Source organism: Pedobacter hartonius, assembly GCF_900107535.1.
Classification (GTDB): domain Bacteria; phylum Bacteroidota; class Bacteroidia; order Sphingobacteriales; family Sphingobacteriaceae; genus Pedobacter; species Pedobacter hartonius.
In genome coordinates this window covers 1-115,343 of sequence record NZ_FNRA01000003.1, presented here as the reverse complement: position 1 = coordinate 115,343, position 115,343 = coordinate 1, and the positions used below count along the sequence as shown (strand labels likewise).

General features: G+C 44.5%; 107 protein-coding genes and 2 riboswitches (1 of these 109 running past the window's edge). Of the genes, 90 read left to right on the top strand and 17 right to left on the bottom strand.

What is annotated here, in order from left to right; translation table 11 throughout:
- A protein-coding gene (locus BLW16_RS06540) for a RagB/SusD family nutrient uptake outer membrane protein (RefSeq protein WP_090555776.1) crosses the window boundary here: on the top strand, window positions 1-469 show its 3' portion. Its footprint begins 1,043 nt before the window's first position; the window shows 469 of its 1,512 coding nt (coding positions 1,044-1,512); its start codon lies beyond the left edge, outside the window; the stop codon is at window positions 467-469.
- 74 nt (window positions 470-543) lie between these two features.
- On the opposite strand, the gene BLW16_RS06535 is transcribed toward BLW16_RS06540, so the two are convergent.
- Window positions 544-663: a helix-turn-helix domain-containing protein gene (locus BLW16_RS06535; protein ID WP_090555775.1), complete on the bottom strand. Its 120-nt coding sequence runs from the start codon at window positions 661-663 to the stop codon at window positions 544-546.
- Between the two features lie 79 nt (window positions 664-742).
- On the opposite strand from BLW16_RS06535, the gene BLW16_RS06530 reads away from it, so the two are divergent.
- The 5 genes from BLW16_RS06530 to BLW16_RS06505 all read left to right on the top strand — a co-directional run bounded on the left by BLW16_RS06530 (window position 743) and on the right by BLW16_RS06505 (window position 6,661).
- Window positions 743-1,423, top strand: a complete 681-nt coding sequence (locus BLW16_RS06530) for a hypothetical protein (protein ID WP_139298268.1) — start codon at window positions 743-745, stop codon at window positions 1,421-1,423.
- A gap of 320 nt (window positions 1,424-1,743) precedes the next feature.
- The gene (locus BLW16_RS06520) at window positions 1,744-4,464 is read left to right on the top strand and encodes a TonB-dependent receptor (RefSeq protein ID WP_090555772.1); all 2,721 of its coding nucleotides are present in this window, start codon (window positions 1,744-1,746) and stop codon (window positions 4,462-4,464) included.
- A gap of 633 nt (window positions 4,465-5,097) precedes the next feature.
- Entirely contained in the window at window positions 5,098-5,334 is a 237-nt protein-coding gene (locus BLW16_RS06515) for a hypothetical protein (RefSeq protein WP_139298267.1), read from the top strand.
- Between the two features lie 165 nt (window positions 5,335-5,499).
- Window positions 5,500-6,300 (top strand): HipA family kinase, encoded by an 801-nt coding sequence (locus tag BLW16_RS06510; RefSeq protein ID WP_245735151.1) that lies wholly within the window; start codon window positions 5,500-5,502, stop codon window positions 6,298-6,300.
- Window positions 6,278-6,661, top strand: coding sequence for a DUF3037 domain-containing protein (locus BLW16_RS06505; RefSeq protein WP_090555770.1), 384 nt, complete (start codon window positions 6,278-6,280; stop codon window positions 6,659-6,661). Before BLW16_RS06510 ends, BLW16_RS06505 begins: the two co-directional genes overlap by 23 nt.
- A gap of 453 nt (window positions 6,662-7,114) precedes the next feature.
- On the opposite strand, the gene BLW16_RS06500 is transcribed toward BLW16_RS06505, so the two are convergent.
- Complete coding sequence (locus BLW16_RS06500) at window positions 7,115-9,619, bottom strand: M1 family metallopeptidase (protein ID WP_090555769.1); 2,505 nt, start codon at window positions 9,617-9,619, stop codon at window positions 7,115-7,117.
- A 272-nt stretch (window positions 9,620-9,891) separates the two neighbouring features.
- On the opposite strand from BLW16_RS06500, the gene sufB reads away from it, so the two are divergent.
- From sufB to BLW16_RS06460, 8 genes are all read left to right on the top strand, one after another.
- Window positions 9,892-11,340: a Fe-S cluster assembly protein SufB gene (gene sufB / locus BLW16_RS06495; protein WP_217631523.1), complete on the top strand. Its 1,449-nt coding sequence runs from the start codon at window positions 9,892-9,894 to the stop codon at window positions 11,338-11,340.
- 20 nt (window positions 11,341-11,360) lie between these two features.
- Window positions 11,361-12,134 (top strand): Fe-S cluster assembly ATPase SufC, encoded by a 774-nt coding sequence (sufC, locus tag BLW16_RS06490; protein ID WP_090555768.1) that lies wholly within the window; start codon window positions 11,361-11,363, stop codon window positions 12,132-12,134.
- A gap of 1 nt (window position 12,135) precedes the next feature.
- Window positions 12,136-13,467 carry a Fe-S cluster assembly protein SufD gene (gene sufD / locus BLW16_RS06485; protein WP_090555767.1) on the top strand — a complete coding sequence of 444 codons (1,332 nt, stop codon included), beginning with the start codon at window positions 12,136-12,138 and terminating at the stop codon, window positions 13,465-13,467.
- Window positions 13,468-13,478: 11 nt separating this feature from the next.
- Window positions 13,479-14,702 carry an aminotransferase class V-fold PLP-dependent enzyme gene (locus tag BLW16_RS06480; RefSeq protein ID WP_090555766.1) on the top strand — a complete coding sequence of 408 codons (1,224 nt, stop codon included), beginning with the start codon at window positions 13,479-13,481 and terminating at the stop codon, window positions 14,700-14,702.
- An 8-nt stretch (window positions 14,703-14,710) separates the two neighbouring features.
- Window positions 14,711-15,133 (top strand): SufE family protein, encoded by a 423-nt coding sequence (locus BLW16_RS06475; protein WP_090555765.1) that lies wholly within the window; start codon window positions 14,711-14,713, stop codon window positions 15,131-15,133.
- Between the two features lie 10 nt (window positions 15,134-15,143).
- Window positions 15,144-15,455, top strand: coding sequence for a DUF59 domain-containing protein (locus BLW16_RS06470; RefSeq protein WP_090555764.1), 312 nt, complete (start codon window positions 15,144-15,146; stop codon window positions 15,453-15,455).
- The gene (locus BLW16_RS06465; RefSeq protein WP_245735150.1) at window positions 15,455-16,090 is read left to right on the top strand and encodes a helix-turn-helix transcriptional regulator; all 636 of its coding nucleotides are present in this window, start codon (window positions 15,455-15,457) and stop codon (window positions 16,088-16,090) included. The genes BLW16_RS06470 and BLW16_RS06465 overlap by 1 nt, the downstream gene beginning before the upstream one ends.
- Window positions 16,091-16,267: 177 nt before the next feature.
- The gene (locus tag BLW16_RS06460; protein ID WP_090555762.1) at window positions 16,268-19,261 is read left to right on the top strand and encodes a lantibiotic dehydratase; all 2,994 of its coding nucleotides are present in this window, start codon (window positions 16,268-16,270) and stop codon (window positions 19,259-19,261) included.
- On the opposite strand, the gene BLW16_RS06455 is transcribed toward BLW16_RS06460, so the two are convergent.
- Entirely contained in the window at window positions 19,245-19,964 is a 720-nt protein-coding gene (locus BLW16_RS06455) for a LytR/AlgR family response regulator transcription factor (RefSeq protein WP_090555761.1), read from the bottom strand. The genes BLW16_RS06460 and BLW16_RS06455 overlap by 17 nt on opposite strands.
- A gap of 5 nt (window positions 19,965-19,969) precedes the next feature.
- Window positions 19,970-21,037 carry a sensor histidine kinase gene (locus tag BLW16_RS06450; protein ID WP_090555760.1) on the bottom strand — a complete coding sequence of 356 codons (1,068 nt, stop codon included), beginning with the start codon at window positions 21,035-21,037 and terminating at the stop codon, window positions 19,970-19,972.
- A 118-nt stretch (window positions 21,038-21,155) separates the two neighbouring features.
- On the opposite strand from BLW16_RS06450, the gene BLW16_RS23180 reads away from it, so the two are divergent.
- The 3 genes from BLW16_RS23180 (at window position 21,156) to BLW16_RS23175 (ending at window position 22,447) form a co-directional block, all read left to right on the top strand.
- Window positions 21,156-21,308, top strand: coding sequence for a hypothetical protein (locus BLW16_RS23180; protein WP_175470494.1), 153 nt, complete (start codon window positions 21,156-21,158; stop codon window positions 21,306-21,308).
- 168 nt (window positions 21,309-21,476) lie between these two features.
- Entirely contained in the window at window positions 21,477-22,151 is a 675-nt protein-coding gene (locus BLW16_RS06445; RefSeq protein ID WP_090555759.1) for a lipid-binding SYLF domain-containing protein, read from the top strand.
- A 122-nt stretch (window positions 22,152-22,273) separates the two neighbouring features.
- A complete protein-coding gene (locus BLW16_RS23175; RefSeq protein ID WP_175470493.1) occupies window positions 22,274-22,447 on the top strand; it encodes a DUF6496 domain-containing protein in 174 nt (57 codons plus the stop codon).
- Between the two features lies 1 nt (window position 22,448).
- On the opposite strand, the gene BLW16_RS06435 is transcribed toward BLW16_RS23175, so the two are convergent.
- Window positions 22,449-23,345, bottom strand: a complete 897-nt coding sequence (locus BLW16_RS06435; RefSeq protein ID WP_090555757.1) for an AraC family transcriptional regulator — start codon at window positions 23,343-23,345, stop codon at window positions 22,449-22,451.
- Between the two features lie 142 nt (window positions 23,346-23,487).
- On the opposite strand from BLW16_RS06435, the gene BLW16_RS06430 reads away from it, so the two are divergent.
- The 7 genes from BLW16_RS06430 to BLW16_RS06400 all read left to right on the top strand — a co-directional run bounded on the left by BLW16_RS06430 (window position 23,488) and on the right by BLW16_RS06400 (window position 30,730).
- Entirely contained in the window at window positions 23,488-23,817 is a 330-nt protein-coding gene (locus tag BLW16_RS06430; RefSeq protein WP_090555756.1) for an L-rhamnose mutarotase, read from the top strand.
- Between the two features lie 4 nt (window positions 23,818-23,821).
- The gene (locus tag BLW16_RS06425) at window positions 23,822-25,486 is read left to right on the top strand and encodes a UxaA family hydrolase (RefSeq protein ID WP_090555755.1); all 1,665 of its coding nucleotides are present in this window, start codon (window positions 23,822-23,824) and stop codon (window positions 25,484-25,486) included.
- 8 nt (window positions 25,487-25,494) lie between these two features.
- A complete protein-coding gene (locus BLW16_RS06420; protein ID WP_090555754.1) occupies window positions 25,495-26,259 on the top strand; it encodes an SDR family NAD(P)-dependent oxidoreductase in 765 nt (254 codons plus the stop codon).
- Between the two features lie 7 nt (window positions 26,260-26,266).
- Window positions 26,267-27,124, top strand: a complete 858-nt coding sequence (locus BLW16_RS06415) for a fumarylacetoacetate hydrolase family protein (protein ID WP_090555753.1) — start codon at window positions 26,267-26,269, stop codon at window positions 27,122-27,124.
- A 9-nt stretch (window positions 27,125-27,133) separates the two neighbouring features.
- Window positions 27,134-27,919, top strand: coding sequence for an SDR family oxidoreductase (locus BLW16_RS06410; RefSeq protein WP_090555752.1), 786 nt, complete (start codon window positions 27,134-27,136; stop codon window positions 27,917-27,919).
- 18 nt (window positions 27,920-27,937) lie between these two features.
- Window positions 27,938-28,306: a hypothetical protein gene (locus BLW16_RS06405; protein ID WP_090555751.1), complete on the top strand. Its 369-nt coding sequence runs from the start codon at window positions 27,938-27,940 to the stop codon at window positions 28,304-28,306.
- Between the two features lie 120 nt (window positions 28,307-28,426).
- Window positions 28,427-30,730 (top strand): TonB-dependent receptor family protein, encoded by a 2,304-nt coding sequence (locus tag BLW16_RS06400; RefSeq protein WP_175470492.1) that lies wholly within the window; start codon window positions 28,427-28,429, stop codon window positions 30,728-30,730.
- Window positions 30,731-31,152: 422 nt separating this feature from the next.
- On the opposite strand, the gene BLW16_RS06390 is transcribed toward BLW16_RS06400, so the two are convergent.
- Window positions 31,153-31,524, bottom strand: a complete 372-nt coding sequence (locus tag BLW16_RS06390) for a VOC family protein (protein WP_090555748.1) — start codon at window positions 31,522-31,524, stop codon at window positions 31,153-31,155.
- A gap of 447 nt (window positions 31,525-31,971) precedes the next feature.
- Between BLW16_RS06390 and BLW16_RS06385 the strand changes: the two genes are divergently transcribed.
- Window positions 31,972-33,180 (top strand): inositol-3-phosphate synthase, encoded by a 1,209-nt coding sequence (locus BLW16_RS06385; RefSeq protein ID WP_090555747.1) that lies wholly within the window; start codon window positions 31,972-31,974, stop codon window positions 33,178-33,180.
- Between the two features lie 152 nt (window positions 33,181-33,332).
- Entirely contained in the window at window positions 33,333-33,479 is a 147-nt protein-coding gene (locus BLW16_RS23170; protein ID WP_175470491.1) for a HepT-like ribonuclease domain-containing protein, read from the top strand.
- A gap of 109 nt (window positions 33,480-33,588) precedes the next feature.
- On the opposite strand, the gene BLW16_RS06375 is transcribed toward BLW16_RS23170, so the two are convergent.
- Window positions 33,589-34,830 carry a peroxiredoxin family protein gene (locus tag BLW16_RS06375; protein ID WP_217631522.1) on the bottom strand — a complete coding sequence of 414 codons (1,242 nt, stop codon included), beginning with the start codon at window positions 34,828-34,830 and terminating at the stop codon, window positions 33,589-33,591.
- A gap of 159 nt (window positions 34,831-34,989) precedes the next feature.
- Here BLW16_RS06375 and BLW16_RS06370 point away from each other — a divergent pair, with 159 nt between their 5' ends.
- The 13 genes from BLW16_RS06370 (at window position 34,990) to cobC (ending at window position 48,487) form a co-directional block, all read left to right on the top strand.
- Window positions 34,990-36,186 carry a hypothetical protein gene (locus BLW16_RS06370; RefSeq protein ID WP_245735149.1) on the top strand — a complete coding sequence of 399 codons (1,197 nt, stop codon included), beginning with the start codon at window positions 34,990-34,992 and terminating at the stop codon, window positions 36,184-36,186.
- Between the two features lie 78 nt (window positions 36,187-36,264).
- Window positions 36,265-37,743 (top strand): cobyric acid synthase, encoded by a 1,479-nt coding sequence (locus BLW16_RS06365; protein WP_217631521.1) that lies wholly within the window; start codon window positions 36,265-36,267, stop codon window positions 37,741-37,743.
- A 3-nt stretch (window positions 37,744-37,746) separates the two neighbouring features.
- The gene (locus tag BLW16_RS06360) at window positions 37,747-38,763 is read left to right on the top strand and encodes a pyridoxal phosphate-dependent aminotransferase (protein WP_090555746.1); all 1,017 of its coding nucleotides are present in this window, start codon (window positions 37,747-37,749) and stop codon (window positions 38,761-38,763) included.
- The gene (gene cbiB / locus BLW16_RS06355; RefSeq protein ID WP_090555745.1) at window positions 38,748-39,683 is read left to right on the top strand and encodes an adenosylcobinamide-phosphate synthase CbiB; all 936 of its coding nucleotides are present in this window, start codon (window positions 38,748-38,750) and stop codon (window positions 39,681-39,683) included. Before BLW16_RS06360 ends, cbiB begins: the two co-directional genes overlap by 16 nt.
- 13 nt (window positions 39,684-39,696) lie before the next feature.
- On the top strand, window positions 39,697-40,236 hold the full coding sequence (locus tag BLW16_RS06350; protein ID WP_090555744.1) for an AAA family ATPase: 540 nt from the start codon (window positions 39,697-39,699) through the stop codon (window positions 40,234-40,236).
- Between the two features lie 35 nt (window positions 40,237-40,271).
- Window positions 40,272-40,456: riboswitch (cobalamin riboswitch) on the top strand.
- 26 nt (window positions 40,457-40,482) lie between these two features.
- The gene (locus BLW16_RS06345; protein WP_090555743.1) at window positions 40,483-41,652 is read left to right on the top strand and encodes an ABC transporter substrate-binding protein; all 1,170 of its coding nucleotides are present in this window, start codon (window positions 40,483-40,485) and stop codon (window positions 41,650-41,652) included.
- Window positions 41,653-41,695: 43 nt separating this feature from the next.
- On the top strand, window positions 41,696-42,724 hold the full coding sequence (locus tag BLW16_RS06340; RefSeq protein WP_217631520.1) for an iron ABC transporter permease: 1,029 nt from the start codon (window positions 41,696-41,698) through the stop codon (window positions 42,722-42,724).
- Window positions 42,724-43,743, top strand: a complete 1,020-nt coding sequence (locus BLW16_RS06335; RefSeq protein ID WP_090555742.1) for an ABC transporter ATP-binding protein — start codon at window positions 42,724-42,726, stop codon at window positions 43,741-43,743. Before BLW16_RS06340 ends, BLW16_RS06335 begins: the two co-directional genes overlap by 1 nt.
- 69 nt (window positions 43,744-43,812) lie before the next feature.
- Window positions 43,813-46,005, top strand: coding sequence for a TonB-dependent receptor (locus BLW16_RS06330; protein ID WP_090555741.1), 2,193 nt, complete (start codon window positions 43,813-43,815; stop codon window positions 46,003-46,005).
- Between the two features lie 59 nt (window positions 46,006-46,064).
- A complete protein-coding gene (locus BLW16_RS06325) occupies window positions 46,065-46,658 on the top strand; it encodes a cob(I)yrinic acid a,c-diamide adenosyltransferase (RefSeq protein WP_090555740.1) in 594 nt (197 codons plus the stop codon).
- Between the two features lie 4 nt (window positions 46,659-46,662).
- Window positions 46,663-47,187: a bifunctional adenosylcobinamide kinase/adenosylcobinamide-phosphate guanylyltransferase gene (locus BLW16_RS06320; RefSeq protein ID WP_090555739.1), complete on the top strand. Its 525-nt coding sequence runs from the start codon at window positions 46,663-46,665 to the stop codon at window positions 47,185-47,187.
- Window positions 47,184-47,972 (top strand): adenosylcobinamide-GDP ribazoletransferase, encoded by a 789-nt coding sequence (gene cobS / locus BLW16_RS06315; protein WP_217631519.1) that lies wholly within the window; start codon window positions 47,184-47,186, stop codon window positions 47,970-47,972. Before BLW16_RS06320 ends, cobS begins: the two co-directional genes overlap by 4 nt.
- Window positions 47,957-48,487, top strand: a complete 531-nt coding sequence (gene cobC / locus BLW16_RS06310; protein ID WP_090555738.1) for an alpha-ribazole phosphatase — start codon at window positions 47,957-47,959, stop codon at window positions 48,485-48,487. The genes cobS and cobC overlap by 16 nt, the downstream gene beginning before the upstream one ends.
- On the opposite strand, the gene BLW16_RS06305 is transcribed toward cobC, so the two are convergent.
- Complete coding sequence (locus tag BLW16_RS06305; protein WP_090555737.1) at window positions 48,462-49,283, bottom strand: MOSC domain-containing protein; 822 nt, start codon at window positions 49,281-49,283, stop codon at window positions 48,462-48,464. The two genes, cobC and BLW16_RS06305, sit on opposite strands and share 26 nt — an antisense overlap.
- A gap of 487 nt (window positions 49,284-49,770) precedes the next feature.
- On the opposite strand from BLW16_RS06305, the gene BLW16_RS06300 reads away from it, so the two are divergent.
- Window positions 49,771-50,580: a hypothetical protein gene (locus tag BLW16_RS06300; protein ID WP_090555736.1), complete on the top strand. Its 810-nt coding sequence runs from the start codon at window positions 49,771-49,773 to the stop codon at window positions 50,578-50,580.
- On the opposite strand, the gene BLW16_RS06295 is transcribed toward BLW16_RS06300, so the two are convergent.
- Window positions 50,567-51,787 carry a dicarboxylate/amino acid:cation symporter gene (locus BLW16_RS06295; RefSeq protein ID WP_090555735.1) on the bottom strand — a complete coding sequence of 407 codons (1,221 nt, stop codon included), beginning with the start codon at window positions 51,785-51,787 and terminating at the stop codon, window positions 50,567-50,569. The two genes, BLW16_RS06300 and BLW16_RS06295, sit on opposite strands and share 14 nt — an antisense overlap.
- A 136-nt stretch (window positions 51,788-51,923) precedes the next feature.
- On the opposite strand from BLW16_RS06295, the gene BLW16_RS06290 reads away from it, so the two are divergent.
- The 3 genes from BLW16_RS06290 to BLW16_RS06280 all read left to right on the top strand — a co-directional run bounded on the left by BLW16_RS06290 (window position 51,924) and on the right by BLW16_RS06280 (window position 54,640).
- Window positions 51,924-52,832: an SMP-30/gluconolactonase/LRE family protein gene (locus BLW16_RS06290; protein WP_090555734.1), complete on the top strand. Its 909-nt coding sequence runs from the start codon at window positions 51,924-51,926 to the stop codon at window positions 52,830-52,832.
- Between the two features lie 90 nt (window positions 52,833-52,922).
- The gene (locus BLW16_RS06285) at window positions 52,923-54,341 is read left to right on the top strand and encodes a glycoside hydrolase family 125 protein (protein ID WP_090555733.1); all 1,419 of its coding nucleotides are present in this window, start codon (window positions 52,923-52,925) and stop codon (window positions 54,339-54,341) included.
- Window positions 54,342-54,430: 89 nt separating this feature from the next.
- A complete protein-coding gene (locus tag BLW16_RS06280) occupies window positions 54,431-54,640 on the top strand; it encodes a hypothetical protein (RefSeq protein ID WP_090555732.1) in 210 nt (69 codons plus the stop codon).
- Window positions 54,641-54,719: 79 nt separating this feature from the next.
- Here BLW16_RS06280 and BLW16_RS06275 read toward each other — a convergent pair whose 3' ends face one another.
- Window positions 54,720-55,457 carry a DUF4397 domain-containing protein gene (locus BLW16_RS06275; protein WP_090555731.1) on the bottom strand — a complete coding sequence of 246 codons (738 nt, stop codon included), beginning with the start codon at window positions 55,455-55,457 and terminating at the stop codon, window positions 54,720-54,722.
- 199 nt (window positions 55,458-55,656) lie between these two features.
- Here BLW16_RS06275 and BLW16_RS06270 point away from each other — a divergent pair, with 199 nt between their 5' ends.
- The 15 genes from BLW16_RS06270 (at window position 55,657) to BLW16_RS06200 (ending at window position 69,788) form a co-directional block, all read left to right on the top strand.
- Window positions 55,657-56,235 (top strand): RNA polymerase sigma factor, encoded by a 579-nt coding sequence (locus tag BLW16_RS06270; RefSeq protein ID WP_245735148.1) that lies wholly within the window; start codon window positions 55,657-55,659, stop codon window positions 56,233-56,235.
- The gene (locus tag BLW16_RS06265) at window positions 56,222-57,610 is read left to right on the top strand and encodes a hypothetical protein (protein WP_090555730.1); all 1,389 of its coding nucleotides are present in this window, start codon (window positions 56,222-56,224) and stop codon (window positions 57,608-57,610) included. Before BLW16_RS06270 ends, BLW16_RS06265 begins: the two co-directional genes overlap by 14 nt.
- Before the next feature lie 329 nt (window positions 57,611-57,939).
- Complete coding sequence (locus BLW16_RS06260) at window positions 57,940-58,281, top strand: helix-turn-helix domain-containing protein (protein ID WP_245735147.1); 342 nt, start codon at window positions 57,940-57,942, stop codon at window positions 58,279-58,281.
- Between the two features lie 181 nt (window positions 58,282-58,462).
- A complete protein-coding gene (locus tag BLW16_RS06255; protein WP_090555729.1) occupies window positions 58,463-59,074 on the top strand; it encodes a TetR/AcrR family transcriptional regulator in 612 nt (203 codons plus the stop codon).
- Between the two features lie 273 nt (window positions 59,075-59,347).
- Window positions 59,348-60,553: a serine palmitoyltransferase gene (spt, locus tag BLW16_RS06250; protein ID WP_090555728.1), complete on the top strand. Its 1,206-nt coding sequence runs from the start codon at window positions 59,348-59,350 to the stop codon at window positions 60,551-60,553.
- Window positions 60,554-60,599: 46 nt separating this feature from the next.
- Window positions 60,600-60,908: a hypothetical protein gene (locus BLW16_RS06245; protein WP_139298266.1), complete on the top strand. Its 309-nt coding sequence runs from the start codon at window positions 60,600-60,602 to the stop codon at window positions 60,906-60,908.
- A 2-nt stretch (window positions 60,909-60,910) separates the two neighbouring features.
- Window positions 60,911-61,363: a phosphatidylglycerophosphatase A family protein gene (locus BLW16_RS06240; RefSeq protein ID WP_090555726.1), complete on the top strand. Its 453-nt coding sequence runs from the start codon at window positions 60,911-60,913 to the stop codon at window positions 61,361-61,363.
- Between the two features lies 1 nt (window position 61,364).
- On the top strand, window positions 61,365-61,736 hold the full coding sequence (locus tag BLW16_RS06235; protein WP_090555725.1) for a GtrA family protein: 372 nt from the start codon (window positions 61,365-61,367) through the stop codon (window positions 61,734-61,736).
- 11 nt (window positions 61,737-61,747) lie between these two features.
- Complete coding sequence (locus BLW16_RS06230) at window positions 61,748-64,330, top strand: DUF5686 and carboxypeptidase-like regulatory domain-containing protein (protein WP_245735146.1); 2,583 nt, start codon at window positions 61,748-61,750, stop codon at window positions 64,328-64,330.
- A 23-nt stretch (window positions 64,331-64,353) separates the two neighbouring features.
- Complete coding sequence (locus tag BLW16_RS06225; protein ID WP_090555724.1) at window positions 64,354-65,688, top strand: DUF4833 domain-containing protein; 1,335 nt, start codon at window positions 64,354-64,356, stop codon at window positions 65,686-65,688.
- A gap of 7 nt (window positions 65,689-65,695) precedes the next feature.
- A complete protein-coding gene (locus BLW16_RS06220) occupies window positions 65,696-66,316 on the top strand; it encodes a sterol desaturase family protein (protein WP_090555723.1) in 621 nt (206 codons plus the stop codon).
- Window positions 66,317-67,255: a phosphatase PAP2 family protein gene (locus tag BLW16_RS06215; RefSeq protein ID WP_090555722.1), complete on the top strand. Its 939-nt coding sequence runs from the start codon at window positions 66,317-66,319 to the stop codon at window positions 67,253-67,255.
- Between the two features lie 28 nt (window positions 67,256-67,283).
- Window positions 67,284-68,666: an exodeoxyribonuclease VII large subunit gene (gene xseA, locus BLW16_RS06210; protein WP_245735145.1), complete on the top strand. Its 1,383-nt coding sequence runs from the start codon at window positions 67,284-67,286 to the stop codon at window positions 68,664-68,666.
- Window positions 68,644-68,850, top strand: a complete 207-nt coding sequence (gene xseB / locus BLW16_RS06205) for an exodeoxyribonuclease VII small subunit (protein WP_090555720.1) — start codon at window positions 68,644-68,646, stop codon at window positions 68,848-68,850. The genes xseA and xseB overlap by 23 nt, the downstream gene beginning before the upstream one ends.
- A 26-nt stretch (window positions 68,851-68,876) precedes the next feature.
- The gene (locus tag BLW16_RS06200) at window positions 68,877-69,788 is read left to right on the top strand and encodes a tetratricopeptide repeat protein (protein ID WP_090555719.1); all 912 of its coding nucleotides are present in this window, start codon (window positions 68,877-68,879) and stop codon (window positions 69,786-69,788) included.
- A gap of 18 nt (window positions 69,789-69,806) precedes the next feature.
- On the opposite strand, the gene BLW16_RS06195 is transcribed toward BLW16_RS06200, so the two are convergent.
- Window positions 69,807-70,169: a response regulator transcription factor gene (locus BLW16_RS06195; RefSeq protein WP_090555718.1), complete on the bottom strand. Its 363-nt coding sequence runs from the start codon at window positions 70,167-70,169 to the stop codon at window positions 69,807-69,809.
- 258 nt (window positions 70,170-70,427) lie between these two features.
- On the opposite strand from BLW16_RS06195, the gene BLW16_RS06190 reads away from it, so the two are divergent.
- The 4 genes from BLW16_RS06190 (at window position 70,428) to BLW16_RS06175 (ending at window position 74,911) form a co-directional block, all read left to right on the top strand.
- Window positions 70,428-70,607, top strand: coding sequence for a histone H1 (locus BLW16_RS06190; RefSeq protein WP_090555717.1), 180 nt, complete (start codon window positions 70,428-70,430; stop codon window positions 70,605-70,607).
- 110 nt (window positions 70,608-70,717) lie between these two features.
- Window positions 70,718-71,710 (top strand): L-glyceraldehyde 3-phosphate reductase, encoded by a 993-nt coding sequence (gene mgrA / locus BLW16_RS06185; protein ID WP_090555716.1) that lies wholly within the window; start codon window positions 70,718-70,720, stop codon window positions 71,708-71,710.
- Window positions 71,711-71,787: 77 nt separating this feature from the next.
- A riboswitch (cobalamin riboswitch) is annotated at window positions 71,788-71,972 on the top strand.
- A 173-nt stretch (window positions 71,973-72,145) separates the two neighbouring features.
- Window positions 72,146-74,470, top strand: coding sequence for a 5-methyltetrahydropteroyltriglutamate--homocysteine S-methyltransferase (gene metE / locus BLW16_RS06180; RefSeq protein WP_090555715.1), 2,325 nt, complete (start codon window positions 72,146-72,148; stop codon window positions 74,468-74,470).
- 54 nt (window positions 74,471-74,524) lie between these two features.
- Window positions 74,525-74,911 (top strand): acyl-CoA thioesterase, encoded by a 387-nt coding sequence (locus BLW16_RS06175; protein WP_090555714.1) that lies wholly within the window; start codon window positions 74,525-74,527, stop codon window positions 74,909-74,911.
- Window positions 74,912-74,965: 54 nt separating this feature from the next.
- Here BLW16_RS06175 and BLW16_RS06170 read toward each other — a convergent pair whose 3' ends face one another.
- On the bottom strand, window positions 74,966-76,162 hold the full coding sequence (locus tag BLW16_RS06170; RefSeq protein ID WP_090555713.1) for a C1 family peptidase: 1,197 nt from the start codon (window positions 76,160-76,162) through the stop codon (window positions 74,966-74,968).
- 232 nt (window positions 76,163-76,394) lie between these two features.
- Between BLW16_RS06170 and BLW16_RS06165 the strand changes: the two genes are divergently transcribed.
- The 12 genes from BLW16_RS06165 to BLW16_RS06110 all read left to right on the top strand — a co-directional run bounded on the left by BLW16_RS06165 (window position 76,395) and on the right by BLW16_RS06110 (window position 93,391).
- Complete coding sequence (locus BLW16_RS06165; RefSeq protein WP_090555712.1) at window positions 76,395-77,429, top strand: CobW family GTP-binding protein; 1,035 nt, start codon at window positions 76,395-76,397, stop codon at window positions 77,427-77,429.
- An 18-nt stretch (window positions 77,430-77,447) separates the two neighbouring features.
- Window positions 77,448-80,024 (top strand): M1 family metallopeptidase, encoded by a 2,577-nt coding sequence (locus BLW16_RS06160; RefSeq protein WP_090555711.1) that lies wholly within the window; start codon window positions 77,448-77,450, stop codon window positions 80,022-80,024.
- Between the two features lie 53 nt (window positions 80,025-80,077).
- Complete coding sequence (locus BLW16_RS06155) at window positions 80,078-80,524, top strand: antitoxin Xre-like helix-turn-helix domain-containing protein (RefSeq protein WP_217631518.1); 447 nt, start codon at window positions 80,078-80,080, stop codon at window positions 80,522-80,524.
- Between the two features lie 8 nt (window positions 80,525-80,532).
- Window positions 80,533-81,015: an RES family NAD+ phosphorylase gene (locus BLW16_RS06150; RefSeq protein ID WP_090555710.1), complete on the top strand. Its 483-nt coding sequence runs from the start codon at window positions 80,533-80,535 to the stop codon at window positions 81,013-81,015.
- Between the two features lie 23 nt (window positions 81,016-81,038).
- Complete coding sequence (locus tag BLW16_RS06145) at window positions 81,039-81,908, top strand: NAD(P)-dependent oxidoreductase (RefSeq protein WP_090555709.1); 870 nt, start codon at window positions 81,039-81,041, stop codon at window positions 81,906-81,908.
- Window positions 81,909-82,006: 98 nt separating this feature from the next.
- The gene (locus BLW16_RS06140; protein WP_245735144.1) at window positions 82,007-82,843 is read left to right on the top strand and encodes a UbiA prenyltransferase family protein; all 837 of its coding nucleotides are present in this window, start codon (window positions 82,007-82,009) and stop codon (window positions 82,841-82,843) included.
- A 5-nt stretch (window positions 82,844-82,848) separates the two neighbouring features.
- On the top strand, window positions 82,849-83,481 hold the full coding sequence (locus BLW16_RS06135) for a class I SAM-dependent methyltransferase (RefSeq protein WP_090555707.1): 633 nt from the start codon (window positions 82,849-82,851) through the stop codon (window positions 83,479-83,481).
- Window positions 83,482-83,844: 363 nt separating this feature from the next.
- Window positions 83,845-85,164, top strand: a complete 1,320-nt coding sequence (locus BLW16_RS06130) for a TolC family protein (RefSeq protein ID WP_245735143.1) — start codon at window positions 83,845-83,847, stop codon at window positions 85,162-85,164.
- Between the two features lie 15 nt (window positions 85,165-85,179).
- Window positions 85,180-88,458: an efflux RND transporter permease subunit gene (locus tag BLW16_RS06125; RefSeq protein WP_090555706.1), complete on the top strand. Its 3,279-nt coding sequence runs from the start codon at window positions 85,180-85,182 to the stop codon at window positions 88,456-88,458.
- Between the two features lie 38 nt (window positions 88,459-88,496).
- Window positions 88,497-89,600, top strand: coding sequence for an efflux RND transporter periplasmic adaptor subunit (locus BLW16_RS06120; protein WP_090556111.1), 1,104 nt, complete (start codon window positions 88,497-88,499; stop codon window positions 89,598-89,600).
- A gap of 51 nt (window positions 89,601-89,651) precedes the next feature.
- Complete coding sequence (locus tag BLW16_RS06115) at window positions 89,652-90,596, top strand: helix-turn-helix domain-containing protein (protein ID WP_217631516.1); 945 nt, start codon at window positions 89,652-89,654, stop codon at window positions 90,594-90,596.
- Between the two features lie 233 nt (window positions 90,597-90,829).
- Window positions 90,830-93,391 (top strand): DUF5686 and carboxypeptidase-like regulatory domain-containing protein, encoded by a 2,562-nt coding sequence (locus BLW16_RS06110; protein WP_090555705.1) that lies wholly within the window; start codon window positions 90,830-90,832, stop codon window positions 93,389-93,391.
- Window positions 93,392-93,394: 3 nt separating this feature from the next.
- Here BLW16_RS06110 and BLW16_RS06105 read toward each other — a convergent pair whose 3' ends face one another.
- On the bottom strand, window positions 93,395-94,651 hold the full coding sequence (locus tag BLW16_RS06105) for a BamA/TamA family outer membrane protein (RefSeq protein WP_175470490.1): 1,257 nt from the start codon (window positions 94,649-94,651) through the stop codon (window positions 93,395-93,397).
- A gap of 122 nt (window positions 94,652-94,773) precedes the next feature.
- Here BLW16_RS06105 and BLW16_RS06100 point away from each other — a divergent pair, with 122 nt between their 5' ends.
- The gene (locus BLW16_RS06100) at window positions 94,774-95,493 is read left to right on the top strand and encodes a DUF92 domain-containing protein (protein WP_217631515.1); all 720 of its coding nucleotides are present in this window, start codon (window positions 94,774-94,776) and stop codon (window positions 95,491-95,493) included.
- A gap of 174 nt (window positions 95,494-95,667) precedes the next feature.
- Window positions 95,668-96,351 (top strand): substrate-binding periplasmic protein, encoded by a 684-nt coding sequence (locus BLW16_RS06095; protein ID WP_090555703.1) that lies wholly within the window; start codon window positions 95,668-95,670, stop codon window positions 96,349-96,351.
- 209 nt (window positions 96,352-96,560) lie between these two features.
- Here the strand turns inward: BLW16_RS06095 and BLW16_RS06090 are convergent, their stop codons facing one another.
- Window positions 96,561-96,803 (bottom strand): hypothetical protein, encoded by a 243-nt coding sequence (locus tag BLW16_RS06090; RefSeq protein ID WP_090555702.1) that lies wholly within the window; start codon window positions 96,801-96,803, stop codon window positions 96,561-96,563.
- 145 nt (window positions 96,804-96,948) lie between these two features.
- On the opposite strand from BLW16_RS06090, the gene BLW16_RS06085 reads away from it, so the two are divergent.
- From BLW16_RS06085 to soxC, 8 genes are all read left to right on the top strand, one after another.
- A complete protein-coding gene (locus tag BLW16_RS06085; RefSeq protein ID WP_090555701.1) occupies window positions 96,949-97,731 on the top strand; it encodes a DUF1269 domain-containing protein in 783 nt (260 codons plus the stop codon).
- Window positions 97,732-98,670: 939 nt separating this feature from the next.
- Window positions 98,671-99,564, top strand: a complete 894-nt coding sequence (locus BLW16_RS06080; protein WP_245735142.1) for a cyanophycinase — start codon at window positions 98,671-98,673, stop codon at window positions 99,562-99,564.
- Between the two features lies 1 nt (window position 99,565).
- Window positions 99,566-100,987: a hypothetical protein gene (locus BLW16_RS06075; RefSeq protein WP_090555700.1), complete on the top strand. Its 1,422-nt coding sequence runs from the start codon at window positions 99,566-99,568 to the stop codon at window positions 100,985-100,987.
- Between the two features lie 26 nt (window positions 100,988-101,013).
- Window positions 101,014-102,633 (top strand): hypothetical protein, encoded by a 1,620-nt coding sequence (locus tag BLW16_RS06070; RefSeq protein ID WP_245735141.1) that lies wholly within the window; start codon window positions 101,014-101,016, stop codon window positions 102,631-102,633.
- Window positions 102,634-104,088, top strand: coding sequence for a phytoene desaturase family protein (locus tag BLW16_RS06065; protein WP_090555699.1), 1,455 nt, complete (start codon window positions 102,634-102,636; stop codon window positions 104,086-104,088). It begins immediately after the preceding gene.
- The gene (locus BLW16_RS06060; protein ID WP_090555698.1) at window positions 104,088-105,362 is read left to right on the top strand and encodes a YeiH family protein; all 1,275 of its coding nucleotides are present in this window, start codon (window positions 104,088-104,090) and stop codon (window positions 105,360-105,362) included. Before BLW16_RS06065 ends, BLW16_RS06060 begins: the two co-directional genes overlap by 1 nt.
- 1 nt (window position 105,363) lies before the next feature.
- On the top strand, window positions 105,364-106,038 hold the full coding sequence (locus BLW16_RS06055; protein ID WP_090555697.1) for a c-type cytochrome: 675 nt from the start codon (window positions 105,364-105,366) through the stop codon (window positions 106,036-106,038).
- Window positions 106,039-106,102: 64 nt separating this feature from the next.
- Window positions 106,103-107,398: a sulfite dehydrogenase gene (soxC, locus tag BLW16_RS06050; protein ID WP_245735140.1), complete on the top strand. Its 1,296-nt coding sequence runs from the start codon at window positions 106,103-106,105 to the stop codon at window positions 107,396-107,398.
- Here the strand turns inward: soxC and BLW16_RS06045 are convergent.
- The gene (locus tag BLW16_RS06045; protein WP_090555696.1) at window positions 107,395-108,600 is read right to left on the bottom strand and encodes a cation:dicarboxylate symporter family transporter; all 1,206 of its coding nucleotides are present in this window, start codon (window positions 108,598-108,600) and stop codon (window positions 107,395-107,397) included. The two genes, soxC and BLW16_RS06045, sit on opposite strands and share 4 nt — an antisense overlap.
- 272 nt (window positions 108,601-108,872) lie before the next feature.
- On the opposite strand from BLW16_RS06045, the gene BLW16_RS06040 reads away from it, so the two are divergent.
- Complete coding sequence (locus BLW16_RS06040) at window positions 108,873-109,373, top strand: DinB family protein (protein WP_090555695.1); 501 nt, start codon at window positions 108,873-108,875, stop codon at window positions 109,371-109,373.
- Window positions 109,374-109,482: 109 nt separating this feature from the next.
- Window positions 109,483-109,698, top strand: a complete 216-nt coding sequence (locus BLW16_RS06035; protein ID WP_090555694.1) for a DUF6965 family protein — start codon at window positions 109,483-109,485, stop codon at window positions 109,696-109,698.
- A 15-nt stretch (window positions 109,699-109,713) separates the two neighbouring features.
- Here BLW16_RS06035 and BLW16_RS06030 read toward each other — a convergent pair whose 3' ends face one another.
- Both BLW16_RS06030 and BLW16_RS06025 read right to left on the bottom strand, forming a co-directional pair.
- On the bottom strand, window positions 109,714-110,571 hold the full coding sequence (locus tag BLW16_RS06030) for an RpnC/YadD family protein (protein WP_139298265.1): 858 nt from the start codon (window positions 110,569-110,571) through the stop codon (window positions 109,714-109,716).
- Between the two features lie 365 nt (window positions 110,572-110,936).
- The gene (locus tag BLW16_RS06025) at window positions 110,937-111,305 is read right to left on the bottom strand and encodes a helix-turn-helix domain-containing protein (protein ID WP_090555692.1); all 369 of its coding nucleotides are present in this window, start codon (window positions 111,303-111,305) and stop codon (window positions 110,937-110,939) included.
- A gap of 247 nt (window positions 111,306-111,552) precedes the next feature.
- Here BLW16_RS06025 and BLW16_RS06020 point away from each other — a divergent pair, with 247 nt between their 5' ends.
- The 4 genes from BLW16_RS06020 to BLW16_RS06005 all read left to right on the top strand — a co-directional run bounded on the left by BLW16_RS06020 (window position 111,553) and on the right by BLW16_RS06005 (window position 114,461).
- Window positions 111,553-111,759 carry a hypothetical protein gene (locus BLW16_RS06020; RefSeq protein ID WP_090555691.1) on the top strand — a complete coding sequence of 69 codons (207 nt, stop codon included), beginning with the start codon at window positions 111,553-111,555 and terminating at the stop codon, window positions 111,757-111,759.
- A 64-nt stretch (window positions 111,760-111,823) separates the two neighbouring features.
- Window positions 111,824-112,996 carry a FecR family protein gene (locus BLW16_RS06015; protein ID WP_090555690.1) on the top strand — a complete coding sequence of 391 codons (1,173 nt, stop codon included), beginning with the start codon at window positions 111,824-111,826 and terminating at the stop codon, window positions 112,994-112,996.
- Window positions 112,997-113,174: 178 nt separating this feature from the next.
- Window positions 113,175-113,759, top strand: coding sequence for an RNA polymerase sigma factor (locus tag BLW16_RS06010; RefSeq protein WP_090555689.1), 585 nt, complete (start codon window positions 113,175-113,177; stop codon window positions 113,757-113,759).
- Between the two features lie 489 nt (window positions 113,760-114,248).
- The gene (locus tag BLW16_RS06005; protein ID WP_090555688.1) at window positions 114,249-114,461 is read left to right on the top strand and encodes a hypothetical protein; all 213 of its coding nucleotides are present in this window, start codon (window positions 114,249-114,251) and stop codon (window positions 114,459-114,461) included.
- Window positions 114,462-115,343 lie beyond the last annotated feature (882 nt).

Below are 115,343 nucleotides of genomic sequence, written 5' to 3'. Positions count from 1 at the left end.
TAAAGGTAACCCATTGATTTTCACCAGGGAGGTGAGTATTACCGAACGTGATCCAAATCACCTGGAAGTAGCAGGTATCAGGGTAATGAAATATCCTGTGGATAACCAGAACACCTCCACCGGCCTGCCGGAGAACGACTGGGTATATTACCGCTATGCCGATGTGTTGCTGATGAAGGCTGAGGCGCTGTTGAGAAATGGAAGGGGAGCAGAAGCGCTTCCGATAGTAAATTCTATCCGTGCGGTCAGGGGCGCAACGGCGTTCAGCAGTTTGACGCCTGACAACCTGCTGGATGAACGCGGACGCGAATTCTTATGGGAAGGCGTAAGGCGTCAGGATCTGATCCGTTTCGGTAAGTTTCTGACCCTATGGCAGGAAAAACCAACGGATGATCCTAAATATCTGCTATTTCCCATTCCTGACAATCAACTGGGCAATCCCAATTTTAAACAGAACGCAGGCTATTAATGCCGGTTCATAATCTCTAAAAGCAATGCAGTCACCAGAGCAGGGGGACTGCATTGCCTTACTGCTCATTTGTTTTATATTTTGATAAGTTCGTTTTTGATCGCGAATAACACCAGACCGGTACGTGATTTCATCCCAAACCTGTGGAACAGCGCCTCCCTGTAATTATCTATGGTATGAGGGCTGAGGTTCATTTTACCAGCTATTTCTTGTAGGTCATTTCAGAACAGGAGAGCTGTCAGTTCAAAACAATTAATAGTATCATTTAAGGTATTGCCAGGCACTGAGCCCTGCAAACAGGGGCATTTTGTTGCGATATTGGAGGGCAGGGAGGTGCTTTCTTCTGCGGAGGCATTGCATACGCACATAGTCTGCAGTACAGGAATGTGCGGTCAGCTGCTGTTTAACGATCTTGCTATTGGTAAAAAAGAATATATTGTAGGATACGGAATTGATGGTTATGCCGGCATGGAAACCATTTGTGCAACGCTGATCTTGCCGGCAGCTGCGAAGAAGGGCGTTATTCTTCCTGCAAATCTCAGTAATGTATTTGTCAGTCCCGATCATATCGGCACGGACCTGATTCTGGCTCAGTTGTCTATTCCATTTTATTACCAGGAAAGATATAGCTTTAAATGGATCGCCCTGTTTCCGGGAGAATTTAATGACCAGATGTGCCATGGAAAAAATGTACTGGCTGTAAGTAAAAGTTATATACCTCAGCACTGCGGAAATATACTGCTTAAAAATATCCCGGAAAGATTAAGCCGTTTTGAGACTTACACACTGGTACATGGTATAGGACTGGATGCGTTTCACGTGCCTGATTATTCAAAACAGGTCAGTTACTGTACGTTTATTGTCTGGAGATCGAATGTTTACATCGGAACTACTGGTGTTTCATCGTTTTATTCAAAAAATTATGTTAACGAATGTGTTTTTGCGCATTTATAACTGTAGTTATTTTACTTTTTTATAAAAAAATGTGAATATTAATCAGTAATATCTGTTTATTCTCATTTTTTTACAAAAAATAACGTGTCAAATGACACAAAATCATTTATTTTTTATTGTATTCATATTGATATGCTATTTATTTATATGATATTTTAAATAAATCAATTTTAAATTATTGTTTTTGATAAAAGTGTCAATTGTATAGTTATTTTGTTTTTTTTTGATGGGTATTTTGGGTTGATAATGCTTAAATTGTATCAAAATGGTTACGTTATTTTGACTTATTTGTGTTATTAACTTATTAAAACCTCTCAATTATGAAAAAAATCTATGAAAAGATTGTTTTTTACTTCTTTGTTGTCCTTGGATTAACGATTTTGTCCATCGATTCCCACTCTCAGACGATTATTAAAGGTAAAGTGACCGACAATGAGAACGGCCTGCTCCCCGGTGTATCTGTTGTTCCCTCCAGAGGGACGGGAACACGTTCCGCTTCTGACGGCGGGTATACGCTTAGTCTGCCTGATGGAACCTACACCTTGTCTTTTTCTATGGTTGGTTTTAAAAAAGCAGTTAAGACTGTAACTTTAAGTGGTACCATGGTTATTCTTGATGTACAGCTGGAAGAATCTGGCAATCAGCTGAACGAAGTAGTGGTGTCTACCGGTAGCCGGGCTTCCAAAAGGACGCTGACGGATAGTCCTGTTCCAATTGATATTATCGGGGCGGCCGACCTGAAAAGTACTGGCCAACTCACTTTCGATAAGGCCCTGCAGTCAAAGGTACCCTCATTTAATACCGTAAACACACCGGTAAATGATGCCACCTCATTGCTTGACCCTTATGAAATAAGAAACATGGGACCCAGCCGTACGCTGATCCTCATCAACGGAAAAAGGAAAAACTCAAGTGCACTTACCTATATTCAGACCTCCCCGGGAAGGGGTGAAAGCGGAGCGGATATTTCTGCAATCCCTACTGATGCGATCAAGCGCGTCGAGATTCTGCGTGATGGTGCCTCTGCCCAGTATGGTTCTGATGCGATCGCCGGCGTAATGAACATCATTCTGAAAGACAGGTTTGATTACGGTTCTGTAACGCTGAACTCCGGTATTACGCATAAGGGAGACGGAGAAATGGTAGGCTTTAGTGTCAATAATGGTGCGAACTTCGGCGATAAGGGATATGTGAACTATACAATTGATATGCAGCACACCAATATGGCCAACCGGCCGGGAAAGGTGGATGCGGCAGCGGAAGCCGATGCAACCCTCGGGTTTGGTGTTCCGCTGAGTACAGTAAACGCATTTTTATCCGCCTATCCTGACGCCAGGAATATCAATGCCTCCCCGGAGAATTCTTCCGCAAAATTCCTGGTTAATGGTGCCATCCCGATTTCTGAAAATACGGAATTCTATTACAATGCCGCATACATCTATAAAAAGGTAAACAGTTTTGCCAATTACCGTACCCCTTACTGGCGCGATACGGATTTCGGGCTTTTACACGAGGCCGGAACGCCCTATCTGGGTTACGGACCTACCTTTGAAGGAGATCTGAAAGATTACAATGCAACTGCCGGGTTCCGTTCTACAGCAGGCGGATGGAAAACTGATGTGAGTTTTACTACGGGCGGAAACCATCAGCTGTATACGGTTAACAATACCCTTAACCAGGGGCTCGGTGCATCAAGCCCCATCAGCTTCAAGCCCGGAGGTTTCGATTTCACCAATAACATCGGTAATATAGACATCTCCAAAGCCCTGAGCGATAAGCTGAACATTGCGTTCGGATCTGAGTTCAGGCAGGAGAATTTTACAATCATCGCCGGTGACACGGCCTCTTATGTAGCCGGTGGGGCAGACTCCTTCCCGGGTTATGGCGCCAATAATGCGCTTACCGCCACACGCTATAACATTGGGGGGTATGCCGACGTAAGTTATGACATCACCAAACAATTTCTCATCAACGGAACGGCCCGCGTAGAAAAATACAGCGATTTTGGAAACGCCTTTGTGTGGAAAGGAAGTACCAGATATAAGCTGTTAAACGATAAGCTTACCCTGCGCGGATCGGTATCTACCGGCTTCAGGGCACCTTCATTGCAACAGATTAACCTGCAGATCGCGCAGGCAAGTTTTGTTCCCGGTGAAGGCATACAAACCAAAGGGCTGGTAAATAATAACAGCCCCCAGTCAAGGTTACTGGGCGTGCCAAAATTGAAAGCAGAAAAGTCACTGAACTACACTGCCGGATTAGGGGCGAGTCCTACAGATAACTTTAGCATTACCCTGGACTATTACAGCATCAGGGTTAAAAACAGGATCGTACTGAGCTCCGAAATAGGGCATACTGATGATCCAAATGCACCCGGCCTGGACCAGGTATTGAATGATAATGGTATCGTAGCGGTTAGTTTTTTTGTGAATGGTATCGATACCAGGACTCAGGGGCTCGACTTTGTGTCCGGTTACAGGAACATAAGGCTCGGAAGGGGTGTGCTGGGCCTGAACGTGGCGGCGAACTATACCTTGCAGAACAAAGCACTGGAAATCAAAAACCCGCCTCTGATCGCCGCTTCAGGACAAACAGTGGTAGACCAGACGCAACTGGCATTACTGCTTTCCTCCCGGCCAAAAGCTAAAGTGATCTTTGGCGGCGACTATCGGATAGGTAAGGTTTCGCTCAATTTAAACAATACGGTAGTGGGCCCAACAACGTTCCATCAAAGCGGATTAAGTGAAAATCTGGATACCAAATTCACTACCAAAGTACTGACAGATCTTGGTGGTACCGTTACGCTGCTGAAAAATGTAACCCTGGCCATAAATGCACAGAACATCTTTAACGTTCTTCCAAAATGGAAATTTAAAGCGCTAAATGCTGTGGGAGAAGCGGAACTGCAGGACCCTGCCGCAGTATTCAACTATACAAACCTGTTAACCTTTAACGGAAGATATTCTACCACAACGTATGACGGATCTCAGTTCAGCCAGCTGGGAGCTACATTTGTAGCAAGCCTGAAGGTTACGTTTTAGGGTTTAAAGAATTTCTTCAGGCAGATAGGCATATTCCGGACAGGAATATGCCTATCTTTCAGTGTGTGCCCGGCATGGGCGCAAAACTCTAGGGTGAAAGTCCCGAACGTGCCTTGATAGTGGGAAACGTTAACTTAAGGCAAGGGTGTCCACCCTGAGGAGGAATTTGAAAGAAGCCGGCGGTAAATCTCTGGCCTGACGAACAGGAAGCAGATGAGGCAGTGACATGTGGGTGAGTTTGCACTACAAAACAAAGCCCTAAACTATCCGAAACATGTTGCTGTAGATCTGACAGGTAGATGGAGAGAAAGTTTGCGTTCTTACCCGGGGAGATCTGATTAATCGTTGCCGGAGAGAGAAGCGCCTCTTGAAGGAGCAAGGATATGTAGTGATATATGTCCGGTTCATCAGAAGTCAGCCGGGGCCATAGTACCTTTTATTTTAAGGGAAGGGCTGAACATTAAACGTCTGAGTGGACACAGGAACTGGGATGATCGTAAAGAAAGCAGAAAACTCTGGATAGAGAGCTGCCCTGTGAGGAATATGGTGGAAGCAGAAAGGTAACAGGGAGTGCTGAGCGGTATCTTGAAGGAAGGATGAAAACAAGGAAACAGTAAAAAAAAAGTGTTCGACATGTTACTCGAAGAAATTATCAGTAAAAGCAATATGCATCAAGCTTATGAGCGGGTGGTTGCAGGTGAGGTCAGGTCAAAGTGGCCATTGATCAAAAGTCAACTCAATCAGGGCTGGGGAACTTACTTCAAACTGAGTGAAGTGAAATCGCTGTTTAGCGAGCTTGATGCATTTTTAAAGAAAGAAGGGCTACTATTCCTTCAAGAAGTAGCGGCCCTAAATACTGTTAATGTTTAATGAACCGCCGTATGCCGAACGGCACGTACGGTGGTGTGAGAGGACAGGTAATCAACTAATGATTACCTTCCTACTCGATTCGAACACCTTATTTGATTTTTTTCTTTCATATTTGCGCTGTAAACTAATGACAGGTTGATCATTGATTTAGAGAACTGAGTTTTTATGATAAATACCAACGAACTGCAATTGAGAACCGTTCAGGTAACCCGCTATGTTACCCCACTGCGTGAAGGCGGGTCGATGCCGGCTATCGCGGAAGCAGATGACGATTTTTTATATGTGTTAAAATTCCGCGGCGCCGGTCAGGGTGTAAAAGCACTGATTGCTGAGATCATCGGGGGAGAAATTGCCCGGGCATTGGGTTTTAAGGTGCCGGAGATCGTCTTTGCCAGCCTGGATGAAGCTTTTGGCCGCACGGAGCCTGATGAGGAGATACAGGATTTGTTAAAGGCCAGCATAGGGCTGAACCTGGCATTACATTATCTTTCGGGTGCCATTACCTTTGATCCCGCGGTAACGGTGATTGATGCCAAACTGGCCTCTCAGATCGTCTGGCTGGATTGTTTGCTGATGAACATGGACCGTACACCCCGCAACACCAATATGCTGATCTGGCATAAGGAATTGTGGCTGATCGATCATGGTGCCTCCCTGTATTTTCACCATTCCTGGCAAAACTGGCAGGAGCAGGCCAAACGTCCCTTTGCGCTGATCAAAGACCACGTATTGTTGCCCTGGGCCACAGAACTGGAACTGGTGAACGAGGAATTCAGGGCGCTGCTGCCCAATGAACTCATTCGTGCCATTGTTGGCCTGGTACCCGAAGAGTGGTTGTCCTCCGAATCTGCATTTGAATCTGCAACCGCACACCGGGCTGCCTATGCCGAGTTCCTCGAAACACGTATTGCCAGTTCTGAAATTTTTGTAAACGAAGCACAACATGCAAGAACTTCACTTATTTGAGTATGCGGTCATTCGCGTGGTACCAAGGGTAGAACGTGATGAGTTTCTGAATGTGGGCGTGATCCTGTACTGCGCCCGGAAAAAATACCTGAAGGCTGCCTATGCTTTGGACGGGGAGCGGTTAAAGGCATTCTCGGCAAAGCTGGATATAGCCGATATCAGGGCACATCTGGACAGCCTGATGCTGATCTGTTCCGGTGCAAAAGACAGCGGCCCTATCGGGCAGCTGGATCTGCCATCAAGGTTTCGCTGGCTTACCGCCATGCGGAGTACTGTAATTCAGACTTCGAGGGTGCATCCTGGTTTTTGTAAGGATGCTGATCTGAAACTTGAATTCCTCATGGAAGAGCAGGTGTATTAAGGCATGCTTTACGGCTATCTGTATAGCGTTTGGCTTTTATGTCGCTTCAATTTCATGTCGCTTAAGTTTCTTCAAGCTTCGCTGAAAAAAGAGGTGTACTACATCAATGCTGCCGGCTGCTGAAGCGCAGCCGAGAAGGCATCGATGTAGTACACCTCTTTTTTTAAGGTTGTCCTGTAGCATGGTGGCTTGTAAAGACGTATATGTACAGTATGCGGTAGGGGGGGGTAGCACGCTTGTTTAGAAAATCCCGGAGAATATCCGTTGCAAAAAATTCTGTATATCAGGATCGGGGCCTTCCCGGCTGCGTTTCAGCAGCCGGCAGCCCCGATCTTGTATACAGGATTTTGCAATTGAGTTGATCTTTCTTTAACCAGTCAGCGGTCAGCTACTTGCCATCCGGTATGATGCAATTCTTTTACCGGTCAGACATTAACTATCTGACCGGTATTATTATTTGGCGTCGTTAACTTTTTTAACAGCCTCTTCAGCAACCTCTGCTGAAGCGTTGTCATTCATTTTCTGACGGAACTGTTTGATCTGGTTCAGCACTTCAATCAGCTGAGGGGCAAAACCATTTGCTTTAAACCTGATGCCCATGTCTCTGATCAGATTGATGCCCTGTTGTGCATAAACAGGGTTCTGTACGTGTGCAGTCATGCCAATGAAGTCCTTCAGCATATCGAATTTGCTCTGCGGATCGGCATCTGCAATTTTTTTATATACAAAAGGCCACTCTGCATCGGTTCCGCTTTTGGCGTATACTTTGAGGATCGCATTGGTTAAATTGCCCTGGCTTTCTTTCTCAAATGATTTGGCAAAAGTCAGGGCCTCCTCAGGTTTCAGGGTTGCCATTGCACCTAATGAGGCGCCGGCTACGGCATAGGACTGGCTTTTCAGGCCTTCCTGATACAATGCCAGCTGTTGTTCGCCGCCTTTTGAAGTGCTGATCACTGTTATGGCAGCGGCTTTCACCAGGTTATTGTCATCTGTTTTTGCCAGTTTAAGGATGGTTGGCATTGCAGCGCTGCTGAGCGTTGTATTGGTCGGGTCAATTGCATTCAGGGTTTTCAGGCGCAGGCCGTAATATTTATCCTGCAGGGCAGCAAGCAGGATCTTTTGTGCGCTCTGGTCTGCTGGTTTTGCCGTTGCAGCTTCGATTGCTTCAAGCCTGTCCATGTACAGCGGTGCATTCTGGTACTGGAACAATAACTCTTCCATTGACTTATGGTCAGTTTTTTTACTGAGGATGATTTTTTCTGCATCTACATTGACCAGGTTTGGCTGGCTGGCAAGTTTGTATGTGAGCGTATCCGATTTGGCAGTCATCATGATCTGGTGACGTTCCTTTTTGCCGCCGGAATAAATATCCACTGCCATTGGCAGCTGGAATGCTTTGCCTTCCTGTGTCTGGTTGATATATACCGTTTGGGTTTTCGAGGTTTCGTCCCATTTATAGCTCATCTCCAGCAGGGGATGGCCGGCACCGTAATACCATTGGTTAAAGAACCAGTTCAGGTCTTTTCCGCTTGCTTCTTCCATGGCCAGGCGCAGCTGTTGTGCTTCGCCATTTTTAAAGGCATTTGTTTTCAGGTAGATGTTCAGTCCTTTGAAAAAGGCGGGGGCGCCGAGGTAATGGCGCAGCATATTTAAGATCCTGCCGCCTTTCTGGTAAGATACGGCGTCAAAAACATCCTGCTGGTCGTGGTAGTGAAAACGTACCAGGTCTTTTTTCTCATCTCCGGGAGTCTTCAGGTAACCCATCAGGGCTTCATTGTTATGCTCATCACCACTGTCCTGTCCGTATTTATGTTCTGCCCAAAGGGTTTCGCTGAAATTCGCAAAGGATTCATTCACAGTGATGTTACTCCAGCTTTCTGCTGTTACATAATCACCGAACCACTGGTGGAACAGTTCATGCACGATTGTACTCCTTCCGGCATCGTAGTAACGGTCTGCCAGTTCACGGGTGGTACCCTGTACATAGGTGCCGTGCAGGGTTGCTGTCGTATTTTCCATTGCACCGCTAACGTAATCGCGGACAACGATTTGGGAATATTTATTCCATGGATAATCAACGCCCAGGATCTTTGAGTAAAACTCAATGACTTCAGGGGTGAAGCCGAAGATCTCTTTGGCGTATGCTGCGTATTTGGGTTCGAGGTAGTAGCTTACTTCCTTATCACGCCATTTGTCCTTGTAGATACTGAAATTTCCGACAGCCATCATCATCAGGTAGGGGGAATGAGGCAGTTCCATTTTCCAGGTGTCTGTCCTTGTGCCGTCGGCATTTTTCTTTTGTGAGGCCAGGCGCCCGTTAGAAAGGGTTACATATTTGCCCGGTACGGTCATGCTGATCTCGTCTGTTGTTTTCTGGTTGGGCCTGTCGATTGTCGGGAACCAGGCAGATGAACTCTGGAGTTCGCCCTGCGTCCAGATCTGTACCGGTTTGTCCTTTTCCGTGCTGTCGGGATTAATGAAATAAAGGCCTTTGGCATCAGTAATTGCTGCGCTGCCCTGTACTTTCAGTTCATTGGGTTTGGCAGTGTATTCGATATATACCGTATAGTTTTCGGTGTTTTTGTATTCTTTGTCCAGTTGAATGGCGAGTGTAAGGCTGTCGTATTTGTATTTGAGCGGGATGTTTTTACCGTTCTTTACGATGCTCAGTGTCTTGATATCCATGCCTTGTGCATCCAGGCGGAGGGAGTCAGTAGCGTAGATGTGGGGCTTGATAGTCACCCATTCCCTCCCGTACATATACCGTTTTTTATAGTCAAAACGGACATCCAGTTTGGTATGGATGAGGTCGTTGATTTTTGTTGCGGTAGACCGGTAGATCTTCATCTGGGGGTCATTCTGTTTTTCCTGTGCGGAGGCGGGGCTAATGGACGCTGCACCGATGATCAGAAAGGTACTGACTACGGCGCGGCGGCAGGTTTTAGTTTTAATGTTCATTTAATAGATTCTTTGATTTACAGTTTGAATAACGTTGTAAATCTATGATGAGTATTTATAAAAACAAACTCAGTTTTCGATAATCATTTTAAATAAGGGAAAATGGCGGAAATAAAGTGCTGTGATTGTACATATTATTGTAATTAGATGGTAATAAACAAAGTAATTCCTTGGTTTATTATTGCTGTTGGTTATCTTTGTAACGTGCTTATTCAATACTTTTTTAAAGGAAGCGATAAGCCTTAAAGAAGCAATAAGCCTTAAATTGGATAATGATGGAAAAAGATGATATGATGCTAGATGAATTGGCAAACAAGGAATACGAGTTTGGCTTTGTCACAGACATTGATATGGATATTTCGGAAGTTGGACTCAATGAAGATACTGTTCGGTTTATCTCTGCTAAAAAAAATGAGCCTCAGTGGCTGCTGGATTGGAGAATGAAAGGATTTAAGGCTTTCCAGAAACAGGAAATGCCGCAATGGCAAAACTTTAAAATGCCGGATATCGACTTTCAGTCGATCTCTTATTATGCTGCCCCAAAAAAACAGGCTAAATATGCTTCGCTTGATGAGGTAGATCCTGAGTTGCTGCGTACTTTTGAGAAACTGGGCATCCCGATGTCTGAACAGAAACAACTTGCCGGTGTGGCAGTTGATGTGGTATTTGACAGTGTTTCGGTCAGTACTACCTATAAAGAGCACCTGAATGAGATGGGGATCATCTTCTGTTCCATCAGTGAAGCGGTAAAAAACCATCCTGAGCTGGTACAGAAATACCTGGGTACGGTAGTTCCGCATACGGATAATACTTTTGCTTCCTTAAATACAGCGGTTTTTTCAGACGGGTCTTTTGTGTACATCCCTAAAGGAGTGCGCTGCCCGATGGAGTTATCTACCTATTTCAGGATTAATGCCGAGAATACAGGGCAGTTTGAGCGTACGCTGATTATTGCCGACGAAGATAGTTACGTAAGTTACCTGGAAGGATGTACAGCGCCTATGCGTGATGAAAATCAGCTGCATGCCGCAGTAGTAGAGCTGATTGCACTGAAAGGTGCAGAGATCAAATATTCTACTGTACAGAACTGGTATCCTGGTGATAAGGACGGAAAAGGAGGAATCTTCAATTTTGTAACCAAACGTGGTGCCTGCCGTGGTGATCATTCCAAGATCTCCTGGACACAGGTAGAGACAGGTTCGGCCATCACCTGGAAGTATCCAAGCCTGATCCTGCAGGGAGACCATTCCTCAGGTGAATTCTACTCCGTTGCAGTAACCAATAACATGCAGATTGCAGATACCGGAACCAAGATCCACCACATCGGTGCCAATACCAAAAGCAGGATCATCTCCAAAGGGATCTCTGCCGGACGAGGCCAGAACAGTTACCGTGGCCTGGTGCAGATGGGCAGCAAGGCTAAGAATGCACGTAACTTTACCCAGTGTGATTCCCTGCTGATCGGCGATCAGTGCGGTGCACATACTTTCCCTTATATCGAATCAAAAAATAATACAGCAACGATAGAGCATGAGGCCACCACTTCGAAGATAGGTGAAGACCAGGTGTTTTATTTAAACCAGCGTGGTATTGATGCTGAGCAGGCCATTGCACTGATCGTTAACGGTTATGCAAAAGAAGTGCTCAACCAGCTGCCCATGGAATTTGCTGTAGAAGCGCAAAAATTACTCTCTCTTACACTGGAAGGTAGTGTAGGATAATCATAAAAACAAACCATAATATGTTATCAATAAAAAATCTTCATGCTAATATTGAAGGAAAGGAAATATTAAAAGGGATTAACCTGGAAGTGAATGCCGGCGAAGTACATGCAATCATGGGCCCCAACGGTTCTGGTAAAAGCTCACTGGCCTCAGTACTTGCAGGCCGCGAGAATTACGAAGTGACCGAAGGGGAAGTATGGCTGGACGGAAAAAACCTGCTGGATATGAAACCTGAAGAACGTGCCCGTGAGGGTGTATTCCTTGCATTCCAGTACCCGGTAGAAATTCCGGGGGTATCTAATATTAACTTTTTACGAACAGCATTAAGTGAGATCCGTATTCACCGTAACCTGCCGCCGCTTTCGGCTAAGGAATTCCTGAAAATGACAAAAGAAAAACAGGAACTGGTAGAATTTGAAGCCAAACTGGCGAACCGTTCATTGAACCAGGGTTTCTCTGGCGGAGAGAAAAAAAGGAACGAAGTGTTCCAGCTGGCCATGCTTGACCCTAAATTGTCTATTCTTGATGAAACCGATTCAGGATTGGATATCGATGCGTTAAGGATCGTTTCCAACGGAATCAATAAACTTCGCTCTGCGGATAACGCCTTCGTGCTGATCACCCACTATCAGCGTTTGCTGGAATATATCGTGCCTGACTTTGTGCATGTTTTATACAATGGACAGATCGTCCGTTCAGGAACCAAAGAACTGGCGCTGGAGCTTGAAGAAAAAGGATACGATTGGCTGAAAGAAGAACTTCAGGGCCAGGAATCAATAAATACTAAATAACATGGTAAATCTATTGACAGCTCCACTGTACGACAAGCTGATCGCGGAATTTGAAAATTCCGGAAGCGCAGCTGGTACAAGTGGTGATTTATCGGAAATAAGGACTGCCGCCTTTGACTTGTTCAGGGCCAAGGGTTTTCCTACACTTAAAGATGAGGACTGGAGATTTACCAATCTCAGCCCTTTTTTAACGGACGATTTTACTTTCACAGCAGCAGAAGCTGAAGAAAATGCGGTGATATCTGCATTGAACAAAGCAACTATTCCAGGCCTGAATGCCTACCTGCTGGTTTTACTGAACGGTACCATCCAGCCGGCACTTTCGGTATTACCGGATGCACAGTCGGTAACCGTCCATACAACGGAGAGCATCAGCCAGACGCCTGCATTTAAAAATCATGCAGCACTTGATGCCTCAGAAACCAACAGGATGCTGGCTTTAAATACTGCTCTTTTTACTGACGGGTATTTCCTTGAAGTTCATAAAAACGTAGTATTGGATAAGCCCATTCAGATTGTGAACCTGTATTCGGCAGATGAGCATATGTTCTTTCAGCCAAGGCACCTGATTGTTGTCAATCAAAATGCAAAGGCCGAACTGATCGAGTCCAGCATTTTTATCAAAAATGGCAGCCGCGCCATACTGAACAGTGTTACGCAGGCAGACCTGAAAGAAAATGCACAGCTGATACAATATAACATTCAGGACAATCTTCCTGATGAAAGACTGATCACCTATAACCAGGTGCAGCAGGAACGCAGCAGCCGTTACGATAACTTTACGTTTAACCTGCCCGGTGCAGAGCTGATCCGTAATAACCTCGAAATTGAGCTTAACGGCAGCCAGACCGAGACTCATTTGTTTGGCCTCTACCTTGTAGGCGGTCAGCAATTAACCGATAACCATACGGCTATCCATCATAAATTTCCGCATTGTGAAAGCAATGAGGTTTATAAAGGTGTATTGCTGGATAATGGTAAAGCTGTTTTTAATGGTAAAGTTTTTGTAGAGCGTCCTGCACAGAAAACGAATGCATTCCAGCAAAACAACAACCTGCTGCTAAGTGATAAGGCACAGGTATTTGCAAAACCACAGCTGGAAATTTATGCTGATGACGTGAAATGCAGCCATGGTTGTACAGTAGGACAGTTTGATCCTGAATCTTTATTCTACCTGCGTGCAAGAGGGATCAGTGAAGAATCCTCCCGTAAATTACTGGTAGAAGCATTTATGTTTGACGTAACGCAGAAGATCGGTAATGAAGTGCTGAAGGAATACGTACAATCTTTAATTTACAACAAGATGGAAAATTCATTTTCATCTGTCGTTTAATCTGAGCAACCATGGGAAAATTGGCGATTGAAGATATAAGGAAAGACTTTCCTATACTGGAAACTGAGGTTTTTGGCAAGAAACTGGTCTATCTTGACAATGCGGCCACCACGCAAAAACCTGTACAGGTGCTGAAGGTGCTCGAAGAGTATTACGAAAGATATAACAGTAATGTTCACCGCGGTGTACACTCGCTGAGCCAGCAGGCTACCGCTGCCTATGAAAATGCACGCCATACTGTAGCTGCATTTATCAATGCGGCGAGCAGTGATGAGGTGATCTTTACGAAGGGAACTACTGACGGTATCAATCTGGTTGCTTCTTCCTTTGGAAAGAAATTTTTGCATCAGGGCGACAGTATCCTGATCTCTGCAATGGAGCACCACTCCAATATTGTGCCCTGGCAGATGATCTGTGAGGAAAAAGGAGCCACGCTGAAGGTCATTCCCATGGATGAGAACGGCGTGTTGAAAATGGAACTTTTGCCGGAGCTGCTGGATGAAAGCGTGAAACTGCTTTCTTTCACTTATGTATCCAATTCACTGGGTACAATTAATCCTGCAAGGGAACTGATCAGACAGGCACATGCGAAAAATATTCCTGTATTAATGGATGTGGCACAGGCGATACAGCATATGCCCCTTGATGTGCAGGAACTGGACGTAGATTTCATATCCTTCTCCGGACACAAACTCTACGGCCCAACCGGGATTGGCGTATTGTATGGCAAGGAGAAATGGCTGAACGCACTGCCTCCTTACCAGGGTGGCGGGGATATGATCAAAACGGTAACTTTTGAAAAAACGATCTATAACGCGCTTCCCTATAAATTTGAGGCCGGAACACCTGATATCTCGGGTGCTATCGGACTGGGAGCTGCCATAGCATACGTCAACAGCATTGGGCTGGATGTGATAGCCGAGGCTGAACATGAACTGCTGACCTACGCGCTGGCGAAACTTGCCGAAGTGGAAGGTATTCAGTTTATTGGTAAGGCTGAGGAACGGGCAAGCGTGATCTCCTTTCTGATTGAAGGCGTACACCCGTATGACCTGGGTGAACTGCTGGACAAACAGGGAATTGCTGTCCGCACGGGCCATCATTGCACAGAGCCGGTGATGGATTTCTTCGGGATTCCCGGAACCTGCCGTGCCTCATTTGCATTTTACAATACTACTGATGAAGTAGATTTACTGGTTGCGGGGATTAAAAGAGCTGCTGCCATACTGATATAAGTATAAAGATGACGATTAACGAACAACAGGATGAGATTATTGAGGAGTTTGAACTCTTTTCCGACTGGATGGACAAATATGAAAATATCATCGAGATTGGGAAAGAACTGCCTTTAATTGACCCGCAATATAAGATACCGGAAAAACTGATCAAAGGCTGCCAGTCCAGCGTGTGGCTGCAGCCCGAATATAAAGACGGTAAGGTTTGGTTCACCGCTGACAGTGACGCGATCATTACCAAAGGACTGATCAGTATGATGGTAAGGGTCTTATCCGGCCATACACCTCAGGAAATTGTTGAAAGTGATCTTTATTTTATTAATACCATAGGCTTAAAGACACATTTGTCGCCAAACCGTTCCAACGGTTTATTATCAATGCTGCAGCAAATGAAAATTTATGCCGCTGGTTTTATTGAACAGGAAAAATAATTAGACGATCATGGCTGAACTATCAATAAGAGACAAGATTGAAGAGGCGTTACATACGATATACGACCCTGAAATACCAGTTGATATATTTGAACTGGGACTGATCTATAAGATTCAGATGCTGGAAGATAATAACGTGCATATCTATATGACACTTACGGCACCGGCATGTCCTGCTGCGGGAGAAATCCTGGGCGAGGTAGAAACAAAAGTAAAGGCCATAGCGGGAATTGGCAAGGTAGAAGTGCGCCTTACCTTTGATCCGCCATGGGACAGGGATATGATGAGTGATGAGGCCAGACTGGAGTTAGGATGGTTGTAATGGAAACGGAACATAAACTGCCATTTAGGGAGCGTGCTGTAGAGCTGTTGAAAACCAGTGGCCCGCAGTCTTTGTCGGCACTTGCGCGTGAGTTTCAGGTGACGGTGGAAGGTGCACGTTTTCAGATGCTGCGGTTGGAAAAGGAAGGCATCGTTACCTCCAGCAAAACCGTAACAGGTCGGGGCAGGCCACAGCAGTTGTGGTCGCTCACCAGTATGGGGCAGATGCGCTTTCCCGATACCCATGCGGCCCTCACTGTAAAGCTGATGGAAGTCATGAAGGAGACACTCGGGGAACAGGCTGTTTCTAAAGTAATCAATGCCAACGGGGAAAGGGGTACCAGCAGGTATCTTGAAGCCCTGGAAGGGATTACAGACCTGGAGCAAAGGTTACATGCTTTTGTATCAATCCGTACGGGAGAGGGGTATATGGCCCAGTTTATCAAAGATGAGGAAGGTTTTATCTTTATCGAAAATCATTGTCCGATAGGAGCAGCAGCCCATGCTAATCCTGCTATTTGCAGTGCGGAATTCAAAACCCTGCAAAATGTCATTGGAGCAAGTGTACCTATAAAACGTATAGAGTATATTGTTGACGGTGGCCGTAGATGTGCGTACCGCATACCTATTTCATAAACAGAAATTTTTTCTAAAAAATGGTTATAAATTACCGGATATATATTTTAGTATATTCGGGATTGCTGTGTTTTATACGCTGTATTTAGGCTGATTAATTTTGGTTTATTTTCAGGGTAAGGAAACATTACTTTTCTGATGTAATCTAATGTTCAAACTATAAAAAAAAATCCTGCTATGCATCAATTAAAAATTGATCCTTTTTTGCTGATCCGGTCACCGGCTTACAGTTATGAAGATTTTAACGGGGGGTATTTGCAGCAGGTATTACAGACGGATTTCTTCCGGGCGAGCCTGTTTTTTGCGAGCCAGACCTTCTATACTGAACTGCAGAAAAAAGATTTCCGTTATGAAGATCTAAGCCCGGGTGCAAGGCTTACCCTATGGAAGTACCTGAACCGGATGTGTTACAGGGCTCTGCCCTATGGTTTCTTCTCCTCTTATTCTGCCGGTACCTGGGCAAATGACGGAGATGGAACACTGTGCTTCTCAGATGAGGATGAGCTGATCGTACACCCCGACTTTAAGCTGGTGCTGGATGATGTCAGCAGCCTGAACATAGCTAATTTTGATGCAGTCCGGTACTATACCAATAACTCCCTCTATCCCTCTTCTAAAGAGTTACGCTTCATCAGCCAGGCCTATTCCGGGGAGAAGAAAAAGTTTGCAATTGTACAGCTTAAAATTACCCCTGGATTAAACAAACTCCTGAAATTCATCAGTAAAGGGCGGACAAAGGGGGAGATCATCAGTTTCCTGGAAGAAGAATATGGGGAAGAGGCACCATTAGAGGACTATTTTAAGGGGCTGCTCAGCGGGCAGGTGGTGGTTTCTGCCCTTACGCCCAATGTGACCGGCCAGCTGTTCAATGAGCGTTGCCTGGAGTTGCTTGGTAAATATCCGGGTATCGACAGCTGTCGGTTGCGCTCCTTCAGGTTGCCTCTGAAGGGAAGTGCTGCACCAGATCTTTCAGCATTAAATGCTCATATCAGCTATCTGGCAGGCAAAAATGGGGAGAACTCGTCTTATAGTTTGTACCAGCGCAGTCTGCAGGGCGGACTTAACCAGCAGCTTCAGGAACGGCTGGTCACACTGATCAGGAATATGGATAAGTTAACGGGCGACCACCATATAGATACCATGGAGCAGTTTAAGCAGCACTTCGTCCAAAAGTATGATCAGCAGGAAGTGCCGCTGATGATCGCCCTTGATCCCGGATCCGGCATCGGCTATGAAAATATGGCATCAGCCTTTGATGCACAAAATGAGGATTTTATTGATGACCTGCGGGAAAAAAAGGAAGGGAAGGCGGGAGCCCGATGGGGGGCAGTTGAAAAGATGATCTTCAGGAAATGGAGCAACCTGAAAAAAGAAGGTGCCGATAGGATCATGATCAGCAGCGATGACCTGCACGGGCTTCCTGAAAGCGGGCAGCAACTGCCGCCGGGCATGTTTGTGCTCTTCAGATCTATCGGCAATGAACTCTGGACAGACACCATAGGCGGGGTATCGGGAATAGAGCTCAGTGCAAGGTTCAGTCCCTCCGGCACAGAAATGGAAACCTCCCTCAAAAAGATATGCGAACAGGAAATGGCATTAAACAGCGATTTTGTGTTTGCAGAAATTGCATGGTCGCCCAATGACAGGACTTCCAATGTCAACCAGAGGGGCCACTACTACCCCTACGAAATCCCTATACTAACCCATGCTGTACGCCCTGAGGAGTTTACGATCAGCCTGAGCGATTTGATGGTCTCCGTGCAGGACAACCAGCTGTTTTTGCGGTCCGTAAAACTGGACCGCTATATCATTCCCAGGTTATCATCCGCTTACAACTATAAGATTTCAGCTATACCTGTCTTCAGGTTCCTGTGTGACCTGCAATACCAGGGCATCAAATCCAACCTCTCCTTAACATTGAGCAATCTTTTTCCGGGAATGGATTATTACCCGCGCCTGCAGGTGGAAGATGCCGTGCTGAGTCCTGCAACCTGGGTACTGAATGAGGAACAGCTAAAAAAAGTAGTCACTGAGGATGTATTCCCGGCGATGGACTTTAATTTACCGGGACATTTCTGCCTGCTGGAGGGCGACAATTTCCTGGTCTTCAACCGGGACGATGAAAATGATCTTGACCTGTTCAGGAAGTGTGTCAGGAATAAAAAAACGGCCACATTGACCGAGTACATTTTTGCCGGGAGCCCGGTGCTGAAGGACGGCAGGGGGAAGCCTTTCGCCGGTCAGTTCCTTGCCTGCGTCATCAATCAGTTGGCCGTTTACCAGCTGCCCCGGCAGCAGCCCGCCAGGCAGCTGAAGGAGGATGTAAAAGTAAAACGCTCTTTTCTTCCGGGTGAAGAATGGCTCTACATCAAACTATATGCGCACTATTCTTTAACTGACGAAATTCTATTGCGCTTCATTATGCCGGTGCTGAGGAAGTACAAAAAAGACAATCCTGATTTCAAATGGTTTTTTATCAGGTACCTGGATCCAAGATTTCACCTGAGGCTGAGGTTCTTTGCCGGCAAAAAGCCTTCCCATGAGCTGCTGGCTGATCTGATCCGTAAACTGCAGCCCTTGTCCAGGGAGGGTAAGGTATTCGACCTGGTACTGGATTCCTATCAGCGGGAGCTGGAAAAATATTCTGTATCGTTAATTGCTGAAGCAGAGTCGTTTTTCTACAGAAACAGTGAGTTTATACTCGCGGCATTTTCAGGCAATGTGCTGAACACCAACTTTAAGCTGGCCTTTGCGGTAAATAGCTCCCTGCAGATCATCCGGGGGTTCATCACTGATAAAAAGGAACGGTCAGATTTTCTGAATGAGGCGTTCAGCAATCTTTCGGCAGAGTTCAGCAGGGATAGGGAGGTAGTGCAGAAACTGGATCTGAGGTACCGGAAGTTCCAGAAGCAGATTGTTGAAAACAAGCAGCACCGCGCACTTCAGAGAAAGAAAAAGGCTGATCTGGATTTTGACCGGATGCTGCAGTCTCTGGTGGCGCGGATTGAGGGATGGGATCAGGCGGCGCGGTATAATTTACTGATCAATCTGGTTCACCTGCATATCAACAGGATATTTGAAAACACGCCCAGGGAGTATGAATACCTGATCTATCATTTTATGAAGAAACACCAGTCCTTTCTGATCTACACAACTAGCGATGGGTCTTAATGATATTGTTGTTGATTTTCTTCAGGAGTTTTTCTTTGTAGGAAGACCCGATAGGGAAGATCAGTTTATTGATCATGATCTTATTTCCTTCCATCAGCGTTACTTTATTGATGTTCACGATGTAGGATTTATGGATGCGGATAAAGATATCGGGCGGTAGTCCTGCTTCTATTTCTTTCATTGTCAGGTAGATGATACTGCTGCTTGGAGGGGTGTGTATAACGATATAGTTATTCAGCCCTTCGATATAATCCACATCGTTAAAGTTGATCTTCAGCATTTTGCCTTTAATGCCTGGATTGACGAAGAAATAGGTATCGTTCTTGGCTTCTTCCTGCGCCTTTCTCTCCAGTTGTGCCATCACTTTGGTCAGCGATTTTAAGAACCTGGCAAAGGAGATGGGTTTGAGGAGAAAGTCGGAGATGTTCTTTTCAAATCCCTGCACGGCATAACCTGCGTGGCCGGTGGTGAAGATGATAGCTGTATTGTTATAAATGAGGTCTGCAACGTCCAGTCCCGAAATCTCCGGCATATCGATATCCAGGAAAGTGATATCAATATTCTTTTGCTCATTGATATACTTAACAGCCTCCATCGGATTTTGTGAAGTGCCCATTACTTCAAGTTGTCCGCTGTCCTTTGCATACTTTTTCAGGGTGTCGATCGCATGTGATTCATCATCGATAATAAAACATTTATACATAAGGTTTATAAAGTTATTTGAAGGTCAAAAATATAATCATCCTCATTTTCGGAAACATGAATCTGATGGGCGTCCGAATAATAGGCATCTAAACGCAATTTCAAGTTTTTTAGTCCGACTCCATTGCTGGGAATATGTCTCCGTGATTTGAGTTTCCTGTTTATACTGGTTAAGTGTAACTGGTTTTCCCGGATCACAAGATTTATCGTTGCAGGGTGGCTGGTGTTTTTGAGGTCGCCGTATTTAAATATATTTTCTATAGGGGTAAGCAGGATCAGCGGTAATATCATGATGCCCGCAGCATTGCCCGATACATTAAAGGAGAGCTGCAGGTTATGGTCAAACCGGAACTGGTTGAGGTCTATAAATGTATTGATCTGTTCTATTTCGTCCTCCAGGTTCACCTTACCGGATTGTGGTGTCTCCGTCAGCGCATAACGCATAATATCGGATAAAAGGAGTATAGGTTCGGATAGTTCGACGGATGTCTTTAAAGCGGAGTTGTACAGGAAGTTGAGCGTATTGAAAAGAAAATGCGGATTGATCTGTGCCTTGAGGTAGGCGATTTCAGAGTCCGCGAGCTTTTTCTCCAGCTGCTCGTTCTGCAGCTGGCTCAGCAACTCTTTCTTCTCGAGGTCAGATACCTTCTTCCTTTCTATGATTGTATTTAGCGCAAACCAGTATCCTGCGCTCAGCCCCATGAAATAAATGAACCTCCAGACGGTATAACTGAGGCCGGTGTACATATTCTTAAACGGAGAATCAGCGGTAACCTTCAGGTACAGGAGAATTTCTGAAAGAGAATATTTGAGCAGCGTGGAACAAATCAGTTCCAGGAGAATAAAAGCAGCGGTAATGTAAAATGGTTTTTTGTGTGAGTAGGGTAAAACCAGGTGTGCATTAACATAAAATAAGACTATGTTAATGAAATAGGAGTTAAAATAATCTAAAAGCGTCCAGAATTTTCCTGTGAGGACAATGGTAATTATTGATTCATATATGATAAACAGTACCCATACCAGAATATGGGTGCCATAGAATTTGGTCTTTTTACTGTTTTTTGCAAAAATCATACAATCAAATATAAGGGATAATATGCTGATTTACCCTTACATTATTGGCGTTCGCGTAATAACTTTTATAATGATCTGAGACACACTTAAAATTGATGTATACCAAAAACTATATATCATGAAAAAGTCATTCTCAAAATCCCTGAAATTAGAAATTAAACCAGTTTTCCAATTTTCTGCTACAGAAATTAAAGGACAGTACGACACAGATCCCACCATTGCTACTGTTACGGCAACAACCTACGTCTTCCAGCAGCCTAACCAAAGATAGGCATTTCCATCCTGATAAAGCCGGAATTTGCTGCCTGATCATAAGAGGATGTAAGGATAGTTAAGAAATATTATCCTTTTATTTTCCTTACAGCAAATTCTGGCTTTTATTTTGTTCTGATTGTTGATGAAGCCTGGCTTCAACATTTAAAAACAAAAACATCAGACTATGAAAATTACAAACTTAAGGGGAGCTTTGCTTTTATGCGCAGGGCTTTTTATAGGAGGCTCAACCTATGCCCAGGATAAGGAGCAGCAAAAAATTGAGGCAGCAACTACTGTACTTACAGATTTTAGTAAGATGAAGGAATCTATTCCGTCTGAGCTGCTGGCCGTTACGCAGGGGATTATTATTGTTCCCAAACTAATTAATGCAGGATTTGTAGTGGGTGGTAAACGCGGTAAAGGTATTGCCATGGTTAAAAAAGCTGATGGTACCTGGAGTAATCCTGTTTTTGTAACCATGACAGGCGGTAGTATCGGTGCCCAGATCGGCGTTCAGTCTGTAGATCTTGTCCTCATATTCAGACATAGTAAAAGCCTGACCGAGATCAACAAAAGCAGTTTCACCCTTGGGGGAGATCTTTCTGTAGCGGCGGGACCTGTAGGCAGAAGCTCTACAGCCAATACCGACTATAAACTGGAGGCTGAGGTTTACTCCTACTCCAGAAGCAAAGGACTTTTTGCCGGAATTACATTAAACGGTGCTTCACTGGATATTGATGCGGCTTCCAATAAAAGCTTTTATGGTAAAGCAACAACTGCCAGTGCCATCTTTAAAGATCCGGCCAGTCCGAATGCCACCGTGAAAACCCTGAAAACTACTTTAGCAGGAATGCAGTAAGCTACTTATAATATCATTATCAGAGGCCAGTCAATTCATTTTGCTGGCCTTTTTAATTTTTAAAAAAATAAAAACCGCGGCTCGTCTGTTTTGTTCTTATGCTGCATTTTATATTAAATATTATGGCTAAGTATTCAAAAAAAGCGGGCGAAAAGGTGGAAGACACCATGCACGAGATGAAAGAAGGCAAACTGAAATCAGGAAGCGGCAAAAAAGTAACCTCTAAAAAGCAGGCTGTAGCCATCGGGCTTTCGGAAGCCAGGAAAGAAGGCGCAAAGGTTCCAAAAAAGAAATAACTCAGATCATCAGGGAAGAAGACTCCTTCCTTTCATGATGGAACTCACGCTGGTAGTGGAGCGGGCTTTTGCCGGTGATAGACTTAAAATATTTATGGAAACTGGCGAAATTGTAAAAGCCGCTTTCATAACAGATCTGCTTGACGTTGATCTTATTTTCGATGAGCAGTTTGCAGGCATGACCTATTCTTATTTCATTGATGAACTGGGAATAGGTCTTTCTTGTTCTTGATTTAAAGTAGCGGCAAAAATAATTGATGCTTACATGTGCGATCTCCGCGACTTCGCCGGTCGGGATTTTCCGCTTGAAATTGGCCAGTGAGAATTCATATATGGCATGGATCCTGTCATTTTCAGTTTCCTCAAAATTATGCTTGAAGCCCATGGATGACAGGAGTTTTACCTGGCTGGAATTTCCTATCGCCATTAGGGCTTCCATCAGCAGGATGATCTTTTTTGTTCCTTCAGCTTTCAGCAGCAGCTCCAGGATATCGCCAATATCTTGACGGGCCTGACCGCCGATCTGTATTCCGCGCCTTGCTTTTTCCAGCGTGATCCTGATCAGTTTATTCTCCGGCAGGTTCAGGAAGGTGTCTCCCCAGAAATTTTCGTTGAAATGAATCACGCGGACGTCGGCCGTGGTTTTGATCTGCTCATCAAAATAGACATCGTCAAACCGCCAGTAGTGGGGCAGGTTGGAGCCGATGAGGATCACATCGCCCGACCTGAAGCGTTTGATACTGTCACCGATGAATTGTGTGCCGTTTCCGCTTTTAAAATGAATGAGCTCTGCTTCATTGTGGTAATGCCAGCGGTTATTGATATAGGGAACATTGTCCTGCCGGGCGCTGAATGAATTTATAGGTGTGGTAGATACTTTTAAAAGTTGCGGCTTCATCTATTTTTGTTACAAATGATATCAGATAAACTGTAAATATGCCAAAATCATTTAATCTTTAGTTCAAATGATAAAATATATAACATCAGAATTTCCTTCCTTTGAATAACCGAATATATAACGTACCAAAAAAATACAGGTTATGAACAGATATTGTCTTACACTCGATTTGATCGATGATCCGGAGCTGATCGCAGCATACGAAGAAATACACCAGCATATATGGCCTGAGATCTATATCAGTATTAATGAAGCCGGTATTGAGAAGATGGAAATCTACAGGCTGGGAACCCGCCTGTTTATGATCATGGAAGTGAATGACAGCTTCAGCTTTGAAAAGAAAGCAGACATGGATAATGGAAATGAAAAAGTACAGGAATGGGAAAAGCTGATGTGGAAATATCAGCAGGCTTTACCGGGAGCGAAACCCGGGGAAAAATGGATGTTAATGGATAAAATTTTTGAACTCTAGACCTATGCCGGCCATACAAACAACGTCGTATATACAAATACACCCCCTTGATAATGTATTGGTAGCCCTGGTTGATCTGCCAGCAGGTACCGGGATTAATTTTAACGGGCGGAGCTTTGAGCTGCTTACCCCGGTACAAGCCAAACATAAATTTACTCTATTCCCGCTTGCGGCAGGAGAGGAGATCTTTATGTACGGGGTGCTGGTGGGCAAGGCGAGCGAGCCTGTTGCTCTTGGTGCTGCAATTACTGTAAATAATGTGGTACATGCAGCTGAAGATTATGAACTCGGGGAGCGGAAAACACAATGGCAGCAGCCGGACGTTACTGCTTTTGCGGATAAAACCTTTATGGGTTTCCACCGTGAAGACGGCAGCGTAGGTACCGCCAACTACTGGATCGTCATACCGCTGGTATTCTGCGAAAACCGCAATGTGGAGGTGCTCAAAGAAGCACTGATCGGTAAGCTGGGCTTCAAGAAACCCAAAAGTTATGAGAACGAAGTAGAGAGCCTGATTGAGCTTTATAAGACGGGGAAATCCGTAGAAGATATTTTGAATGCCGACCTGCAGCGCTCCGTTGCAGCCAGGCCCACCAGCCAGTTGTTCCCGAACATTGACGGGATCAAGTTCCTGAACCATGACATGGGCTGTGGCGGTACACGGATGGACTCCGATACGCTCTGCGGTTTACTGGCAGGGTACATTACCCATCCCAACGTAGCTGGCGCAACCGTCCTCAGCCTCGGCTGTCAGCATGCCCAGGCAAGCATCCTCGAAGAGGAGATCAAAAAGCGTGATCCCAACTTTAAGAAACCCCTGGTGATCCTTGAGCAGCAGAAGCTGGGAACAGAAAGTAAACTGCTTGAGGAAGCATTAAAACAAACCTTTGCAGGACTGATGGTTGCCAATCAGCAGCAGAGAAGTCCTGCCCCCCTGTCTAAACTTTGCGTAGGTCTGGAATGCGGTGGTTCTGATGGTTTTTCTGGCATCTCTGCCAACCCGGCACTGGGTCATCTCTCAGACCTGCTGGTGACCATGGGCGGTAGTGTGATCCTGGCAGAATTCCCCGAATTATGCGGGGTAGAACAGGAACTCAGCGACAGATGTGCCGATGTGGATACCGCAGAGCGCTTTATGGGGCTGATGCGCACATACAATGCACTGGCCGAAGCTACGGGATCTGGATTTTACGCCAACCCCTCACCCGGGAACATCAAAGACGGGCTGATTACTGATGCCATAAAATCTGCCGGTGCAGCAAAAAAGGGAGGTAACTCCCCGGTTACAGCCGTATTGGATTATCCTGATAAGGTAACGAAACCTGGATTAAACCTGTTGTGTACGCCAGGAAGTGATGTAGAAAGTACTACCGCGGAAGTGGCCTCAGGTGCAAACATTGTGCTGTTCACTACCGGCCTTGGAACGCCAACAGGAAATCCTGTGGCACCGGTAGTTAAAATATCAACCAATACTGCCTTGTTCAATAAAATGCCTGATATTATTGATGTCAACTGCGGCACCATCATCGAAGGCAGGGAGAGTATTGAAGAAGCAGGGGAGCGCCTGCTCAATTATGTGATAGAAGTGGCCAGTGGCCGTATCAAACCTAAAGCAGTAGAACTGGGACAGGATGATTTTATCCCATGGAAAAGAGGAGTTTCATTATAATTTAAAATATGTTTAGTTTAGAAGGAAAAACAGCGATCGTTACCGGTGGCGGAAGCGGGATTGGAAGGGCTATTTCTGTATTGTTTGCCACTCAGGGTGCCCAGGTACATATCATCGAGCTCAATGCTGCAGCAGCTGAGGAGACGGTTAATGAAATCAAAGAAAAGCAGGGCCTGGCTTTTGCCTGTGGATGTGATGTAAGCAGCCAGCAGGAAGTGCTGAAGGTCTTTAACCAGATCGGAAAGCTTGACATCCTGGTCAATAACGCCGGAATCGCCCATATCGGAAAAGCTGATACCACCAGCGAGGATGAGTTTACAAAGGTGTTCGACGTGAATGTTAAAGGCGCATATAATGCGTTATTTGCAGGACTTCCGTTACTGAAGAAAAGCAAGACTGCCGCCATTCTGAACATGGCTTCAATTGCTGCCCTGGTAGGTATATCCGACAGGTTTGCCTATTCCATGAGTAAAGGCGCCATATTTGCCATGACGATGTCTGTAGCCAAAGATTATATGGCCGATGGGATCCGCTGTAACAGCATTTCCCCGGCAAGGGTACATACGCCGTTCGTGGATGGCTTTATTGCTAAAAATTATGCCGGACAGGAAGAGGAGATCTTTGCAAAGCTGTCCAAAAGCCAGCCGGTAGGCCGCATGGGGAAACCCGAAGAAGTTGCAGCCCTGGCATTGTACCTGTGTTCTGAAGAAGCGGGGTTTATTACGGGAAACGATTATCCGATTGACGGAGGATTTATAAAATTAAATAACTAATATTCATATGAAGTTAATAAGATGGGGTGAGGCCGGTAAGGAAAAAACCGGTGTGATCATCAATGATGTAAAGTACGATACTTCTGCCTTTGGCGGAGATTATAATGAAGAGTTCTTTGAAGATAACGGACTGCAGAGACTGGAAGAGTTTGTTAAAGCAAACGAAGGAGCACTGATTGAGGTTCCTGCCGGTGCACGTTTAGGATCACCTGTCGCCCGTCCCTCCAAAATTGTTTGTATAGGGTTAAACTATGCAGACCATGCAAGAGAAACAAATGCACAGATACCAGCTGAGCCGATTATATTTATGAAATCTACCACTTCGCTTGCGGGGCCAAATGATGCGATCATCATCCCGAAGAATTCCGTGAAAACAGACTGGGAAGTGGAACTGGCAGTGATCATTGGTAAAAAAGCATCTTATGTGGATGAGGCTGATGCCCTGGATTACGTTGCCGGATATGCACTGCACAATGACGTTTCTGAACGTGAGTTCCAGCTTGAAAAAGGCGGTACCTGGGATAAGGGTAAAGGTTGCGATACTTTTGCACCGATGGGTCCTTTCCTGGCAACACCTGATGAACTGGGCGATATCAATAACCTTCGCCTGTGGCTTACCGTAAATGGCAAGACCATGCAGGATGGCAGTACATCGAACTTTATCTTTACTGTTGCCCATGTGGTTTCTTACCTGAGCCAGTACATGACCTTACTTCCCGGAGATGTGATCTCTACAGGCACGCCTGCTGGGGTAGGACTGGGCTTCAACCCCCCTGTGTATTTAAAGGAAGGTGATGTGGTAGAACTGGGAATTGAAGGGTTAGGAAGTGCAAAACAGGAGCTTAAGGCTTATGTTAAACAATAAATCATTAACATGGATCTGCAATTAAAAGATAGAGTAGTGATCGTTACCGGTGGTGCGAAAGGAATTGGGGAAGGGATTGTGCGCCAACTGGCAAATGAGGGTGCAATTCCTGTGATCGTGGGCCGCAATGAGGCTGACAACAACAGGCTGCTGGCGGATATTACGGCCGGCGGATTGCATGCCTTCCAGGTGGTTGCGGAACTTACCGACCCTAAACAGGCTGAGCTTACCGTAAACAAGGTTGTTGAAAAATTTGGCCGCATAGACGGGCTGATCAACAACGCAGGGGTGAATGACGGCGTAGGACTGGAGCACGGAAGTTATGATGCTTTTGTAAGCAGCCTCCATAAAAATGTGATCCATTATTACCTGATGGCACAGCACTGCCTGCCATGGTTAAAGAAAAGCAAGGGTGCGATCGTTAACATCGGCTCAAAGGTGGCAGAAACGGGGCAGGGGGGAACTTCGGCTTATGCCGCCTCCAATGGTGCCAGGAATGCGCTGACCAGGGAATGGGCCGTAGAGCTGCTGCCATACAGCATTCGTGTAAATGCGGTGATCGTGGCGGAGTGTTATACGCCGCTGTATGAAACCTGGATCAACTCACTGCCTGACCCGGAAAAGAAGCTGCAGGATACGCTGGCCAAGATCCCTCTTGAAAACCGCATGACCACGGCCGGGGAGATCGCAAATGCGGTATTGTTCCTGCTGTCGCCCAGGTCAAGCCATACTACAGGCCAGTTAATGTATGTTGACGGCGGTTATGTTCATTTAGACAGGTCAGTTAGTGCGTAGATTTTATATATTTGCAAAATGTTCAAAACCATTCTTGCGCATATATTAATCTTTAGCACACTTGCAGCCAATTTCGGTCAGCTGTTTGTATATGCCGGTTTTGAACTGAACCAGAATTATATTGTCTCCGAACTGTGTGTTAACCGCGATAAACCTCAGCTGCACTGTAATGGAAAGTGTTACCTGATGCGGAAGTTAAAACAGGCGGAACAAAAAGAAAAAAGCAGGGACGGTGAAAACCAGCGGTTGATGTTCCAGCAGGGAGTAGTGGTTGAAAGGCTGTCTTTCTCCCCGTTTGTGTTGCAGATCGACAAAGAATACCGGTCTGAAATCCCGTTTCGCCTGCCTCAGTTTGCTGCTGATATCTTTCAGCCACCGCGCGTATAAATCCTTATTGTATAACCGGTATCTCTGGATACCGGTATTTTTCCAGCTCATTTCCCGGCCCCAGGGCTGATAAGGAAAATGGGCGGGCTAATTTTTATGGATTTTATTTCGCAATTTCTAATGAACATCTTCAGATACCTCATTCTGCTTGCTGCGTTCTCTATTTTTTCTGATCGCGCGCAGGCACAAGATAAAGCCCTTACCGGCAATATCTACGACTCTCAAACCAAACAGGCGCTTGCCGGTGTAAGTATTAAAAATTCTGCAGGTCAGGTACTGGCTGAATCTGACCAATACGGACATTTTTCTTTTCAGTATAATGATAATGGTTTGATCAGTTTTGTACTGGTAGGGTTTAAAACACAGGTGCTGAAATCAGCATCTAGGGAGGGGAACATCAATATCCAGATGGATGCGGATGAATCTAACCTGAATGAAGTGCGCGTCACCGGATTTGCGGGGAACCGTACCAAAAAGGAGACTGCCGGCGCTATTGCACTGATCACCAGTGCAGACATTAACCGCGGAAGCGGATTGTCCTTCCAACAGGCCTTAAATGCTGTGCCGGGCGTAAGAATGGATCAGAGTACCCTTTCGGAGGCGAGGATCTCGATACGCGGGAATGGCGTCCGTTCTTCCTACGGATTGAGGAATATTAAAGTATACCTGAATGATATCCCTGTCACAGAAGCCGACGGAACTACGCGTATTGAAGCGCTGGATGTGAACAGCATCGGCAGGGCCGAAGTAATCAAAGGTCCTGCTTCGAGTATTTACGGCGCGGGAACAGGAGGGGTGATCAATTTTCAGCTACAACGCTCTCCCTATCAGGAACAGAGCTTTGAGGCCTCCGCACTGGCAGGAAGTTATGGTTTACACCGCCTGGCAGCTGCCTACAGAAGCGGCGGCGACCAGATCAACAGTTATGTATCTTACGGCTGGCAGGAATATGACGGCTACCGCGCGCACAGTAATGATATGAGGCGCTTCCTTTCCGGGAACTTCCAGCTTTTTCCAAGCAATAAACGCATCATTACGCTCCTCCTAAACAGGACTACGCAATATTCCCAGATCCCGGGATCTTTAACAGCTGACCAGGTGGCGGCAGATCCAAAACAGGCCAACGCCAGTAACCTGGATAAACAGGCAGGGCGCTATCAAACCTGGACAAGGGTAGGACTGGGACAGCAATACCGCTTTAGCAACCAGTTTTCGAACAGCACCAGTGTGTTTACGTATTCGTACGACCTGAACCATCCTCTGCCATATGCCTACCTGAGGAACTTTTACCAGAGTTATGGCGGAAGGACCAGGTTCACCTATGATCCTGAATTTTCTGCACTGCCCACCCAATTTATTGTGGGCGCTGAATTTAACCAGGGCCTCACCAAGGGAACACAATATGTAAACAACCACGGAACGGAGGGAGCACTAACGGCAAATATTGATTACCACAATACGCTTTATTCTTTGTTTTACCAGTCGGAGACCAGGCTTGGTACCCAAACGCTGCTTACCCTGGGGCTGAGTTACAACAGCCTGAAATATGATGTGTCTAACTACCTGCTGCCTGCGCAAAGCGGGATCAAGGATTTTAAACCACAGGCTACCCCGCGCATTGCCCTGAGTCATCATTTCTCTGAAGTACTGAGTTTACATGCGAGCGTAAGTTCAGGTTTTTCGCCTCCTTCAAGTTCGGAAGTGAAGAACGTAGACGGCTCTATCAACCCGAACCTTCAGGCCGAAAAAGCATTGAATTACGAGGTTAATGCCAAAGGGAATCTCTTTCATTCGAGACTGAGCTATGATCTCTCGGTATTCAAAATGGATATGAAGGCTGAGCTGATCGGACAGTCGGTTCAGCAAGGCATTACTATATATAATAATGCAGGTAAAACTACGCACGATGGCGCGGAACTTGCCCTGTCATGGCAAGTACTGAAACCGGAAGATGATCATGTTATTGCAAGCCTGCGGCCTTTTGTGGCACTGACGTATTCAGATTTTAAGTTTAAGGATTATAAGATCCTGAATGCTGTAGGTGCAGTAACCGCCACGTATGACGGCAATAAGCTGACTGGTGTTTCGCCATGGGTGCTCAGCGCAGGTTTGGATATGGAGACGAGATTTGGCCTCTATGTTTACCTGAACTATTATTATAACGATAAAACGCCGCTGAATGACAGCAATGGGAATTATAACAAATCTTATGGGGTAGCGGGTACTAAAGCGGGATATAAAAGAAAGCTGGGGCGGTCATTTGAACTGAACGTGTATGGCGGTATTGATAACGTCTTTAATGAGTCTTACAGTTCTATCCTGTCGTTAAATGCAGTGGGATATGGAGGTGCGCAACCGGCATATTTTAATCCCTCGCCGAAAAGGAATGGCTATGCGGGATTGTCGCTGAAGTACTTGTTGTAGACGTTGTTTTTTGAAGTGCCCTGTAATATGTAATATCTTTTGGGCTGTGCTATTCTCCGTATTCCCGGGGGTAATCGTAAGGGGCTTCGTTTAAAAGATTCTCTTGTAAAAAATCAAAAGAATGGTATTCCGGCTGCATTAATTCGCTGCGCGAAAGAACGACAAGGCCGGGATACCATTCTTTTGATTTTTTCTCAGCTATCCAATGGCACTATGCAGGGGAGAGGGTATGGGATTGTACAAGGGAGGTTCTGCAAGGAATCTTCTAACCCCGCTAAGCCGCCCTGCAGTGGATATCCTTTAAAAAAAATGTACTGTTAGTTTGGTGCCTTCTCGGCTGCGCTTCAGCAGCCGGCAGCACCAAACTAACAGTACATTTTTTTCAGCGAAGCCAGAAGATCTCTAAGCAGCTAACAAACAATCTACGCCGTGGTCAGCCACCAGGTGTTGCCGAAAGGATCTTCGACACCGCCGCTTCTTCCGTAGTCCCTATCTGCAACCTCGGTTACAATTGACGCGCCATGAAATATAGCCCTGTTAAAGGTTTCGTCAGCATCACCAACATAGATGAAAAAATTACCGCAGGCTTTTCCGTATTTATCTTTTGCCTCTGACAGTAACATCACTGTATGGCCAATTTTGATCTCTGCATTTAGAACAGTTCTGTTATCCTCAGCCATATTCAGCAATAATACCTGTGCATTAAATACAGTTTCGGCGAATTCAATAAATTCCGCTGCATTTACAAGCATCATGTAAGGAAGAATAGTCTGTTGATCTTTATAATTTTCCATTTCGTGAGTATTACCTCATGCATAACAAAAAAATGAACCAGAGGTTTGACCTCGTAAATTACGAAATCTGTAAACTGCTGGTTCTAATATTAAATCAATTTAGCATGGCGTTACTCAGATGTTTTTGGGTTTCACTACAGTTCAAATAATTCATTATGAATCAATTCAGGCGTTGAAATCCTGAATTATATTGGATTTTAACGTGTATCTTGCGGCAACCTTTAAACTATCTAATAATTAGGTAACAGGACAGAGTCTTATACAAACTGACTATGAAGTTAAAGTTGTCAGAATGTAAAATTTAATCTGTCAAGGATAATTTTACTGATATTGTTAACAAATATGATGGAAATTGTAATCTGATTTCTATTTTTGCCAATGTGAGATGGATGGATTCTGCCTTAAAAGTTCTCCATCTGAAAAATTAAGAATAACCAAAGTTCGATAATGCAAAACCAAGGAAAAAAAATCAGAGTTGCCATCTTAGGCGTAGGCAATTGCGCCAGCTCACTCGTTCAGGGTGTAGAATATTATACAAAATTTACTGATAAGACGTCAGGTTTAATGGCTGATGATATTGGTGGATACAAAGCAGCAAACATTGAATTCGTTTGTGGATTTGATGTGGATGAAAGAAAGATCGGTGTCCCTTTAAAGGATGCTATTTTTGCAAAGCCAAACTGTACGATGGTGCTGAATGCGGATATCGAATCAGAAGCACCTGTATACAGGTCGCCTGTTATCGATGGTGTATCCCCACAGATGGCTGCTTACCCTGAAGCAAGCAGGTTTGTGATCAAGGATGAACTTAAAAATACAGATATCTTAATTGATGCCGTTTCTTATGATAAAAAGCAGGTAAGTGTATTGCGTGAAGAGATCATTGCTCATCTGCGTGAACATGAAGCTGAAGTACTGATCAATTACCTTCCTGTGGGCTCACAGCAGGCCACAGAATTCTACGCAGAGATCTGTCTTGAACTTGGCATTTCACTGGTGAATTGTATTCCTGTATTTATCGCCTCAGACCCGGTGTGGGAGCAGCGGTTCATTGATGCTGGTATCCCGATCATCGGTGATGATATGCGCAGCCAGTTTGGTGCAAGTATCGTTTCACAAATGCTGCAGGAACTTGCCTTTGAAAGGGGACATCATGTAAAAGCACATATCCAGAGAAACGTTGGCGGAAATACAGACTTCCTGAACATGGAAGACAAAAACCGTCTGAAATCTAAAAAGATCTCTAAAGAAAACGTGATCAGGGCACAGAATGACATCAGGGGAATCTCTACTGAAGACAGTTTCCTTCATGCTGGACCATCAGAATATATTGCTTTTTATGGTGATAATAAGGTGGCTAACTTCCGTCTTGAACTGGAAGGTTTTATGGGCGCCCCGGTAGTATTTGATGCGCAGCTGTCCGTTCAGGATTCACCTAACTCTGCGGGTGTGGTGATCGATGCGATCAGATATGTATATGTAGCAAGAGAATTAGGCCTGGTAGGCGCTTTAAGAGGTCCTTCTGCTTCTACGCAGAAAACTCCACCGGAGCAGATGATGTTCAGTGACGCGATCTATGAGTGCCATGCACTGGCTAAACGCGAACTGACTGCTTCAACCAGAAAACAACTGAAAGTTGCAGTAGCAGCTGTATAAAGAAAAAAGGGGCTCTGTTGGAGCTGCTTTAATGATAAAACCCGCTTAGGCTAATGCTCAAGCGGGTTTTTGTTTGCTGAGATACGATTGTAGAGGTGTTATATTCCCTGAATAATATTCGCTGTGAGGATTGATTTTATTTGTGTTAATATATGATTAACATTGGAGTATGCAGGCAGTCTACAAATGGAAAAGATAAGGATGATGTAATTAATGATCCCATCTTATCCAGAGCGTTGATAAGGAGCCTGGAGATTATCGGCGAAGCCAGCAATAAAACAAAGTCCTGGAAAAAATAGGCATGCAAAGGGAGGGCCTAAGGAGAAAAATACTTCCTATAAGAGGAGAATGGAAAGATAACTATCATTATGCGCTCTTAGAGGAAGATTTTTTCGGTTTCCAAATATCTTAACTCTGATTCTTCACTAGCTTATCCATCTTACGTTCAAATTCTTCTTTAAACTTTGTATAGTATTCTCCGGTTCCGGGACCGAAGAAATCTGTAGTGATCTCCACAACCTTCCCGCTCCTGTCCAGAATAAGCGTAGTAGGGAAGACCTTGATCTCGGTAAGCTGCGGCAGCGTTTTTTCGGTACGCTGCGGATCTGTCAATTTCACAGGAGTGATCAGCAAAGGGTAATGTACGTTGAATCTTTTCTGGAATTTACGAACGCTTGCTATCGAGCGGCTGATCTCCGTGCTGTACTCATAGGCCAGCCCTATCATCTCAATTCCGCGCTGTTTGTTCTTATCGTAATATTCGCTCATGAAAGCAGTTTCGTCCATACAATTCGGGCACCATGAGCCCATCAGCTGGATCACAACTACTTTGCCTTTAAAACGTTCATCTTTAATGGATACCTTTTTGCCGTCCAGATCTGTAAAACTAAAATCCAGCGTACCATTTTCACCATCTTTCAGTTTGGTCAGTGTCTCCGCGGGCAGCAGTGCATTGGAGTCCTTCAGGGCCGTCCATTCCTGAACAGAGGTCTTACCGCTGTACATACGTGCATCAGACAGCACATTGTTATTCACTCTTGCAGTAAATAATATGGCATGAACGCCGTCAAAAGTAGACAGCTGCAGCAGGTTGCCCGTCACTGTTCCCGAAAGAAAGCGGTAATCACCTGAAGTGGTGAGTACAGATCCTGTAACCAGGTTTCCCTTTTGTGAGAAGTTGCCGATTGCAGGTTCATGGTCTTTCAGGAAATCAATCTTCCATTTTCCCTCCACCTGCTGTAACGCATTGCCGTTTACCGGTGCAAAGCGATAATTCTGTTTTGCCGAGGCTGTAAAGGGCATTTCCATGTCTTTTACGGAACCTCTTTTATACCAGGTACCTGCGATACTATCTTTTGATATAATCTTCAGTTTAAACGAAGATTCAAAAACCGGCATATCGACGAACATGGAATCCTTAACCAGCTGAACATCCTTAACCAGCATTTTTTCCTGTCCGTTTACAACATACAGGATTGTCTTTCCTTGTTGCTGCTCCACCTGCAGGGTAAAAATGATATGATTTCCGTCTTCTCTTAAGAGGGAAGCACGCCAAAGGCCATTCTGAAGGCCTGTATCTGCCATAGCAAAGCCGGACAGCAGTAATAGTAAACTAAATACGGAGAAGGTTTTAGAAATGATATGGTGCATTTTTATTGTCTTTGAAATTAATATTGATACGAAGATAGGCTATTATTATTAAATCTAGTAATTGTATAGAGTAATACCTTTGTCATGTATTATATGATAAATTAATCGCCTGCATATCAGTTAAAATCATTATATTTAATATCACCAAATAAGAGCGCCATGAACAGGCTACTGACTGTATTTCTTGTGTTATTCTGTTTCAGCTTTTCCGAAGCCAGAAGCCAGGATACGCTAAGTAGCAGTTCTCTTGAATTTTATGGCCATACCTTTCATTTGGTGACAGATGGTACAATTTCCCTGGATCTGCAAAAAAATCTCTCTGAAGAAGCTGTAAGGGCAGGATTCAAAACGCTGAACTCCGCCACCTGTCAGCCCCTGACTGACTCCCTGCTGGCCTACCGGGAAAAATACCGGCTGAACGACTGGCTTTACTACCAGCTGATCCGAAAAGTGGCACAGCGGCTTTGCCCCAAAGAACTCAATTATGGTAATTATACGCTGTATAAATGGTTTATGCTCACTAAATCGGGATATGATGCAAGGCTTGCATTATCCCATCAAAAGATCATCTTCTATGTTTTCAATGACGAGGATATTTCTGATATTCCGTTCTTTCAGGTAGAGGGCAAAAAATATATGTGCCTCAATTACCACGATTACGGCAAGGCCAACCTAAACGATGATCCCCCGATACCGGTGAAAATTGACATTCCGGAGGCTAGAAAAGCGTTTTCATACAAGGTAACGCGTATGCCCGACTTCAATGCGGCTGATTACACGGAGAAAAAACTGGATTTCATCTATGATCATAAACAATATCATTTCAACATAAAGCTGAACCCGGCACTGAAAACGATCTTCGCCAATTACCCCGGGGTAGACTTTGAAAGCTATTTCAATATTCCGCTGAGCAAAGAGACCTACGGTTCGCTGATTCCCCTTTTGAAAAAGAATGTGCAGCGGATGAACCAGAAGAAAGGGGTAGACTACCTGATGCGGTTTACCCGTTATGCTTTCCTGTACGAGAACGATCAGGAGAACTTCGGCAAAGAGAAAAGGATGTCTCCCGAAGAAACGCTGTCATCGACTTACAGCGATTGTGACGACAGGGCCGCCCTGTTCTTTTACCTGGTCAAAGAGATCTACAATCTCCCGATGATCGCACTCTTATATCCAACCCATATTATGATGGCTGTGGAATTCAGCAAACCGGTAGGAGAACCTATCCGGTACAAGGGTAAAATATATTCTGCATGTGAGGCAACACCTGAAATGGAAGACCTTTCGATCGGTCAGCTGGCCTCCAACCTGAAAAATATTCCATACCATATTGTTTATCAGTATGATCCGCAATAGTAATCATCCTATTAATTTTTTTTACAGATTTGCTTATACACTTGTAAGCTGAGAGATAAAAGTGTAAGATTGCAGTTGATGGAAACGCAACATAAACTCAGGCCTGTGATGTTCGTAGGGACATCGTCTGATGTAGGGAAAAGTGTGATTACTGCAGGATTTTGCCGGATATTTATGCAGGATGGTTATGCGCCTGCGCCTTTCAAGGCGCAGAATATGTCGCTGAACAGTTATGCTACGCCTGAAGGGCTTGAAATTGGTCGTGCGCAGGCCGTACAGGCCGAAGCCGCAGGGATTCCCTGCCATACCGATATGAATCCCGTTTTACTAAAGCCCACTACGGATAAAACATCACAGGTGATCCTGAACGGAAGATCCATCGGTAACCAGACCGCAAAGGAATATTTTATGTCGGGCGACAGGTCTGCCTTATTTGAAGAGGTAAAACTCGCCTATGCAAGATTGTCGGAAAGATATAACCCTATCGTAATGGAAGGTGCCGGAAGTATATCCGAGCTGAACCTCAAAGCGCGGGACATCACCAATATGCGTATGGCCATTGCTGCCGGCGCTGCAACATACCTCATCACGGATATCGACAGGGGAGGCATTTTTGCTAGCCTTTACGGTACGATGGCCCTGCTCGGGCCTGCAGAAAGGGCTTGTGTCAAAGGGATCATCATCAATAAGTTCCGCGGTGACGCTGGTCTGTTTGACGAAGGAAAAAAGATCATTGAACGCCTCTGCGGCGTGCCCGTTATCGGGATGATCCCGTATTTCCGGGATATCTTTATTGAAGAAGAAGATGCTGTGGCCTTGCAGCAGAAGCGAAACCAGCCGGTGAAAGATAAAGTGAATATCGCCGTTGTGCTGGTAGGCAGAATGTCTAATTTTACGGATTTCGACCGTCTGGATAATGACAGCAGGCTGAACCTATATTATACACATACCCGGGAAGGTATCGCAGGGGCGGATATCATTATCCTGCCGGGAAGTAAGAATACCATTGAAGACCTGATCGAACTTAAAAATAACGGACTGGCAACGACCATCATCCATGCACAGCGAAACGGGAAAACAGTGATCGGCATTTGCGGGGGGTACCAGATGATGGGTGAACTGATCGAAGATCCGCTCGGGGTAGAGTCTGCCGTAACGGAAGTTACCGGTTTGGGCATTTTACCCGTCAGAACCATATTGCTGGCAGAAAAAACGACCAGGCAATGTGATTTTACCTATCGCGGCTATCCTGAGATCTGCAGGGGATACGAGATCCATATGGGAGAAACAAGCAGCACCGCCGGTGCTGAACCTACTGCGCTTCTTTCTGACGGACAGCCTGACGGTCATTACCTTTCCGGAAAATGCTGGGGCTCTTATCTGCACGGTATTCTGGATAACCCGCTGGTGATCAATGAACTGGTAGCCCCATATACGGATGAAAAGGTGGACACCGCCGATTATCAGTCATTCCGTAATGAGCAATACGATAAACTGGCAGACTTGTTAAGGGCAAACCTGGATATTGAACAGGTCTATCAGCAATTAAAAGATTAACAGATGTTTCAGGGACACGGAGATGACGGCTACTTGCACAATAAGCCATTAACAGCAGATTTTAGCACCAATGTATACCATGGAGGAGCACCCGCAGGACTGAAGGAATACCTGTTTGCACACTGGGATAAGGTAATGCGCTATCCTGAAGTGCTGGCCGAAAGCCTCACTGAAAAAATTGCCGGGCATTATGGTTTCGGCAGTGGGCACATTCTGGTGACCAGCGGAAGTACAGAAAGTATTTACCTGATTGCCCAGGCTTTTAAACATAAGAGATCAACGTTAGTTATTCCCGCTTTCGCCGAGTACGAAGACGCCTGCCGCATGCACGGACATGAAATAAATTTCATCCGCTGGGAAGACGTTGAACTCAACCATTTGCTGAAAGGCACGGACCTGGTTTTTATCTGTAATCCGAATAATCCTACAGGGGCAGTGATGACAGAACTCGAACAACTGATCGTACAACACCCCCATACATTGTTTGTAGTAGATGAGGCATTTATAGAATTTACCTGCTCCATTACTTCTTTGGTTGGAGCAACTGAAAAATACAGTAACCTCGTAGTGATGCGTTCCATGACCAAAGCGTACGCGGTGCCGGGATTAAGACTCGGGTATATCGTTGCGCAACCACCGCTCATTGCCCTTTTCCGGTCTGCCAAACTACCCTGGACCGTGAATACCATGGCGCTTGAGGCCGGCCATTTTATTTTTGACCATCTTGACAGCTTAACCTTGCCACTGCAGCAGCTGCTGGCAGATAAAGCTGATTTGATCAGGGAACTGGACAATGCACCGCTAACCATCTATCCAAGCCATACCCATTTCTTCCTGGCAGAAACGCAGGTGGAAAATGCTTCCCGCTTAAAGCGGTTCCTGCTGGATGAATTCAATATCCTGATCAGGGATGCAGGAAATTTCAGGGGGCTTTCCGAAAATTTCATCAGAATTGCTACATTAAGCCCGGCTAAGAATAAATTATTGATCAACGCTTTATCAGAATGGAAACGTACGTAATCATCATCATTCCATTGCTGGCGGGCTACCTGCTGGACCTGGTGCTCGGCGACCCATACCGGCTGCCCCACCCGGTGCGTTTTTTCGGTACATTGATCGGCCTCGCCGAAAGGCGGCTGAATAAAGGGAAATACAGATTTGTAAAGGGAATGATCACGGTACTGGTACTGTGCTCCGGAACATACCTGTTTTTCTATGGTATGGTGCATTTTCTGCTCCTTTATGGTGTGCCGGTGTACTTTCCCTTCGCCACCGTATTCATATTTTATGCCCTTGCGAACAAAGGACTGGTCACGGAAGGGAAAAAGGTGTTTGATGCCCTGCAGTATAACGGACTCGAGGCCGGACGGGAGCGCCTGTCCTGGATCGTAGGCCGGGATACGTCAAAACTTGATTCCCAGCAGATCCGCAGTGCCGTTTTTGAGACCATGTCTGAAAACCTGAGTGACGGGGTGGTGGCACCCCTGTTCTTTTATTTCATTGCCGGCGTACCGGGAATGCTGACCTACAAAATGATCAACACACTGGACTCCATGATCGGCTACCACAGCGAACGGTACGAGTATTTTGGCAAGTTTGCCGCAAGGCTGGATGATGTGGCAAACTTTATTCCCGCAAGGATCACGGCGATACTCATGCTGCTGGTGACACTCAGTTTCAGGGGCTGGCGCTTTGTATTGCATTACGGGCATCAGCATAAAAGCCCGAATGCGGGTTATCCTGAGGCTGCATTGGCGGGCATCCTGGATGTACGCTTTGGCGGGCCCAATGTTTATCATGGCCAATTGGTTGACAAACCCTATATTGGTACCAATAACAGGGAAATTAAACACGAAGAATTTAAAGTGGTCAGCAGTATCAATCATGGGGTCTGCCTGCTGATGGTACTATCCGTTGCGATCTACTTTTTCCATTTCTAATACAGTAATCCTCATGCAGGTTAACAACAAAAGATACGTCATTACCGGAGGACCCGGTTCGGGGAAGTCCACATTGATCGAGGGATTGGAAAAAGCGGGTTATGCCTGCTCTGCCGAGATCTCGAGGGAAATGATTAAAGCTGAAGTGGCAAAAGGTTCTGACTGCCTTCCATGGCTGGATATCTCCTGTTTCTCTGACAAGGTGATCGCCAGGATGACCGGTGCCTGGCAGCAGAGCGCGGAAAACACGCTTACCTTTTTCGATCGGGGAATACCGGATGTGATTGCCTATCTCAGGATCGCCGGTCTGCCGATGCCCCAGGCCTATCTGGATGATCTGTTGCGCCACCCTTATGAAAATCAGGTATTCATTCTCCCCCCCTGGGAGGCGATTTATGTGAACGATGCGGAACGCTGGCAGAGTTTTGAGGAATCTGGATCGATTTATGACACGATCAGGGAAACTTATACCGGTTTCGGCTTTGAACTGACCGACGTTCCAAAAATTGCTGAAGCCGACCGGGTTGCATTTGTTTTAAACTTTATAAAATAATTACCTGCCGATTTAGTAGAGTTGAAATTTTTCTCTTAGGTTTGCAGCATTAGGTAGTATTTCTAAGGAAATGCTTTAATAGGGAATGCTGGTGTAAATCCAGAACAGTCTCCGCTGCTGTAAACCTCGCTAAAAAAACTGTTAAGATGCCACTTTCTGAAAAGGGGGGAAGGCGACAGTTTGAGGAAGTCAGAAGACCTGCCTTATACATGTTTACTTACGCTTTCGGAAGAAAGGCCAACAGTTATGATCAAAAAGATAAAAAATCCTACACGTGCAGGGACATTTTCCTGTTTGCTTGTTTTCCTGTTGCTGGGCAGTTCATGCCGGCAGGCACCGGCTGTCAAGAAGCATACTGCTGCAAAAACAGGGGCTGCTGAAATCAGGTATGCCAAAGGCTTCGGTATTGACTATTACGATGGCTATAAACTGCTGAATATTTATTCAGGCTTCGGGCCTGATGCCGATACGGCGCAGTATGTATTGCTGCCAAAAGGTTTGAAAGCCCCTGAGGGATACGCCAAAGCACAGCTGATAGAAATTCCTGTAAAGAAGCTGGTTGCCATGTCGTCTACCCATGTAGCGCAGGCAGATTTTGCGGGGGTTGCTGATGTCATTACAGGTCTGGGCAGCTTCAAATACATCACCTCGCCCCTGGTGAGAAAAAACATCGCTGCCGGTAAAGTAAAAGATGTAGGTGTAGACGGAACAATGAACGACGAAATGCTGATCAGCATGAAACCAGGGCTGGTGATCGTTATGGGCAACCCGGATGCGAAATTCTCAAAGTATGCAACGCTGACCGATGCCGGAATCCCTGTCATGCTCAATGCCGAATGGCTGGAGACAACTCCGCTGGGCCGCGCAGAATGGGTGAAGGTAATGGCCGCACTAACCAACAGGGAAAAACTGGTAAACACTAAATTTGATGCGATAGCAAAAGAATACCAGCGCCTGGCTAAGATCGGTAGGAGTGCTCTTGCCAAACCTTCTGTCATTACGGGCATGCCCTTTAAAGGGGTTTGGAATGTGCCGGATGGGGACAGTTATATGGCGCAGTTCTTTAAAGACGCAGGGACTACCTACCGATGGATGAACGTTACAGGAAAAGGGAGCCTTGCACTGAACTTTGAAACGGTAGCACCAGAAGCGTTAAAAGCCGATTTCTGGCTGAATGCAGGCTATGTGGATTCCAAAAAGGACATCCGCGCGATAGATGCCCGTTATGCAGATTTTAAACCCTTTAAAAACGGGAACATCTTCAATAATAACAAAAGGGTAAATGACCTGGGCTCAAATGACTACTGGGAATCCGGTGCGGTAAGTCCGCAGCTGATCCTGGCCGACCTGATCAAAATTCTTCACCCGGAATTGCTGCCGGGCCACCAGCTGGTATATTACAAGCAACTGAACTGATCATTGAAATAAGTATTGACTGATCTCTCCTAATTTTAGTCCATTGAATAAAATAAAAATTCTGGTATTGCTTTCCCTGCTGGTGATGGCTTTCCTGCTCGATGTAGCATTGGGTTCTGTACATATCCCTGTAAAGGAAGTCGTCAGGATTCTCTTTAGACCTGATGCCGCTAATGAAAGTTGGATCTATATCATAGAGAAGATCAGGCTGCCTAAAGCAATGACCGCAATCATCGTCGGTTGCGGCCTGTCGGTCAGCGGCCTGCAGATGCAGACGCTTTTCCGCAATCCACTTGCTGGTCCTTCAGTTTTAGGAATTACCGCAGGAGCAAGCCTTGGCGTAGCCCTGGTTATGCTTTCTGCAGGGAGTATCACCAGCCTGTATACCATCAGGGAACTGGGGATCTCCGGCAGCTGGCTGGTGATCGCTGCTTCTTCAATTGGGGCAGCCCTTATCATGGTAGTCATTGTTTCGATATCGTCCTCTCTAAAGGATAACGTTATTGTACTGATTGTTGGAGTGATGATTGGCAATATCACCCTCTCGGTCATCAGCATCTGGCAATACTTCAGTTCTCCTGAGCTGATCAAGGACTACCTGATGTGGACTTTCGGTTCGCTCGGAGGGGTCACCGGAAATCAGCTGCTGATCCTGGCAATCGTCGTTTCTACCGGGCTCCTGATCTCATTCTTTTCCTCCAAGTTACTGGATGCTTTATTGCTGGGGGATAACTATGCACGCAGCATGGGTTTAACGGTACAGCATGCGCGTTTACTGATCGTGTTGAGCACCAGTGTGCTTGCCGGTGGGATCACTGCTTTTTGCGGGCCTATAGGTTTTATAGGGATCGCTGTTCCCCATCTTTCGCGGGCGCTGTTCCATACCTCGAGCCACCGGATTCTTATTCCGGCTTGCTGCCTGGTGGGTACAGTGCTGATGCTGATATGTGATATTGTAGCACAGTTGCCTGGCAGCCAAACGGTACTGCCAATTAATGTGATCACGGCACTGGTAGGTTCTCCGGTGGTGATCTGGATCATTGCCGGGCCAAATAAACTGAGGGGATTTTGATGGAAAAGCAACAGGCTATATTACATACGACAGCGCTGACGATAGGTTATCATCCTGGTACAAGCCATTTAAAGGTGATTGCCGGGCCATTAAACTTATCCCTGTATGCAGGTCAGCTGATCTGTTTGCTGGGGCCTAACGGCTGCGGCAAGTCAACCCTGCTCAGAACTGTTTCAGGTTTGCAGAAGGCAGTTTCGGGAAACATTCAGCTGGAAGGAAAGGATTTGAAGGGGTTAAAGCCTGCTGATATTGCAAGGCAGATCAGCCTGGTGCTGACCGACAATGTCCGCTCCGGAAATCTGGACGTGTATTCGCTGATCTCTCTGGGACGTTATCCGTATTCCGGCTGGCTGGGTATTTTAAATCAGACCGATAAAACTGCTATAGATTATGCCATCGATGCGACCGGTACTGCGGCCTTTCTGAACCGGAAAATGGACAGCCTCAGTGATGGCGAATGTCAGAAAGTAATGCTGGCACGTGCAATAGCTCAGGACACACCACTGATCATCCTCGATGAGCCTACAGCACACCTGGATTTGCCCAGCAGGATTCAGCTAATGCGTTTATTGCATCAGCTGGCAAAAGAAACCGGTAAGGCAATTCTTATTTCTACCCACGAGCTTGACCTGGCACTACAGGTGGCAGACCAGATCTGGCTGATGGACAGCGGTGGTCATCTGGCGGCCGGATTGCCTGAAGAACTGATTTTAGACGGATCTTTTCAGCAGGCCTTTGATAAAGACGGACTCTCATTTGATGCGGCTACAGGCACATTTCATATTCACCATCCCCGGAAAGAGGAGCTGAGCGTAACAGGAGAAGGTACTGCTGCTTTCTGGACCAGGAAGGCGCTGATCAGGAAAGGATATGCGGTTACTCCGGCAGCAGTCCGGAGAATTACGGTATCAGAAGAAGGGGGACTGATGTTTTGGTTGTTGGATACAGGCGGCGATAAATTATCATTTAATACCCTGAGCTCACTTTTGCATGCCCTCGACCAACCCGGGATCACTTAGTGTTTCCCTTAGCTTCGCCTCTCTGCAGTTGAGCACCAGTGGCTTTAGATTTATACAAACAACAATCAAATGAATAAAAATCTACAACTCTCATCTTTTAAAAACATACTCATCGGCGCCGTATTGATCAGTAGTTCCGCATTGGCGCAGGAAAAGAAGAAACCTGATACGCTACAGACCAACGCCCTGGACGAAGTGGTGGTGACTTCCTTACGGACGGAGACGAAAAGGCGTGATGTGCCGCAAAGCATGACGGTAATTTCCAAAGCCGCAATAGCGCTGACACCATCAGGAGAAGTAACCGACCTGCTAAAAAAGAATTCCTCCCTGAATATTATCCAGTACCCGGGGCTGTCGGCCGGTATTGGTATAAGGGGTTTCAGGCCGCAGATCAGTGGTTTAAATCAGCGTTCTTTATTGCTGGTAGACGGTCGCCCTGCCGGTACGGTGAGCATCGCAACCATTAATCCCGCTGATATAGAACGGATAGAAGTACTGAAAGGCCCGGCCTCAGCCTTATACGGCTCATCGGCAATGGGCGGCGTGGTAAATATCATCACCAAAAGGTCTTCCGGTGATGTACACGGTAATGTTTTTGCAGAATATGGCTCATATGAGACCTCGAAACTGGGGGCAGATGCCGGTGGAAATATCACGAAGAAACTGGATTTCAATTTATCCTTTCTCACTTATGACAGGAACAGCAACATGAAACTGGGTAAAGGAAATCTTTTCAGGGATCTCCTGAATGCTGATCAGGCAACTTATAATTATACCACAGGGCCGGTTAAGGTTGACGACGACCGTTCTGATGGTTTAAGACGGGAATATACACGGTTGAATTACAATACGGGAAGTTTAAGATTAGGGTACCAGATCAGTAACCGCTGGAGACTGGATGTTAGGGGAGAGCGTTTTGTGGCTAAAAATATAGAAGCACCCAGCGATATTTTTTATGGCAATGCACAGCCAAGTACCAAAGACATCAAACGCCATAATGAAGAGGCCACACTTTCGGGCAATTTCCCAAATCATAAGCTGTCACTAAAGGGATATACTTCAGAGGAGAACAACGTAAATTATACGCTGACCTCAGGCGGTGTAAAGATTGCCCCCTACACTTCATTTAAAAGTTCTGCCAGCTGGAAAGGCATTCAGGCCAAAGATGCCTGGACGATAGGCCGGCAGTCACTGATTTTTGGACTGGATTACAGCAGTGCGGCTACAAGTTCACAGTCTTTCCTGCCGACAGGAGTTGAAAAGGCGCCTTTCTCCCCGAATTACAGCCTGAATTCTGCTGCTGCCTATGTGCAGGGACAATTAAATTTTCTGGATAACAAATTGGTGGTCAACCCGGGAATACGCCTGGACCTGATCACTTATGATGTAAAACAAACCCCGTTGTTAACCACCTATGCCGGCGGAAAACAAACCAATCCTTTTGTGAGCCCGAGTTTGGCGGCACAATACACGGCCATGAAGTTACTTACTGTACATGCCAGTACCGGGCGGGCTTTCGTAACGCCGGATGCTTACAATGTAGCAGGCTATTCTGAAATTCTTTCAGGAGGCAAGGCCACAGTTACACAGGGAAATCCTAATCTGAAAAATGAAAACAGTATTTCCTGGGACGCAGGTTTGAGGTTCTCCAAAGCCGAACTGGGTTTGAGTGCAGATTTTACCTACTACAGCACTTCGGTAAAAGACAGGATCACTACGCAAAGAACTATTCCTCCTGCCAGCCAGCTTACTCCGGACGGTCTTCAGATCAACAGCATTACCACCTATGTAAATGCAAATAAGGCAAATATCAATGGTTTTGAGGCAGAATTTGCGCTGGACTTTGGTACGCTTGCCGTTAAAGATTATTCACTGAAACTGTTTGCCAATACAACAAGATCAGCTAAAGCGAAAGAGATCACTATTGCAGCTGATGGAACAGAAACGGCGAAGGACATTTATAATGTGGCCGATTTTACTGCCAGCTACGGCCTTGAATACAACAATTTAAAAGGAATTGACCTTCGTTTAAGCGGACGTTATGTGGGTAAACGTAAGGACACGGATTTTAACGATCCGCTGTCTCCTGAAGTTGTTTATCCGGAATTTATGACCGTAGATTTTGGCGCAAGTTATACCTATCAAAAGAAACATACATTGAGTTTCCTGATAAACAATATTACCGATGAAAACTATTATGAAAAACGTGGGTACAACCTTGCAGGAAGGAATTTTTCGCTGCGCTACACGCTGAATTTCTAAATAAAACCTTAGCTTCATCACTGGAATCAAAACGGTTATGAAGCTTTTAAATCAAGAAAATGAAGATATATACAAAAAAAGGAGATAGAGGAACCACCGGGCTTTTTGGCGGAAAACGTGTAAGCAAAGACGACGTGCGGGTGGAATGTATCGGTACGCTGGACGAGGTGAACTCGACCATAGGTTTCCTGAGGGTAAAACTGGGCGATACACATGAATGGCAGGCTAACCTCCATAAGATCCAGAAGGATATGATGGATATGATGTCTCATCTGGCCCGTCCTTCAGATACGAAAAAAATCAATACCAACCCGATGCCGGTGGATGGCCCTGTTTTTTGCGAGACCTGGATCGATGAGCTGGAAGGGGCAATGACGCATCCCTCAGATTACTTTATCCTTCCCGGAGGGAATGAAATATCCGCATTATGCCATATGATCAGAACACAAATGCGCAGGGGAGAAAGAAGGTTGGTGAGCCTCAGTGCCACAGATGAAGTGGATGAAACTATTCCGGCATACATTAACCGCCTGTCTGACCTGTTCTTTACGCTGGCACGTGCGGAAATGGACAAAGCAGGTGTAGCCGAAGAGAAATGGCAGTTATTCCTGTATAAGAGATTTAAAAATACCGATCCTGCACCTCAACCTTAACCCTATGCTGATCTATGTAAGCGGCGGTGTAAGAAGCGGTAAAAGTGCTTATGCACAACAGCGTGCGCTGGCACTCAGCACTGCGCCGGTATATATTGCAACAGCCAGAATCTGGGATGAAGATTTCCGGGAACGGGTCAAGCGTCACCAGGATGACCGTGGCCCGGAATGGACTACTTTCGAAGCTTACCGTGACCTTCATCTGCTGCCCTTAACAGGACGTACCGTAGTGATCGATTGTGTAACCCTGTGGCTTACAAATTTTTTTATGGATCATGAGAACGATATCGAACGGTCTTTAGCTGAGTTTAAAAAAGAAATCGACCAGCTGTCATCCATACAGGCTACCTTTATTATTATTTCCAATGAACTGGGCATGGGGATGCATGCAGAGACGGCTATAGGGCGTCAGTTTGCAGACCTGCAGGGCTGGGCAAATCAGTATGTAGCCGCAAAGGCCGCGGAGGCCGTATTTATCGTCTCCGGATTGCCCTTATATTTGAAGAAACAGTTAGAGCAGCGCTTATGATCAACAGGGAACTGAAACTTTTTTTTACGGCCTTATCTTTTTATACCAGGCTGCCTGCACCCGCTTTTGTACATAAGGGCAGCACAGCGCTGCTGCCTGATTCCATCAGGTACCTGCCGTTAATTGGCTGGATAACAGGAGGTGTTGCGGCAGTTGTTTATCTGCTTTTTAACTTCCTTTTTGGAAATGCACTGGCAGTATTGTTTTCTATGGTCGCAACGGTATTGCTTACCGGAGCTTTTCATGAAGACGGCTTTGCCGATGTATGTGACGGCTTTGGCGGGGGCTGGACGAAAGAGAAGATCCTGGAGGTTATGAAAGACAGCCGCCTGGGCACTTATGGCGTTACAGGACTGGTGCTGTTACTGGGGATAAAATTCATTGCAACGATACAGGTGACCACTGATGTTAACGCGTTGGTCATTCTCGGTATTTTTATTATTGCACATTCTTTAAGCCGTTTTGCAGCGATCATGGTTGTTTTTAGTCAAAGTTATGCCCGCAGTGCAGAGAGTAAGATTGGCAGCGCGGTGGACAAAGGCCGGGCCGTTAACCTGATCATTGCTGCCGGTTTAACACTTTTACCTTTGGCTGGCCTGATCTTTTATACAGGTGTTTCGTCCATTGCTTTTATTCTTATTCCGGTGGTGCTGCTGAGTTATTACCTGGGCTATTATTTCAAAAAATGGATTGGCGGTTATACGGGCGACTGTCTTGGTGCCGTACAGCAGCTTACAGAAGTAGTGATCTATTTGTCGTTATTCCTGATATGGAAATTTATCTGATCAGGCATACTACACCCCTGGTTACAAAGGGAATGATCTACGGGCGAAGGGATGTACCACTTGCTGACAGCTTTTTGGAGGAGAAGGAGGAGATGCTCAAACAGCTGCCTCCGGCCATTGAAGCCGTATATTCGAGTCCTTCTTCCAGGTGTACACAACTTGCAGCGGCTATTTCAACTGTTTATACCACTGATGCAGCACTGCAGGAGCTGAACTTTGGCGATTGGGAAGGGCAGACATGGGATACAGTGGACCGTGTAGCCTCTGACGCCTGGATGAATGATTTTGTCCGTCTTTCACCTCCCAACGGAGAAACCATGCTGGAAATGGAGCAGCGCATCTTTCAATTTTGGAAGGGGCTTTTACAGCAGCCCTTTGGAACGGTGGCTGTGGTCACACATGGTGGAGTAATACGGATTATCCTTGCGCATTACCGCGCTGTACTGCTGAAGGACGCTTTTTCTATCCCGGTAAGAATGGCCGGAGTTTTCAGGCTGTCGGTTTCCAGTCTGTAACCCGGAGCTGATCACCTACGCTGATCAGGCCCTTGCCTTTATGAATCAGGTTTTGGCCGAAAAGCACTTTTTTTCCTACCGTGCGGTAACCTGCCAGTGTTTTCAAAGGCTCCTGACCTTTGGCGCCTGTTTGCTGGTCTATGGTGGTCAGCACACACCTGGCACAAGGTTTAACCGCTGAAAACAGAGTGTCACCCAGGTAGAAACTCGTAAATTTATCTTCGATATGCGGTTCTCCGCCCGTAAACACCAGATTGGGACGAAAGCGGTCCATGCGTACCGGATCTGTCAGTTTTCCGTTGAGGCCGTCTAAAGATGCCTGGCTGATGATCAGGCAGGGATAGCCGTCAGCAAAACTGACGATCTCATTGTCTTCCGCGTATCTTGGATCTACCAATCTTCGTTCATCTGCCGGCATTTGCACTAAGCGCACATCCATTTGCATGAAGTCGGTAAACCATTCGTTGACGAGTGTACTCACTTCCAGTCCTGTGGACTGATCATCCCAGATGTTCACCGGAATGCTGATCCCTGTGGTTTCATCCAGCGAAAAGGAGATATGAACTGCCGGATCTTTTTTATGGGTAACAGTTAACCGGCCGTCATTGATGCTTACCTGCAGCATCGCCAGTTCAAAATGTTTCCTCTGGGTAACAAAGGTGCCTCCGGCATCAATGAGCATCCATCTTCTGTCATATTTCAACCCTCTGTCTGTTAATTGAGCCTGCTGCAGGCTCATCCCACCGAGTGATTTGATAGGATAAATATGAAGTTCGGATAAGTACAGCTCGTTCATGTTTTAAAGATAAAAAAATTATCTCAGCTCTGCTTTTTTTACTGCTGTGGTTCAGGCCAGCGGACAACCGGATCTGAATGATGTACAAGGTTCGTTTTTTCTGTGTTTAAATAGATGTTTAAGCAATATTTAATCCATATCCGGAACGACTTTGGAGCGGGTTCCCAACGGGTTTGGAACGGGTCTTCATCGTTCAGAACCCGTTGGGAACCCGTTAAAAACTCAATATAAACCCGCTGGAAATTCCTGTTAAATTCTTTTTAAAGACCACTAATTATCAGGCATTACAATCAGCATTCATATTCTTTGGTCGTCAAACTTTAACCATGAAATCAGCACAAATACAGCCGGTCATTTTGGGTAAATTATAAGTAGGTCATTTTGAAGTGTTTATTTAAAGATACTTTAGGTCGTTATATCTCTCCGGAATTTGTTAAATTTGACTCTCAGAGGAAGGGTACACCGGACGGGAAGCAAATTTAATTACATGGGACTATTCGATATTTTCAGGAAGACTGAAACAGCAAAACCAACTGAACCAAAAAAGCAAGCTGAAGAAATCACTTCTGCTGCACCGGCTCAGCAAAATAGCCAGCAGATTCATAAGGGAGACCTGGAAAAAACGCAGTCCATTGCAACACTTCTGACAGTACCGAGAGAAGAGAGAACAGAAAGTTGGGTGAACCAGTTTTTAGCGGACCTGCCTTTGGCCGCTTTCCGCTGCGGAACACCACAGCTGATCGCCGGGCCTGACGGCTTCCCTTATTTTCAGTTGTTTGTTCCTGAACCGGGAGAGGAGTTTCAGTCTTACGTGATCCACGAAATGATCGGTGGTTTCCTGGTGGAAAGGGGATATGGTGTCGTCATCAATCCTGGTGCCGGTCAGCCCGACTGGGTACTGACCTACGGCGATATCTTAAATTACCATTTGAATGGCAGTTTCTTTACGCTCGAAAGCCTGTTCAGCAATAGCAGCAATACCGAAGAAACAGTCGCACAGGGTGAAGAGGTGATGGTGGGCCAGCCCTCGGAAATTATACTTCCGGTGCAGACAAGAAAGTTATTAAAGGATTTTTTTGAGTTGAATGGCATTCAGGATCCTAAAGTGATGCTGATGATGCGCAAGAACGGAGAAGAGATGAGCCAGGACCTTGCCTTTAATATCACGCCCGAATCCTTTGAGTCGGAAGAACACTACCGCAATATGATGCAAACGGTAACCTGGTATCTTCCAAGGCACTATTCTGTCGTTGGCCTGCATGATCACCATGTTGAAAATGGCTTTATGCCTTTGTAGACAACCAGTTCTTTCCTTCCGTAAAGCGGGTAACCAGCATAGCTGCAACGGTATCTCCCGTAGAATTGAGCAAGGTTGCCATTGGATCTACCAGGGTGCCAATGATCATGGCTGGCGGAAGCGCTTCTGGCGGAAATCCATAAGCCGATATAAACAGCAATTCTCCTACATAACCGCCATTGGGAATGCCCCCTTCAACAATACTCACCAGCACGGTCATCGCCAATGCAAGGGCAATGGTTTCCATACTATCGAAACCTTTTCCGAAAAGGGCAAATACAACCGCCATTTTGATAATCGAAGAAATACTTGAGCCGTCCTTATGAAGGGTTGCACCCAGCGGGATCGTCACGTTTGAAATATATTGAGGAATACCCATCTTTTCGGCGGCATCTAAATTGGCAGGAATATTGGCTATACTGCTGCAGGTACCTACAGCAGTTGCTGAAGGGATAATATTGTTCTTCCAGTATTTTTTGATGCCTTTTACCCCGCCGGCCACAAAAGCATAAAACGTGAAAAGGAAAATGAAATAAAAGGCACCTGTTCCATAATAGATTCCTAAGGAACGGGCATAGGTGCCAAAAAGCTGGGGACCAAAGACACCAACCTGGTAGGCAAAATATGCACCCAGACCGATAGGCGCCAGCTTCATGATGATGACAAATACGTTTTTAAATACTTCGTTACCTGAATGCAGGAATCTGGAAAAGGCGGCACCTGACTCTCCTGAACGCAGCGTGGCAAAACCTGTCAGCACAGAAAAAATGATCATGGCCAGCATGCTTTTACGCGACATGAGCTCAAAGAACTCACTGGTGGTCAGAAGTTGCGTGAGCTGATCCCCAAAAGGTTTTTTTACAATGGTCTCCGTTAAAGTTGCCGCAGCCATATGCTCATGAATGGGGAATATTTTAACGGCGAGGATGGTCAATGAGGCGGAAATCAGCACTGTTGCCAGGAACACAAGGGTCATTACGCCCATCATTTTACTGAGCTTACTGGTTTCTTTTAATCCGCCTAAAGCTGATGCAATGGAGAAAAATACAAGTGGAATGACCGCGGTAAACAATAAGTTGAGGAAGATGTCACCTATAGGCTTCAGGATGCTGACACGCTGACCAAATATCAGCCCCGCAATGCTGCCCGCAAGAATGCCCGCAAGCAACCAGATAATCCCTTTATAATTATTGTAAAAGCTATTCATAAAGCTAATATAATCTTAAAAACTATAATTTAATATTTAGGAGAGGAGTTATACCGTATAAAATATTTTATGTATTGCTATTTATTCTGGTTTGATTTTTGGGGTTATATTATAGTTTTGTTCTATAAATTTAACTATGAAATATTTATACCCCCAGCGTACGTCGTCACTGCCTTTTCTTATGACGCTGTTATTGAGCATTACCACCTTTCAAAGCAGCGCCCAATTGTTCAGCCAGGATAGCCTGAAGCTGATTTCCCGCCAGTTTTCTTTTACTGAAGGGCCTGCAGTAAACTCCGGGGGTGACGTGTATTTTACGGATCAGCCCAATAATCAGATCTGGAAATATGATATTAATGGTAAACTCTCTTTGTTTAAAGACAAAGCCGGACGCGCCAACGGACTTTACTTTGACCGTAAGGGGAAATTGCTCGCTTGTGCCGATGAAAACAATGAAATGTGGTCTGTTGACAGAAACGGAAAAGTGGAGGTACTGCTGGAAAATGTGGACGGAAAGAAACTGAACGGGCCGAACGACCTCTGGCTGGACGGCAGGGGAGGGATTTACTTTACAGATCCATATTACCAGCGCGACTACTGGACAAGGCAAAAGCCGGAAATAGAAGGTCAGAAAGTTTATTATCTGCCCGCAGGTAAACAGGCAAAGGCCAGGATAGTGGCGGAAGATCTCTCAAAGCCCAACGGTATTGTGGGGACACCTGATGGTAAATATTTGTATGTTGCCGATATCCAGCGGAATAAAACTTACCGTTACACCATCTTAAAAAATGGTGATCTCGCTGAGCAGAAGCTGATCATTGAACAGGGCTCTGATGGCATGACGATGGATAACAAAGGCAACTTTTACCTGACAGGCAAAGGTGTTTTTATCTATAGCCCCGCAGGCGTACTCATCGGTCATATAGAGGTAAAAGAACCATGGACGGCAAATGTATGTTTTGGTGGTAAAAATCGTACCGATCTGTTTATCACGGCCTCTACTGCTATTTATACCATCCCCATGCAAGTAGCGGGAGTAGAATGATTTGATGCAGCAGGTTAAGTTTGAAAATTTATATCATATTTGAAAGACCTTTTAATGCTCCTTGCATTAGAATCATTTTATATATAATTCATGGAAAGAAGATCTTTTGTACAGAAGGCAGGACTTTTAACTGCCGCTTTATTCTCAGGGAAAATGTTATCATTCGCCGCGGAACCTGATTTTCCCCTGGTAAGAAGAGTACCGGCCTTACGCCGTTTTAACAGTAAGGTGGTAGAAAATGTGATCAATGAGTTTACTTCAAAAGTGAAAAACAAAGAATTTGCCTGGTTATTTAATAATTGTTTTCCCAATACACTGGATACTTCAGTCACCTTTACTGATTTTGAAGGAAGGCCAGACACCTTTATCAGCAGCGGGGATGCGGATGCCATGTGGCTGCGCGACAGCTCGGCCCAGGTATGGTCATACCTTCCTTTTTTAAGAAAAGATAAAGTATTAAAAGATCTTGTTGCCGGGGTGATCAACCGCCAGGCAAAATATATTCTGAAAGACCCCTATGCAAGTTCGTTCTTTAATGACCCGACGAAAACTTCGGAATTTAAAGAAGACCTGACCAATATGCTTCCCGGTGTTCATGAGCGTAAGTGGGAAATCGATTCCCTTTGTTATCCGATCCGATTGGCGTACCGGTACTGGCAGCAGACAAAGGATACCAGTCATTTCGATGCCAACTGGCAGGAAGCCATGAAAACGGTGCTTAAGACCTTTAAAGAACAGCAGCGTAAAGATAATGATGGTCCATATCATTTTCAAAGGGCTACCGCCTGGGCTACAGATAGTCTGGCTCTGCAGGGCTTTGGGTATCCGGTAAAGCCGGTAGGGCTGATCTGTTCTGCTTTCAGGCCTGGTGAGGATGCAACCATATTTTCATTTTTAATACCTTCGAATTTTTTCGCTGTGGTCAGCTTACGGCAGGCCGCTGAGCTCTTCAGGGTAATTAAGGCTGATGCAAAAGTAGCGGATGAGATGGATGCACTGGCCATGGAAGTAAGGCAGGCATTGCAGAAATATGCAATCATTGAGCATGAAACCCATGGTAAAATATTTGCCTATGAAATCAATGGACTGGGGAGTTACAGCCTGATGGACGATGCAAGTATCCCCGGCCTTCTGGCGCTTCCATATCTGGGGGCGGTATCCATGGGCGACCCTGTGTACCTGAATACCAGGAAAATGGTACTCTCCGCTGATAATCCATTTTTTTACAAGGGTAAGATGGCAGAAGGGATAGGTGGCCCGCATATTGGGAAAAATATGGTGTGGCCAATGAGCATTATAGCCAGGGGATTGACCAGTACTGACGAAGACGAGATCAAACAGTGTTTGACTATGTTGCAGAAAAGCCATGGTGATACCGGATTTATGCATGAATCTTTCCATGTTGACAATCCTAAACAATATACCAGGGCTTCGTTTCCATGGGTAAATTCCCTGTTTGCGGAATTTCTATGGAAAACGTACCAGGAACACCCTAACCTGCTGACCTGAAAGCAGGAATATTTCAGTGATTGTCACAGGAATGAAATTATGAATATGGCTTAACATTAAATTAACATTAGGATCATCATATTTGCAGCATGTTCTTAGAAATACTCGCTGCAACCTTCTATTTATTTACCCTTATAGCTGCATTTAAAATGGAAACGCCTCTTAAGGGCTTATTATTTGTGCTGGCTGTGATCGCGGTCAGCGGTATACTTTATCTTTTTATTCTTTTCCCCGGCATCTCCGGCATTGTGGTTTCTGTTATGCTCGGCGCATTTATCTTAAAGCAGGGCAGCAGATAAAAAAAGAACCACCTGAAAGCACAATTCAGATGGTTCGGGTGATAGGAAATAAAGGGTATTAACAGTTATACCGGGTTGATTAGAAATTTTGAACCAGCCTGGTAATCTTAATGCCTATTCGTTGAAGGGTGTCAGTAGGAGCGGCCGCAACGAGGCCTTTCGCCCATACAGTGTAGATTTGCTGATTTTTCAACTCAACATTGGGCAGTGTAGCTACAATTGCATTCGTCGCCGTGTTCCTTAAATTCAGATTAATGCCTGTTTTTGCAGTTACACTTTTAAATGCAGTAAAATCCTTGTATGCCTTATTGGTAAATGCAGTCGTATCTCCTTCATATTCCAGGCTGTAAATCGGGGAATCAGGAGAAAGGTTAACGAAGCGGATCAGCGCTTTACCCTGCTGCGGGTTATTGAAATTATCTGTGAGATTCAGGAACGACAGGGTATCTGCTGAATTGATGATAAAAATAGTATGGAAGCGGTCTGTTTCCAGTTTCAGTTTTTCAGTATGGAGGCTAGTTGTAGATCCCGAAGCAGTTACTACTCCTGTTCTTGTTCCTGATACTGCAAGAAAATAGCCGGTGTTACTTCCGGTTGGTAAGGTGCCCCTGGTAGTTACTTTCTGGTTATCAAGATAAAAATCCAGCGGTGTTTTGGTTGGGGAAGCATTGGTCACAGAAAAGGCGGCCTGATTCGGAACAGCTACATTGTCATCATGATTCGAGCATGAGCTGAAAAAAATAGCTGCAGGTAACATTGCTATAAGAATGGAAGATCTTCCCGTTTTTTTTGAAAAGAGGGTAGGATTTAATTTCATGTTTAAACTGTTTAATTTTATAATATGTTTTTGAGGTTAAAACGGGAGTTATTTGCATAACGCTACATCGTTTTTTATTATTTTTGATAAAACTTAGGTTGTAGCGTTATAGCAACGGGATACGTTTAACCGATAAATGCTGCGTTCAACGCAAGGTAAAAATTAGATATATTGACTGAAAAGGCAGGTTTAGCGTAGCGTGGATAAAAAAGATACAATGTTCCGGGAGATCATTGCGGGTCTGAGTGTGCGCGATGAGCGCATACAAGAACGTATCTATGTGCATTACTGGGGCTATCTGATGGGGATATCAACCCGTTATTTCAAAGACCGTAATATAGCGAGGGAAGTGGTGAATGATAGTTTTATGAAAGCGTTCAAAACAATGTACGATTTCAGGCATGGCGGTGATCTCCTGGAATTTCAGAAAACATTTAAATCGTGGCTTTCAACCATTACCGTGCGTACAGCACTGGATAAGATACGGGCAAATAAAACTGCGCTGACCTATGTTGATGAATATGATGAGGTAGAAACAGGCCATGTGGATGTGGAGCAAAAGTTATTTGTAGACGATATACTAAAGCTGCTGAATGAACTTCCCGACCTTCACCGGGCGGTTTTTAACCTGTATGAGATCGAAGGGTTCAGTCATGATGACATCGCCTCCATGCTAAATATACCAGTCAGCTCCAGCCGGACGTATCTCACCAGGGCAAAACAGAAATTAAGAGACCTCTATAAAAAAAGTATTAAAATTACAGATGGAACAATCTAATAAAGAATTGATAAAGGAGATAGCTGATCTTTTCGAAGATTATGAGGAATCCTATGTTCCGGGAGAATGGGAAGCTTTTCAGCAACATCAAAAGAAAAAGTACCCGTTTTTTTCTCAGTGGATTAAAGTTGCTGCTGTATTGTTCCTGATCGTTTCCGTAGTATTGTTCAATCTGAAGGACCTGAATGAAAAGAAAGCTGCTGGAACACCGGTAGCAAAAAACAAACCTGCTGTTTCCGTACCTCATGATCCCGTTAAGGTAAATGGAGCAATTGAAAAAGATAAAGCTGCAGCGCAGGTTAAACATACGACAGCAGGATCAGTAATTCCTGTTGAAACAGTAATTCCCGCAGGAACAGCAGGGCATTCAGGCAAAATATTAAATAAAGGAAGCTTGTATGCTCAAAGGGGAGCTGGGCAGGCGGCAGATAGAGTGCCGGCAGGCGCCGTTATGGCAGACAGGAACAAGGTTTCGGCACCTCCGGGAGAGCCGTCTGGGATTCAGATAAAAGATCATGCCCTTACACAGGCAAAAGATCAGGCTGTGACCCAGGTTAATGTTAATACTTCTCTACCGGCACAGCCGGTTCAGCAGAGCGCGAAAAAGGATACCGTAACTATTCCTGAGAAAAGGAAGATAAGTACAGCTGAATTTATGCTTGCGGAAACCAGAAAGGCCGGTACTAAGGAAGTGAAAAAGGAATCAGGTTCAAAATGGGACTTTGGTGTTCAGGTGATGCCCACTGCCACACGCACGAATGTGAATTTCGGTGGCGGGCTGGTAACAGCCTACCGGATTTCGAATAAATTTTCATTAAGTTCCGGAATTTCTCTCCTGCAGTTGGGTTCCGGCGAAAATACTCCGGGAGCTGCTTCCGGCGGGGGTGCTGCCCAGGCCAGTCCGAATGCCTCCGAAGCTAATTATTCATTTAGTTCTGCAGCAGCCTCAAGGCAGCTGCGGTCAGTTGATGCCACGCTGAAAGCGATAGACATACCTCTTGGACTCGTATACAAGATGAATAAACATTATTATACCAGCGCGGGGGTATCCTATTTTAATGTACTCAGCGAAAGAAGAAACAATACCTATTCACAGGTACAATCGGTCAGCAGAACTGCAACTGACCCCGCAACCGGGCAGAATATTGTCTTAAGAACTTTAGAGACCCAGGAGGTGGATGAGTCTGTTCCCGATCAGCCGTTAAAGGGCAATAGTTATCTCGGATTTTTTAACTTTTCTATCGGGCGCCGCCAGAATATCTTTAAACAATACAACATCCAGATCGAGCCTTTTATTAAAGTTCCTATCGGAAAACTTTCCGGTCAGGACCTTAATCTGATGAACAGCGGTGTGAAATTTCAGCTTTCTTTCTAAACCGCTGTATGATTTTTGTCTGCCGTTCCAGATAATAGAGCGGCTTGTTTCCAAATTTTTATTTCATCCCTGAAATTCTTTCTGAACAGCCAGAGCCGACGGCTCCAGAGGCTATTTCCTTCTTTTGGTAATGCTAAAATGTTTTATGTTTCCGGTATCCTGCAGTGAATATACCAGGCAAAATATTTTCTGCGGATAAAATTTGTGGTTGTTTAATGGTTATAGAAATAATCCCAATATTATTGCAATAAATTTCAATTTCTTTTTGTAATATTTATGTTAATTTATTGCTATTTTTATTTTCGAACAAACACCCAATTAAATATTTTATGATGAAAACACTTGGACAAAAATTTAAAATCCTCCGTCAGAAAAAAGGCCTTAACCAAATGGCCATGGCGGAGTTACTGGATATCTCCATTCCGGCTTATTCTAAACTCGAAACTGGCATCACGGATCCCAATTTCAGCAGGATACATCAGATTGCAAGTGTCCACGAAATAGACATCAGGCAGCTATTGAACACAGGTGAAGAGGAGAAAAGTGAACAGGAGGGAGAGATTGAACGGCTCAGATCCCGTGTTCTGGAACTGGAATCAAGCGTGATCCGTTTGCAGGGGAAATTAATCGATCTGTATGACAAAGATGACCGGCGAATGAAACAGGATTGAGTATAAAATGTTTCATTTTATGGTATTCCAGACTGATTTTTGGCTATAGCACCTATTCATATTAACTTAACATAGTATCATCTGAATGTCGCATTATATAGTTAGAAGTTGTTGAATTAAAAAATTATAATACTTTTGGACCATAATTGAATTTCGGTCTAATGATTTATTATGTTGGTGAATGGAAAAGGATGAGATTGTAATAGAGGAGATATTATCTGGAGCAAAGAAGTTATTTGGTAAACATGGTCTGAAAAAAACAACCATGGAGGAAATAGCTACAGCTGCTGGTAAAGGAAAGAGTACGCTTTATTATTATTTTCCAAGCAAAAATGAGATCTTCGAGGCTGTTGTTGAAGATGAAATGAAAAATGTAGTGAAGCGTATACGGGAAGCTGTGAACGCTTCACTGACTGCAAAAGAAAAATTGAAAGCTTTTTTGCAGGCACAGATTACGTCTATCATTGGTTTTCACAGTTTCAGGGAGGTTCTTTTTGATGACCTTCTGGCAAGTATGAGAATGCTCATCTGGATCAAGTCGAGATATGAACAGATTCAGATCGATATGATCAGGGAAATCCTTTTAGGCGGTTCGCAATCAGGAGAATTTAAAGAAATGTCAACGGACCGGATGAATAAAATGTCGTTTGTAATGGTAACTGCATTCAGAGGGCTTCACTTTCCTTTATCTGTGGAGTTGTCTGAGATACAAACGAACGAATATTTTGATGAGATGATAGATATGCTGATAGCTGGTATAGGAAATGATATTTTAAAGAAGAAAACCGAATAGAAAAATAATCCGTATCGAGAGTTATATTTACCAAAATATAATAATTAATACCGGTTAAAAAAACAAAAAAAAACGTTAATGTGATTATTTGACAATAATATTATAGACTAAAATACGGTTATGGTCTAAGAATAATTTACTTTTGTCTATCTTAAAATTAACATATTTTTAATATATTAGATCATGTTTCATTGCGGTATTTTTAGTATCAATTTGTATATGAATAAAATAAACTTATGAATCTATCTGAAGTAAACATTATACAATTCAGGCATGCGTAAAAAATTGGGCGATAGGATTGCTGCATTTCAAGATGCAAATGCAATTAAGGAAAAAGGATTATACCCGTATTTCAGATCGATAGAGTCAGCACAAGACACTGAGGTCATCATTGACGGTAAGAAAGTTTTAATGTTCGGGTCTAATTCTTATTTAGGATTAACCAATCACCCGAAGATTAAAGAAGCTTCCAAAGCAGCGATACAGAAATATGGAACGGGTTGCGCCGGATCAAGGTTTTTAAATGGAACACTGGATATTCATTTGGAACTGGAAAGAAAGTTAGCTGCATACGTAGGAAAAGAGGCAGCAGTACTGTTTAGTACAGGTTTCCAGGTTAACTTAGGTGTGATCTCCTGTTTACTGGACAGAAATGATTACCTCATTCTGGACGAATACGATCATGCTTCGATTATAGACGGAAGCCGTCTCTCGTTTTCGCGTTCCATCAAATACGCGCATAACGATATGGACGACCTGCGTAAGAAATTAAGCAGGCTTCCTGAAGATTCTGCCAAACTCATTGTTGCGGATGGCATCTTCAGCATGGAGGGTGACCTTGTTAAACTTCCTGAAATTGTACAGCTGGCAGAGGAATTTGGTGCCAACATTATGATGGATGATGCACACAGCCTTGGTGTGATCGGTTTTAATGGCGCAGGCGTGTCTTCTCACTTTAACCTTACAGACAAGGTAGATCTGATCATGGGTACATTCAGTAAATCCCTGGCATCGCTGGGCGGATTTATTGCTGCCAGTGAAGAAACTATCGAATTCATTAAACACAGAGCGAGATCGCTGATGTTTAGCGCAAGTATGCCACCGGCTTCTGTAGCCAGTGTAATTGCTGCCCTTGACATTATTGAGTCGGAGCCGGAACGTATTGATAAACTTTGGGATAATACAAACTATGCAAAAAAGCTACTTTTAGATGCCGGATTTGATATCGGACATACAGACAGTCCAATCATTCCGGTTTATATCAGAGATAATATAAAAACTTTCCTGATCACCAATATCCTGCACAGGAATGGAATTTTTGTTAATCCTGTTGTTTCACCTGCTGTACCATCAGATTCTTCGATGATCAGATTTTCACTAATGGCGACCCATACTTTTGCACAGATCGATGAAGCAGTAGAAAAAATGTACGCCGCTTTTAAGGAAGTACAACTAACTCCTGTAAAGGTTAGTATATGATACACATAGTTGCCGTTGATGGCACAATGGTGATTGAAACATTTATATGAAGAATAGCGCGTTGATAACCGGAGCAGGTGCTTTCGCCGGAGAGGCAGTAAGCCAGGGAAGTATTGTTCAACCCGCTTCTGGTACAACCAGAAAAAAAAATAAGAACAACATGGCTAATGCAGGATACATTCGGAATCTTGCATTAGCCATAATTTCTGCCCTCACAATTGAAGAACATTCGCTTGTGTATTCTGTAATCAATATCATTAGAGTTTTATTTTTAGATCTAACAAACAGGCAGAATGCCCTGTCTGATAGTTATAGTTATGCCCATTTACCCGAACTGAATAAATTAAAAGAATAGAAATGCTTTTTCATAAAATTACATCCACAAGCTTAGGCATTGGCTACATCGGCAAAGGTGCCGGCACTGCTGCTGCTGCGGTGACCTGCCTGGTTTGGTATGTTGCCCATCCTGATGGACATAATTTTATACCGGCATTGATCGCGACTGTCCTGATCACCATCCTGGGCATCTGGTCCGGAAATGTGGTGGAAGCTATATGGGGTAAAGACCATAACAGGGTAGTGATCGATGAGGTAGCGGGGATGTGCATCACGTTGTTATGGGTTCCCGTTACGCCACTGAACATTCTTCTGGGTTTAATATTATTTCGTTTTTTTGATATTTTAAAACCACTTTTTATCCGGAGGCTGGAAGATTTGCCGGGCGGATGGGGAGTGATGTTCGATGATATACTTGCAGGGGTGTATGCAAATATAGTACTGCAGGTTATTTTAAGATTTATTATTCACTGATATGGCGACTTTCGTAAAAGCTCAGGTCGCTTCATTATCGGCCTCAATTATTGACTTTCTTACCACATTAGTCTGTACGCAGGTATTTCATATCTGGTATGTAGCTGGCAGTGTGATAGGTACCACCGCTGGCGGCGCTGTCAATTTTATGATGGGCCGTAACTGGGTGTTCGGAACCAAGGAGAGAAATATCCGTATCCAGATCATTAAATATGTTTTAGTATGGACGGGAAATCTGTTACTGACCACCGCAGGGGTCTTTCTCGTTACACATTACCTGCATGTAAATTATATCCTTTCAAAAATTATTGTCTCCTGCACTGTTGGAACCGGTTATAACTTCCTCATGCAGAAGAAATTTGTATTTATTTAAATGAGAATGTCATGGCCCTGAACCACTTTAAAAAATTTATATTCATCTTTGCTTTCGTCATGCCATTCCTTGCATTTCACGTATCTGCACAAACACCAGTTCCGGCACCTGCCAGAACGGTAGTTACGGGGGTGGTATCAGATGCGTCAGATAAAGATCCTGTACCTTATGCTACTGTTCTTTTTAAAGGAACACAGATCATTACCAAAACTGATGCTGATGGTAAATTCGTTATATCTACCAGTGAATCGCATGATCAGTTACAGATCAGCTATGTTGGGTTTAAAACTGCTTATATAACCATTAAACCCGGAGAAACACAAACCGTGAATGTGAAGTTACAGTCTGAATCTGAAAACCTGAAGGAAGTAGCAATTACCTCCAATAAAAGACCTGCCTACAGAAATAAGAATAACCCGGCAGTAGAACTGATCAGGAAAGTAATTGAAAATAAGGCGAAAAACCAGAACAAGAATTACGATCATGTAGAATATCAGCAATATGAACAGCTGTTGTTCTCCCTGAGCAACCTGTCTGATAAATTCAAGAATAAACGCATTTTCAAGAATTACCAGTTCCTTTTTCAGAATCAGGATTCCACGAAAGTGGGCGGAAAGCTGATCCTGCCTATATTCCTCGAGGAGAAGGTCTCACAGAACTACCTTCAAAAATCCCCTGAAAAGAAGAAAACAATCTATACGGGCGACAAACACGTAAATTACGATGCGAAATTTATTGATACTAAAGGACTGAGCAAGTATTTTGAAAGGCTATATGCTGATATGAATATTTATGAAAGCAATATCTCCCTGGTGAGTAACCAGTTCCTGAGCCCTATTGCAGATGCGTCACCTACGTTTTATAAGTTTTTTATTACAGATACGATTAAGACACATGTTCCAAACCTGATCGAGCTTTCCTTTATCCCTAGAAATAATACAGACCTTTTATTTGAAGGTAAAATGTATATCACTATGGATGGAAATTACGCTGTTCAGGATGCTTACCTGACGGTGAACAAAAATATCAACCTGAATTTTGTAAGGGCTTTGGAGGCCAAACTCGATTTCGAGAAAAATCCTGATGGCAGGTACCATTTGTCTAAAACTAACCTGATTGTTGATTTCGGAATCAATAAGTCGAAGGGCGGAGGTTTTACAGGCCAGCGCACGGTAATCATTAAAGACTACCAGATCAACAAACCACAGCCTGCAAACGTATATGAAGGGCCTGCAACGAGTACGGTTCCCAATGCTGAAACTCAGCCTGACCAGTTCTGGGCCGGTCAGCGTACCGATACGACCCTGAAAACAAACCTGAACATTTACAAGAATATTGATACGCTGCAAACGATTCCTTCCTTTAAAAGGACAGCCGACCTGCTGACGTTATTCTTTGCCGGGTATAAAAACTTCGGACCGTTTGAAGTAGGTCCGGTAAATACATTTTACAGTTTTAATAATGTGGAAGGTTTGCGCCTGCGTCTGGGAGGACGTACCACACCGGAACTGAGTAAAAGATATTATTTCGAAACGTATGGTGCTTATGGTATTAAGGATGAGAAATGGAAGTATTTCCTCAGCGGTACTTATTCTTTAAATGATAAGTCTATTTATGCATTTCCCCAGAACTACATCAGGGGAAGTTTCCAGAGGGATACCAAAATTCCAGGACAGGATCTGCAGTTTGTACAGGAGGATAACTTCCTGCTGTCATTCAAACGCGGGCAGAACAACACCCTGTTGTATAATGATTTTTATAAGATCGATTATATGCATGAGTTTGAGAGCCATTTTTCCTATGAGCTGGTGGCACGTAAATGGACACAGCGCCCGGGAGGTTCTTTATACTTTAATAATTTTGAGAACAACATGGTAAATGCGGTTGATCACATTACCACTTCAGAGCTGAACCTGACCTTACGTTATGCACCAAATGAGAAGTTCTACCAGGGAAAAATATACAGGGTGCCCATCATTGATAAATTCCCGATCTTTACGCTGAAATATACCGCTGGTTTAAAAGGAGTGGTAGGCGGAGAGTATAACTATCAGAATATCATTGCGAGGGTCGATAAAAGATTCTATCTTTCACAGTTCGGTTATTCGGACGTGACGGTAGAAGGCGGAAATACTTTTGGGAAGGTTCCGTTCCCTTTACTGACCATTCACCGTGCCAATCAGACTTATTCATACCAGTTGGATTCATACAACTTAATGAACTTCCTGGAATTTGTGAGTGATCATTATGCGAGTGTGAACATTGACCACAGTTTCAATGGATTCTTCTTCAATAAAATACCATTGGTTAAAAAACTGAAATTAAGGGAAGCGATCTCTTTCAAAGCCCTTTTCGGCGGACTGAGGGAGGAGAATAACCCTAATAATGACCCTTCATTGCTGCAGTTTCCAAAAAATGATATGGGACAGGACAGGACGTTTGCCCTTGGCAGACAGCCTTATCTGGAGGGTAGTGTTGGAATTGCCAACATATTTAAAGTGTTACGTGTAGATGCGGTGAAACGTTTTAATTACCTTAACAATCCTGAGGTTTCTGAATACGGTATCAGGGCGAGAGTTAAATTTGATTTTTAAAGAAAAGTATAAAAAATACAGCTATGCAAGCAATACCATTTCGTGATCGTCTGCAACAAATGATCTATAAGGTGATTAATCCTTTTGTGAAGGGCCTCATTCGGATTGGTCTGACTCCAAATGCAGTAACCACTATCGGCCTGATCCTGAATATTGGCGTAGCTGTCATCTTTGTATTTGGCGCCGAAGAAAGCAACAGGGGAGATCTTTCTTTTGTGGGCTGGGGAGGTGCACTGGTACTTTTCGCAGGTTTGTTTGATATGCTTGACGGGCAGGTTGCACGTTTGGGAAATATGAGTTCCAAATTTGGTGCCCTGTATGATTCTGTACTGGACCGCTACAGTGAGCTGATCATGTTCCTCGGTATCTGTTATTACCTGGTTTCCCATCATTACTTTTTGAGTTCCCTTTTTGCGTTTATCGCTCTGATCGGTTCAATGATGGTCAGTTATACAAGAGCCAGGGCAGAAGGTTTGGGTATTCAAAGTAAAGGAGGCCTGATGCAGCGGCCCGAACGTGTAGTGACCATTGGTATCTGTGCACTGGCCTGCGGTATTACAGGACATTATATCGGTGGTGGATATAAAATCTACGTACCGGGTATCTCGTTCCATATTTTTGAAACGATGTCGATCTTTACGATCCCTATCACCATTATGGCATTCATGACCAATATCACGGCGATCAACAGGTTAAGGGATGCGAAGAAGGTGATGGACGCTGCCGAACAAAAAGAACGTGAAACTGCAACAAAAGTTGAAAAGAAAGACATGATGGAGAAAGCGGTGCCCGTGGTTGTTATCGGGCTGATTTTTATTTCAGCCTTGTTTAATTTTGGTGGTGTGAACACCGTTTTTTCACAGACGCAGGACCAGAGTAACCCCTCACCGCTGAAATTCCCTGTTCCAAAAGGAATTACAAACCAGTTGTTCTATTTACAGCGCGACCCGAATACGAATACGATCATTTGCGAACTGAATACAAATGACAAAGGGCAGGTTGTTCAGAATGATCCTGTACATGTATACTGGCTGCGTTTCGAAGAGAACAATGAAAAGAAGGAATTGGGATACATCCAGCGCAAATTTGCCTATGGTATAGAATCAAAAGTTCTTGCCAATGATCAGTATGAGCTCCGCTTTGTTTCCCATAAAAAACTGCCGATGTACCTGATAAAATCTGATGACGATAAAAAATATCATGTTTATGTGACAGTAAATAATAAGAAAATTCAAATAGAACGCATATTTTTGCGGATAGAAGGCGGTTCTTTCTGGCTACCTAATGTAAAATACGTTGAGATCAAAGGAATGAATGCTTCAAATAATACTTTGACCACTGAACGGATAAAAATTTAACTGTATCATGAAGAAAAATTTTATTTCGAACTCGTCTGAATCCATCAGGATTTTTAAAAATGACCTTTTTGAAAACCTTTCGAAGGTCCATTATTTAGTACCGCTGATCGTTTATATACCAGTAATCATTTTCCTGGGCTGGAAGTCTTTTACCGATACACAGCTGAACCTGCTTTATTTTATCGGCTGGGCGGCGCTGGGTTTGTTTGTATGGACGATCACAGAATATGTGCTGCACCGCTGGGTTTTTCACTTTTATCCGAAATCCAAATTCGGGCAGCGGATCCATTTTATTTTTCACGGTGTTCACCATGATTATCCAAATGATGCGAAACGGCTGGTATTGCCGCCTTCGGCAAGTATTCCAATGGCACTGGCGCTGTACTTCTTCTTTTTGTGGATACTGCCTTCAGGAACAATTTACGCCTTCTACACCGGCTTTCTGATTGGTTACCTGATGTACGATATGACACATTACGCATTGCACCATGCGAACTTCAAAAGTCCTTTCTGGAAAAAGCTGAAGCAACACCACATGTTACATCATTATTCTGATTCTACAAAAGGCTACGGGGTGAGCTCTGCCCTTTGGGACAAGATCCTGGGATCAGATTTTATAAAAAAATAAATGTCAGAACAGTTAGGGTCTAACAAACCGTTTTACACCATTAAAGACATCATTGTCATCACATTGATGTCTTTATTTTATATCTCTTTTTCTTACTTTTTAGTAGGATTTAATCCGAACCAGATCGTACTTGTGGTGATTTTTAACTCGCTGTATTATATTTCCGCCGCTACCAGGAAGTTTATGCTCGGATTTTCAATATTCACGCTCTACTGGATCCTGTTCGATTATATGAAGGCTTTTCCAAATTATACCCTGAGCAGCGTGCATATTGCAGATCTGTACCATATGGAAAAACACATCTTTGGTATTTTTTCCAATGGGAAAGTACTAACGCCGAATGAATATTGGAGGATCCATCATTCTGCCCCTCTGGATTTCATCGGCGGTATATTTTACCTGATGTGGATACCGGTTCCGCTGGCTTTTGCTGCTTATCTGTTTTTTATTCAAAAGGAGCTGTTCATCAGATTTTCACTTACTTTCGTTTTTGTGAACCTGCTCGGATTTATAGTTTATTATACCTATCCTGCTGCACCGCCCTGGTATGTTCAATACCATGGATTCACTTTCATCCCGCATACGCACTCCAATCCGGCAGGACTGATCAGGTTTGATCATTTGATGCATATTTCTATTTTCCAGCTGATTTACAGACAAGGTTCAAATGTTTTTGCTGCAATGCCTTCTTTGCATTCCTCCTATCCCATGATCGTATTATATTATGGCCTGAAGAATAAAATGGGTGCCATGAACCTGGTTTTTGGAGTTGTGATGTTAGGTATTTGGTTTACAGCTGTCTATGCCAGTCACCATTACGTGCTGGATGTGCTGGCGGGTATTACCTGTGCCATTGTTGGTATTACTTTGTTCAACTGGCTGCTGAAACATACCATATTGGGTGCTTTCGTGCAAAAAATGCACGCTGTTATCACCTAGAATTGTCTAAATTAGTGCTTTAATTGCATTGAGAAAATTGGCAGCCTTACCCTCCATCAGATTATCCGAACTGACCGCACAGATCCATGATACCATTAATGGTGTTTTTGGTTCCCGGACCTTCTGGGTAATTGCCGACATCACCAGCTATACCTATAAGCTCCAGAGTAATTTCCACTATTTTGAACTGGTGGAAAAAGATAAGTCCTCTGCAAAGATCCTCGCTAAAATAGGGGGCAGGGCATGGGGAAATGCATCTGTCAATATCTCAAATTTTGAAAAGGCTACTGGTCAGCAGTTTAAGAACGATATCAATGTTCTGGTGCAGGTAGCAGTACAATACAATCCTGCTTTCGGCCTTCAGCTTAACCTGCTGGATATTGATACCAGCTTCACGCTGGGCAGATTTGAACAGCAGCGTAAAGAGACACTGGAAAGGCTGCTGAGGGATAACCCTTCATTTATCAGGTTTGAAGACGGACAGTACCGTACCAGGAACAGTGACCTTCAGCTGAACCGCGTGGTGCAACGGATTGCAGTCATCTCTTCTGATACTTCTGCAGGTTATCATGATTTTAAGCACACACTGGAAAATAATACTTTCGGTTATCATTTCGAGATAGATGATTACTTTGCGCTGGTACAGGGGGAAGGGAATGCAAAACAGGTACTGGCAAAACTGATAGCCGTATTTGATTCCGGCCGTTCTTATGATGCGCTGGTGATCATCAGGGGCGGAGGGGCGCAACTGGACTTCCTGATCTTTGATAATTATGAGCTCAACCGGGCAATTGCCAAATTTCCGGTGCCTGTGATTACAGGAATCGGCCATCAGAAGAACGAAACCATTGCCGATCTCATGGCGCATACTTCTGCCAAAACACCTACTAAGGTAGCTGAACTGCTGATTGCCCATAACCGTGCTTTTGAGGAATCTCTTTTGTCATTGCAGCAGCAGATCGTGATCAGAACTTTTCAGATGATGAATTACCGTAAAGAGCAGCTGAACCGGCTGAATCAGGTTACCATTAATTCGTCGGGGAGTTTGCTTCATGAGAAACACCGGGATATCCTGAACCTGTCCGGTATGATCCTGACAAACCCCAGGATTATCCTTTCCAATAAAAGGAAAGACCTGGACAACCTGCTTTCGAACATGAAGTCATTTAACAGGATGTATTTCATCAACCAGGAGAGGTATATTTCACATTTTGAATCTGTAGTGCGGCTGATGAGCCCCCAGAATATATTGAACAAAGGCTTTGCCATTGTGAAGGTTAACGGTGTTATTGTTGGCGATGCTGCACAGATCAGTGCCGGAACGGAAATGACCGTCACACTTGCCAGAGTAGAAATAAACACCAAGGTATTATCTAAAACATCCCGGAATGGAAAAGAATTTGAATTATGAGGAAGCCTATGAAGAGCTTGCCCGGATCGCTGCTGAGATAGAGACGGAGGCTGTATCAGTAGATGTACTTGCGGAACGGGTAAAACGCGCGTCGGTACTGATCGCTTTTTGCCAGGCGAAATTAAGATCCACTGAAACGGAGGTCAACAAAATTATTAAGCAGATGGAAAACCAACCGTTATAACTATCTTCGTTTTAAAAAAATAGGATATGCTGGTATATAGCCCGGAAGAAGAAGAAGCATTTTTTGATCAGATAGATCAGGTTTATGTACTGACAGAGTCAGACAAAGCCGAGGAAGCAGAGCAGCTGTTGCTGGAAATCGAGGGAGAAATTCCCGATCCTAAGGAAAACTGTACTGTCGGCGCGATATTGCTTGACAGCATTTATGCATTTTATGAGCAGACCGGACAGCTGGAAAAGGCTTTGCCTTATTTTCTGAAAGAAACGGAGTACCTGCAGGAAAAAATGAAAACCGAAAAGGTGAAACATGTTGTTCATTTTATCACCACGGGAAGTATTTATTATGCGCTTCAGGATCTTGATCAGGCAAGAGTATACTTTAAAATTGCATTTGAACTTGGTAAAAAAGGGGTTTTTGGCGATTTTCATGCTGACTTTCTTTTTATAGCCCTGGCCGCTGATGAGGATTTTGAAGATTTTAAAAGGAATTTTATCCCGGAGGAAAGTGATGATGAGGATGAACTGACTGATGAACAGCAGGACCTGATGGATGACTATTGTGAGAAGGGGAATGCGGAGATGGACGAAGAAAATTATGCCGCCGCTGCAGACTGGTTTAAAAAAGCATACGCGATATTGCCCGATCCGAAGGATGACTGGGAGGCTACAGGCTACATTACGGCATCTTTAGGTGATGCACTGTTCAGTGACGGAAAGTTTGAAGAGGCCAAAGCGCAGTTGCTGGTTGCTCATGAGTTTTATACGGCTGATAAGAACAATCCCTTTGTATTATTGCGACTAGGTGAAACTTATTTTGAATTGGGCGATGAGAAGCTGGCTCTGGAATTCCTCTTAAAGGCTTATCAGATGGAAGGTCAGCAGCTGTTTGAAGATGATAAAAAGTACCTTAAATTCCTGAAGAAACACCACGAATTGTAATCAAATGATCAGCAGCGGCTAGGCAATCATTAGCTGCTGCTCAATAACCGATATCAGGAAGGAGATATCAAAAGGTTTATGTACCACCTCATCGGCACATATCTCTTTTACGATATCTGCTTTAGGATGTGTGGACAATACAATCACAGGAATGTGAGTAGTATCTTCGGCCGATTTGATCGCCTGGCAGATCGCCGTGCCTTCCGGAGTGGGCTGAATGATATCCAGTAAAATTGCGTCAGGGTTGAAATCTTTAACATGACCGAACACCTGATGATCCGAACTGATGAGGTCAAGCTCATAGCCCTCCTGGGTTAATATAATGTTAATTAATTCAAGTATATCCTTATTTTTCTCAAACACCAATATCTTTTTCTTCATATAATTGAATTTCAAATAGAATAGCTACGTTTTTGAACGTTACGATTCAGTAAACAAATATATGCAGAAAAACTAATTTAAGAGAAATTTTAAATTCTTATCTATCATAACATCCATTAGTGTAATTGACAGGAGGGTCATCATGAACAGAAAATGTATTACTATCTTAATAAAAAAAATAAAAGCTTACTAAAAATGCTGAAATATATATTTATTTCGTAAAAGTTATATATTTGGCTCTATATTAAAGACTAAAACATGGAAAAATTCACAAAATTAAAGGAACTGCTTGCTTCTGTTGAAGCTGATGCGGAGAAGTTTTACAATGCTGGCAACAGTGCTGCAGGTACAAGAGTACGTAAAGCAATGCAGGATTTGAAAGTTCTTGCTCAGGACATCCGTGCTGAAGTAACAGAGAAAAAAAATTCAGCTAAATAAAATTAGCACAACCTAACCTGAAGAGGGTATTTCAAAACAGTGCAAAACTATGCTTTTTTGAGGCTGGTGATACTCAGGTTTGTTATTCCCTCTTTTTATTTTTTAAAATTATGCAATATATTGCCAATCCCGACCGCTATACAAACATGCAATACCGCCGCTGTGGGAAAAGCGGATTGAAATTATCAGCTCTGTCTCTCGGATTGTGGCATAACTTCGGAAATGTAGACCAGTTACAGAATTCCACAAATATTATCAAACTTGCCTTCGACAGCGGGATTACGCATTTCGACCTGGCAAACAATTATGGCCCTCCCCGAGGCTCTGCGGAAGAGAACTTTGGGAGAATACTCAGGGATAACTTTGCCGGCTACCGGGATGAAATGGTGATTTCTTCAAAAGCGGGTTACGCCATGTGGGACGGCCCTTATGGTGACTGGGGATCAAAAAAGCATTTAGTTTCCAGTATGGACCAAAGTCTGAAGCGCATGGGGCTTGACTATGTTGATATTTTCTATCATCACCGTCCCCATCCGGAAACGCCGTTAGAGGAAACCATGGCCACTCTCGATCTTTTCGTCAGACAGGGAAAGGCGCTTTATGTTGGAATATCTAACTATCCTGCACCAGAGGCAGCAGCAGCGATCAGCATGCTGCGCGATATGGGCACTCCCTGTTTAATTCATCAGCCTAAATATTCTATGTTAGAAAGATGGGTTGAAAATGGCCTGCTGGATGTGCTGGACAAGGAGGGGGTAGGCTGTATCGCTTTTTCTCCGCTTGCACAAGGCTTGCTGACAAATAAGTACCTTCAGGGTATCCCTGAAGATTCCCGTGCCGCAAAACCTAGCGGCTTTTTACAGAAAGAACAGATCACTCCACGTATACTGGAGCAGGTAAATGCATTGAACACGCTTGCCGTTGAACGGGGGCAAACACTGGCTGAAATGGCCCTGTCATGGATCCTGCGTGATGAACGGATCACATCAGTACTGGTAGGGGCAAGCCGGCCTGAACAGTTGTCAGATTCGCTGAAATGCCTGGAAAACCTTGCATTTACCGAACAAGAGTTACAGCATATCGACAGCGTACTCGCCAATTAACATAAAAAAGGATGCTTAATTACTTCTGCATCCTTTTTTCGTTTATCTTTGGAACCAATAAGTTCTTTACAATATTTTTTTCATCAACCGGAAAAGGTTCTGCTTAACGCAGATGAATAGGGAATCGTGTGAAAATCACGAGCTGTCGCGCAACTGTAAGTAACCAAACAGTTTTTGCCAATATATATCCACTGTCGTAAAAGATGGGAAGGATGGTAAAAATGTTACAAGTCAGGAGACCTGCCTCAACCGAATTGACAATGCTTTCGCGAAAAGAAGCTATTGGTCAGGTATGATGTACGGAGTAAAAAGCACGCATTGCATGCTTATGTTAACCTCCTGCAATCATATTTTTCCCAGGTTTTTTGCGCAAGGTATTGATTAATAGCTTAAAGAGCTTTTAACTGATTTTTTTATCATTTAAAAAGCAACAAAATGCTGACAAACAATCTAGGCTACCCGCGAATCGGTAGCAACAGAGAACTTAAAAAGGCCTGCGAGCAGTATTGGTCTGGCAAAGCCCCCATTGAAAGCCTTGTGCAGGCAGGTGCGGCCATCCGTGCAAACAACTGGGCATTGCAAAAAAAAGCAGGAGTGGACCTGATCCCTTCCAATGATTTTTCTTTTTATGATCAGGTGCTGGATCTGTCCCTCACCGTTGGCGCTATCCCGAAGCGCTATCATGCCGTGATCTTAAACAATGCAAATACGGAACTCGATCTTTATTTTGCAATGGCAAGAGGTTACCAGAAGGATGACCTTGACATCACTGCCATGGAAATGACAAAATGGTTTGATACCAATTACCATTACATCGTTCCCGAATTCCAGAGGGACCAGACCTTTAAGCTTTTTTCTACGAAGGTGATTGATGAATATAATGAGGCGAAGCGGATGGGAATTAAAACCAAACCTGTGGTCATAGGCCCTGTTTCATACCTTCTTCTGGGTAAGGAGAAAGAGGAAGGTTTTCACCGGATCTCGCTGATCAGAAACTTGCTGCCTGTATATCTGGAAATACTGACCGCGCTGACGGAACAGCATGTGGAATGGGTACAGTTTGATGAACCTTTCCTGGTCCTCGATCTGGAACCGCAGGAGCGGGAGGCCTATATCTATGTATACGGCGAGATCAAAAAGCGTTTCCCCAGGCTTAAAATATTGCTGACCACCTACTTTGAAGGATTGAAAGATAACCTGGAACTGGCAGCTTCATTGCCCGTTGCTGCATTACATATTGACCTGCTGCGTGCGCCTGAACAGCTGGAAGATGTACTGGAAGCCATTCCTGATCATTTGAGCTTATCACTGGGTATAGTGGATGGCAGAAATATCTGGAAGAATGATTTTGACCATTCCCTGGCACAGGTTAAAACTGCTGTGGCGCGGCTGGGGGACAAACGTGTGTTTATCTCTCCTTCCTGCTCACTGATCCACTCTCCGTGTGACCTGGATCTGGAAAGCAACGGGGAGGTACTTAGCCCGGAAATCAAACAATGGATGGCCTTTGCGAAACAGAAGGTTGATGAAGTGGTTCATTTAAGGGAGCTGGCAGGCACGGAGCCATCGGCCGCTGCTTTGGCAAAAGCAGCAGAAAACAGGTCCGCTGCTGAAAGCAGGAAAGTGTCCCCGCTGATTCATGACGAACTGGTTAAACAGCGTGTAGCGGGTGTAAGGCGCAAAGATGAACACCGCGCCAGTGTGTATCCTGTACGGAAAGTGGCGCAGCAGGAGGTGCTGAACCTCCCTCTTTTCCCTACTACAACTATCGGATCTTTTCCGCAGACGGCAGCAGTACGCAGCTGGCGGACAAAGTATAAAAAAGGGCTGTTATCCCTTGCTGAATATGATGCGCTGATTGAGAAAGAAACCGAAGAAACCATTCGTTTCCAGGAAGAAACGGGTATTGACGTGCTGGTTCACGGTGAGTTTGAGCGCAATGACATGGTAGAATACTTTGGCGAACAGCTGGCGGGATTTGTGTTCACAACGAACGGCTGGGTGCAGAGTTACGGCAGCCGCTGTGTGAAACCGCCAATAATCTTCGGGGATGTGTCCCGGCCGGCAGCGATGACGGTAAGGTGGTCTTCTTACGCACAGTCGCTCACCCATAAATGGGTGAAAGGGATGTTAACCGGCCCGGTAACGATCCTGCAGTGGTCGTTCGTCAGAAACGATCAGCCAGGTGCCCTTACCTGTAAACAGATCGCGCTGGCGATCCGGGATGAAGTGTCAGACCTGGAGAAGGCTGGGATCAGGATCATTCAGATCGATGAGCCCGCTATTCGTGAGGGATTGCCCCTGCGTAAGTCGGGCTGGCCACAATACCTGGAATGGGCTGTTCAGGCTTTCAGGATTTCCGCAAGCGGAGTAGCCGATGAAACCCAGATCCATACGCACATGTGTTATGCTGAATTTAATGATATCATCAAACACATCGCTGATATGGATGCGGATGTGATCACGATTGAGTGCTCGCGTTCCCAGATGGAACTGCTGGATGCGTTTGCTGATTTCAATTATCCAAATGAGATTGGGCCGGGGGTGTATGATATTCATTCTCCAAGGGTCCCGGCAAAGGAGGAGATGATAGCGCTGCTGCACAAAGCCCGGGCTGTGATTCCCACAGCACAGCTTTGGGTGAATCCCGATTGTGGTTTGAAAACACGCCACTGGGACGAAACAAAAAAAGCACTGCTGGAAATGGTTGAAGCCGCAAAAGAATTGCGTTTATCCGTTCAGGAAGCTGTAAGTTTGTAATATTGACACAGGCGGTTCCAAAATGAACCGCCTGTTTGATTCATATTTTATACAATGACATTAGAAGAAAAGATCAAAGCCTCGGAGACACGCATATTTAAAGCCGTATTTCCAAACACAACAAACCATTATGACACTTTATTTGGCGGAACAGCGATGATGCTGATGGATGAAGTAGCTTTTATGTGCGCGACGAGGTTCAGCCGGCAGATTATGGTGACGGTGAGCAGTGACAGGATTGATTTTACCCATCCCATCCCGGCAGGAACGATTGTAGAGCTTGTGGCGGCGGTGAGCCATGTAGGCAACACCAGTATGAAGGTGAGGGTGAATATCTTTGTAGAGCAGATGTACTCTGAACATCGCGAGCAGGCAGTTACAGGTGAATTTTCCTTTGTTGCGATCGACGAGCACAAGAGGCCAACTCCGATCATAAAATAACCCGCAGGCGATAAAGCCTGCAGGTTGAAGAGATGAAACTGCACCGCAAGAGGATTATAATCCTAATTTCCTGCTGATCGCTGATGGGATACCGCCTTTATGTAACAGGATGGCGGTAGTTTTATATTTCACATAGTTTTTGGTCACATAGAGATAACCCTTGTAATCGTTGGTTACGCCCCAGGAGTTCTTTACAATATAGTATTCCCTGCCATTCTGATCTTTGGCAAGTCCTACGATGTGCATGCCGTGGTCGTCGGTAGTCTGGTAATTATCGAAGGCCGCCTGACGGTTTTCCTGGGTAATTTCCATTTCAGGTTTTGGTTCAGCGAAGAGGGCTGCTGTTTCTTCAGCGTTCATTTCTTCCACGGGTTTGGTAGGTACATAGGCCACCCCATTTTTGTAGGAGAAATATTTTTCGCTTACATCAGTTGCCCAGGATACAGAATAACCTTTTTTGAGCGCATTGTCGATAATCTCAGTAAGCTCATTTACAGGAACGTTAGATACCTGGTCGAAAGACCAGTTGTCAGGCACCATCAAAGTGAATTTTGAGTAGAAGGGGTGATCGTTGAAGGAAGAAAGTTCTGCATAATCATCAGGATTAATGCCTACAACTTGTTTGGCGAAACTTTGCGGAGTATAACTTTTTCCCTTGTAATCAAATTTTTCAGGTACCGTACCCAGGTAAGAGTCGATCATACCGGCATAGGCTTTTTCCCAGTTAGGGGTTAGGGTACCATTTGGATTTTTAACCACTGCCTCAAGCATCCCCGTTGTGATTGCGGCCATCTCTGCGAACTTATTGTTTTTGGTGCCGTAGTTTAAGCCAGTGTAGTTGAGCTGTGGTACAGCTCCGTATTTCCGGTACATGTTGATCACATCGTGCAAAGCACCGCCATCACCAAGTGTTACGGCTCCGTGCATGCGCACATAACTGATTCCTTTTTCTACATAGGCATTGCGTGCCGAGAAGATCTGGGACAGGGCAACCGGTTGTTTTCCCATCCTGATCATTTCAGATTCCAGGAATGAATTGGTAGAATAACTCCAGCAGGTTCCCGAAGAACCCTGGTTCTGAACAGGAGTGTTTTCAAGATTGATGACCTCTGTGAATTTAAAGCCTGCAGTGCTGTTTGCAGACTGATTGTTTTTCAAGGAGTTGACCAGGTTGTCCTGCGCGAAGCCCAGGGCAGTGTAAAAGAGTAGTCCGGAAGCCAGGAACAACGGCTTAATGAATGAATTTGTCATATGTATTTAACTATGCAACATAATTGCGTTTATGTATCTTTGTGGGGCAATCTACACGATTTGCCTAACATGAAGAAAAAACGAAATGATTTTGCTAGTTACGCAACATGAAAATTACAGATCGCCATACAGGCATATCGTTTTATCGGATGATGACGGGTAATCATATTGATAGCGGGAGATAAAGATTAAATTTACCTGGCAAATTTGCTTTGCGAAAAAAACAAATAAAATGAAAGCTAAAGAAGTAACGATCCTGACCGGGTTTTTGGGCGCTGGCAAAACGACTGTGCTGAACGCGGTTATTGCGAAAAAGAAAGAGACTAAATTTGCGATCATAGAGAATGAGATTGGCGAAGAGAGCATTGATGCGGGCCTGATCCTGAAAGGGGAGGATGATGTTATTGAACTGAATAACGGATGCCTGTGCTGTACGCTGAATGACAATATCTATGAACTCCTGAATAACCTCTGGGATAAAAGGGATGCCTGGGACCACCTGATCATTGAGGCTACAGGTATTGCCGACCCGGCGAATATTGCACATCCTTTCCTGACGAACGACAATGTGAAACGGGGTTTCGACCTGAAAAGGGTAATTTGTATCGTAGATGCGGAACTCATTGAAGACCAGTTAAAAGAACATCCGGAGGCCATCAAACAGATTGCCTTCAGCGATCTTATCCTGCTGAATAAAGTGGAGAAGGTAGGCCCGGGTTATGTACAGGAGCTACAGGCAGTTTTAAAGGCAATCAATCCTTTCGCAGAAACACTGGTTGCTGAAGGGCAGAATTTCCAGGTGACAAAACTTTTTGCGAGAGAGCGTTTCGCTAATTTTTACAGCAATCCGAAGCCTGTGGTTACACCGAAAGGCATATTCAGTTTAAGCAGTGCAGCACCGGAAAAACAACCGCTGGTGGCCTTTGGAACATCGCATAACCGGCATGAGCACAGTGATATTGAAACTGTTCTTCTGAAGTATAAGGAGAGTATGAATATCCAGGATCTCGAACACAGGATGATGGTTTTCCTGATTGCGCAATCTGCCAATGTTTACCGCGTGAAGGGCATCATTTATAGTCACCTCTTCGAAAGCAGGATTGTGCTGCAAACCGTAGGGAAGTCGCTCGCCATCGCACTTGGGGAAAACTGGCTGCCGGATGAGATCAGGGAAACAAAGATCGTGGTGATTGGTAAAGAGCTCAAATTGTATGGTTTCGATAAAATGTTTCGGACATGCCTTTATTCACCATCGGATATAGAATAAATGAGTTAAATTGGCTCCATGGTTCGTGATCTCCGGTTTCTCTTTCTGCTGTTGTTTATCCTGATCGCGTGTTCATCGCGCAGGGCGGTAAATGATCCTGTACTGGAAACTGGGGTGGACCGTTCGCTGGCGCTCTACCGTAAGGCTGTTCTCAGCAATATTGGCTATGCGCTTGAGCTGGATATCCCGGCAGGGCAGACAAAAGCCATCTCTGCCCATGAAACCTTAACCTTTAGCCTGAATTCAGTACGGCTTCCTGTACAGCTTGATTTTAAGGAAGACCCTGCAAAGATCAGCATGATGATCATCAACGGGCAGCATGTGGATGTTAACTATCAGAAAGAGCATTTGCTGCTCGGTCCGGGTTTTCTTAAAATGGGCCTGAACGTGGTGCAGATTGAATTTACAGCGGGGGATGGGGCACTGAACAGAAATTTAGATTACCTGTATACGTTGTTTGTTCCGGATCGGGCCAGAACGGTTTTTCCCTGTTTTGATCAGCCTGACCTGAAGGCCATATATACGCTGACATTACATGTGCCGCAAGACTGGGAAGCGATTGCAAACGGAGAATTAAAAGATTCTGTGATCGGACAGCAGTATAAAACGTATCATTTCAAACCCTCGAACCTTTTAAGTACCTATCATTTTGCTTTTGCTGCAGGTAACTTTCGCCTGTATAAAGGCATTGCAGGAGGTAAAACCACTGATTTTCTTTACCGTGAAACCGACAAAACAAAGATCACACCGAGTTTGCCTGCTATTTTTGCGCTCCACTCTTCTGCATTGAAATACTATGAGAGCTGGACAGGGATTCCTTATCCTTTTCAGAAGTTCGGATTTGTGGCGATCCCTGATTTCCAGTTTGGTGGAATGGAGCATCCGGGGGCAATTCAATATAAAGCATCTTCCTTATTCCTGGATACCGGGGCCACTAAAGACCAGCTGAATTCAAGGAATAACCTCATCGCTCATGAAACTGCACATATGTGGTTTGGCGACATGGTAACGATGGACTGGTTCTCCGATGTGTGGATGAAGGAAGTGTTTGCAAATTTCATGGCCGATAAAAGTGCTGAAGAAACGGCTGGCAAGGATGCTTATGCACTTAAATTTCTGATCGATCATCTTCCCGCCGCCTATGCGGTAGACCGTACTGAAGGGGCAAACCCCATCCGGCAGCCACTGGATAACCTGAAAGATGCAGGTTCCCTTTATGGCAATATCATCTATCATAAGGCTCCTGTTATGATGCAGCAGCTGGAAAGCCTGATGGGGAAGGCTCCGTTTCAGCAGGGCGTAAGGGAGTACCTGCATAAATTTGCAAACGGGAATGCCTCCTGGCCGGACCTGATTCAGATCCTGGACCGCTATACACCGGCAGACCTGGAGCAATGGAATAAGGTTTGGGTGAATGAGAGCGGCCGCCCGGTGATCAGCTATACAGTAACCTATGAGGATGAAAAGATTACCCGTTTGCAGATCATCCAGCGCCCGGAATATGGCCAGAAGCGCATCTGGCCGCAAACATTTGAACTCAGCTTGTTTTATCCCGGATCGGTTAAAGTTCTTCATGCGAGCTTTACCGGTGAAAAATTGGTGGTGAAGGGAGCTGAAGGACTGGCAAGGCCGATGTTCATCCTCTTTAATTCTGCGGGTGACGGCTACGGACAATGGCCTGTAGACCCCCTGCTGTTGCAGCAGCTTTTCAGCCTGGAAAAACCTTTGCACAGGGCAACTGCCTGTATCTCCCTGTATGAGCAGATGCTGAGCGGAAGGGTGATCCGTCCTGATGAATTGCTGGCGCTGTTTGGCAGGGGACTGGAGAGGGAGCAGGAGGAGTTGAATATCAAACTGTTAACGAATTATATCAGTACAATTTACTGGCAGTTCAGTACGCCGGCCCAAAGAAAACGGTTATCGGCCGGATTAGAGAACCAGATCTGGGCGGCATTGCAGCAGCAAAAAGCTTCCAATAACAGGAAACAATTATTTAAAGCCTACCAGGATATATTTATGAGTGCCGGGGCGCGGGACAGGCTGTACCAGGTCTGGAAAAGCCAGCAGCCGCCTTCCGGAGTTGCCCTGGCTGAAGATGATTATACGAGTCTGGCACTGTCCCTGGCGGTGCGGGATGATGCTGACCCTGCCATTTTAAAGATCCAGGATAGCAGGATCACAAATCCTGACCGTAAGAAACGCTTTGAGTTTATCATGCCGGCGGTATCGGGTGACCAGGGGAAAAGGGATAATTTTTTTAACAGCCTGAAATTCTTACCAAACAGGGCCAGGGAATCCAATGTGCTGGGAGCCTTGTACTATCTGCATCATCCCCTCCGCCAGGCTTACAGCATCCGTTATCTGCAGCAAAGCCTTGATCTGCTCGAAGAGATCCAGTCTACCGGTGATATCTTTTTTCCGCAATCCTGGCTGCAGGCTACTTTTGGCACTTACCAGACAAAACAGGCGGCAGATGTGGTGAGGAAGTTCCTGGCTGCACATCCCGGATATAACTCCAAACTGAGGGCCAAGATCCTGCAAAACTCTGATAACCTTTTCAGGGCAGAGCGGTTGATTAAAGAAGTGTACGAATAATTTCATTATTAATAGTGAAATTATTCGTATATTGGTCTTTTAAACCTAAAGATATGGCAGCTTCCAATGCATTCCTTTTAGACAAACGAACAGAAACACTCCGCATCAAGTTCAGCGCAATAGATGTGAGCGATGATATGAAGGTTTTTCAGTATGCAAGACAGGGACTAAAACCGGGCCTGTTCTATGATTTTGCCGAAGCGATCAATATTTCCAATAAATCTCTGGCGGATCTGATCAATATTTCTTCCCGTACCATCAGCAATTATAAAGAACAGAAGAAACTGCTGGAGCCTGTTTATGGAGAGCATTTGCTTAAACTCATTGGCTTGTATAAAAAGGGGGTAGAACTGTTTGGCACTGTAGATGAATTCAGCTATTGGCTCAATAAACCATTCTGGAATTCAAAAGAACGGCCCATGGACTGGTTAACTACCCCGGGCGGTGTAGACCTGGTTGCAGATGAGCTGGTGAAAATGGCTTATGGTGATGCCGTTTAACTTTCTGTATGGTCGTTTTTAGAATCGGGCATAAGCATTATGCTGCCACACTCAATGCATCGGGCGTCAATGGGCGCTGGGCAGCAGCAGGCAGACCTGTGCTTTACTGCGCAGAGAACATACCACTGGCCTTCCTTGAAAATATGGTCAGGCGTCAGGGAGTAGGTTTCAACCATGATTTTAAGATCGTTTGTATAGAAATTCCGGATGATCTGTCCGTAAGTACGATAGAAGAGCGTGATCTTGATCCGGACTGGCGGGACCCCTATGATTACCGACATTGTCAGCCGCTTGGTAATCAATGGTTCGATCACATGAGAATGCCGGTTTTAAAAGTGCCTTCGGCAGTAATGCCGGAATCCTGCAATTATGTAATCAATACACTTCATCCCGATTTCAGGCGAATCAGGATTCTTGCCATAACGGAACTCGTGCCTGACGCCAGGATAGAAGATCTCCTGAAAAAATATCCGCTGGGAAAGTCAGGTTAAAACATCAAAATAAATATATAGATATGAGCGTAAAATTAAACATAGGCTGGATAGGACTTGGTAATATGGGAACGCCAATGGTTAAAAACCTGGTCAAAGCAGGATTTGAAGTTACCGTTTACAACCGCAGTGCAGCTAAATCTGAAGCACTCAGCAAAGAGATTCAGGTTGGAGTGGCGTATTCACCGGCCGAGCTGCTGGCCACATCAGATGTGATTATCACCATGCTGAGTGATGACAATGCGGTAAAAGAGCTCTACGAAAGAGCAGATGGCATTTTTTCTGCCCATCCGGGTAGAGAGCTGACCATCGTAGACATGAGTACGGTTTCGCCGGAAACCACAAAGTACCTCGCAGGCCTTTGTGCAGAAAAGGGTATTTCTTACCTGGACGCGCCGGTAGCCGGCAGCGTAAAACCCGCAGAAGAAGCACAGCTGGTGATCATGGTTGGCGGCGATGAAAAAATCTACGAAAAAGTAAAACCTGCATTTGATGCGCTGGGCAGGATGTCGGTTTATCTTGGAGAGAACGGCAAGGCCAATGTAGCAAAGCTGTCGGTAAATTTACTTTTGGGCATTGTGGACCAGGGTCTGGCAGAAGCAGTGATCTTTGCGCGCAAAAATGGCTTGTCAGCAGAACTGCTGCTTCCGCTGATCAATGCAAGCGCTGTAGGCTGCGGAGTAACCAAAATGAAGACAGACAATATCCTTAATAATGATTTCAAGCCTGCTTTTGCGTTGAAACTGCTCGCCAAAGACATCAGGCTGGCTACCGAAAACGGAATGGATACCCCTGTAGGGAAATCTTTACATACCACACTGCAGTCGGCAACGGCAAAAGGGTATGGCGATCAGGATATGATTGCTGTATTTAAATATCTTTCCGAAAACTAAGTTTAAGGAGTCAGGGAGTTGGGCAAATGGGACTGAAGATCTTAAGATTTATATTTTTTGGTAATTATTTTGTCGGGCTGCTTGCCGTTGGTTTAACTGTGGAATCCACACTGCAGTTAAAGATGCCCTTTAATTCCCTGAGTTACTATATGCTGGTGTTTCTGGCGCCGATCATTTATTATACCTATGCCTATATGGGCGCCACCAGCATTGAGAACGCGCAGAATCCAAGAACCGCCTGGTATGGCAAGCATCAAACCTTTATTCGCGGGAGCCAGATTCTTTTAGGGTCTGTTTTTGCAGCGGTGTTTCTGTATATGCTGAACAGGGACTATATGGCTATCCTGCATCTTCCTGTCCTGTACTGGATCACGGTAGGGGTAGTAATTGGTATGGCTGTCCTGTATTATGGGCTGGTGCCGGTTTTTTTCTTTAACCTCAACCTTAGGAATACCGGCTGGCTGAAGCCGTTCATCATTGGTTTTATATGGGCTGCCACAGCCAATTTGCTTCCACTGATCCTGCTGCGTATAGAGTCAGGAGTGGATTTTGCAGAATCTCCATTCTGGTTTTTTCTCTTTATCAAAAACTGGATGTTTTGTACGGTAAATGCAATTATGTTTGATATGAAGGATTATGCTATTGATTCCAATAGCCAGCTGAAGACGTTTGCCGTGCGGATAGGTCTGAAAAAGACGATATTCTATGTGCTGATTCCGCTGCTGCTGTTGGGAATGTTATCCCTGCTCATCTTTGCCTCTATTGAACATTTTACCACGATCCGCGTATTGTTCAACCTGATTCCTTTTGTACTTACACTTGTGGTGGCGTATTCCATGAACAAAAGAAAGAAAATATTTTACTACCTTATCGTGATCGACGGGTTAATCCTGGTAAAGGCCATTTGCGGCATCCTGGCGATGCAATTTATCTGACAGCTATGCACAATAACAACTATGATCCGATAGCCCGGTATTATGATGTGCTGAGCAGGCTGGTGTTCTTTCGTGCACAGCTAAGTGCCCAGATTGAGCAACTGATCTGCATTCCGGCAAATGGTACTATCCTTATCGCTGGCGGCGGAACAGGCTGGGTATTGGAGGAAATCGCTAAGATCCATCCTTCGGGACTCCGCATCACCTATGTAGAGATCTCGGCCAAAATGCTGGATCTGTCAAAAAAGCGGGATGTAAAAAGCAATCAGGTCAGCTATATTCATGCCGCCGCAGAAGATTTCAAGATCGGTACCGACTATGATGTGATCATCACCGCGTTTTTGTTTGATAATTTTCGGGCAGAAAAGATCGGCCTTGTCTTCGGCAGGTTCCATGCGGCACTCAAAAGCGGCGGGCTCTGGCTGTTTTCCGATTTCTATTATAACGCGGGTTCCGGCAAGCACTGGCAACGGTACCTGCTGAAGGCGATGTACCTTTTCTTTAAGCGAATCTCCAGGATAGAGGCGAGAGACCTGATCAATACAGAGCACTGTTTCGAAGAGGCGTTGTACCTCCCGCTGAAGACCGCATATTACTACAGTGGGTTTATCAAATCCGTGGTTTATCAAAAATCTTAAATTGATCTCATCAAAGTTATTTTAATCTTGTTTTAACACATGTGTAAGGCAAGTGTAACCATAATGTAACGGCAGTATTGTAACAATAGTACAGTTATTGTTTTTTGCGGCCTAAGATGCCCTATATTAGGGAAATGGCTATTTAGACACAGCCAGGGCACAATTATTTGAATTTAATAAGTATTGATTTGAACTGAATACTTTCGTTCGTGCCCTGTCATATACATTTGTTGTGTACTAAAAACACTAACTATAATCGATTTAATTTAATTGAAATTAATGATGCCCCGAATACCCCTTTCCACACTTCTTTGTTGTTCTTTTTTGTGTGCCAATCTTACTGTTGATGCGCAGACCTTAAATATGAAAGAGGCCATTAGTACCGCGATAGCAAATTATGGGACCATAAAAGCGAAAACGAACTATGTTAATGCTTCGAAACAGACTGTTATGCAATCCAAAAGAGAGTATCTTCCTAACTTTACCCTTTCCGCACAGCAGGATTACGGTACCGTTAACGGGCAGACTGGTCCGCTTGCTCCATTTGGAGGTGCGTTAAATGTTTCTTCTTCAGGGCCAACACTGGCCAGTCAGAACTGGAACGCCGGCTTCGGAGCGCTTTATCTCAGTAATATCAACTGGGACTTTTTTACGTTTGGACGTATTAAAGAAAGGATAAAGGTTTCCAAAGTGACGCTTACCAGGGATGAAAATGATCTCAGCCAGGAGATTTTCCAGCACGAGATCCGCGTATCTGCCGCTTACCTGAACCTGCTTGCTGCACAGCGTTTGACCAAGTCTCAGCAAAGGAACCTGGAAAGAGCAATAGTTTTTAAAGATAACGCTGTGGCGCGTGCAAAAAACGGACTAATCGCCGGGGTTGACTCGGCGCTGGCCAATGCACAGGTTTCCAGTGCAAAGATCTTACTGACTAACGCTATCGACCTGCAGCAGGAGCAAGCCAACAGGCTTGGTGTCCTTTTAGGAATTACCGCTACAGAATTTACCCTGGATACCGCGTCTATCAATCATGTACCCCATGCCATCTTAATGGCAGATACCAATGCAAACCTTGCACAGCATCCTGTCCTTAAATACTACAGGAACAGGGTGGATGTGAGTAATGAGCAGACAAATTACTATAAACGACTGATGTACCCTACATTCTCCTTTATCGGCGTGTTCCAGGGCAGGGGCTCCGGTTTTTCATCAAACTATGGGAACGACCAGGGTGCCTATTCATCAAACTACGGTGACGGTATTAATCCTACCCGTGCAAATTACCTGTTTGGCGTAGGCCTTGTCTGGAACCTGAGTTCCATTCTGAAAACCTCACCGCAGGTAAGGGCACAGCGCTTCACCACCTACGGGCTCGAAAATGAGTACCAGGTGATTGATCAGCAGCTGCATTCACAACTGGCGCTGTCAGAAACTAAGATCAAAAATGCGATGGACAACTATATGGAAGCGCCAGAGCAGGTCAAGGCAGCGGCGCAGGCCTATTTGCAGAAAAGTGTGCAATATAAAAACGGACTGGCTACACTCGTAGACCTTACGCAGGCATTGTTTGTGCTCAACAGGGCAGAGACAGACCGGGATATTGCCTATACAAATGTATGGCAGGCCCTATTGATCAAATCAGCCGCAATGGGTGATTATAATATATTTATTAACGAATTTTAAGCAGTTCCCTCAGATATGAATTTAATACGTTTCGCACTGCGTAAGCCCATTTCCATTATGGTGTTTGTTGCAGGTATGCTGTTCTTTGGTATCAGTGCCATGACCAGTATCAAGGTGGATATCCTCCCGCAGATGAACCTGCCGGTTATCTACATCGCACACCCCTTCGGCGGATATACCCCGGAACAAATGGAAGCTTATTTCGGTAAGACCTATGTGAATGTGCTGCTGTTCGCTAATGGTATAAAGAGCATTGAAACCAAAAATACCCAGGGTTTGATGCTGATGAAATTAACTTATTATGAAGGTACAAACATGGCCCAGGCTGCAGCAGAGCTCAGTGCTTTGTCTAACAGGGCCCAGTCCAGTTTCCCTCCCGGTTCACAGCCGCCTTTCGTGATCCGTTTTGATGCCTCTTCACTGCCGGTAGGACAGCTGGTCCTCAGCAGTAAGATCCGTACGAATAATGAACTGCAGGATCTGGCCAATACGTTTGTAAGGCCGTCCTTTACAGCAATTCCCGGATTACTCGCACCGGCACCTTTCGGGGGTAGCCCGCGTTCCATCGAGATCGATGTTAATCCCGGACTGATGCGCTCACATAACCTTACTGTAGATCAGATCGTGAATGCGATCAAAGTGAATAACCAGACTGCCCCTTCCGGAAACGTGAGGATAGGGGATATGAATTATATTACGCCTACTAACTACACGATCAGCAAGGTAAAAGAGTTTGAAGATATCCCGCTTTATAAAGGAGGGGTACAAAATATTTACCTGAAAGACGTTGCCGTTGTGAAAGATGGTGCGGATATCACCGCGGGTTATGCGCTGATCAATGGAAAACGTGCAGTGTATGTTGATATTGCGAAATCAGGAGATGCATCAACCTGGGATGTGGTAAAAGGATTAAAAGACAATCTGGGCAAAATTCAGAATACCCTGCCGGAGGACGTTAAATTGTCGTACGAGTTTGACCAGTCGGTCTATGTAATCAACGCTGTTAAAAGTTTGATTAAAGAGGGCGTAATTGGTGCGGTACTGACAGGATTGATGGTGTTGTTGTTCCTGGGTGACAGGCGCGCGGCACTGATCGTAATCCTGACCATACCTACTTCCATTATTTCTGGAGTACTGTTCCTGAAATTATTCGGGCAGACGATCAATATCATGTCACTCTCCGGACTGGCACTGGCCATCGGTATCCTCGTCGATGAGTCGACCGTAACGATAGAGAATATCCACCAGCATTTCGACATGCATAAACCCAAGGCCCTGGCCATCTGGGATGCCTGTAAAGAAATCGCCTTTCCTAAATTACTGATCCTGTTGTGTATCCTGGCAGTTTTTGCCCCGGCATTCACAATGACCGGTATTCCGGGAGCTTTGTTCCTGCCGCTGGCACTGGCCATCGGTTTCTCCATGATCGTCTCTTTCCTGCTTTCACAGACATTTGTGCCTGTACTGGCCAACTGGCTGATGGTTGCGCATCCGTATCCGCATGAGAAAACAGATTCGTCGATCACTGATGATGAAGATGCTTTCAACCAGACAGGCTTAACCCTGGAATCTGAACGTGATACGCTGGATCAGAAAAAGATCCTGGTAGATAAAGGACAATTCAATCACCAGGAAAAGGAAACGAAATTCGATAAATTCAGAAACCGCTTTATGCGTTTCATTGACCGCCTGTTTAAATATACAAAAACGGTGGTGATTACTTATATCGTAGTGATTGTTGGCCTGGCTGTCCTGTTCCTTGTCAGCATTGGGCGTGACGTATTGCCAAGGGTAAACGGCAGCCAGTTTCAGCTTCGTATGCGTGCTCCTGACGGCACCAGGCTGGAACGCACTGAAGAGAAAGCCAACAGGATCCTCAAAGAAGTTAAAGATATTGTTGGTGCCGAACATGTGGGGATTTCCTCAGTGTATGTTGGGCAGCATCCCTCACAATATTCAGTAAACCCTATCTATCTGTTTATGGGCGGTCCGCATGAGGCGGTATTCCAGGTAAACCTGAAAGACTGGGAAGGTAATATGGATGAGTTTAAGGATGAATTGCGTGCCCGTACCAGGAAGATCATGCCTGATGTGAAATTGTCTTTTGAGCCGATTGAGATGACGGATAAGGTATTGAGCCAGGGATCGCCAACACCGGTAGAGGTGAGGATCTCGGGTAAGAACAAAAAGCTGAACGAGGTGTATGCCAATAAAGTACTTCAAAAGTTAAAGGCCATCAATTATATGAGGGATGCGCAGATTGCGCAGCCGATCAAATACCCTTCACTCAATATCAATATTGACAGGGTGCGTGCTGCACAGCTGGGGGTAGACCTTGGTGATATTTCAAGGTCACTGGTTGCATCCACCTCTTCATCCCGTTATACGGAGAAAAATACCTGGATAGATACCAAAATCGGACTTTCATACTCCGTACAGGTGCAGGTTCCGTTTAACCAGATGAATACCAAAGATGACCTGGGCGAGATTTCATTGTTGCAGAACAACACCCGCCCAACACTAAGTGATGTGGCTACCATTAAGGCTGACACCACTTATGGCGAAGCCGATGATATGGGTGCTACGCCATTCCTTTCCGTTACCGCGAATTTGAAAAACACAGATTTAGGTACAGCCAATAAGGATGTGACCAAAGCGCTTGCCTCAATCGGTAAACTGCCGAGGGGAGTGAATGTGGAACAGATCGGACTGGGTAAAGTACTGGATGAAACGCTGATGAGTTTACAAAACGGGTTGCTGGTTGCTATTGTGGTGATCTTCCTGATGTTATCGGCCAACTTCCAGTCGTTCAGGGTACCGCTTGTTGTACTGGCTACCGTGCCGGCCGTTGTTTTGGGTTCACTGGTTGTACTGACCTTGTGGGGGTCAACGCTCAACCTGCAGTCGTACATGGGGATCATCATGTCGGTAGGGGTATCCGTTGCGAATGCGGTGATGCTGATCACGAATGCCGAAGAGCTCAGACAGCACAACGGGGATGCCTTAAAATCGGCCAGAGAAGCTGCCGGACTACGTTTACGCCCGATCATTATGACCAGTGCGGCCATGGTGGTAGGTATGTTGCCGATGGCAATTGGTGAAGGTGAAGGCGGGGATGCAATTGCACCACTGGGAAGAGCAGTAATCGGGGGACTGATTGCTTCAACCTTTGCGGTACTGCTGATCCTTCCGATGGTGTTTACCTGGGTACAGGGCAATGTTCCTTTAAAATCACCTTCACTGGACCCTGAGGACGAAGAAAGCGAACACTACATCAAAGGATTAAACGATTAAAGAGGTTAAATAGAAAAAGAAAATAGATGACAAACATAATGAACACAACAATATTCCGCCGCAGCACCGTTTTATTCAGCAGCCTTGCAGTGCTGGCTTTCCTGAGCAGCTGTAACCATAAAGAGGAAGAAGATAAAGACCCGGCCGAGGCAGCGGTTGCTATCCCGACCTTTGTGTTGCATAAAGAAGAACTATCCACCTCTTTAAAAATGCCGGGAGAGCTGATTGCTTTCCAACAGGTAGATCTGTATGCCAAAGTGAGCAGCTTTGTGAAAACCCTGAATGTAGATATCGGTTCTGAAGTAACCAAGGGTCAGTTAATGATGACACTTGAAGCACCGGAGATCAGCTCGCAGCTGGCTGCGGCAGAATCCAGACTGAAATCGCAGGAAGCGGTATATACTGCCAGCAAAGCAACTTATGACAGGCTGCTGGAAACCAGCAAAACACCAGGGACTATCTCTACGAATGACCTGGACCAGGCCGTTGCGAAAAGGAACTCTGACATGGCGCAGCTGAACGCGGCCAAAGCTGCATATAAAGAAGTAGGTAGCACGATGGGCTACCTGACGATCCGTGCCCCCTTCAGTGGTGTGGTTTCTGCCAGGAATGTGAATCTTGGTGCCTTTGTAGGCCCTACAGGTTCAGGCTCTGCGCTGCCAATCTTTACGCTGCAGGAGCAGAAACACCTGAGGCTTGCAGTTTCCATCCCGGAACTGTACACCGGTTACCTGAAAGAAGGTGATGCGGTGAGCTTCAGTGTAAAGTCTAAACCGAATAACCTGTTCAGTGCCAGGGTAAAAAGGATGTCAGGCGCTCTTGATTCCCGCCTGCGTGCAGAAAGAATAGAGATGGACGTACCCAATCTTAACAAAAAACTGTTACCGGGTATGGTTGCTGATGTTTCTATCCCTTTACCTGCAAATGTGAGCACTTTTATTGTGCCTAAAGCAGCTGTAGTAGACGGTCCTGAAGGTATTTATGTGATCCGTGCGAAAAATAATAAAGCTGAGATTGTGCAGATTAAAAAAGGCCGTGAAACTGATGATAAAATTGAGATTTACGGAGAAATAGCGGATGGGGACGTCCTGGTGAGCCAGGCAAGTGAAGAAATTCATGCCGGAGATCCTATAAAACCATAAAATTACAAATAAAGGAAGGGACATATTTAAAAAAATGCGCATTTTTATGGCGTGAAAAAAAGTATTTCCCTTCTGGAATTCTATCAGATGTTTGCCGCCAGCAGACCCGATGTGACTATTCCCAGTTTAGGCCTGAATGTTCCCACAGGACATTTTAATGTCTTCAAACGACTGGGCTACTGCACGCTGAATCCGTCTCCGTACAACAGGAGGGATTTTTATAAGATCTCGCTGATCATTGGGAAAGGCATACTTCATTATCCTACAGAGAAAATCATCATTAACGGTCCTGCGCTGTTATTCAATAATCCCATTGTTCCCTATTCCTGGGAAACGACTTCCGAGTTTCAGTCGGGCTATTTCTGCCTGTTTACTGAAAGTTTCATGAGGCAGCGTTCCGAGCCTTCAAATGATTCTCTGCTGGCCAGAATTCAGGATGTACCGATGTTTTACCTCAATGAGCAGCAGGTAGTGTCTATCAGTACGATCTTTGAGAAAATGCTGGCAGAAATTGAGACCGAGTATACCCATAAATACGATGTGATCCGTAATTATGTGAATCTGCTGATCCATGAGGCCATGAGAATGCAGCCCAGGGATGATGCCGGTTCAAAATCCCACAATGCTGCTTCGCGTCTTTCCTCGCAATTTTTAGAACTGCTCGAAAGGCAGTTCCCTATTTATTCTTCTGATCATATCCTGGAGCTACGTACCGCAAACGATTTTGCCGAGCGCCTGAGTATACATGTGAACCACCTTAACCATGCCGTTAAAGAAGTAACGGGAAAAACAACTTCAGACCATATCTCCAAAAGAATTGCGAACGAAGCGATCTCCCTGCTCAAACATACAGAATGGAATGTTTCAGAAATAGGTTACTGCCTGGGTTTTGAATATCCGGCCAACTTCAACATGTTCTTTAAACGCCAGATGATGATCGCGCCGAAATCTTTCAGAGAGACTTATTACGAATTGAGCGATCCTAAAAAACGTTAGCCACATATCATTTTTAATTGTCAGGTATGCGTTTATCTTTTACCGGAAAAGATATCGTCATATGATACGTTTTCGGCTCGATAATTGCATTTTAACATTTTTTAACATGATAATGAAGGCAGAAATCTATGTAAATGGCTTTCCTGATTGGAAATGATCATTATAGATCGTAGATTGGAACTATCGTTATCTTGTACTTCGATAAAAAGACTTTTAGGCCCGGCGCAATACTTATGAATGATATTAAAAAGAAGTCTTTTTATATACTGATTTTATTAAATTTTCTCATCCTTTTAACTGCTTCTGCACAGCACACTGTGGTTTCAGGTACTATCCTTGACAGCAGGGACAAATCTCCGTTACCGTATGTTACCGTGCTGTTTAAAGATTCCAGGATCGTCACCAAAACTGATGCAGTAGGGAAATATACACTGAGCAGCCCAGGCCCTTTCAGCCAGATACAGGTGAATTACGTGGGATACAAAACGCAGGTTTTACCCATCAGCCCGGCTGTTACGCAAACCGTCAATATCAGGCTCCAGGAAACTTCGCAGAGCCTTACAGAAGTGAAGATCAGCTCGGGAAAAAAGGCCCGGTACAGGAATAAGGACAATCCCGCCGTTGAGCTGATCCACAAGGTAATTGAGCATAAGCCAATGAACAGGATGGAAAGTGAGAAAACTGTTGAATTTCAGCAGTACGACTGGATGCAGTTCTCCCTCAGTAACCTGAGTGAAAAGTTCAAGAATAAAAAGATTTTCCGTAAATACCAGTTCCTCTTTGATGAGCAGGACTCCAATGAGGTTGGCGGTAAAAATATTCTTCCGGTATACCTTCGGGAGCGCCTTTTACAAAATTATTACCGAAAGAACCCTGAAAAGAATAAGGTGGTTGTACTGGCTGATAAACATGTTAACTTTGATGACGGGCTGGTAGATAACAATGCCATAGGCACGTACTTCGAAAGGATGTATGCCGACGTAGATATTTATAAGAACAATATTGTATTCACTAATAGTCAGTTTCTTAGCCCTATAGCCGACGGTGCGCCGGCCTTTTACAAGTTCTTTATTACCGACACCATCACGACTCATACGCCCAACCTGATAGAGCTTTCCTTCATTCCCCGCAACGAAAATGGGTTACTGTTTGAAGGCCGCATTTATATTACCATGGACGGAAAGTACGCGGTGCAGGATGCTTTTCTGAAGACCGGTAAAGGCGTAAACATCAATTTTATACGTGCCATGGAGGTGAAACTGAACTTTGATGCAGATACGGCTGGTAAATTTCACCTTAGCAAAAGTCACCTGCTGGTAGATTTTGGTTTAGGGAAAGAAGGAGGGAGAGGATTTAAAGGCGAAAGGACTGTAGTCATTAAAAACTACAAGTCCAATGTAGATCATCCCGACAGTCTTTACAGGGGCGAGAGCCTGGTGGTTGCTCCGGATGCCGAGAAACGGTCTGACCAGTACTGGGCAGAGAACCGGCTGGATACACTGGCCAAAGACAAGCTCAAGATCTACAGCAATATCGATACCCTTGGGAAAATGAAGTCCTTTAAACGTTTGTTGGATGTGGCCTCCGTTTTGTTCATTGGTTATAAGAAATTTGGCCCTGTAGAAGCAGGGCCTTTTTATGGGTTTTACGGGTTTAATAACCTGGAAGGCTTCAGGCTCCGTCTGGGCGGGCGGACCACGACTGATTTCAGCACCCGCTGGTACCTTGCCGCCTATGGTGCGTACGGCTTCAAAGACGAAAAATTTAAATACTACGGAAGTGTTGCTTACTCGCTGAACAATAAGTCTATCTACAAATTCCCCCAGAGCTTTATCCGTGTGAGTTATCAGCGCGATGTGGACGTGCCGGGTGATGAATCTAAAACGGTGGTCCCTGAGGACAATATCGTTTCTTCCTTCAGGCGCGGCGTAAACAACCAGTTTATTTACAGCCAGTTTTACCGGGCAGAATACATGCAGGAATATGCCAGTCACTTCTCCTTTAACATTGGTTTCAAAAGATGGACACAAACCCCGGCGGGAACGCTGGTGTATGATAGTTTTGAAAACGGGCAGCTGGTACGTACCGGCCAAATTACCAGTGCCGAATTTAACCTTGAACTGCGTTACGCACCGCATGAGCGTTTTTACCAGGGCAAGACCTACCGTGAACGTACGATAGAGAAATATCCGGTATTTGACCTGAACTTCTCATCGGGGTTAAAAGGTGCGTTTGGTGGCCAGTATGAATACCAGAGCCTGATCGGAACGATCGACAAAAGATTTTATCTGTCGCAGTTCGGCCGGTCTGACGTGCGCCTCGAAGGCGGGTATATTTTCGGGAAAGTTCCTTTCCCCCTGCTGGATATACACCATGCCAACCAGTCGTACTCTTACCAGGTATACGCCTACAACCTGATGAACTTCCAGGAGTTTGTGAGTGACCATTACCTGAGCCTGAATGTGGACCATAACTTCAACGGCCTGATCTTTAACAGGATCCCCCTGTTAAGGAAACTTAAACTGAGGGAATATGCTACTTTTAAAGGTCTGATGGGAGGGATCAGGGATGAGAATAACCCTAATTTACATCCCAACCTGTTACAGTTTCCTACTACTGAAGATGGTGTGGCCAGAACTTACTCCCTGGGCAGCAAACCTTATATTGAGGGCAGTATAGGAGTAGGGAATATCTTTAAAGTACTTCGTTTTGATGTGGTTAAACGTTTCAACTATCTGGATAACCCGGGCGTTTCTGAATACGGACTGAGGGCGAAGGTACAGTTTGAGTTCTAAGGCTTAAAATACTTCATTTAACCCTACAAAGACGCCGTTGGAGCCATAATTGCCTATGCCGTAATCCAGGCACAGGTTGGAGCGCGTATGTTTGTCAAACAGGATACGAAGGCCCGCTCCGGTACCCGGTTCCCAGTAATTAAATAGTTTGATGTTATTCTGGTTGTTTGCTGTTTCCATATTGAGGAATACCACGCCGCTGAGCAGCTTATTCCTGGTAATCGGGAAACGGTACTCCAATTCATTGTAAAAGAACGAAGGGCCTTTGAAGCGGCTGATCGTATACCCGCGCCCGATGCGCTGGTTAATGTCGCTGCCTGTTCCGGGTAGTTCCAGGTAGGGAACAGAGCCGTTCAGGAGATAAGATCCCCATAGCCAGTAAGCCAGTACCTGCTCAGGATTTTTGGCCGACAGGCTCCAGTACTTTCTGAGTTCCGTCTTCAGCTGCAGTGCATTTTTCTCACTGCCCAGCCATTTCTGGTTGGCCCGCAGGATCACGTCTACGTATAAGCCTTTATAAGGGCGGTAGGGTTGGTCGCGCGTGTTGTACTGAAGGTTGATCAGCAGTCCACTGGCAAAATAATGATTTACAGGATATCCGTTTTTAACGCTGTACAGGTAATTGTGGGTTTTGATGCTTTCCGGATCATCAAGCTCCTCATCGATATTGGTATAATAATTAAATGCCAGCCCGGCACCTGCATAAAAGTTCGGAAACAGGTTGCGGTAAATGTTTTCGCTGAGCCTGATGTACGTATACCTGATGGGGATTGCTTCAGGCACCTCGCGACCGGTTCCCAATCCACGGTCCAGCACCACTGTTTTCCCCAGGTCGTAACTTCCCTGTATGTTCCATTGATTCCGGGCGGTGTAAATGTTATGTGTCAGCTGGATCAGTGCCAGTTCATTGGTAGAGACTGCCGCATAGGCATCGAATACGGAAAGGGTAGTGTTCTCGGGTTCGCCGAGATACCTGGTTCCGGATACATCGGCACCAAATTCAAACCCTGTACTTGGTGTATAACCAATGGAAGGCAACAATACCAGGCTGCCGCTTTTTCTGCTTTTAGGCGCTTTCTTTTTATTCTTGCGGAATAAGAGGTTGTATACGTCGCCTGCATCCAACTGTCCTGTGTCTGCTGCTGATGAATCTTTTTTTACCGGATATTTGGGTGTTGCGATTTCCTGTGCGAACAGCAAACCGGTGCCGGTAGCAATCAGGAACAACGTGAGCGTAAGCCGGAAACAATATCTGGGCAAATGATTTGGATTTATATGCTGAGCAAATATAATTAAAAAGATCACCTGCAAAGTGTTGTCACACAAATCCCCGCTTCAATATTTGATTACAGAAATTTCCATTGAATATTTAACTTTGAGGAGTGATCGTTCAACTGAAAGACCTTCCTGTTGTGTTATTGCTTCTTTCGGGAGTTGCTTTTAGCATTTATGCCAAAAAATTAACGGTGCCTGCAGCTTTTACAGGGCTGATCTGCGGACTGCTGATCTACCTGGGTGCAGGTTATGCGGGAATATTGATGTTAACGACATTCTTTCTCGGCGGTACAATTGCTACGTCATGGGGAAGGCGGAAGAAACAGGAACTGGATCAGCCCGGGGATTCCGTCAAAAGAAATTCCGGACAGGTACTCGCCAATTCAGGAACGGCTACGCTGGTGGCCATAGTCATGCTCATCTTTCCGACTTACCGTGATATGCTGATGCCGGTGCTGAGTGCGGGCCTGGCTTCTGCCATGGCAGACACACTTTCCTCTGAACTGGGAATGTTGTATGGAAGGTCCTTTTACAACTGCCTGACCTGGAAGAAAGACGAACGCGGACTGGATGGCGTAGTGAGTCCTGAGGGTACCTTTATTGGCATAGCGGGGGCTTTGGTCATCTCCACAATCTACGCTGCAGCCGAGGGCTTTCATACGGCCTTCCTTATCATTATTTTTGCCGGTGCTGCAGGTAATTTCGCTGATTCTTTTCTCGGAGCGGCGCTGGAACGCAAATATATGCTCAATAATGACTGGGTAAATTTCCTGAGTACTTTATTCGCAGCGGGGTTAGCCCTTTTAATCCTGGTGTTTTTTCGGTAGTATTAGTTGTCTTTGAGTAAAAAAGAAATCTATATATTGTGTTTTATTCGAATAGTGATATTAATTTCATTAAAATTGCCAGAATATAATAAAATATGAGCGTGACATGATTAAAACGAATATTTTAATCAGCACTGGCGCCATCTAACAATTGAAAAACGATAAAATAAACGGATGAAACGAATATTGAAGATCGGTCTGGATTCAGCTGCCCCTTTTCCATTACATAGCGACTATAATTCATCTCTGTTCGAGGGGTTTGAAGTTGATATGATTGCTGCAGTTGCTGAATTGCTTGACCTTGAGCTTCATTACGAAGTTTCTTTGTGGGCCACTATCCTGGAGAAATTATACAAAGGAGAGCTGGATATGATCTGCTCTGCAGTGACGATGACCAGTTCCAGGCAGATGATCCTGGAATTCAGTAAACCCTATCTTCAGTTTCAACTGTGCGCTATAGTGCAGCGCGGAGCTGTGCTTACTGACCTAGCCGACTTTAAGAATAAACGGATTGGCATCCGCATCGCTACAGAAGCGGAGAAATACGTGATGTCACAGTTCCCTTCTAACCCTACCATGCATGCAGAAACGAATAATGAGTTGTATAAAAAGCTGGTGGCAGGACGGATCGATGTGCTGATTGATGACTCACCGATTGCGGGAGGCTTTTTGCATAAACATAAGGCACTGGAGATCGGCATGTTCATGCCCGGAACGGAATCTCAATATGCTATAGCAATGAAAAAAGGCGATGTAACGCTGAAAGATAAGATTAATGAAGCCCTGGAGCTGCTGACGCAGAATGGCACATATGACATGATTTTTAAGAAATGGTTCAGTAACATCAGACTGGTCTGATAATTGTTGAAGATGACCTATACCTATACCTATAACTGTTCAATGAATACCTACGCCTTTATATTAGACCAGAAGAAAGATAAGGATAAGAAGGACAAGAAGTCTGATAAATCTAAAAAGAAGAAAAAGAAATGCTGCGAGAAATGGAAAAAGGGCAATCGTTGTAGCAATTGCCCTTTGGGGTAGTAATAGTTAATTAAGGTAAATCTTCAGCTATGTGCGCTGATCTTACTCATCGCATCAGACACAATTCCGTTTAAACGTTCATTATGCCCAGCATGATTTTCATCAACCCATAGGTAGGTGTTAGTCTCTATATCGTATATGGCAGTTTTTGGTCCGTCTCCCGGCCCTAAGCTGTCAAAATAATTGTAACAGTCAAATATCGTGGCACATTTACAGTACCAGTCCTGATCAAGCTCGTAGTTTATATTGATTGCCAGGTATCTCATTTCCTAAAGCTACTGCTTTCGGTGTTTATTCTAAATTATTTTACGTCAACTGTATTATTCCCGTGGTGAATGGAAATAATGCCCAAACAATATAGGCTGATATTTTATTATATTAGGTACATGCGCTTAACCCGCATTTATAACTATGGAAAGAATGATTCAGGCTTTATTTTCTACGGAAACGGAAGCATTTAAAGGTCTTAGGGCTATTCAGGAACTGAATGCCCTGCAGGATATTTCACTGGGTGAGTCTTATGTACTGTCAAAGGATGAGAATGGAATGACCACCATCCGCTCTGCGAAAGATGAAGCGGAAGGGTACAGTGCTATCGGCGGTGGTATCATCGGCGGACTGATTGGCCTGCTTGCAGGCCCGCTGGGTTTCCTGGTGGGTATCGGTGCCGGAATGGTAGCCGGAGCGGCAGGTGACACGGTAAGGGCAGAAGGGGTGTCAGATTATCTGGACCAGGTGTCGGCCAATATTCCCAATGGTAAATCCTTGCTGGTTGCACATGTGTGGGAAGACTGGGAAACACCGGTGAATACCGCACTGGCCCCGCTGACTGATGATGTGTACCGCTTGAATATTGATGATGAGGTGTATGTGCCCGCCCTGACAGATCTCGAAGATTTAAATGCGGAGATCAGGAAAGCTGAAACAAAATTCCTGACCGCCGATGAGGAACATCATGCAGAAATGAATGAAAAACTGCTGCAGCTGAAGATCAGAAGGGAAGAACTGCTGAGAAAACTAAGCGGAAGCGCTGAACACCAGGAGAAACAATATACAACCTGGGTAGAGAACGGACATGGACACCAGGCAGACCATATTGACCAGAAGTTACACGATAAAGAGAAACATGACCGTCTGGAAAGCCGCATTGCTGAACAGAAGGCAAGACTGGAGCTGTTGCGTAAAAACAGGTAGACTATGGGAAAAAAAATTATCTGCTATTTTTTCTCCCCAACATTTTGCGAAGGGCAAAATCTTGCATGTCGAAAAAATAGCAGATAAATTTTTTTTTCACAGGATGGTCTGACCTTTATGGATGCATAAGTCATCCTGTGGTTCCTGGCTGTCAGCAATGAATGCTTCCTCAGGCGGACATTAAAAAAGGAACCAAAAGATCATCCAAGGGTCTGATTTTTTTGCATAGCGCGGTAAGTAATACCACCCGACACTATTTTTTTATTCAATTCTTTTTTTATTCAATTCCCTAGAATAGCCGTAACACTTATCCAGACTTATTGGCTAAACCCTCCGACTAACCTTAGCAAATCTTTAGAATAACCGTTACATTTCCTTGCACTTATCAAATAAGTATTCTGATCTCAGAAAATCGTTAGACTAATTGTTCAGAATTTCCCGGATAAACTAATATTTATCCAGGCTTATTCAATAAGCCCCCGGACTAACCTTAACAAATCTTTAGGATAACCGTTTCCTTTCCTCACACTGATCAATAAATTTTCTGGTTAATCGTAACAAAATTGTATCTAAAGCAAGTTTAAACTTCGTTTTTAAAAGAGAAACGCGCCTTTTATGATTAATTCTATTAAATAGGTAGATTTAATTGGTTTGTATAATAATATTATCCTACATTTGAAGAAGCAAAACAATTACTTCACTTATTATCAGCAGATTGCTATGGATCCAACTTTACTTTATATCAGCTCTAATCACTTGATCAGGGAGGGAATCGTAAACATTGCTTGTCGCCGATTCCGTTGTTGTTGATCGTCATTTAACTCCATCCATTTTTAACGTTTGTTTGTCGCTATACTTTTAAGGGTAGCACAATGACTTTAAATATACGGCCAGGGCCCTGGGTTCTCTATGCCAAAAAATTAGATAAAAATTAAATTAATGAGCTCTTTAAATAAGGTATTTATGACATCGTTTTTTAACAGCATTGTGCTGTATTTGCTGGCAGCCGCTACGCCGGCCCTGGCACAGCAACCTATTAAAATTGATACTGCTTCGGTGACCAGGCATGGGCCGGAGCATGGATCACTGCTGATTATTGGCGGTAATGTAGGTAATACGGCCTCCGTCTGGAATAAGTTTGTGGAACTGGCGGGAGGAAAGGAGAAAGCAAGGATCGTAGTCGTTACTGCGGCCAGTGGTGATTCCGCAGCATATGACCAGAAAGATATCAATGAAATTAAAAAAATCACTGGAATAAAAGACGTCACACTGTTACATGCCAGCAGTTTGCCGGAAGCCAACTCTGATCGTTTCATTGCGCCGGTAGAACGTGCTACCGGGGTGTACTTTGTAGGCGGGCGCCAGTGGAGGATTGCTGATGCATACTTGAACACACGTACGCATCAGGCATTTTTTGATGTACTGAAACGCGGTGGTGTGATTGCAGGAAGCTCTGCAGGGGCAACCATCCAGGGCTCTTTCCTCTGGAGAGGAGATACCAGCGGCGCTGAAACACTGATCGGTGATCATGTGCAGGGACTTGGGTTCTTAAAGAATGCGGCGATTGATCAGCATTTGATGAAGCGCAACAGGCAGTTTGACCTGGTGGATTTCATTAAAGTATCACCGAAACTGATTGGCATAGGACTGGATGAAGCTACGGCAATTGTTGTACAAAAAGATACCATTCAGGTGGTAGGTAAATCTTATGTGGCGATCTATGACCATGATACCATCTTAAAGAAAAATATACCTTTTCTATTACTGAAGGAGGGAGAACGTTATGATTTGAAAAACAGGGTATTGATTAGTCCACCTAAAACTGCTAAATAAGATGCCGAAAGATCAACTTAACTCAGGAAATATTGTCTGGAAGGGCTACGAGAAAGTGCTTTTCAGACTTGCCTTTATTTACTTTTTTCTGCAGGTATTTCCGCTCGACTGGAAATATTACCGCCATTTGTTCAGCCTGAACTGGTTTAATCTCAGCTTTGCCGAAATCTTCCGGATCGCAAAATATACACCCCAGTTTGTGTCTGGTTCTTACCATCCGCAGGACTGGGGACTGGCAGCTTTTGCCGACTGGATCTTTATCCTGATGATATCTGTCATAGGAACGGTGATCTGGTCTGTCATTGATAAAAAGAATACACATTACACGCGGCTGTATGCTTATCTCAGGATACTGGTGCGTTACAGGCTTGCAGTTGCCGTCATCACCTATGGCTTTTTGAAGTTATTTGCTATTCAGGCTCCGTACCCATCACTCAGCAGTTTAAATACACCTTACGGGGATTTCACAAGCTGGAAGCTTTTCTCCCTGAGTCTGGGGATCGTGCCGGGTTATCAGGCGTTTTTAGGGGCGGTGGAGCTGCTTGCGGGTATACTGCTGCTCTTTAGAAGGACCTCAGTGATTGGCGCTACGATCATCATCTTTTTTACAGGAAATGTTTTTATGTCGAATCTTGCCTACGAAGGCGGAGAAGTGGTATATAGTTTTTACCTGGTTACGCTGGCATTGTTCCTTGTCGTTTATGACGGAAAAAGGATTATCAATCTGATCATCCTGCATATTCCTGTTGCACCTGCAAGACAGGCGCTGGTATGGACCGGTCAGCTGAAAATTGCCCGTTTTGTGCTAAAGTCGGCACTGATACTGGTATTTGTACTGATCTATGGTTTTAGTGCCCATCGGTCTTCGGTAAAGGGAGGTTATCATTTTACAAGCCGTCCCGGGATTAAAGGGTTAAAGGGATTGTATACCGTGAAAAGCTTTACGCTCAACGGACAGCTCAGACCATATTCACTGACCGACTCCCTGCGCTGGCAGGATGTGGTATTCGAAAAGTGGGCGTCACTAAGTATAAAGATCAATAAAGATTATGCTGCGCTGAACGATAACGTGGAAACAGTCCCACCAGGTACCGGAAGTTTATATGAGCCTTCCGGTACAAAAGGAAGGGTGTACTACAGCTTTAATGCCGATACGCTGCATCATACTATCCGGCTGACGAACACTTCAGTGCTTAGTGATACTTCCTCAGTTGCAGACACTACTTCATTTACAACTGCTTCATCACGAAGTGCTAACCCGGCAACAGATGGACAGCTCAGCTATCAGGCCGGGCCAGACTCCACGCTGGTGCTTAGCGGGATCATTGGCGGAAACCGTATTGAGGCCATATTGGAGAAAAACCCTAAAAAATATTTGCTGAAGGCCGCTGAAAAAGGCCGTGTAAGGGGATTGAAATTATAAAGAAACATGAATTAAAATTCGACGATATGTCTGCGACAGAAATAGGAGCTGAACTTGAAATTGTAGAGGATTCAGCAGACCAGCCGGTTTCGGGACCGGATTTGGGTAAAACAACTGATACGGTAAACGGCGGGATCCCTGCGGATGCGCCGCCGCTGGTTTGGAAGGACTACCAAAAGATAGCTTTTCGTATAGCTTTTATCTTTTTTGTCCTGATGACCATTCCGGAAAGTGCAAAATGGTATACGCAGCTGTTCCAGTTCGACTGGACGAGCTTACACTATCGTGATCTGTATGATATTGCGCGTTACCAGCCTTCATTTGTCAGGGGGGCAGGTTACTATGGTTATGCCGAATGGCTGGTACTGTTCGCGGTGTCGGTTGCCGGAGGAATAGTCTGGAGCCTGTTGGACCGCAAGAGAAAGGAATATAACGTTTTGTATTACTGGCTGACGGTGATCGTCCGTTACCGGGCTGCCATAGGTATTATCGGTTTTGCCTTTACCAAAGTATTGCCTGTGCAGATGCCTTATCCTTCAACAGGAATCCTGAACACCAATTTTGGTGACCTTACCGCACAAAAAATCTATTGGTTATCTATCAGTATCGTGCCCTGGTATCAGGTTTTCGCCGGTATCGTGGAGCTGACCTCGGGCGTGCTGCTCTTCTTTAGAAAAACAGCTACGCTCGGGGCAATCATCCTGTTTGGTGCTTTGGGCGATATTGTATATGTCAACTTCGCCTATGATGGCGGAGTGCATGTTTACAGCAGTTACTTTGTGCTCTTCGCTGCTTTTCTCCTGGCTAAAGAAATGCCCAAAATCTATAACTTGTTTATTCTGGAGCGGTATACGGTGCCGGTCGACTTCGATATCCATTTTAAAGAAAAATGGCTGAAGACCACCAGGATCGTCTTAAAAACCGGGGTGATTGTATTATTCCTGTTCGTATTTTTTTATATCCAGCTCAATAACTTCCTTTATGATCCGTACAAACAGCCCGCTGCAAGAGGCGTTTCAGCACTGAGGGGATATTACCAGGTGTCGGAGTTTAAGCTGAACAACCAGGTCATTCCCTATAGCCCGCAAGATTCGCTGAGGTGGCAGGATGTAACATTTGAAAAATGGACTACGCTTACCTTCAAACAAAACAAGGCCGTGCCGCTTGACCTCTCCAACGGAGGAGGATCGCCTATGCGGGATATCAACCGGACTTTTGAGATTGCAGGTGTAGGCGGGGGCAGAAGGGTCTTCTATTATGAAGCTGATACAATAAACCATATCTTGTACTTGCAGGATAAATTCAGGGCTATGCCCGGTTTGTCTGAAGGCAAAAAGAAAAAAGGCCGGCGTTCTGAAGCGAAGCAGCATAAAGTAAATGGACAGCAGAATTTCCTCACTGACCAGCAGGAATATGCCCAGATTGACGCCGCAGGTTTAACCGACAGGAGGCTGAAAGGAATTACGGCGGAACGTGCACTGGAAACAAAAAGAAACAGAATGGTACTTCATTACAGCACTACTGACGGGAAAGAAGTGCTCCTGAAAGGAATTAACGAAAATAAAGACTCCGTATCTCTGGTGTTGCACCGGGTAGAAAGGCAGTATGCCTTAAAATTAAGTACCCTGAATGCAGGAAAATATTAAATGAATAAAGAACATATAGCGTATGATGCCGTAATTGTAGGATCGGGGCCCAATGGGCTGGCCGCTGCAATTACTATGCAACAGGCAGGCCTTTCTGTACTTCTTGTTGAAGGGAAAGACACCATTGGCGGGGGAATGCGGACAGCTGAACTCACTTTGCCGGGTTTTAAACACGACGTCTGCTCGGCCATTCACCCGATGGCTGTGGCCTCCCCATTTTTTGCTTCCCTTCCTTTACAGGAATACGGACTGGAATTTATACAGCCCGGGCTTGCGGCCGCACATCCCTTCGATGATGGTACAGCCGCTTTCCTCTCAGGATCGATGCAACTTACTGCAGCCGCACTGGGAAAAGATGAACAGGCTTATCTGGATCTCATCGGGCCGCTGGTGCAGAACTGGGAAAAACTTGTCGGCAGTATCCTTTCACCACTGAAGTTTCCTCAACATCCGTTATTGCTGGCTGGTTTTGGGCTTAAAGCACTGCAGTCGGCCGAAATGATCTCCAAAAGATTCTCCACCGAAAAAGCCAAAGGGCTATGGGCAGGCATGACTGCACATTCCATCCAGCCGCTTAGCAATCTGGCTACAGCAGCTATAGGCATGGTATTATCTGCGGTGGGGCATGTACATGGCTGGCCAATTCCCAAAGGAGGGTCCCAGTCGGTTGCCAATGCCCTGGCGGGATATTTTGTGTCCCTCGGCGGAAAGATCCAGACGGGCCAGATGGTGAAGTCACTCGATGAACTGCCTAAAGCCAAAACGGTCCTGTTAGACCTTACACCCAAACAACTGTTGGAGATTGCTCCGGAAAAGTTCTCCGCCCTTTACAAATGGCAGCTTGGCCGTTACCGGTATGGAATGGGGGTCTTTAAAATAGACTGGGCATTATCATCCCCGATACCCTTTACTGCCGCTGAATGCCTTAAGGCGGGAACTGTGCATATCGGAAATACCTTTGGCGAAATTGCGGGTACAGAACAGCGGTCGGCCAATGATATTCATGCCGAAAAACCTTTTGTACTGCTGGCACAGCCCAGTGTATTTGATGGGAGCAGGGCGCCTTCGGGCAAACATACGGCCTGGGCATATTGCCATGTGCCCAATGGTTCCAGAAAAGACATGACCGAAGCCATAGAAAAGCAGGTAGAGCGTTTTGCGCCGGGCTTCAGGGATACGATCCTGGACAGGCATACCATGAATACAGCCGAAGTAGAAGCCTACAACCCGAATTATATCGGTGGCGATATCAATGGCGGTATCATCGACCTTAGCCAGTTGTATACTCGGCCTGCGCTGAGGATCTCTCCATACAGAACTTCAGCCAAAGGAATCTATATCTGTTCTTCCTCAACGCCTCCGGGAGGAGGTGTCCATGGCATGTGTGGTTATTATGCTGCAAAGCAGGCACTTGCCGATATTTTTAATCTTAAAACCCCTAATTTAAATTCATAATGACAGCTAAAACTACCCGATTTACGTTACATGAAGACTGGACCGTAGTTATTCTCGGTTCCCTGGTCATCTTTTCTGCCTTATTCTTTTACGTGGTGCCCGTACCGGTTTATAAATGGAGCAACCCGTCAGAACTGACCAGCAACGTCCTCAATTCCGCTAACCTGGTTGTACTGCTTATCCAGCTGGTCTTTGTGATGGTTGTAGGAAGTATCGGTGCGCTGATCACCGGAAAGGAAGTAAAGAATTTCCTGTTGGGTTTTCCTGCGGTATATCTGCTGACAGTACTTGCCCTTATCATTGCCGGCAATGCATTTATCAAATCCATCAATCTCGAAGCAGTGATCTTCAGCCTCGTGGTTGGCCTTATTATCGGTAACCTCTTCAAGCTGCCGCAGTGGTTCCGTGATACTTTATCTACCGAACTTTTTGTAAAGATAGGACTCGTGTTGCTTGGTACCACCGTCATCTTCTCAGATATCCTCAAAGCCGGCTCCCTGGGGCTGATCCAGGCGCTCGTAGTAGTGCTTTCTGTATGGTATTTCGCCTTCTGGCTTTGTAAAAAGCTTAAGGTAGATGACGAGCTCACTATGATGATCTCCAGTGCAGTTTCCATCTGTGGTGTATCTGCAGCCATCGCCACCTCGGGAGCCATCAAAGGTGACCCTAAGAAACTATCTTATGTGATTTCTATGGTGCTGATTACGGCAATCCCTATGATGATCTTCATGCCCTATATTGCTGCGTATTTTCATTTTCCGCAACAGGTAACCGGTGCATGGCTGGGTGGCAGTATTGATACTACCGGTGCTGTAGTAGCTTCGGGAACATTGGTTGGCGAGGAAGCACTGAAGATCAGTACCATCGTGAAGTTCTCACAAAATGTATTACTGGGAATTGCAGCTTTTGCCATCAGTATCTACTGGTCGTACAACAAAACTGCAAAAGGTGCGGAAGCTGTGGAAAAACCCACTTTAAAGGTGATCTGGGAGCGTTTTCCAAAGTTTGTACTTGCCTTTATCGGAGCTTCGCTGCTATTTTCATTCTTTTTGTCTCCCGCTGCTGCCGGATCGGTAAAGGATAGTCTCAAAAATCTGCAGAATGCCTGGTTTACACTGGCTTTTACCAGCATCGGACTGGAAACGAATTTCAAGGACTTGTTTAAGAATGAAAATAAAAAGCCACTGTATGCTTTCCTGATCGCGCAGCTATTCAATGTTTTTGTCACACTGATCATTGCGTGGTTTCTTTTTGGAAACGCAGCGGCCATTTGATATGAATAAACAGACGCTGATCAATCGGTATTTAATCCTACTGCTGGTTTTTGTAGCGGGGTTGGCTACGGTAGTGTTTACTGTATATAAAAGGACTACTGCGGCCCATCCTGACCGTTTTGGATTTGGAAGGGCCGCAGGTACGGATGAAATCAGGGCACTGGATATTGATGTCAGGCCCGACGGCCGCGGTTTACCTGCAGGATCGGGAAGTGTTGAACCCGGCCGGCTGATCTATAATAGCAAGTGTATTGCCTGTCACGGAGACGGTGAGAAAACAGAAAGCCCTCTTTTAGGGGAAGCACTGTTTCTGAATTATCCGGTTAAAAATGCGTCCGGCAATGGTCAGGAATCAAATAAAACTTCTCCGCAGAACGGAACGTCTGCGAAGGTTAAGACCGCCGGTGGGCAGACAGACAGCACTCCGAAAACCATAGGTACTTACTGGCCATACGCAACTACGATATTTGATTATGTAAGAAGAGCGATGCCTTATAACGCTCCTGGTTCTCTGACAGATCAGGAAGTATACCATCTTACGGCTTATCTTTTATACCGCAACAGAATCATTTCCGCCCAAACGGTGATCAATGAAAAGTCTTTGCCAAAGATTGTGATGCCAGCGAAAGAAAAATATGTTGAGGATGACCGCGAAGGAGGAACAGAACTGAAATAGGCAGAGCCGAAAGGTTGTGAGAACAGATAACCTGCAAGATCATATAAATCAATTTTAAATACTGATGATGGAAGAAAGTTCAGAAAATACTAAGTCATTGACCGAGCGTAAGATCAGTCGCCGGTTATTACTGGGTGGCGCAGCTACCGCGGCAGTGGTACTGGTACAAACCTCTGTGGGTAAAATGGTTCAGGCAGCTGTACCGCAATCACTGGCTCCAGGGCTGTTAACTGGCTCATCTTTATTAAAGGCACCCGATGTTCTGCCGTCTGATCCTACAAAGATACCCGGCAGGGGACCAAGCGCTTCCGGAATGCCTTCCTCATTTGAAAATCCTGAGCGTTTACCTTCTCTCACTTCATCCAGGACTCCGCTTCAGGATCTTTACGGAACGATAACACCATCGGCTTTACATTTTGAACGTCATCATGGCGGAATCCCTGTAATTGATCCTCAGAAATACGAACTTGTTATTCATGGAATGGTAGACAGGCCATTGATCTTCCGCCTGAAAGATTTGAAAAGGTTTCCATCGGTAACACGCACCTGTTTTATCGAATGTTCGGGCAATTTCCGCTCCGGGAAACAGGAAATGACGCCGCAGGAGATCTGTGGTTTAACAAGCCAGAGTGAATGGACAGGAGTGATGTTATCTACGATCTTCAGGGAGGTTGGTGTCAGGGAGAAAGCAACCTGGTTTTTAGCTGAGGGTGGTGATGCCGCTGTAATGACGCGGAGTATTCCTGTGAGTAAGGGTTGGGACGACGCTATGATCGTATATGCACAAAATGGCGAAGCCATCAGGCCTGAACAGGGATATCCTGCACGTTTGCTCTTACCAGGATGGGAGGGTAACACCTCTGTGAAATGGCTGAGAAGGATTGAATTATCAGATGCTCCATTTATGACCCGTGAGGAGACTTCCAAGTATACAGAATCAGTAAAAGATGGCAAGATCAGGCAGTTCAGCTTTGTCATGGATGCCCGTTCAATCATTACCTTTCCATCTTTTCCGGTACAGCTGGAAAAGGGCTGGATAGAGATCAGGGGTATTGCCTGGACCGGCCGCGGAAAAATAGTTAAAGTAGAAGTGAGTATTAACGGCGGAAGATCCTGGGAACCGGCTGAGTTGCAGGGGCCGGTACTGGATAAGGCCCATACAGCCTTCCGCTATCTGTGGAACTGGATGGGTGCTGAAACCGAGATCATGAGCCGTGCAGTGGATGAAACGGGATATGTACAACCATCTTACCAGGAACTATGCGCGGCAAGGGACAGCAAGGGAGGATACCACTTTAATCCGATCACTCGCTGGAGGGTTCAGAAATCGGGGAAAATTGTGCTTGCTGAAGGAGCTTAATCTTTTGCAAATTCTCCTCCGGCAGGGGTAATAAATTCCTTCTCACTTTTCGCAATGACGATCGTGGCGACGCCGTTTCCAATGATATTAGTGATTGCCCGTGCTTCACTCATAAATTTATCCACGCCCAGCAGGAAAGCCAGGCCTTCCACAGGAATCTTATGGATAGCCGTAAGTGTGGAAGCCAGGATAATAAAACCGCTTCCTGTAACGCCGGCTGCACCTTTTGAGGTAACCATTAAGATTCCGATGATACTCGCCATTTCCGCCAGTGACAGGTGCACATTGTACAGCTGGGCCAGGAAGATGACCGACATAGACAGATAAATCGATGTCCCATCCAGGTTGAAAGAGTAACCAGTAGGTACTACCAAACCCACTACAGACTTACTGCAGCCCATTTTTTCAAGTTTCTGCATCAGCGTAGGCAAAGCCGATTCAGAAGAGGACGTTCCAAGCACCAGCAGGAGCTCTTCTTCAATATATTTAAGGAATTTAAAAATACTTAACTTATAATAACGAAGTATTGCTCCCAGGATCAGAAATACGAAGAGGAACATCGTCAGGTATACCGTTCCCATCAATTTTGCCAGCGGTATCAGCGTGTGGAGGCCGAACTTTCCAATGGTGTAGGCCATCCCACCGAATGCACCGAGAGGGGCGAGGTACATCACATATTTCAATCCTTTAAATACCAGTTTCGACCACTTGCTTAACGTATGTACGGCAGCCTCACGGTGTTTTGAAAAGTTCAGGACGATGCCGACAACGATCGCCACCAGAAGTATTTGCAAAGTGAAATTCGATAAAAAGAAATCCGCCCAGTTGAAACCTGCATGTCCGGAAGTATTTGTATATTTTGACGGATCCTGCTCCTGCAGGCCGGTTTTACTGATCTTGCCTGGTTGAATGATCACCGCAACCACTATTCCGATGGCCAGTGCGAAGGTGGTCAGCACTTCAAAATAGATCAGCGACTTTAAGCCGATGCGTCCTACCTTTTTTAAATCCCCCATTCCGCTGATCCCTAAAACTATGGTCAGGAAAATGATCGGGCCGATGAACAATTTGATAATGTTCACAAATGTCTTGCCCACGATTTCCATTTTTATTGCTGTAGCAGGTGCGTAGTGGCCTAATAATATACCTGCAATAATGGCTATCAGTACCCAGAAAGTAAGATTTTTAAAAACAGTCTTCATGTTGGTGATTTAAATCAGATAGGTAATAATAGCGATTTTTTTAAATTAATGGGCGTAAATGAAGGTGTATTAGCAGCGATTTTTAAAATAAAACTTTTGGTTTTGAGCTTAAGTCAAATAGGAGTGATATTTTGAAATTAGCTGAAAAACCGGATAAAGGCAATGTCTAGCATTATTTGAGGAAAAATAGAATACTTTTTATGCTGTTGATGTACTGTTGTCAGCATTATAACGTTTGTCTCCTTAAAGAATAAACTGATAAAATAAATTGTATGTCTACTCCAAACGAATTTCTACAAGAACTGACAAAGGAATCTGTAATTACCCGTAAAACACTGGAGCGTGTTCCGGCTGACAAGGATGACTGGCGTCCTCATGAAAAAAGTAGAACCATAAAGGAACTTGCCACACATATTGCTGAACTTCCGTTCTACATCATTATGGCTTTAACTACAGATGAATTTGACTTGCAGGCTAATGCCAATGAACCACCTGTTATAAACAATAACGAAGATCTGCTTAACATGTTTGACAATGCCATTGCAGCAGCAAAAGCGCAGCTTGAGGCAGCGAACGAGAAAGATTTGTTGCCAACCTGGTCGTTGAAAAACGGCGGTGAGGTGCAGATATCACTAAGCAGGGGCGGGTTGCTGCGCTATGCTTTAAATGAGATGATCCATCACCGTGCCCAGTTGGGTGTTTATTTTAGACTGCTGGATATTCCGGTTCCACGTACCTATGGGCCAACAGCGGACGAACCAGGCTATTTGTAACACTTTGTAATGGTCTGAATCAATAATCCGGCGGCACTGACCTTGTTGGGGCCTGCCGGATTATTATTTCATCTGTTTTAAATTAGGCAATTTTCTTTTAACTTCGCATATGTCAGTAGAAGAATTAGAAGCGTATTTCGCAGGAATCGAATTACCGGAGAGGGTTGAATTGGATAAGGGGGTGGTAATTGAAGATATCCCGCTGTTTCTTGAATCCCATTTTAGCTATCTGAAGAAAAATTGGGATCTCAAATCTGCTGATGTCTTTGTACTGCGTCTTCACCAGCTTCATGCGAAGATTGAAGCTGGCAGGGAAGAAGGCTAACCAGATCGCTGATAATTATAAAGCTAAGGTTTCTTTTTTACGCAATCTCTTTATAAAAGTTAGCGGGACCTTTAGTGCTTCAGCAGCCCGGTTCTCGGTATAACCAAGATTATAGATCAGATGGTATGCTAATTCCTTCTTGACTTCGATCTTACCCTCAATCTTACCCTCAATCTTACCTTCTATTTTACCCTCAATCTTACCCTCTATTTTACCCTCAATCTTACCTTCTATCTTTCCTTCTTTAATGCCTAGCTTAATTCCTCTTTCTTTGTAAATTTCTGCAATATGTTCTTCAATGCCCATGTTTGGTTTGTTTTTGGTTAAAAATTGTAATTCTTTATCAAAAATAGCTTTTGTTTCTTCTAATTCAAAAAGAACGTAAAAGGTTATAAAATGTAAAAGTGCTCTTGTTGTTTTTTGTGAAAGCATTCTTGAAAACAGGTGTTTAATCAGGTCAATCTTTAAATCCTTTTTCAATTGATCACGTTTTTGAATGTTCTTTACGTTCCTGCACTTTCCGGTAATCCTTGCGGCGATAATAGCAATTGCAAATGGATTTTCGCTGGAGAAAAGTTCTTCATCAGTTGGGTCGGTAATCTTAAATGTATTGTACTGATATTTTAATTCTGTACCTAAAAATCTTCTCTCGAAAACATTTGGACGATATTTTGGGGTTGCTTCTGTTAATATCGCGTAAGCAGATATACGCTTTTTATGTTTATCCATTAATCGATAGAAATAGGTATACATTCTTTCTCTGAAATTTTCCCTGTAAGCGGCCTGGAATTCAAAATGCAGCAGGATCCAGTCGTCTGATTCATCATGAGGATAAACCTTAACTAGTTTATCAACAATTTTTGGCGAATTCATCCGCTCTTCCGGCCTGAAAACTTGCGGAAGTTCATTATCCAGAAATTCATATCCCAGGTTAAGATTTAAAATATTGTCTATTCCCGGGTGAATAAACCTGAGAAAGTCCGGGAAGCAATCCTCCAACAAACTTTTCCATAAGATGTCTTCATTTCTTATCACAGAACAAACATACAATATATTTGTACATTAAATTAATAAAATAGAAAATATTTATATTTTAATGAATATTAGCAATGTGTTAAAATTGTGTGAGATATCTATAAATATTTGGTAAGTCTATACAGTAATTCTGATCAGTACGTCTAAGGGCTGTCCGGAGGTGCTGATCCCTGAGCTGGGATAGCAAGTTGAGTGATAGAATTTTAATTCGGGTTAAACGGTATAAATTTCGAGTGTGCGCTGATCTTTAATTCAATGATATGCCTGAGTATATCTGCAATCTCCAGTTGCACCATAACTGCTTCCCGGCCCATAGGGTGATTGACCAGATCTACAGGGGCCATATACTTCAGATCCACCTGTTCCTTTGTCAGTCCGAATTCTACCAGTTCAGATGCTGAGATCCTGTAAAACCGTAATAATTTTCTGAAGATCGTCAGCGTGATCTCCATCTCTTCGCTCTCAATATTTTTGTATGTTTTGGCAGAAGTTCCCAGCTCCCTGGCCAGGTCCTCAATGGTTAAGCCTGCGGTTTCCCGGAGTGCTTTTATGTTATATATAAGCTTCCTCATAAATTCAGGTATCAATCAGTAAATGTTATATCTAATTTATCATTTTTTTCTATAATAAGTGCAATTTTGTAGGATCGAATTATAAAATTAATTATTAATTACTAATTTCCGTATTTACCTCTGACATACTTGTGTTCACCACGGGAATAAGTAGTTTGGTCATAATTCACAATCAGCAGGAATTAATATTCTTGCCGTACGTAGGAGGAATTTGCAGGATAATAGACTGTATATTAAACAACTCATCATGGAAAAGCAAGAATTTTCAGAGGCTGTGAACGCATATTTATCACGTACGGCTGACTCCTGGCAGGAATTTATCGTAGAAGACTATTATGACAGTTACACGCATTGTTTCGACGTACTTGAACTCTTTCAGGAAGCACAGATCAAAGAAATTGGCGACCGCATTTTTGCTAAAATCATCAAGAAGATCCGGCGCATGGAACGCTGATCGAAAATAATCGCGCTGTCTATGGGAGATTGAGACAATTAAGTATACTGTATTGGTATAGCATATGAATACACCCAATAGAATAGAATTTTTAAGAATAGTTGAAAAATATCTGGATGGAACTGCAAATGCAAAACAGGCGTCCGCGGTAGAGCAATATTTTGACCTTTTTTCCACAGAACCAGATGTACTGGATACCGTTGATAAAAAAGATCTTAGAGTGATCCACGATCGTCTGAAATCAGCAATTGACACAAGAATTGACCAGGAAGATAAATTTCATACCGTTGTGCCCTGGAAATACTTCTCTGTAGCAGCCAGCATCTTATTGGCTGCTACAATAGGTATTTATTTTTACCAATCCCGGAAGCCGCAATTAAAACAGTTTAGTAAGCCTGCCGGGATGCATGCGGATATTGCTCCCGGAGGTAATAAGGCTATTCTTACTCTTGCCAATGGTTCAAAAATCTCCCTCAATGATGTGCATTCCGGTAAAATTGCGAATCAGTTTGGTACCAGCATCAGCAAAGCCAAAGATGGCAGCCTGGTATACGACAGATCAACTTCAGCAGATACCCGGCTTGTTTACAACAGCGTAGAAACACCAAAAGGAGGTCAGTATCAGATAATCCTGGAAGATGGCACCAAGGTTTGGCTCAATGCTGCTTCTTCGTTAAAATACCCATTGGCTTTTGATGGTAAAGAACGAAAGGTGGAACTGAATGGTGAAGCCTATTTCGAGGTCGCCAAAAATAAATCGAAACCTTTCAGGGTCGTTACTGATCATCAGGTGGTAGAGGTATTGGGTACCCATTTCGACATCAATTCCTATACGGATGAGCCATTTACCAGAACCAGCCTTTTGGAAGGCAGTGTAAGGGTGACCAGTCTGGCTTCAAATGCGAAGGTTGTGATCAAACCCGGTCAGCAGTCTGTATTAAAATCTGGTTCTTCGTCTGCAGTTATCGCTGTGAAGAATATTGATATAGACGAAGCGGTAGCCTGGAAAAACGGATATTTCATGTTTGATGAAGAACCTTTGGAGAGTATCCTGAGGAAGATATCAAGATGGTATGATGTAGATGTTCAATACAAAGGAATGGACGCTAAAAACCAATTGTATTTTAGTGGTACCCTGTCTAAGTATAGCAATGTCTCCAAAGTATTGAAGAAATTAGAATTAACGGAATCTGTTCATTTCAAGGTGGATGGCAGAACTATTGTTGTGATGCCCTGAATGGGGAACAGGAATACATTAATGCTCTTTTAAATATGGAATAACCGGTCATACCGATTGTTCCATATATGTATGTAAAACCATTTTATTCTTTTTACTATATTGATATATAGATGTTTAAGACCCCGTTTTTCAAAATTAGCCGAGATCTGTTTTCAATGTTTAAACGAAAAAGGATATGATTAGTAAAATCAGACAATACCGGGCCTATGAAGATGTTCAGCTGGTTACCCTGCTTGTAGAAGGGGACAGACTGGCCTTTGATGAAGTTTATGAAAGATACTGGAAGAGGCTGTACAATGACACGTACAAACGCTTGAAAAGCATCGAGATGATCGAAGAGATCGTCCAGGATGTGTTTTCAAATCTGTGGACTTCAAGGGGCAAAAGAAATATCCAGAACATCTATCCTTACCTGCTTACTTCTGTCCGTTACCAGGTGTTCATGTTATATAGAAAGGGGAAGGCCACTCCGGAATTCGAGGAGCCGCTCGAACATATGGTTTTGTCTACCTTACAGGCGGATTCCCTTTTTAATGAGAAGGAACTCAAGGGATGTATCTCCATTTGGATGTCCTTGCAGCCTGATAAGAGAAGGGCTGTTTTCCAGATGAAATATGTAGATGAAAAATCTACCAGGGAAATCAGTGAAATTCTGGGGATTTCCCAGAAAACCGTGCAGAATCAGTTGCTGACTTCCTTTTCGAGTTTACGGGATTTTCTGAGTAAAGCAATGATTATTCTTACTGTTTGGCCGCGTTAATAGGAAATAACAACTTGGAGCCAGAGTGCCTAATTGTAAAGCAGCAACGCTGCCTTGGCGTCACTGCTTTGAACATTGTTTAGCTATCATTATCGCCATGCGGGCGTCCCTTGCATCAGATCTGGTCAAAAGTTACCAGTACCGCCCAGATTAACACCAATGACATTCAAAGAGTATTGGGGCATGTCATTTTAGTTCTATATGCTTACCGCCCGGGAAGGGCGTCATGAAAATACGGTACTCCCCACAATATCTTAAAAAAAATGCTGCATTAGAAATATTGTCATATATGTATCTAAATTAAGATGATATAAATAATTTAGTCTGGTCAAGGGTTACAAATGTCTGGCTGGCTTAATATTGTTCATTCGTCTGTTATCAGGCTTTACCTAAATGAATGAATTTTGCTCATAACAGGTTCAAAAAAATATTTTGCTTTCGCATAGGAGATTATGTCATCCTGATCGACATATATATATAAACACTAAAATGGAAAAAGAAGAATTTTCAGAAGCATTGGATGCCTTTCTGGCAGACACCGCTAATTCCTGGCAAAAATTTATTATAGAAGACTATTGTTACAGTTATACGTATTGTTATGATATTGTAGAACTCAGTAATGATGCGAACGAAAAACAGGTAGGTGGCCGGATATTGGAAGCGATCATTAAAATCAGGATGAGGGATATGGGGGAATATTAACTTTTCTGTCCTTTTCATCTGTTTTTCCGGCGGATTTTCAACCTGCCTTTCAGATGTATTTTATTTTAAGTTGTTGAATTTGAGATTATTGTCCTGATTTATTTGCTGCGCAGGCCGTAACTTAGTGATGATAAAACCAAGTAAATAGCGGAGGATGAAGACGTTATTATTGATCAGAATAATGGCAATCAGCATTCACGCAGATAACTAATCAATTCTGATAAAGGGAATCCGAAAACCTTGAAATAGAGTAGGTGAAATTAAAGTTTTTCTACCTTTTTGATGTATAAAAGGATGTACGTTATGCCAAGAGCATGGTATTGTTATGTTGGTCCGGGAAGTCCTTTGGATGCCAATAGTTATGTTCTATCACCAACAAAACCAACCTGTACAATAGGCTGGACAATTTGTGCGATTTATGTCCCGAGTGGTGGCTTTTTTCCTGACGCCCCACTTTCTCCTAACATGCAGCAATATATATTAGCAGATTTAGTTACTGGTGTTCCACAACCGCAGACAGGCCTCAGATTCTTTGTATACCAGAAACTGACCTAACAGATCATTTACAGGTCTTACACTTTAAATAGGAAAATATGATTCTGTTTAAGTGTAAGATCTACTTGTTCAGTACCTCTACAATTCTTATTCGCTATGGTTTAATATGGTTTTGATACTAATTATCATTCTCATAAGAAATTATTCCTATTTGGTGTAGGAGAATGCCTTCGAATTACACACTAGTATGTAAAGGGTTTATTTATCTAATTACATCTACTAATGGAAAAACTGGACTTGCTATATTTGAGTAGACACGGAGTTAAGGGATTTACATACCTTAACAGAAATTATGTCACGAGAGAGAAAAGCATACCCGAAGGAGTT

What these genes read in the sequence shown, in the direction of transcription:
- BLW16_RS06535 (WP_090555775.1), bottom strand. Translation starts at nt 663, where the DNA reads ATGAACCTCAGCCCTCATACCATAGATAATTACAGGGAGGCGCTGTTC.
- BLW16_RS06520 (WP_090555772.1), top strand. Translation starts at nt 1,744, where the DNA reads ATGAAAAAAATCTATGAAAAGATTGTTTTTTACTTCTTTGTTGTCCTT.
- BLW16_RS06515 (WP_139298267.1), top strand. Translation starts at nt 5,098, where the DNA reads ATGTTACTCGAAGAAATTATCAGTAAAAGCAATATGCATCAAGCTTAT.
- BLW16_RS06510 (WP_245735151.1), top strand. Translation starts at nt 5,500, where the DNA reads ATGATAAATACCAACGAACTGCAATTGAGAACCGTTCAGGTAACCCGC.
- BLW16_RS06505 (WP_090555770.1), top strand. Translation starts at nt 6,278, where the DNA reads ATGCAAGAACTTCACTTATTTGAGTATGCGGTCATTCGCGTGGTACCA.
- BLW16_RS06500 (WP_090555769.1), bottom strand. Translation starts at nt 9,619, where the DNA reads ATGAACATTAAAACTAAAACCTGCCGCCGCGCCGTAGTCAGTACCTTT.
- sufB (WP_217631523.1), top strand. Translation starts at nt 9,892, where the DNA reads ATGATGGAAAAAGATGATATGATGCTAGATGAATTGGCAAACAAGGAA.
- sufC (WP_090555768.1), top strand. Translation starts at nt 11,361, where the DNA reads ATGTTATCAATAAAAAATCTTCATGCTAATATTGAAGGAAAGGAAATA.
- sufD (WP_090555767.1), top strand. Translation starts at nt 12,136, where the DNA reads ATGGTAAATCTATTGACAGCTCCACTGTACGACAAGCTGATCGCGGAA.
- BLW16_RS06480 (WP_090555766.1), top strand. Translation starts at nt 13,479, where the DNA reads ATGGGAAAATTGGCGATTGAAGATATAAGGAAAGACTTTCCTATACTG.
- BLW16_RS06475 (WP_090555765.1), top strand. Translation starts at nt 14,711, where the DNA reads ATGACGATTAACGAACAACAGGATGAGATTATTGAGGAGTTTGAACTC.
- BLW16_RS06470 (WP_090555764.1), top strand. Translation starts at nt 15,144, where the DNA reads ATGGCTGAACTATCAATAAGAGACAAGATTGAAGAGGCGTTACATACG.
- BLW16_RS06465 (WP_245735150.1), top strand. Translation starts at nt 15,455, where the DNA reads ATGGAAACGGAACATAAACTGCCATTTAGGGAGCGTGCTGTAGAGCTG.
- BLW16_RS06460 (WP_090555762.1), top strand. Translation starts at nt 16,268, where the DNA reads ATGCATCAATTAAAAATTGATCCTTTTTTGCTGATCCGGTCACCGGCT.
- BLW16_RS06455 (WP_090555761.1), bottom strand. Translation starts at nt 19,964, where the DNA reads ATGTATAAATGTTTTATTATCGATGATGAATCACATGCGATCGACACC.
- BLW16_RS06450 (WP_090555760.1), bottom strand. Translation starts at nt 21,037, where the DNA reads ATGATTTTTGCAAAAAACAGTAAAAAGACCAAATTCTATGGCACCCAT.
- BLW16_RS23180 (WP_175470494.1), top strand. Translation starts at nt 21,156, where the DNA reads ATGAAAAAGTCATTCTCAAAATCCCTGAAATTAGAAATTAAACCAGTT.
- BLW16_RS06445 (WP_090555759.1), top strand. Translation starts at nt 21,477, where the DNA reads ATGAAAATTACAAACTTAAGGGGAGCTTTGCTTTTATGCGCAGGGCTT.
- BLW16_RS23175 (WP_175470493.1), top strand. Translation starts at nt 22,274, where the DNA reads ATGGCTAAGTATTCAAAAAAAGCGGGCGAAAAGGTGGAAGACACCATG.
- BLW16_RS06435 (WP_090555757.1), bottom strand. Translation starts at nt 23,345, where the DNA reads ATGAAGCCGCAACTTTTAAAAGTATCTACCACACCTATAAATTCATTC.
- BLW16_RS06430 (WP_090555756.1), top strand. Translation starts at nt 23,488, where the DNA reads ATGAACAGATATTGTCTTACACTCGATTTGATCGATGATCCGGAGCTG.
- BLW16_RS06425 (WP_090555755.1), top strand. Translation starts at nt 23,822, where the DNA reads ATGCCGGCCATACAAACAACGTCGTATATACAAATACACCCCCTTGAT.
- BLW16_RS06420 (WP_090555754.1), top strand. Translation starts at nt 25,495, where the DNA reads ATGTTTAGTTTAGAAGGAAAAACAGCGATCGTTACCGGTGGCGGAAGC.
- BLW16_RS06415 (WP_090555753.1), top strand. Translation starts at nt 26,267, where the DNA reads ATGAAGTTAATAAGATGGGGTGAGGCCGGTAAGGAAAAAACCGGTGTG.
- BLW16_RS06410 (WP_090555752.1), top strand. Translation starts at nt 27,134, where the DNA reads ATGGATCTGCAATTAAAAGATAGAGTAGTGATCGTTACCGGTGGTGCG.
- BLW16_RS06405 (WP_090555751.1), top strand. Translation starts at nt 27,938, where the DNA reads ATGTTCAAAACCATTCTTGCGCATATATTAATCTTTAGCACACTTGCA.
- BLW16_RS06400 (WP_175470492.1), top strand. Translation starts at nt 28,427, where the DNA reads ATGAACATCTTCAGATACCTCATTCTGCTTGCTGCGTTCTCTATTTTT.
- BLW16_RS06390 (WP_090555748.1), bottom strand. Translation starts at nt 31,524, where the DNA reads ATGGAAAATTATAAAGATCAACAGACTATTCTTCCTTACATGATGCTT.
- BLW16_RS06385 (WP_090555747.1), top strand. Translation starts at nt 31,972, where the DNA reads ATGCAAAACCAAGGAAAAAAAATCAGAGTTGCCATCTTAGGCGTAGGC.
- BLW16_RS23170 (WP_175470491.1), top strand. Translation starts at nt 33,333, where the DNA reads ATGATTAACATTGGAGTATGCAGGCAGTCTACAAATGGAAAAGATAAG.
- BLW16_RS06375 (WP_217631522.1), bottom strand. Translation starts at nt 34,830, where the DNA reads ATGCACCATATCATTTCTAAAACCTTCTCCGTATTTAGTTTACTATTA.
- BLW16_RS06370 (WP_245735149.1), top strand. Translation starts at nt 34,990, where the DNA reads ATGAACAGGCTACTGACTGTATTTCTTGTGTTATTCTGTTTCAGCTTT.
- BLW16_RS06365 (WP_217631521.1), top strand. Translation starts at nt 36,265, where the DNA reads ATGGAAACGCAACATAAACTCAGGCCTGTGATGTTCGTAGGGACATCG.
- BLW16_RS06360 (WP_090555746.1), top strand. Translation starts at nt 37,747, where the DNA reads ATGTTTCAGGGACACGGAGATGACGGCTACTTGCACAATAAGCCATTA.
- cbiB (WP_090555745.1), top strand. Translation starts at nt 38,748, where the DNA reads ATGGAAACGTACGTAATCATCATCATTCCATTGCTGGCGGGCTACCTG.
- BLW16_RS06350 (WP_090555744.1), top strand. Translation starts at nt 39,697, where the DNA reads ATGCAGGTTAACAACAAAAGATACGTCATTACCGGAGGACCCGGTTCG.
- BLW16_RS06345 (WP_090555743.1), top strand. Translation starts at nt 40,483, where the DNA reads ATGATCAAAAAGATAAAAAATCCTACACGTGCAGGGACATTTTCCTGT.
- BLW16_RS06335 (WP_090555742.1), top strand. Translation starts at nt 42,724, where the DNA reads ATGGAAAAGCAACAGGCTATATTACATACGACAGCGCTGACGATAGGT.
- BLW16_RS06330 (WP_090555741.1), top strand. Translation starts at nt 43,813, where the DNA reads ATGAATAAAAATCTACAACTCTCATCTTTTAAAAACATACTCATCGGC.
- BLW16_RS06325 (WP_090555740.1), top strand. Translation starts at nt 46,065, where the DNA reads ATGAAGATATATACAAAAAAAGGAGATAGAGGAACCACCGGGCTTTTT.
- BLW16_RS06320 (WP_090555739.1), top strand. Translation starts at nt 46,663, where the DNA reads ATGCTGATCTATGTAAGCGGCGGTGTAAGAAGCGGTAAAAGTGCTTAT.
- cobS (WP_217631519.1), top strand. Translation starts at nt 47,184, where the DNA reads ATGATCAACAGGGAACTGAAACTTTTTTTTACGGCCTTATCTTTTTAT.
- cobC (WP_090555738.1), top strand. Translation starts at nt 47,957, where the DNA reads ATGGAAATTTATCTGATCAGGCATACTACACCCCTGGTTACAAAGGGA.
- BLW16_RS06305 (WP_090555737.1), bottom strand. Translation starts at nt 49,283, where the DNA reads ATGAACGAGCTGTACTTATCCGAACTTCATATTTATCCTATCAAATCA.
- BLW16_RS06300 (WP_090555736.1), top strand. Translation starts at nt 49,771, where the DNA reads ATGGGACTATTCGATATTTTCAGGAAGACTGAAACAGCAAAACCAACT.
- BLW16_RS06295 (WP_090555735.1), bottom strand. Translation starts at nt 51,787, where the DNA reads ATGAATAGCTTTTACAATAATTATAAAGGGATTATCTGGTTGCTTGCG.
- BLW16_RS06290 (WP_090555734.1), top strand. Translation starts at nt 51,924, where the DNA reads ATGAAATATTTATACCCCCAGCGTACGTCGTCACTGCCTTTTCTTATG.
- BLW16_RS06285 (WP_090555733.1), top strand. Translation starts at nt 52,923, where the DNA reads ATGGAAAGAAGATCTTTTGTACAGAAGGCAGGACTTTTAACTGCCGCT.
- BLW16_RS06280 (WP_090555732.1), top strand. Translation starts at nt 54,431, where the DNA reads ATGTTCTTAGAAATACTCGCTGCAACCTTCTATTTATTTACCCTTATA.
- BLW16_RS06275 (WP_090555731.1), bottom strand. Translation starts at nt 55,457, where the DNA reads ATGAAATTAAATCCTACCCTCTTTTCAAAAAAAACGGGAAGATCTTCC.
- BLW16_RS06265 (WP_090555730.1), top strand. Translation starts at nt 56,222, where the DNA reads ATGGAACAATCTAATAAAGAATTGATAAAGGAGATAGCTGATCTTTTC.
- BLW16_RS06260 (WP_245735147.1), top strand. Translation starts at nt 57,940, where the DNA reads ATGATGAAAACACTTGGACAAAAATTTAAAATCCTCCGTCAGAAAAAA.
- BLW16_RS06255 (WP_090555729.1), top strand. Translation starts at nt 58,463, where the DNA reads ATGGAAAAGGATGAGATTGTAATAGAGGAGATATTATCTGGAGCAAAG.
- spt (WP_090555728.1), top strand. Translation starts at nt 59,348, where the DNA reads ATGCGTAAAAAATTGGGCGATAGGATTGCTGCATTTCAAGATGCAAAT.
- BLW16_RS06245 (WP_139298266.1), top strand. Translation starts at nt 60,600, where the DNA reads ATGAAGAATAGCGCGTTGATAACCGGAGCAGGTGCTTTCGCCGGAGAG.
- BLW16_RS06240 (WP_090555726.1), top strand. Translation starts at nt 60,911, where the DNA reads ATGCTTTTTCATAAAATTACATCCACAAGCTTAGGCATTGGCTACATC.
- BLW16_RS06235 (WP_090555725.1), top strand. Translation starts at nt 61,365, where the DNA reads ATGGCGACTTTCGTAAAAGCTCAGGTCGCTTCATTATCGGCCTCAATT.
- BLW16_RS06230 (WP_245735146.1), top strand. Translation starts at nt 61,748, where the DNA reads ATGGCCCTGAACCACTTTAAAAAATTTATATTCATCTTTGCTTTCGTC.
- BLW16_RS06225 (WP_090555724.1), top strand. Translation starts at nt 64,354, where the DNA reads ATGCAAGCAATACCATTTCGTGATCGTCTGCAACAAATGATCTATAAG.
- BLW16_RS06220 (WP_090555723.1), top strand. Translation starts at nt 65,696, where the DNA reads ATGAAGAAAAATTTTATTTCGAACTCGTCTGAATCCATCAGGATTTTT.
- BLW16_RS06215 (WP_090555722.1), top strand. Translation starts at nt 66,317, where the DNA reads ATGTCAGAACAGTTAGGGTCTAACAAACCGTTTTACACCATTAAAGAC.
- xseB (WP_090555720.1), top strand. Translation starts at nt 68,644, where the DNA reads ATGGAAAAGAATTTGAATTATGAGGAAGCCTATGAAGAGCTTGCCCGG.
- BLW16_RS06200 (WP_090555719.1), top strand. Translation starts at nt 68,877, where the DNA reads ATGCTGGTATATAGCCCGGAAGAAGAAGAAGCATTTTTTGATCAGATA.
- BLW16_RS06195 (WP_090555718.1), bottom strand. Translation starts at nt 70,169, where the DNA reads ATGAAGAAAAAGATATTGGTGTTTGAGAAAAATAAGGATATACTTGAA.
- BLW16_RS06190 (WP_090555717.1), top strand. Translation starts at nt 70,428, where the DNA reads ATGGAAAAATTCACAAAATTAAAGGAACTGCTTGCTTCTGTTGAAGCT.
- mgrA (WP_090555716.1), top strand. Translation starts at nt 70,718, where the DNA reads ATGCAATATATTGCCAATCCCGACCGCTATACAAACATGCAATACCGC.
- metE (WP_090555715.1), top strand. Translation starts at nt 72,146, where the DNA reads ATGCTGACAAACAATCTAGGCTACCCGCGAATCGGTAGCAACAGAGAA.
- BLW16_RS06175 (WP_090555714.1), top strand. Translation starts at nt 74,525, where the DNA reads ATGACATTAGAAGAAAAGATCAAAGCCTCGGAGACACGCATATTTAAA.
- BLW16_RS06170 (WP_090555713.1), bottom strand. Translation starts at nt 76,162, where the DNA reads ATGACAAATTCATTCATTAAGCCGTTGTTCCTGGCTTCCGGACTACTC.
- BLW16_RS06165 (WP_090555712.1), top strand. Translation starts at nt 76,395, where the DNA reads ATGAAAGCTAAAGAAGTAACGATCCTGACCGGGTTTTTGGGCGCTGGC.
- BLW16_RS06160 (WP_090555711.1), top strand. Translation starts at nt 77,448, where the DNA reads ATGGTTCGTGATCTCCGGTTTCTCTTTCTGCTGTTGTTTATCCTGATC.
- BLW16_RS06155 (WP_217631518.1), top strand. Translation starts at nt 80,078, where the DNA reads ATGGCAGCTTCCAATGCATTCCTTTTAGACAAACGAACAGAAACACTC.
- BLW16_RS06150 (WP_090555710.1), top strand. Translation starts at nt 80,533, where the DNA reads ATGGTCGTTTTTAGAATCGGGCATAAGCATTATGCTGCCACACTCAAT.
- BLW16_RS06145 (WP_090555709.1), top strand. Translation starts at nt 81,039, where the DNA reads ATGAGCGTAAAATTAAACATAGGCTGGATAGGACTTGGTAATATGGGA.
- BLW16_RS06135 (WP_090555707.1), top strand. Translation starts at nt 82,849, where the DNA reads ATGCACAATAACAACTATGATCCGATAGCCCGGTATTATGATGTGCTG.
- BLW16_RS06130 (WP_245735143.1), top strand. Translation starts at nt 83,845, where the DNA reads ATGAAAGAGGCCATTAGTACCGCGATAGCAAATTATGGGACCATAAAA.
- BLW16_RS06125 (WP_090555706.1), top strand. Translation starts at nt 85,180, where the DNA reads ATGAATTTAATACGTTTCGCACTGCGTAAGCCCATTTCCATTATGGTG.
- BLW16_RS06120 (WP_090556111.1), top strand. Translation starts at nt 88,497, where the DNA reads ATGAACACAACAATATTCCGCCGCAGCACCGTTTTATTCAGCAGCCTT.
- BLW16_RS06110 (WP_090555705.1), top strand. Translation starts at nt 90,830, where the DNA reads ATGAATGATATTAAAAAGAAGTCTTTTTATATACTGATTTTATTAAAT.
- BLW16_RS06095 (WP_090555703.1), top strand. Translation starts at nt 95,668, where the DNA reads ATGAAACGAATATTGAAGATCGGTCTGGATTCAGCTGCCCCTTTTCCA.
- BLW16_RS06090 (WP_090555702.1), bottom strand. Translation starts at nt 96,803, where the DNA reads ATGAGATACCTGGCAATCAATATAAACTACGAGCTTGATCAGGACTGG.
- BLW16_RS06085 (WP_090555701.1), top strand. Translation starts at nt 96,949, where the DNA reads ATGGAAAGAATGATTCAGGCTTTATTTTCTACGGAAACGGAAGCATTT.
- BLW16_RS06080 (WP_245735142.1), top strand. Translation starts at nt 98,671, where the DNA reads ATGAGCTCTTTAAATAAGGTATTTATGACATCGTTTTTTAACAGCATT.
- BLW16_RS06075 (WP_090555700.1), top strand. Translation starts at nt 99,566, where the DNA reads ATGCCGAAAGATCAACTTAACTCAGGAAATATTGTCTGGAAGGGCTAC.
- BLW16_RS06070 (WP_245735141.1), top strand. Translation starts at nt 101,014, where the DNA reads ATGTCTGCGACAGAAATAGGAGCTGAACTTGAAATTGTAGAGGATTCA.
- BLW16_RS06065 (WP_090555699.1), top strand. Translation starts at nt 102,634, where the DNA reads ATGAATAAAGAACATATAGCGTATGATGCCGTAATTGTAGGATCGGGG.
- BLW16_RS06060 (WP_090555698.1), top strand. Translation starts at nt 104,088, where the DNA reads ATGACAGCTAAAACTACCCGATTTACGTTACATGAAGACTGGACCGTA.
- BLW16_RS06055 (WP_090555697.1), top strand. Translation starts at nt 105,364, where the DNA reads ATGAATAAACAGACGCTGATCAATCGGTATTTAATCCTACTGCTGGTT.
- soxC (WP_245735140.1), top strand. Translation starts at nt 106,103, where the DNA reads ATGATGGAAGAAAGTTCAGAAAATACTAAGTCATTGACCGAGCGTAAG.
- BLW16_RS06045 (WP_090555696.1), bottom strand. Translation starts at nt 108,600, where the DNA reads ATGAAGACTGTTTTTAAAAATCTTACTTTCTGGGTACTGATAGCCATT.
- BLW16_RS06040 (WP_090555695.1), top strand. Translation starts at nt 108,873, where the DNA reads ATGTCTACTCCAAACGAATTTCTACAAGAACTGACAAAGGAATCTGTA.
- BLW16_RS06035 (WP_090555694.1), top strand. Translation starts at nt 109,483, where the DNA reads ATGTCAGTAGAAGAATTAGAAGCGTATTTCGCAGGAATCGAATTACCG.
- BLW16_RS06030 (WP_139298265.1), bottom strand. Translation starts at nt 110,571, where the DNA reads ATGAATTCGCCAAAAATTGTTGATAAACTAGTTAAGGTTTATCCTCAT.
- BLW16_RS06025 (WP_090555692.1), bottom strand. Translation starts at nt 111,305, where the DNA reads ATGAGGAAGCTTATATATAACATAAAAGCACTCCGGGAAACCGCAGGC.
- BLW16_RS06020 (WP_090555691.1), top strand. Translation starts at nt 111,553, where the DNA reads ATGGAAAAGCAAGAATTTTCAGAGGCTGTGAACGCATATTTATCACGT.
- BLW16_RS06015 (WP_090555690.1), top strand. Translation starts at nt 111,824, where the DNA reads ATGAATACACCCAATAGAATAGAATTTTTAAGAATAGTTGAAAAATAT.
- BLW16_RS06010 (WP_090555689.1), top strand. Translation starts at nt 113,175, where the DNA reads ATGATTAGTAAAATCAGACAATACCGGGCCTATGAAGATGTTCAGCTG.
- BLW16_RS06005 (WP_090555688.1), top strand. Translation starts at nt 114,249, where the DNA reads ATGGAAAAAGAAGAATTTTCAGAAGCATTGGATGCCTTTCTGGCAGAC.